The following is a 111,829-nucleotide window of genomic DNA, read 5'->3' on the forward strand; positions in this document are numbered from 1 at the left end:
GCGCAGGATTCGTCATGCCCGTCGTGGCAGAGGTTGGGCGTGATGTAGGCAAGGTTTGGAGTGGTGGCTGCGGATTTCAGGTCTTTTGCCAGCGCCGAAAAGTTCACCACGTTCTTCACGCAGTCCGGGGACGACGTGATGGCGTGGAAGTAGACGAAGGGGTTGTGGTGCGTGGAGTACATCTCGTCGGCGGTCGCCCGGATGTGGTTGTCGGGTTCGCCGGGGGCCGGGTGCTCACAGGGCTGCTGCATGTCCTCCATGTACCCCTTCCACGTCTTGCCAGACGCGCTCAACTGCCCGGCGATGGTCTGCGCCTGGTCCGGGTAGAGGCAGCCGTTGCCCTGCAGGGTTCCGTCCCCGTCGCTGCCCGTGGTGTTGAACTCCGTGTAGGTGCGGCAGTCCTGCTCCGTATTGTCGTTGGGCCGCTGGCCGGAAATCTGGGCCAGGTAGTTGGGCAGCGAGTTGTGGGCGATGCCGTAGTAGTTCTGCAGCAGCACGCCCTTCTTCCGGAGGGTTCCGGACAGGTAAGGCGCGGCGGAGTTGCCACCCCACACGGAGTCGTAGCTCTTGTTCTCCAGGTTGATCACGAATACGTGCCCGGGGGCTCCGGCGGCCGTGGGGGTGCCCTGCGGATCGACGGCGGTGCCTGGGGTCTCTGTGGGTGTTGGTTCCGCCTCGGGGCTTTCGGATGGCGTGGCGCTTTGGGAATCGGGAGGCGATGCCGGTGCTGGACCCTGGCAGGCCACGAGCCCGAACAGCAGCAGGGCCAGCAGTGGCAGCAGCGCGGGTGAGGGCCGCCGCCGAACAGCGGTTGAGCGGGCTGATATTCGGTACACACGCGGCCCCTGTCGTCGGTCTCTACAGCGCCCCAGCGTTGACGCCACTCTTGCATACAGATGCCGAGTTGTGCAGGGGCAATCGCTGTGAGTTGGCAGTGAATCAGGTTCCGGGTTGCCGCCGGTTGCCGGGTTCAGGTGAACTTTCGGCGGTATACGGCGGCGGCGACTGCGCTGGCTGCCACGAGAAGTCCCGCCAGCCAGGCCAGGGCCGTCCAAATGCCGCTGCCCACGGCTTCCTGCGCCAGCAAGGCACGGATGGCATCGACGATGGACGTCACCGGCTGGTTCTCGGCGAACCAGGCCACCGGGCCGGGCATGGAACCGGTGGGAACAAAAGCGGAGCTGATGAACGGCAGGAAAATCAGCGGGTAGCTGAAACCGCTGGCCCCGTCCACGGTTTTCGCCAGCAGCCCGGCGATCACGGCGATCCAGGTCAGTGCCAGCGTGAAGAGGGCGAGGATTCCGACGACGGCGAGCCAGGCGGCCACGGAGGCTCCGCTGCGGAATCCCATCAGCAGCGCAACGCCCACCACGGCGGCCAGTGCCCCGAAGTTGGCGGCCAGTGACGTGAGCACGTGGGCCCACAGGACGCTGCCCCTGGCCACCGGCATGGAGGTGAACCGTTCGAATATGCCGCCCTGCAGGTCCAGGAACAACCGGTAGGCGGTGTAGGCGACGCCGGACGAGATGGTGATGAGCATGATCCCGGGGAGCAGGTAGTTGACGTACGGGCCGCCGGAGCCGGTGTTGATCGCGCCGCCGAACACGTAGACGAACAACAGCATCATGGCCACCGGTGTGACGGCGGTGGTGATGATGGTGTCCGGGCTGCGCAGGATATGGCGGAGCGAGCGTCCGGCCAGGACCCGTGTGTCGCTGAGGATATGGGTGGTCATGGCATTTCCTTTCGTGCGCCGGTGGTGCTTTCGGAGCCGTCCTTGGCCGGGTCCCCGACGAGGGCGAGGAAGACGTCCTCCAGCGAGGGCTGCTTCTCGACGTATTCCACCGTGGCGGCCGGAAGCAGCCGCTTGAGTTCGGCCAGGGTTCCGTTCCTGATGATGGTGCCCTGGTGCAGGATGGCTATCCGGTCGGCCAGGTGTTCGGCCTCCTCGAGGTACTGCGTGGTGAGCAGCACCGTGGTTCCGCGGGCAGCAAGTTGGCGCACGGTCTGCCAGACGTCAAGGCGGGCCTGCGGGTCCAGGCCGGTGGTGGGCTCGTCCAGGATGATGACCGGCGGGCTGCCAACCAGGCTCATGGCGATGTCCAGTCTCCGGCGCATCCCGCCGGAGTAGGTGGACACCCTGCGGTTCCCGGCCTCGGTGAGGGAAAACCTGGCAAGGAGCTGGCCGGCAATCTCCCCAGGGCTCCGCAGGTGCCGCAGCCTGGCCATCAGCACCAGGTTCTCCCGCCCGGTCAGCACGTCGTCCACCGCGGCGAACTGGCCTGTGAGGCTGATGGAGCCGCGCACGCCCTCCGGCTCCGCGCCGGCGTCGTACCCGTTCACCAATGCGGTGCCCGCATCCGCCCGCAGCAGCGTGGACAGGATGCGCACCAGCGTAGTCTTCCCGGCGCCGTTGGAGCCCAGGAGCGCGAAAATGCTTCCCGGCGCCACGTCGAAGTGGACGCCCCGCAGAACGCGCAGGCCCTTGAACGACTTTTCGATGCCCTGTACCCGGATGGCGGGTGCCGGGGCCTGGTCATGGGTCATGGCCGGTCCTTTCCCGTGGCGGTGGTCAGGCGCCGTCGGCGGCGGCCCTGTTGATGGAGTCCGTCAGGCGCTGCCGCTCCTTGTTGATCCACTGGCCGTCGGAGTAGTTGCTGATGAAGGTTTCCGCGAACTCCACCGGATCGTCCCCCACGATGTCCCGAATGGCCGTACCGTCAGCGGCGGCCCCTTCCACCAGGTCCGCCAGGTCTTCGAGCATTTGCATGAGGACGTCGCCCTTGACGATGGCCCCGGCATAGGTGAAATAGCGCTCAAGGGCGTCAATGGTGGTGCGGTAGCTGCCGGGCAGCTGCTCTTTGCGCGCCTTGTACTGGCGCCAACGCTTTTTGTCGTCGAACGGGCCGGTGACTTTCTCGATCCATCCCTGCGTCATGGTTGTTCTCCTTGTTCCTGTGGCTGGTTCTTGTTGTGGTGGAGGTGCTCTATCCGTTCGGCGATGAAGCTCCAGGTGCTCCAGAACTCGTCCAGGTAGGCGCTGCCTGCCGTGTTCAGTGTGTAGACCTTGCGGGGTGGCCCCTTTTCGGATGGGACCTTTGCGACGTCCACGAGGCCGCGCTGTTCTATGCGGACCAGCAGCGCGTACACCGTGCCCTCGACAATGTCGGCGAAGCCCTCCTCCCGCAGCCGGGCCGTTATTTCGTACCCGTAGGCGGGCTGCGCGGCGAGGATGGCAAGGACGATGCCCTCCAGGGTGCCCTTGAGCATCTCGGTCATTTGCTTGCCCATTGGGGACTCCTCATTGCTACTTAGTGGTGCTGACTACCAGTAGATAGTAACACTGAGTACCAGGACCGCAAGGGCCTCGTAGGTCTTTCTGCCCTAGCACCCCGCTGTTGCCGGGCGTTGACTTAAACCGCGGGAAGCTGGGGCCTGCGGGGCGGTTGCGCACAAGGCGTTCCGCCCGCAACAGAAAGGAAAATTCAGTGAAAAAGTGGTATCGGTGGCAGGACTACGTGACGGTCGCCGCCGGTCTCTTCACCGCTATCGCGGTCCTGTGGACGCGGCAGCAAAGCATGTCCACCACCCTGATGCTCCTCTTCGGCGGGCTCCTGGTGGTCAGCGGCGTCATCAACCTGGCCATGCCGGGAATGCCGGCGATGGAATGGGCACAGGCCGTGCTGGCCGCTGCGCTGGTTGTCTCGCCGTTTGTGGGGACCTACACGGGCGCGACGGGGGCAGCCTGGACATCATGGATTGCCGGGGCAGTAGCGCTGGTGGTCACCGCGGTGGCCATTAAGCCCAGCACGGAAGCCCATCACAATCTCCGCATCTCGCATTAGCGGAGGCATCCGCCATGACTGAAGTGCTGCGTTACGAAGTGGGCTCCGGAACAGTGCTGGTTGAGACTGCGGACGACAGCTACGGCGTGGACCATCCTGCCCGCAATGAACAGGGGATCCTGGACACAGGCAGGCGGCTGGAAGACGCTCTTGCCAGCGTCCGCCCGGCTGCCCGCGCAGCACTGGAGGCCATGGCGGAACTCACCCCCGAACAAATAGAGATCGAGTTCGGGGTGAAGCTCGCGGGGGACGCAGGGGCGGTGATTGCAAAGAGCAGTTCCGACGCCCATTTTGTCCTTCGAATGTCCTGGAGCCCGGCGGCTGGAGCCCTGCCCGGGGAAGAAATCACGCATAACGGGTGATGGCTATGGTTGCGTTTCATGACAGGTCCGACGCCGGGCGGCGGCTGGGTAAACGGCTCGCCCCCCTGCGCGGAAAGGACGTTGTGGTGCTGGGACTGCCCCGGGGCGGCGTGCCGGTGGCGTTCGAGGTAGCCAAGGCCCTGGACGCGCCGCTGGATGTGATCGTGGTGCGGAAACTGGGGGTTCCGTTCCAGCCCGAGGTGGCCATGGGAGCCATCGGGGAGGGCAATGTCCGGGTCCTGGATCCGCGCACCATTTCCATGGCCCGGGTGACCCAGGAGGACCTGCAGCAGGTTGAACGGCATGAACGCGCCCTGCTGGAAAGCAGGGTGGCGAGGTTCCGCCAGGGGCGCCGGCGCATCGACCTCACCGGCCGCACGGCCATCATCGTGGATGACGGCATCGCCACCGGCTCCACCGCCAGGGCGGCCTGCCAGGTGGCCCGGCAACTCGGTGCGGCAAGAGTCATCCTTGCCGTTCCTGTTGCCCCCGCCCGCGCCGTCGTGGAGCTCAAGGAACCGGACGACGTCGTCTGCCTGCTTTCACCCCAAAACTTCCAGGCCGTGGGCTACTACTACCACGACTTCTCGCCCACGGAGGATGGCGAGGTGGTGCAACTGCTCGACGCCGCCGCTTCCCCGCCCCGCCACCGCGCCGAGGAAGGGGAAGACGGGAGCCTGGAAGAGAATGTTGAGATTCCGGCGGGAACGGTGACACTGCGGGGCAGCCTCTACCTGCCCGCCAGGTGTGACGGCACGGTCCTCTTTGCCCACGGCAGCGGCAGCAGCCGGCACAGCCCGCGCAACCGCTTCGTGGCCTCCGTCCTGCATGGGGCCGGCCTTGGCACCCTGCTCCTTGACCTGCTCACACCCCAGGAGGAGGTGAACCGGGCCAACGTGTTCGATATCGCCCTGCTGGCCCAGCGCCTCTCCTCCGCCACCCATTGGCTGGAAGCGCGCCACGACGGGTCCGCCGGCCGGATCGGCTACTTCGGCGCGAGCACCGGGGCAGGCGCCGCTCTGTGGGCTGCAGCCGAGCCCGGCGCCCAGGTTGAGGCCGTCGTCTCCAGGGGCGGCCGGCCGGACCTTGCCGGGCCGCGGCTTCCCGCCGTGAAGGCCCCCACCCTGCTGATCGTGGGCGGGGCGGACACCCAGGTGCTGGCCCTCAACCGCCAGGCCATGGCGCAAATGCATGCCCCCACGCGGCTGGAGATCGTTCCCGGGGCCACCCACCTGTTCGAGGAACCGGGCACCCTGGCCATGGCGGCCACCCTGGCCGCGGACTGGTTCCGGCAGTACCTCCTGCCGTCCCCGGTGGGGCGCGCCCGGCCGGAGGCCAGGGAATGACGGCGGCCCAGGGCCACCGGGATGAACACGGCGGGGAACGGGCGGCGGAAGAAGCCCAAATCCGCAGCCTCGCCCACCCGCTGGCCACCGCCGACGACCTCGAACCGCTGGTCCGCCTCGCCGCCCCGGCCCGTTTCGTGTGCCTGGGCGAGGCATCCCACGGCACCCAGGAGTATTACCACTGGCGGGCGCTGCTGAGCCGCCGGCTGATCGAAGAGTACGGCTTCACCTGGATCGGTGTGGAAGGCGACTGGCCGGACTGCTGGCGCATCAACCGCTGGGTCCGGGGGGAATCCGGACAGGAGATGGACGCGCGCCGGCTGCTGGCCGGATTCGAACGGTGGCCCACGTGGATGTGGGCCAACCACGAGGTGGCCGAATTCCTCACCTGGCTGCGCGAATGGAACCTCCGCCTGCCCGAACACCAGCGGACGGGCTTCTATGGCCTGGACGTCTATTCGCTGTGGGACTCGCTGCGGGAAATCTTCGCCTGGCTGGAGGCCAACGCCGCCGACGCCCTCCCGTCCGCCCTGCAGGCCTGGCACTGCTTTATCCCGTTCCGGGAGGACCCGCAGCGGTATGCCATGAGCAACCGGCTGGTGCCGCAGTCCTGTGAAGCGGACGTGGTGGCATTGCTGGCGGAAGTCCGGCGGCGGACGCTGGGCCGGATGCAGGACGATCCGGCGGCCTTCGACGCCATCCAGAACGCCATCGTGGCCACCAACGCCGAGCGCTATTACCGGACCATGGTGCGCGGCGACCAGCAGTCCTGGAACATCCGCGACCACCACATGAGCGACACCATCGAACGCATCGCCGCCCACCACGGGCCGGCATCCAAAGGGCTGGTGTGGGCGCACAACACGCACGTCGGCGACGCGCGGGCCACGGACATGGCGCTTGACGGCATGGTCAACGTCGGCCAGCTGGTCCGCCAGCGCCACCCGGGACAGGTGGTGCTGGCCGGGTTCGCGTCCTACTCCGGGTCCGTTACGGCCGCCGAATCCTGGGGTTCGCCGGAGTGGACCATGGATGTTCCGGCCGCAGTGCACGGGAGCCACGAGGACCTCCTCCACGAGGCGCTGGGCGAACCGTCGGTGCTGGTGTTCGGGCCGGAGCGGGCCGGGCGGTGGCTGACGTCCTGGCGCGGGCACCGGGCCATCGGCGTGGTGTACAACCCACGCCGGGAGAGGGGCAACTATGTGCCCACCCGGATGGGCGACCGTTACGACGCGCTGTTCTGGCATCCGCGGACCGAGGCCCTGCGGCCGCTGCACCACGAGTACCAGCCCGGCGAACCGGAGCTCGAAACCGAGCCCTCGGGGTTCTAGCCCACAGCGGTTCCACCCATAACAAAGGAACATGATGGACCAGAGGAGCACCATGGCCACCGGAACCGAGGGGTCCACGCGCTGGCCTGCCATCACCAAGGACGTGGCAGCCTTCCCGGTCCAGCCCAATTTGGCCGATTATGATGCCGCCCGGCGGGACTTCAGCTGGGACCAGGCACGGCAGGCGCTGGCTGGGCTGCCCGGCGGCCGCGGCCTCAACATTGCCTACGAAGCCGTTGACCGCCACGTGGCGGAAGGCCGCGGCGGCAAGGAAGCCCTGCGCTTTGTGCAGGCCGACGGCGGCACCCGGTCCATGAGCTACGGCGACCTTGCGGACCAGACCAACAGGTTCGCCGCCGTACTTCGAAGCCTTGGGGTGGGGCGGGGCGAGCGGGTCTTCTCGCTCCTGGGCCGCAGCCCCGGGCTGTACGTGGCCGTGCTGGGCACCTTCAAGAACGGCAGCGTCTTCTGCCCGCTCTTTTCCGCCTTTGGCCCCGAGCCTGTCCGGCAGCGGCTGCACCTGGGGGCCGGCCGGGTACTGGTGACCACCAAAACGCTCTACCGCAAAAAGGTTGCGCCGCTCCGGGACACCCTTCCCGAACTCCGCCACGTCCTGCTGGTGGACGCGGACGGCAGCCCCGAACCGGGAACCCTGGACCTGGCCCGGCTCCTGGCTGGGGCTGACCCAATCGACGCGGTCGCGGACACCCAGCCGGAGGACATGGCCCTGCTGCACTTCACCAGCGGCACCACGGGCACGCCCAAGGGCGCCATCCATGTCCATGGCGCCGTCGCGGCCCACTATGCCACCGGCCTCTACGCGCTGGACCTGCACCCCGATGACATCTACTGGTGTACCGCCGATCCCGGCTGGGTGACCGGCACGTCCTACGGCATCATCGCGCCGCTGGTGCACGGGGTCACCGCCATCGTGGACGAGGAGGAGCTGGACGCCGACCGCTGGTACCGCATCCTCGCGGAGCAGCGCGTCACCGTCTGGTACACCGCCCCCACGGCCCTGCGGATGCTCATGAAGGCAGGCGCGGAACGAGCCGCCGGCCATGACCTCTCCGCGCTGCGCTTCATCGCCAGCGTGGGGGAGCCGCTGAACCCGGAGGCAGTGGTGTGGGGCCAGGACGTGCTGGGCCTGCCGGTGCACGACAACTGGTGGCAGACCGAAACGGGCGGGATCATGATCGCCAACTACCCCGCCATGGACATCCGTCCGGGCTCCATGGGCCGGCCACTGCCCGGCATCGAGGCCGCCCTGGTGGCCCGGGACGCCGACGGCAAGCCCGTGCTCCGGGACGGCAAGGCGGTCCTGGTTACCGAGCCGGACGCCATGGGTGAGCTGGCGCTGCGGCCCGGCTGGCCGTCCATGTTCCGCGGCTACCTCAACGAGGAGGAACGGTACCGGCGGTGCTTCGCCGGCGGCTGGTACCTCACCGGGGACCTGGCAAAGCGCGACGGCGATGGCTACTTCTGGTTCGTGGGCCGCGGCGACGACGTGATCAAGTCCTCCGGCCACCTGATCGGGCCCTTCGAAGTGGAAAGCTGCCTGATGGAGCACCCGGCCGTCGCCGAAGCGGGCGTGATCGGCGTGCCGGACCCCGTGGCCGGCGAAGTGGTCAAGGCCTTCGTGGAGCTCAAGCCTGGCAACGAGCCCACGGAGGAGCTGCAGCTGGACATCATCGGGTTCGCGCGGAAACGGCTGGGCGCCGCCGTGGCACCCCGGCTGCTCGACTTCACCGCCACCCTGCCCAAGACCCGCAGCGGCAAGATCCTGCGGCGGCTCCTCAAATCCCGCGAGCTGGGGCTGCCCGAAGGCGACACCTCAACACTGGAATCACCGGCAGGACCGGCCGTGACACTGAAGGACCAGCCGTGAGTACCCTCAAAAACCAGGCCGTCCCGGACGCGGAGCATGCCCTCCACCTGCTGCGGCAGATGCTGCGGGTGCGCCGGCTCGAGGAAAAATGCATCGAGCTGTACAGCGCCGCCAAGATCCGCGGCTTCCTGCACGTCTACATCGGCGAGGAAGCCGTGGCGGCCGGGGTGATGGAAACCCTGGCACCCGAGGATGCCGTGGTGGCCACCTACCGCGAACACGGGCACGCCCTCCTGCGCGGCGTCTCCGCCGGAGCCATCCTGGCCGAAATGTACGGCCATGCCGAGGGATGCTGCCGCGGGCGTGGCGGATCCATGCACCTGTTCGACGCCGCCACCCGCTTCTACGGCGGAAACGCGATCGTGGCAGGGGGCCTGCCGCTTGCCGTCGGCCTGGCGCTCGCGGACCGGATGTCCGGGCGCCAGCGGGTCACCGTCTGCTTCTTCGGCGAAGGCGCGGTGGCCGAAGGCGAGTTCCACGAAAGCATGAACCTGGCAGCGCTGTGGCAGCTGCCGGTGCTGTTCTGCTGCGAAAACAACCTTTACGCCATGGGAACCGCGCTGGGCCGTTCCGAGTCCCAGACGGACATCGCGCTCAAGGCCGCCGGGTATGAGATCCCCGCCTGGGCCGTGGACGGCATGGACGTGCTCGCGGTCGAGGAAGCAGCGAGGCGTGCCGTGGACGCCGTCCGGTCCGGCGGCGGCCCGCACTTCCTGGAACTGCGCACGTACCGCTTCCGCGCCCACTCCATGTTCGATCCGGAGCTGTACCGGGAGAAAGCCGAGGTGGCGCAGTGGATGGAACGGGACCCCATCAGCCTGCTGCAGGGTGCCATGCGGGCGGCGGGACGGCTGCCGGAGAAGGACTGGGCCGCACTTACGGCGGACGTGGACGCGGAGATCAGCACCGCCGTCGGGTTCGCCGAGAACGGGACGCCGGAACCGGTGTCCGAACTGGCGCGGTTCGTGTACAGCGACCGGGCGGAGAGTGACAGTGGCGATGTCAGTGCCGGCGACGGGGCCGGGAAAGGCAGGGCGGAAGGATGAAAACCACCTACCGGGAAGCCATGCGTGCCGCGCTGCGCGAGGCCATGCAGCGGGACGAACGGGTGTTCCTCATGGGCGAGGACGTGGGCCGGTACGGCGGCAGTTTCGCCGTGAGCCTGGGGCTGCTGGAGGAATTCGGGCCGGAGCGGATCCGCGATACCCCGCTGTCCGAGTCCGGCTTCGTGGGGGCAGGGATCGGGTCTGCGCTGGGCGGGATGCGGCCCGTCGTCGAGATCATGACCGTCAACTTCAGCCTGCTGGCGCTGGACCAGATCATCAACAACGCGGCCACCCTGCTGCACATGTCCGGCGGCCAGTTCAACGTGCCCATCGTCATCCGGATGACCACCGGCGCCGGCCGTCAGCTCGGGGCCCAGCACTCGCACAGCCTGGAGGGCTGGTACGCCCACATTCCGGGGCTGCGCATCCTTGCCCCGGCCACCCTGGCCGACGCCCGCGGTATGCTCTGGACCGCGCTGCAGGACCCGGACCCGGTGCTGATCTTCGAGCACGGTTCCCTGTACAACATGGCCGGCGAGCTCGACGACGATGCCGGCGCCGTGGACATCGACAAGGCGGCGGTCCTGCGGCAAGGGAACGGAGGCGGGCAGGGCCTGACGCTCATCACCTACGGCGGCACCTTGCCCATGGTGCTGGACGCGGCCGGTCAGCTGGCCGGGGAAGGGATCGACGCCGACGTCATCGACCTCCGCTCCCTCCGCCCGCTGGACATGCACACCGTCCTCGCCAGCGTGGAAAAGACGCACCGCGCCGTGGTGGTGGACGAAGGTTGGCGCAGCGGCAGCATCTCGGCCGAGATCGCGGCCAGGATCGCCGAGCAGGCCTTCTTCGACCTGGACGCGCCGGTGGAGCGGGTGTGCAGCCTGGAGGTCCCTGTCCCGTACGCCAAGCACCTGGAGCAGGCCGCGCTGCCGTCCGTGGAGCGGGTCATGGCCGCCGCGCGAAGGGCCGTGGGCGCCGGTGGCTGAGTTCCGGATGCCGTCCCTGGGCGCGGACATGGAACACGGCAAGGTGGTGGAATGGCTGGTCAAGCCCGGGGACTACATCCACAAGGGTGACCTGGTGGCGGCCGTGGACACCGACAAGACCGTGATGGACATCGAGTCGTTCCAGGAAGGCGTGCTGGCCGAGTTCCTGGTGGACATCGGCGACACCGTGGATGTGGGCACCCCCATCGCCCGGATCACCGCCACGCCCGCCGAACTCCCGCCAGCCCCGCCCGCGGACCGCGAGGCAAAGGCAGCACCCCCGGTCCGGCACCTTGCGCACACGCTGGGGGTCGACGTCGGACGCATCAGCGGCAGCGGCACGGACGGCGAGGTGACCAGGGCCGACGTCGAACGCGCCGCTGCGGCGCCCGGCACCAGGGCGCCGGAGCCGGCAACAGCACCCGAAGCGCACCGGGTCCGGTCGTCGCCGCTGGCCCGGCGGCTGGCCGCCGAACTCGGCGTCCAGCTGTCCGCGGTCACGGGGACGGGCCCGGGCGGTGCCGTCACCGAGGAGGACGTGCTCGCCGCCGTTCCGCCCCGGGGGCGGCCAGCTAAGGAAGCCGGCGCGGAAAAGCCCGCGGCAGCACCGCCGTCGGAAGCCCAACCGGTGGAAGCCCCAACCGTCGAAGCGCCGCGCGGAACCCCGGAGGAGGAGCAGCCCGGGCGGAACCGGACGACGGCGGCCGGCGGCAAGGCGGAAACCCTGCGGCAGGCCATCGGCGCGCTGATGTCCCGCTCCAAGAAGGAAATTCCGCACTACTACCTGTCCACCACCCTGGACCTGGCGGCGGCGATGGCGTGGATGCAGGCGGCGAACCAGCAGCGGCCCGTGTCATCGCGGCTGGTGCCGTCGGCCCTGCTGCTGAAGGCCACCGCGCTGGCGGCGAAGGAGGAACCGGACATGAACGGGTTCTTCACCAAGGGCGCGTTCCATCCCAGCAGTGCCGTCCACCTGGGCGTCGCCGTTGCCCTGCGGCACGGCGGGATCGTGGCCCCGGCGGTGCACCACGCGGACACCCTCAGCCTGGACCAGCTGATGGACCAGCTGCGGGACCTGGTCGGCCGGGCCAGGGCGGGGCGGCTGCAGCGCGCGGAGATGGCCGATCCCACCATCACAGTGACCAACCTCGGGGACCTCGGCGTGGAAAGCGTGTACGGGGTGATCTACCCGCCGCAGGTGGCCATGGTGGGCTTCGGCAAGGTGCTGGAGCAGCCGTGGGCGCACAACGGGATGCTCGGCATCCGGCACGCCGCCATCGCCACCCTGTCCGCGGACCACCGGGTCAGTGACGGGCTGCGCGGCGGGCGTTTCCTGGCCCGCATCGACGAACTGCTGCAGGCGCCGGAAAAGTTGTGAGCAGCGGGAGCCGGACGGAGGAGGAGCCATGAACGAACAGGATGCGCGCCAGGCGGTGGAGGCCGCCATCGGCAAAGTGGCGCCCGACGTGGGTCCCGAGGACCTGGAGGGCAGCGCCAGGCTGCGCCAGGACCTGGAACTGGACTCGCTGGATTTCCTCCGCCTGGTGGAGGTCATCGCGGAGGGCACGGGAGTGGACATCCCGGAGGCCGACTACCCTGCGGTGGCCACCGTGGACGGCCTGGTCACGTATCTGGCAGGGCACGGATGAAGCTGGGGTTTGTCATCCCGCGGCGTGGTCGCTGCCGCGCATCCGGACGGCAACCACGGCGCCGGAGGCTGCGGTAAGGATCGCGACGGCGGCGATCGCGGCGGGGATGCCGTAGAGGTCGGCGAGGACACCCGAGAGGAGGGCACCGACGGCGAATCCGCCGTCGCGCCACAGCCGGTAGACCCCCACGGAGCGGGCCCGCCAGGCCGGGTGGGCCACGTCTCCGATGGCGGCCAGCAGGGTGGGGTAGACCATGGCGGTACCGAGGCCCAGCACGACGGCGGCGGCGAGCCACGGCCCGAAGCTGTGCGCTGATGCGACCACTCCCAGTGCCACGGCCTGCACCAGCATGCCGGCCGCGATGAACCATTTCCGTCCCCACCGGTCCGACGCGGCGCCGGTGGCCAGCTGGGCGGCACCCCAGGCGGCGGGGTACGCGGCCGCCAGGATGCCGATCTGGCCGAGGTCCAGGCCTGCGCCGGCGAACAGGACGGGGAAGAGGCCCCAGGCCAGGCCGTCGTTGAGGTTGTTGACCAGGCCGGCCTGGCTGGCTGCCGAAAGGGATCGGTCCCTGAAGCTGGTGAGGGTAAACACCTGGCCCGTGGAGAGGCCGGCATGGGCGTTGCTGTGGACGCCGACGTGTTGTGAGGCCTCGGCCATGGCATGGTGGTGGGTCTCCCGGACGGCCAGGACAGTCAGGCCCAGTCCCAGGGCAATGTACGCGGCACCCAGCAGGAACGGGGCCGGGCGGAGGCCGTAGGCAGTTGCCAGGTAGCCGGTGGCCAGCGCGGTGGCGGCCACGCCCAGGTAGCCCGCCGCCTCGTTGAAGCCCATGGCCAGGCCACGCTGCCTGGGGCCGACGAGGTCCATCTTCATGATCACGGCCGTGGACCAGGTGAGGCCCTGGCTGATGCCCAGCAGCACGTTGGCCGCCACGATCCAGCCCCAGGACGGGGCGAAGATGAGCATCAGCGGTACGGGCACGGCCACCAGCCAGCCCGCCACGAGGACGGGTTTCCGGCCGTACCTGTCCGAGAGCGTGCCGGCGAAGTAGTTCGTCGCGGCCTTGGACAGGCCGAAGGCCAGGATGTAGGTCAGCGCGCCCGTGTACAGGTCCAGGTGGAACGTCCGGGATGCGAGCAGGGGCAGGACGGTGCGTTCCTGGCCCAGGGTGCCGCCCACCAGCGCGTTGACAGCCACCAGCAGCATGAACTGCGCCAGGTTCTGCCGCAGGCCCAGCACGGCACCGGCTGTTCCGGTGGCATGGCGGGGGAGGGTCCTGCCCGGCATGGGGTGCTCCGTTCGTGGGGACGTAAGGTGGCCCGGGCGTGCGGGGGCACGCCCGGGCCGGGTCCGGACGCGCGGGGGACGCGCCCGGACCTGAACCCGGGCAGGAGGGGGGTCCTGCCCGGGTGGTCTTGGGTGGAGTGGCTAGGCGGCGGGGACGCTGTTCTGCCAGGCGTTCCAGGCGGCGTAGCTGCCATCGAGTTCGACGACGTCGTACCCGGCCCGGCGCAGGGCGCTGGCGGCGACGGAGTTCCGGACGCCCGACTGGCAGTAGGACACGATGGTGCCGCCGGCCGGCAGTTCATCCAGGTGCCACATGAGGCGGCCGCCGCTGAGCTGGTACGCGCCCGGGACATGCCCGGCCTTGTACTCGGTCTTGTTGCGGACGTCCAGGAGCATCGCGGCGTCGAACTTCCCGAGTTCCTCCGGCTGGATCAGCTTGGGAGTGAAGGTGGGCAGGCCGTCCATGCCGGTGACGTAGCCGGCCACGTTGTCGATGCCCACCCGGACCAGATGGTCCCACATGTCCTGGGCCTGGTCCCGGTCCTTGGCAAGGAGCACCAGCGGGTTCTTGTCCGTTTCCGGGTTGACCACCCAGGCGGCGTAGCTGGCCACGGACTTCCCGGCGGGGACGTTCAGGGACCGGGCCACCGTGCCGCGGTGCACTTCGTCATTGGAACGGGTGTCGATGAACGTCAGCGTGTCCTCCGCCAGGCCCTTGGCCACGACGGCGGTGTCCAGTTCCTTCAGCGGAGCGCGTTCGCCCATGACGGCCGGCCCCACGCGGTTTTCGCGCTTCATGCGGCCGAAGTAGGCGTGGGCATCGGGCTGGCCGTCCAGGAGTTCATCGATGAAGCCCTGCTCGTCATTGGCGGCGAGGTACGGGCCCCACCAGGCGTAGAGGCGTTCGTAGCCCACGGTGGAGGACGGGATGGCGCCGAGGGCCTTGCCGCAGGCGCTGCCCGCGCCGTGCGCGGGGTGGACCTGGACGTAATCCGGCAGGGTCAGGAACTTGTCGCGCAGGCTGGCGAAGAGCTGCCTGGCGCCCACGAAGCGGGTGTCCACGCCGCCGGCTGCTTCGTCCAGCAGGTCAGGCCGGCCCAGGTCGCCGGAGAACACGAAGTCGCCTGAGAGGAGGTAGCCGGGCTGGTTGCTGAACGCGCCGTCGGTCACCAGGAAGGACAGGTGCTCCGGGGTGTGGCCCGGGGTGTGGACCGCCTTGATGGTGATGTTGCCCAGGGTGATGGTGTCGCCGTCGTACAGCCGCTCGCCGTCGAATTCGTACTGCCAGTCCGGGCCGCCCTCGCCGGAGACGTAGATCCTGGCGCCGGTGGCAGCGGCAAGTTCGCGGGTGCCGGAGAGGTAGTCGGCGTGGATGTGGGTCTCGGTGACGGCCACGATCTTCATGCCGTTTTTCGCGGCGAGGTCCTGGTAGACGGCGATGTCGCGGCGGGCGTCCACCACGATGGCTTCACCCTTGGCCTGGCAGCCGATCAGGTAGCTGGCTTGGGCCAGGTCTTCGTCGTAAATGCGTTCGATAAGCATCTGGTGCTCTCCTTCGGGTGAAAGGGGATGGAGGGGTTCTGAATCAAGTATAGATACCCCCCGGGGTATAACGCAACGAGGGGAACTGATGTGGCCGCCGGTGGCTCAGGCGTGCTGGTGGCCGGCTTCGGCGCGGAGTTTTTCCATGTCCAGGTTCTTGACGGCCTGGATGACTTCCTCAAGGCCGGTGGCGTTGAGTGCTCCAGGCTGGGAGAAGACGAGGGTCTTGTCCTTGAAGGCCATCAGGGTGGGGATGGAGGTGATGTTTGCTGCGGCGGCGAGGGCCTGTTCGGCTTCGGTGTCCACCTTGGCGAAGGTGATGTCCGGGTGGCGTTCGGCGGCGGCGCCGTAGGTGGGGGCGAACATGCGGCACGGGCCGCACCATGCTGCCCAGAAGTCTACGAAGACGATGTTGTTGTCCTCCAGGGTCTGGGCGAAGGATTGCTCGGTGATGTCGATGGTTGCCATGGTCTGTCGTGTCCTTTCGGGCGGGTGGGGTTGTTGCCTCGCGGCAGGGCCTAGGTGGTGGGGAGTCCGGCGCGGGTCCACGCGGTCATGCCGCCGGCCACGGTGTCCGCCTTGTAGCCGATGCCGTTGAGGGCTTCAGCGACGGCGGCACTGCGGTTGCCGCTGCGGCAGATGGCGATCACGGGCACGGCCGGGTCCAGTTCGGACAAGCGGGCCTGCAGCTCGCCCATGGGGATGTGCAATGCGCCGGGGATCATCCCTTCGGCGACTTCGAAGTCCTCGCGGACGTCAAGGATCCGGGCGGTGGAGCGGCGCTGGTCGGTTTCGATGATGGTGATTTCAGCCATGGTGGTTCTCCTTTGAAGTGGTTTCGGCTGGGTTGCCGGGTGGTGCTGCTTGCCTAGCGGACGGGCTCGCCGGCTTGGCGCCATGCGGCCATGCCGCCGCGTACCGAGTAGGCGTCGTACCCCTTGGCGGCCAGGAGGCGGGCTGCTGAGGCGGACCGTACTCCGGAGGCGCAGACGGCGATCACGGGGCGGGTCTTCTGGATCCCGGCGGTGCTGGCCTGCAGCCGGTCCAGGGGGACGTGCTTGGCCTGCGGCGCCCGGCCGGTCCGCCATTCCTGGGCTGACCTGACGTCGATCAGTGTGGCGCCCGAGCCCAGGAGTTCCTTGGCCTGCGCCACGGATACCGTCTTGTAGGGCTTGCTGAAGGCTTTTTTGAGGGAATCGATGAGTCCCATGGTGTTCTCCTCTTGGTGGGTCAGGCGGTGACCGTGCCGGCGGTGACCCATGCCGCGACGGCGAAGATGAGTACCGCGAATGAGATGCGGATGTGCTTGTCATGCAGGCGGCGGGCCAGCCGCGCGGCGACGACGGATCCCAGGATTGCCGGGACTGCGAACGCCAGGGTGGTGGCCCAGTCGACGGTGTAGCCGGCGGCGTGGGCGCTGAAGCCGGCAGCGGAGTTGACCACGATGATTGCCAGTGACGTTCCGACGGCCTGCTTCATGCGCAGGCCCAGGAAGATGGTCAGCGCCGGGGTGATGAGGAAGCCGCCGCCCACGCCGAGCAGCCCGGTGAGGAACCCGACGAGCAGGCCAACGCCTACGGCCTTCGGGGCGCAGGAGCGGAACGCCCGGTGCGGCCCCGTGCTGCAGGACCCTTCGGTTTCACGGGGTTTCATCAGCATCCGGATGCCTGCGGCCACCATGATTCCGGCGAACGCCAGCATCAGTAGGTTCGGGTCCAGCAGCTTGCCCACGGCCGCGCCGGCCCAGGCCGCCGGAATCCCGGCGCCGCCGACCAGGGCGATCACGGGCCAGTTCAGGCCCTCCCGGATCCTGGGGAGCAGGGCCGTGAGCGAGGATACGCCCACCACCAGCAGCGACGTCGGAATCGCCTGGGCGGGGCTCATGCCCACGCCGTACACCAGGGCCGGAACGGCGATGATGGAGCCGCCGCCGCCCACGACGCCCAGGACGATGCCGACGACAAGCCCCAGGCCCAGGGCCGGAATCATGCCGCGGCGTCCTCTTCTGCTGCCGGAACGGGAAGCTGGAGGATGGCGCTTTCGCGGGTGGGCTCCTTGGCGGCCTTGTTCCACGGCATGGCCGAAAGGGCCTTGCCCATGGCGCAGGTGTTGGTTGCGGCCGAGAACGTCAGGCCGGTTCCGATGGCGCCGGCAAGCATGCGGACCTTGGGGGAGACGAACTTGCCGCCCACCAGGCCCAGCATCACCAGGGATCCGGCGGCCAGGCGGACCTGGCGCTCCAGGTCCCAGCGGTCCTTGCCCTTGACCACGTCGCCGCCCGCGGCGGCGAAGCCCGGAACGCCGCCGGTGAGGACGTAGGCGGTGTCCAGGCCGACGGTGGCCATCCGCTGCCGGGCCTGCTCGGCGCGGACGCCGGACTGGCACACCAGGACCACGCGTGAACCCAGCCGGGCGGCGAGCTCATCGGTGTGCTCCGAGAGCAGCGGCAGCGGCACGTTGTAGGAGCCGCGGATGTGCATGGACCCGAATTCGGCGGCGGAGCGCACGTCGATGACCACGAGGTCCTGGTGCTCCGTGAACCAGGACCGGAGGGTTTCGGGGGCAAGCGCTGTAACGGCGGTTGCTTTTGAAGGGGAAGTCATTGATGCCTCTCGGAGGGGATGGGCTGGATACCCCACCGAGTATCACAGATACCCCCGGGGGTAGTCAAAACACCCGGAGGGGTATAGAGTTGACGGGAGCACCCCATCAATGGAGACCCTTCTTATGGAACTGAACCCAACCGAACTCACGCCCGTGATCAACCGCCTCAAGCGCGCCCAGGGACAGCTCGCCGCCGTCACCCGGATGCTTGAAGAAGGCCGGGACTGCAAGGACGTGGTCACCCAGCTGGCCGCCGTGTCCAAAGCCCTCGACCGCGCCGGCTTCGCTATCATTGCCACCGGGCTGGAGCAGTGCATCACGCAGAAGGACCAGACCATGGACCGGAAGGACCTGGAGAAGCTCTTCCTCTCCCTGGCCTGATCAGCCTGCATTATCAGCGGACCGTCGAATATCCCGAGGAGCACCATGACGTACACCCTGGCCACCACCGTGTCCCTGCCTTGGGCGGAAGCGCTGGAGCGCACCCGCGAGGCCCTTGCGGCACAGGGCTTCGGGATCCTGACGGAAATCAACGTCCGGTCCACCTTCGAAGCCAAGCTGGGCGCCGAGGCCGCGGACGCCGTCGGGGATTACGTCATCCTGGGCGCCTGCAATCCGGCCCTTGCCAGCCGTGCCCTCGCAGCCGAGCCGGAAATGGGTGCGCTGCTGCCCTGCAACGTGGTGGTGCGGCGTAAGGCCGATGCCACCGAGACCACCGTCGAGGCCATTGACCCGCAGGCCATGGTCCAGCTCAGTGACGCTGCCGCGGTCAAAGAGGTTGCGGACGACGCCGGCGCGCGCCTTCGGAAGGCCCTCGCCAGCCTGGGCTGAGGCAGGCGAAGTCCGCACCGGACTTCTTGTGGCGACGCGCTTGAACACCTGCGACGCGCATATTCCCTAGCGCTCGGGCTATTCGGGCAGCGCCGGGGAATGTGGGTGTCGAAAGTGGGCGTGGGCAGCGGGAAGCTCTCGGGAGCGGTGGCGGATCTCCAGCTGGACCACATCGCGCGTGAAGGAATACGTGAGCAGCGCCAGCGCCACCGCCGGGAAGGCGGCAGCCCACGGGATACCAGGGACAAGCGCCACCAGCAGCGCCAGCGGTTGGAAGGCCCCGATGGCCTTGCGGGAAACACTGGGCGGCAGCGGCTCACGCAGGTGCGGCCTGAAGAACGCGGCGGCCGTGAACACGTAGTACATGCCCCCGATCGCCAGTGTCCACGGGCCCGCCACCGCCGCGGCCGCGATGGACAGCACAAGCACCAGCGCGGCGTCGGTGGCGGCATCGAAGCGTGCCCCCGCCGGGGATGCTGTCCCGGTCCGCCGCGCCACGGCGCCGTCCAGCCCGTCCAGCAGGAAGGCGACGCCGCCAAGGGCCGGCACCAGGAAACTGCTGCGCCCGGTGAACAGTTCCGGGACGGCCACCACGGCGCAGAGTGCCACCAGGACGGCACGCAGCAGGGTGACGCGGTCTGCCGGAGTTGAAAAGCGGGGGATGCGCCGCAGGACAGAGCCGACGGCGGCCGCGGTCACCAGGGCGCCCGCACACAGGCCTGCCATTTGGAGGACCGGTCCGGAGGCGGACAGGGATGACAGCCACAAGGCCGGGAGCGCGTAAGCGGCCAGGGTTGCCACCGCGTCAGGCATCGCGTGCCCGGACATCGCCCATCCGGCTGCGCCCATCTGCCACCTCCCCCGCATGCTGGCAACTGCCCCGGCGATCGTCACGGCCGGCGACGCCCGGCACGGACCCCCGTGCCGTCGTCGGCCCTTCTCCCGCGGCCGCTACGGACCAGGCCAGCAAGGGCCAGCAGCGATCCCGCCCCTTCAGCGACGGCGCTGAGGGTTTTCGAGAAGAACCATACGGGATCGTACATTGCCGGAATCGGACCTATGGCCGGGATGTCCACGTATCTGTAGAGCATGACGGCGGCGAAGGCGCTCAGTGCCACCGCCAGGGCGAGTGCATAGGCGGCGCGGCTGCCGCGGACCAGGACATAGAGGCCGGCCACCAGGGCAACCGCGGCTTCCAGGAGGAACAGGGTGCCCTGGCTGATGGTGCCCGGCTGCGCGGCCTGGTAGCCCGGGGCCAGGAAGAGATGGACGCCGGCATCGATGAACAGCGCCAGGGCGGTCAATAAACGTAGAGCCACGTCTATGTATACGCCCGAAGTTCCCTCCCGGTTCACCCCGGACCCTTATATCTGCGGGTTTTATGGGGAATATTTAGGGGCATCCGCAGTCTTGCCCCTGTAGCGGGCAGCGAAGCCTGCGGCCCTACGAGTAAGGAGAATGACAATGACCCTTCCCCAGGAACTCACGCCGGGAACATGGCTCCTGGACATGTCCCACAGCGAGATCGGCTTCAGCGTCCGACATGCCGGAATCAGCAAGGTCCGTGGCCGCTTTACCCAGGCCAGCGCCGAAGCCAGGGTGGGGCGGTCCCTGGAGGAGTCCTCGGTGCATGCCACGGTGTCCACGGCAAGTTTTGACTCCGGTGACGCCAACCGTGACGCGCACGTGAAGGGCGCGGACTTCTTCGACGTCGAAAAGTATCCCGAAATGACGTTCCGCGGCACCCACATCGAAGGGGACGGGGAGGAATACACCCTGACGGGGGACCTGACCATCAAGGGCGTGACCCGGCCGGTGGAGCTTGAGGTTGAGTTCACCGGCGTCGCCGTGGATCCCTTTGGCGCCACGCGGGCAGGATTCTCCGCGGAAGCCGAAATCAGCCGCAAGGAGTTCGGGCTCACCTGGAACGCCGCGCTGGAAGCCGGCGGCGTGCTGGTCAGCGACAAGGTCAAGATCAACCTCGAGGCGGCTCTGGTCAAGCAGGGCTGACAGGCCGGACCGCGGCAAGGCAACGTCAGGCAACCGCCGTGGACCTCCGCCTGGTCCCCCGTGTGCTGTTCCTCCGGGCTGCGTGGCGGAAACGGGACCGCTGGGACGCCGCCCGGATCGCCGCACACCAGGACCATGCCCTGACGGAACTGCGCCGGGCGGCCTACGCCGGCTCGGAGTTCTACCGCCGCCACCATGCCGGCCTGCACGACGCTCCGCTGGACCGGCTGCCGCCCGTGACCAAAGCAGACCTGATGGAGCACTTCGATGAGGCCATCACCACCCCGGACCTGACGCTGGCGGAAGTGGAAGGCCATCTGCGGTCGCTCGTCGAGAGCGGTGGAGACCCCGGACTGCCTTGGAAGGGCCGCTGGTGGGCGGCGGCGACAGCCGGGACCACCGGCCGGCGCGGAACGTTCGTCTGGAACCGCGCGGAGTGGGCTACCGTCCTGGCCTCGTACGCCCGCGCGAACGACTGGGCAGGGTTTACCCTGGGGCTGACCCGGCCGCTGAAGGTGGCCCTGGTCAGCTCGCGGGTCCCCACCCACCAGTCAGCCGTCGTCGGCGCATCGGTGCGCTCCGGAGTGGTCCCCACCCTTCGCCTGGACGTCACCGCACCCATGGAGGAGAACGTCGCCGCCCTCAACCGGTTCCAGCCCCGGGTCCTCGTCGGTTACGCCTCAGCACTCAAACCCCTGGCCGCGGAACAGCTGGCAGGGCGGCTGCACATCGCGCCGCAGGGGGTGATGTCAGCCTCCGAGGTGCTCAGCGCCCAGGCCGCAGCGGAACTGGAATCCGCGTGGGGCACCGCCCCTTTCGACGTCTACGCCGCCACCGAAACGGCGGGGATCGCATCCCCCTGCACCTACCGGAACCGCCACGTTTACGAGGACCTCCTCATCATCGAACCCGTGGACCAGGCCGGCAACCCCGTCCCGGCGGGGACAACCGGGTCCAAGCTCCTGGTCACCGTCCTGTTCTCCCGGACCGTGCCGCTGATCAGGTACGAGATGTCGGACACCGTAAGGCTCGGCGGCAGGGGCTGCCCCTGCGGACGCAGTTTCACCGTCATGGAGGATATCGAGGGGCGCATCGAGGACGTCCTGCAACTGCCGGGCAGGACCGGCACCGTCAACGTGCACCCGAATGTCTTCCACCAGGTCCTGGACCAGGCGGCCGTCGCAGGCTGGCAGGTTATCCAGGAACCGTCCGGGCTGCGGGTGCTGCTGGCCGGACTCGCACCCGGGCAATCCGAGGAAGGCGTCCGGGCTGCGGTGACCGCCGCCCTTATGGCTGCCGGCGCGGCGCACATGCCCGTGGACATCCGGCTGGTGGAGCGGCTTGAACGGACCGCCCTGGGGAAAGCACCATTCGTGCGCGCCTGGAAAAACCGGCCCTAAGGTGCCCCCGGACGGAGGCAACCGGCCCGTTGACGTCCGGCCTACACCGGTTCCGGCCGCGCCTTCACGTTGCCCAGCGAGCGGATCAGAGCGACGGCGGTGATGGACCCGGCCGCCATGATCGAGGCCAGCACCACCACCTGGAACCGGCCGGCCTCCAGGGGCGAGGCGCCGCCGAAGATCGCGCCGACGAATGCCCCGGGAAGGGTGACCAGCCCGGTTGTCTTGGTTTGGTCCGTGGACGGGATCAGGGCCGAGTGCACTGCCTGCCGCGCCTGGAGCAGGGTGGCCTGCCGGGGCGTCGCCCCCAGCGCCAGCCAGCCCTCCACCTGGTCCCACTGCTCCAGGACGGCCTCGAAGAAACGGCGTCCGGCCAGGGTGGCGATGGTCATCGAGTTGCCGATCACGATCCCGCCCACGGCCAGCAGGTACCGCGGCGCGAATTCGATGGCGCCCGTTCCAAACACGACGGCCACCGTCACCAGGATGCCGGCAGCCATGGTCACCGCCACCAGGGCGAAGCGACGCCAGGACCAGGTGAGCCTTCGTGTTGCCGTCACGGACGCCACGGTGAACATGACCAGCAGGGCCACCCCCACCCACAGCGGGTTGCTGATGACGCCGCCCAGCACCAGGCTGATGGCCGCGAGCTGGGCTGTCCCGCGGAGGATGGCCAGGGCAGGGGAGAAGTACGACGGCGTCCGGGCGCCCCAGAGGGTCCCCACCGTGAGTGCCGCCAGGATGGCAAGGGCCACCAGGGTGGGCAGCAGGGCGGAAAGGGCGGGCATGCCGCCAGCTTACTGAGCTACCGCGGCTGCCCCTGCCACGCCCGCTCACACCCGGCAGGTTTTGCTCGAGCGCCCGCCCACGTCTGACCCGCGGAGGCAGCGGGTTGGTCAGTATGGCCGGAGGGGATAAGACTGTGGGTATGGCACGGGGAACGCTTCGGATCTTCCTGGGTGCGGCCGCGGGGGCCGGCACCACGTACTCCATGCTGCGTGAGGCGCACCAGATCCTGGCCGGCGGCAGGGACGTCGTGGTCGGCATCGCCGCCGCGCACGGGAGGCCTGACACCGGGCAGCTCCTTGACGGGCTCGACGTCGTGGCGCCGCGCCTTCTGCCCGACGGCAGCGGGGCGGAGGTACCCGAGCTTGACCTGGACGCTGTGCTGGCAAGGAAACCGGAGGTGGCCATCGTCGACGAGTATGCGCACGTCAATGCTCCGGGCAGCAGGAATACCCGCCGCTGGCAGGACATCGAGGAGCTTCTGGCGGCGGGGACGGACGTGCTGACCACGCTTGCCGTCCAGCATGTGGCATCGCTGAAAGACGTCGTCGCCGCAATCACCGACGAACCAGACGGGGAACCGGTCCCGGACGCCGTGGTGCGGCGGGCAGACCACATCGAGCTGGTGGACATATCGCCCGAACTCCTGCGCCAGAGGGTTGCTGACGGGAACGTTGTGCCCAGGGACAGGATCGACGCTGCCCTGGCCAACGAATTCCGGCTGGGCAATCTCATTGCCCTGCGTGAAATCGCCTTGATCTGGCTGGCGGACCGGGTGGACGAAGGGCTGGCGGGCTACCGGAAAAGCCAGGGGATCACCGCCACCTGGCCGGCCCGCGAGCGGGTTGTCGTCGGACTCAGTGGAGGCCCCGAAGGGGAGCTGCTCGTCAGGAGGGCGGCCCGGATCTTGTCCCGGGTCAACGGCGGGGACCTGCTGGCGGTTCACGTCCGGCGCGCCGAAAGCACGGCCGCGACGCGGGGGCAGCTGCTGGACGCGCAGCGGCGCCTCGTCGCCGACCTCGGCGGCACCTGCCATACGGTGTCCGGTGAGGACGCAGCGGGGTCCCTCCTCGAATTTGCCCGCAGCGTCAACGCCACCCAGATCGTCATCGGCGCCTCACCGGGGACGCTCCGGAGCAGGATCCTCGGTATCGGTGCAGGCGCCAAAGTGGTCCGGGGCTCGGGCGATATCGACGTGCACATCGTCTCCCTTCCCCAGGGCGGCCCTGGATTGCCGGGGCCATCTCCCGCGGCGCTCAGCGGCAGGCGCACGCTGATCGGCTTCGTCCTGGCTGTGGTCCTCCCGGTCCTGGTAACGGCGGCGCTGTCCCGCAATCCGGAGCTCAACCTCGCCACCCACGCACTGGTCCATCTGACCGGGGTGATGGCCGTGGCGTTCATCGGCGGCCTGTGGCCTGCGGTGCTCGCCGCCGTCCTGGACTCGCTGCTGCTGAACTACTTCCAGACGGACCCGGTGGGAACGCTCAATATCAGCGACCCGCAAAACGTCTTCGCGCTGCTGGTCTTCCTCAGTGCCGCGGTGGCCGTGTCACTGGTGGTGGGACTGTCCGCAAGGCGCGCCCGGGAAGCAGCACGGGCCCGCGCGGAAGCCGCCACCCTCGCGGACCTCGCCCACGATGCCCTCCTGGCCGATGACACCGTTGCAGCGTTCATGGGCAAGGTCCGGGAAACCTTCCAGGTCCGTTCGGCCGGGCTCTTCACCACATCCGGGGACAATGACGCAGCATGGGAGCTCCAGGCGTTCTCCGGGGAGGCGCCTCCTCCCTCCCCGGACACGGCAGGGTTGACGGACAGCGTGGAACTCGCCGACGAGCGGACCGCCCTGGTCCTCTCCGGACGCACCCTCACCGCCGGGGACCGGCTCCTCCTTTCCGCCCACGGCGCCCACCTCCTGTTGCTGCGCCAGCGCCACGCCCTTCAGCGGACACTGCAAAGCACCGCCAAAATGGCCGAGGGCAACAACGTCCGAACGGCCATCCTGCGGGCGGTCAGCCATGACCTGCGCACGCCGCTGGCGGGGATAAAACTGGCCGTAACGGCCCTGCGGCGCCAGAGCCGCAGGCTTCCCGATGAGGTGCAGGCCGAGATGCTCGAGACCGTCGAGTCCTACACCGAGCGCCTGGACGCCCTGATCGCCAACCTCCTGGACATGTCCCGGATCTCCAGCGGTTCGGCTGCGCCACTGACAGCGCCCGTCACGTGGCGTGATGCAATCGAGGACGCGCTGCGCGGCCTCCCGGCGGACCGGATCCGGGTGGAGCTTCCCCCGGACATGCCTGCGATCTATGCCGACCTGGGGATGTTGGAGCGGGTCATCGCCAACATCGTGGAAAACGCGCTTAAATACGCGCCGGCGTCCGACGTGGCCATCGTCGGCGTTTCGACGCGAACCAGGGGAGTGGGCGACGCCGGAACCCCCTTTGGCGAGTTGCACATCGTCGATCACGGGCAGGGCGTGCCCGCTGCCGCCGTCGAGGGGATCTTCCAGCCCTTCCAGCGCCTCGACGACGCCCCCGCGGGACTCGGGATGGGGCTTGGCCTCGCCGTCGCGAAAGGCTTCACCGAGGCCATGGGCGGTCACCTGCTGGCCGAGCCGACCCAGGGCGGGGGACTGACCATAGTCATCCGCCTGCCCCAGGTTGCCGCACCGGACGTTTCCACCCCTCGCCGGAAAGCAGGCACCAGCACCTCATGAGGACAGTATTGATCGTTGACGACGAGCCGCAGTTCCTGCGTGCCCTCCAGGTCAACCTGGAGGCTGAGGGCTACCGGGTGCTGACCGCCCTGGACGGGATGGCCGCCCTGAAGCACGCGGAAGGCGGCCATCCGGATGCCATGGTGCTGGACCTCGGACTGCCGGACATCAACGGCGTGGACGTGATCACCAGGATCCGCCGCACCAGCAGCATGCCCATCATCGTGCTTTCCGCCCGGCACGGGTCCGTGGACAAGGTCCGGGCCCTGGACGCCGGGGCGGACGACTACGTCACCAAGCCGTTTGGCCTGGACGAACTCCTGGCCCGGCTGCGCGTTGCCGGCCGCCGGAGCGGCACGCTGGACGTGGCGGACGGCGGGGCCGCCATCGATGTGGGTGACTTCCAGGTGGACCTGGCCAACCGGAAGGTGACCCGGGCGGGGGACCCGGTCCGGCTCACCCCCCGCGAGTGGGCCATCCTGGAAATGCTGGTGCGGAATCCCGGCCGGCTGATAACGCAACAGCAGATGCTCGCCAGGGTCTGGGGTCCCGGCTATGACAACGAGACCCACTACCTGCGCGTCTACATGGGCCAACTGCGGCGCAAACTGGAGGCGGATCCCGCCCGCCCCCGCCACCTGCTGACCGAGGCCGGCATGGGCTACCGCTTCGAGCCGTGACCTGCCGCCGGACCGCTCCGGCCGCCGTCGAACATCACGCGTAAAGGAAACATCAAGAATTCCCTTTCTGGCGCTTCCGCCAATTTCGCCGGTGCTAGCTTCGCAATGATCGCGGTGCAACGGGCAGCGCGGAAAGGCAGACATGACCACGTTGAGCAGGCCCCCGGCGGATCCTTCCGCCACCCACCCGCACGGAAGGGAGGCGCTGAAGGACTGGCTGCTGTTCGGGCTGCAGGACAGCAAGGGCACCCACCAGGGCCCCGGCGGTGTTCCCACCCAGCACGAAAAAAAGCACTCGTGGTGGCAGGTCATGTGCCTTACCGGCGTGGACTACTTCTCCACCCTGGGCTACCAGCCGGCCATCGCCGCGCTGGCAGCCGGTGTCATCTCCCCGCTGGCCACCCTGGTCCTTGTGGCCGTGACACTGTTGGGTGCCCTGCCGGTCTACCGCCGGGTTGCCGGTGAAAGCCCCCGCGGTGAGGGCTCCATTGCCATGCTGGAGCGGCTGCTGCCCCGCTGGGGAGGAAAGCTCCTGGTGCTGGTCCTGCTCGGGTTCGCCGCCACCGACTTCATGATCACCATGACGCTCTCGGCCGCCGATGCCACCGCACACCTGATCGGCAATCCTGTTGCCCCCGGTTGGCTCCAAAACCAGAACGTCCCCGTAACGCTTTTCCTGCTGGCCCTGCTGGCTGCCGTGTTCCTGCGCGGGTTCAAGGAAGCGATCGGCGTCGCCGTCTTCCTGGTTGTCCTGTACCTGGGCCTGAATGCGGTGGTGGTGGTTGCCACCCTGATGCAGGTGGTCTCCCACCCGGTGGCGATGGGCGACTGGTGGACGAATCTGTGGGTGTCCCACGGCAACCCCCTGATGACGGTGGCCATCGCACTGCTGGTGTTCCCCAAACTGGCGCTGGGCCTGTCCGGCTTCGAAACCGGCGTTGCCGTGATGCCGCAGGTCCGCGGAGCGGCGGATGACACGGAGGAGAACCCGGCGGGCCGAATCCGCGGAGCCCGGCGCATGCTCACCACCGCTGCGGCGATCATGAGCGTGTTCCTGCTGACCACCAGCTTCATTACCGTTGTCCTGATTCCGGAACAGGAATTCCAGCCCGGCGGCCAGGCGAACGGGCGCGCCCTGGCCTACCTGGCGCACGAATACCTGGGCGTGGGCTTCGGCAGCGTCTACGACATCAGCACCATCGGCATCCTCTGGTTTGCCGGTGCCTCGGCCATGGCCGGCCTGCTGAACCTGGTTCCCCGGTACCTGCCCCGCTACGGCATGGCCCCGGAGTGGGCCAAGGCTGTCAGGCCCCTGGTGCTTGTGTTCACCCTGGTCGGGTTCCTCATCACCTTCATCTTCAACGCCGACGTCGACGCCCAGGGCGGTGCCTACGCCACCGGCGTCCTGGTGCTGATGACCTCCGCAGCGGTGGCCGTCACGTTGTCGGCGCGCCGGCGCGGGCAACGGAACCTCACCTTCGGCTTCGGTGCCATCTCCGTGGTGTTCGCGTACACCACGGTGGCCAACATCTTCGAGCGGCCCGAAGGCATCCGGATCGCGGCGATCTTCATCCTGGGCATCATCGTCATCTCCCTGCTGTCCAGGGTCCGCCGGTCCTTTGAGCTGCATGCAACCCGGGTGCACCTGGACCAGCAGGCCCTGGAGTTCATGTCCAGCACCCTGGACGGCCCCATCGCGATCATCGCGCACGAGCCGCTGCGGATGTCTGCGGAGGCATACCGGGACAAGCTTGAGTCGGCCATCGAGGTCAGCCACCTCCCGCTGGCAGGCGATGCCCTGTTCCTGGAAGTGATCGTGGATGACTCCTCCGACTTTGAAACGGAACTGTATGTCCGTGGCGTGAACCGCCACGGTTACCACATCCTGGAAGTCCACGGGCCGGTTGTTCCCAATACCATCGCCTCGGTACTGCTGCATATCAGGGACGTCACGGGGCTCATGCCGCACATCTACTTCCGCTGGACTGAGGGGAATCCGATCACCAACCTGGTGCGGTTCCTGTTCCTGGGCGAGGGCGAAATCGCGCCGGTGACCAGGGAGGTGCTGCGCGAGGCCGTCCCGGACGTCACCCAGCGCCCGTGGGTCCACGTCGGCTGACCGGGGGATACGTCGTCGTCCCGTCCCTGTGCGCAGGGGCAGCCACGTGCGGCACTGTTGCCGCCACCCGCGCGGCGTCCGCCAGGCTGACCGGGACGTCCGCGCGGAAGGCCGCCTCGGCGTCGTCCTCCCGAACGCCCGCCGCCAGCACCATCACATGCACCATGTCGCCGTAGGAATCGTTGCAGGCCAGGATGTCGCCGGGCACTCTGTGCCCCTGCCCGCCCGTCGAGGGCCACGGCTGGAAAATGACCCACCACCCCTCGCCGTCCTGGTCGGGGAAAAGGTAGCCGCCGGCCGGGTGGAGGGCGCGGCCGTTCAGTGCGCGCCCGCCGTAGCCCTCCACGGCCTCGGCTGCCGCGGCAAACCTGACCCTGCCACGGTCATCGGGCGCCTCATCCCACCGCATCTCCGCTCCTTGCCGTCACGTGCATGTGCTGACCTGCCTCCATCAAAGGACGGTGCACGCGCGGCCGGGGCGGCAGGGCCGTTTTATTGACGGAATATTTACAGCCTGTCCCGCCGGGGAGATGCCTGGGCCACCAGCGCCGTGGTCGGCCACCATAATGGAACCCATGCACAGCCCCGTCACCATCCGCCCCATGTGCCCCGAGGACTGGGACGCCGTCCACGCGATTTACGCCGCCGGCATTGCCACGGGGGAGGCGACGTTCGAGAGCGAGCCGCCCACCTGGGAGGCGTTCGACGGCGGCCGGTTGCCCGGGCACCGGCTGATCGCCGAGGACGCGGGCCGGGTTCTGGGCTGGGCCGCCGTGACGTCCGTTTCGTCCCGGGAGGTCTACCGGGGCGTCGTGGAGCACTCCATCTACGTGGCGCCGGAAACGCACGGCCGGGGCGTGGGCAGGCTGCTCCTCGGTGCACTGATCGATTCCACGGAGGTGGCAGGAATCTGGACCATCCAGTCCAGCATCTTCCCGGAGAACACGGCCAGCCTGGCGCTGCACCGGAAACTCGGCTTCCGGGTGGTGGGAACCAGGGAACGGATCGCGCGGATCAGCCACGGCCCCAAGGCCGGGCACTGGCAGGACACCCTGCTCCTGGAACGCCGCAGCGCGGTGGCCGGGACGGAGTAAGGCCTACCTCGAAGGCAGCGTCAGGATCTCGGCGCCGTCCTCCGTGATGGCGATGGTGTGCTCGGTGTGGGCCGTCCTGCAGCCGGTGGCGCTCCTTAGCGTCCACCCGTCGTCGTCCGTCACCAGCTGGTCCGTGTCCGCCATGATCCAGGGCTCCAGCGCGAGCAGAAGCCCGGGCCGCAGCTTGAAGCCGCGGCCGGGCCGCCCGGTGTTGGGCACGTGCGGGTCCTGGTGCATGGTGGAACCGATGCCATGGCCGCCGAACTGCGTGTTGACCGGATACCCCGCATCAATGAGGACGCGGCCGATGGCGTACGAGATGTCCCCGATCTTGGCTGCCGGCCCTGCGGCGGCGATCCCGGCTGCCAGGGCGCGTTCCGTCGCCTCGATCATGGCCACGCTCTCCGCCGGCCGTGATTCGCCCACGATGAAGCTGATGGCGGCGTCCGCGGCCATTCCGTTCTTGACGACGGCGAGGTCCAGGGTCAGCAGGTCGCCGTCGGCCAGTGCGTAGTTGTGGGGCAGCCCGTGCAGCACGGCATCGTTGACGCCCGTGCAGATGTAGTGGCCGAAGGGACCCCGGCCGAAGGACGGCGCGTAGTCCACGTAGCAGGATTCCGCCCCCGCGTCGGTGATCATCTCCTTGGTCCACTGGTCGATGTCCAGGAGGTTGGTGCCGACGGTTGCGCGGCTTTTCATCGCCTGCAGGATGTCAGCCACCAGGGCGCCGGTCTCCCGGGCGCGGGCCACCTCAGCCGGGGTGAGGATCTCGATCATGGTGCGCCCTTCGTGTGCGGCGGTTAGCTCCAGGTGCCATCCTATTTGCCCGTGCGCAGAAGGGTGCAAGGGGCTCTTTCGTACAGCGGAATGTTGGGGTTGCCAAAGACATAGATGAGTGTAAATATTTACGTGTGTCTATGTCTTTGGAGTTGACCCCGGTCCAGGCGGTGGCGTGCTGCGCGCCGCTGGCCCGGGAGCCTTTGTCCCTGCCGGAAGCTGAAGGGATCGCCCCCTTGCTGAAGGCCCTGGCGGATCCGGTCCGGCTGCGGCTGATGTCCATGGTCGCCTCGCATGAGGGCGGCGAAGCCTGCGTCTGCGACCTCAACGATGCCTTCGAGCTGTCCCAGCCCACCATCAGCCACCACCTGAAGATCCTGCATGAGGTGGGTCTGCTGGAGCGGGAAAAGCGCGGCGTGTGGGTTTACTACCGGGCCCGCACCGAGGCCCTGCAGAACCTGGCCGCCCTGATCGGCGGGCAGGCCGCATGACCGGTCTGGCCCGGCGTGCCACGGCAGAGTTCATCGGCACCGCGTTCCTGGTCATGGCCGTGGTCGGCTCGGGCGTGATGGCATCCAGGCTGTCACCGGACGAAGTCGGCCTGCAGCTTTTGCAGAACAGCCTCGCCACGGGTGCCGCGCTGGTGGCGCTGATCATGGCACTGCAGCCGGTGTCGGCGTCGTTCAATCCGGTGGTGACCCTGGTGGAGCGGGCGCTGGGGATGATCGACACCACCACGGCGGCCGGCCTGGTTGCGGGGCAGATCCTGGGCGGCCTGGCCGGCACGGTGGCCGCCAACCTGATGTTCGGGCTGGACGCCGTCAGCTGGTCCACGCACCAGCGCACCGGCGTCCCGCTCTGGCTTGGGGAAGTCATTGCCACGGTGGGCCTGCTGCTGGTCATCTTCGGCACCGTCCGGTCGGGCCGTGCTGACCGCGTGGCGTTCGCCGTCGGCGGCTACATCACGGCCGCCTATTGGTTCACCAGCTCCACCAGCTTCGCCAACCCTGCGGTGACCATGGCGCGCACCGTCACGGACACCTTTGCCGGCATCGCGCCGCCGTCGGCCCCTGCCTTCATCCTGGCGCAGCTGCTGGGCGGCGCCGCCGGATTCCTCCTGGTCCGCTTCCTCTACCCCTCCTTTGCTGCTGTTTCCGCCGCCCCGGCGGCCGACCGAAAGGTGCTCTCATGAGCCACAAGGCAAGCTCACCATCCCTCCCCCTGGCCGTCATCGGCGCCGGGCCCGTCGGCCTGGCCGCGGCCGCGCACCTGCTGGAACGCGGACTGGAACCCGTCGTGCTCGAGGCCGGGCCCACGGTGGGTGCCGCCATCCGTGAGTGGGGCCATGTGCGCGTCTTCTCCACGTGGAAGTACAACCTGGATGCCGCCGCCGTGCGCCTGCTGGAACGGGCCGGCTGGGCAGCGCCCCGCCCCACCGCGCTGCCGTACGGCTCCCAGATCGTCTCCGACTACCTGGAACCGCTGGCCGCCACACCGGAACTCAAGGACCGGATCCGGACCGGGGCGAAGGTAGTTGCTGTCAGCCGGCAGGGCATGGACAAGGGCCGCAGCCAGGGCCGCGACGCCGCCCCGTTCCTCCTGCGCATCCAGGACGGCAGCGGGGAAACGTCGGAGCTCCTGGCCCGCGCCGTGATTGACACCTCCGGAACCTGGACCACGCCGGCGCCCCTGGGAGCTTCCGGCCTGGCCGCCCCGGGTGAGGCGGAAGCCCGGGCCGCCGGGCTGGTCACCGGGCCCCTGCCGGACGTGGCCGGCGGCGGATTCGCCGGCCGCCGCACCCTTGTCATCGGCTCCGGCCACTCCGCCGCCAACATGGTCCTGGACCTGGCCCGCGTGGCCCGCGCCAACCCGGGAACGGAAGTCCTCTGGGCCATCCGGGCCGCCACGCCTGCCCGTGCCTACGGCGGCGGGGACGCCGACCAGCTGCCCGCCCGCGGCCAGCTGGGCGCCCGGCTGCACACCGCCGTCGACACCGGTGCCGTCCAGCTCCTCACAAACTTCCACACCGGCCGCCTCGAAACCCGTGACGGCAAGGTCACCGTGCACGCAACGGATGGCCGCAGCCTCACCGTGGACAGGGTCATCCCGGCCACAGGGTTCCGGCCGGACCTGTCCATCCTGTCCGAGCTGCGGCTGGACCTGGATCCGGCCGTCGATGCCCCCAAGGCCCTGGGCCCGCTGATCGATCCTGACTTCCACAGCTGCGGCACGGTTCCGGCCCATGGCGCCAGGATCCTGGAACAGCCGGAAAAGGACTTCTACCTGGCCGGCATGAAGTCCTACGGCCGGGCGCCCACCTTCCTCATGGCCACGGGCTACGAACAGGTCCGCTCCATCGCCGCAGCCCTGGCAGGTGATACCGAAGCCGCGGACACCGTGGAACTCGAACTGCCGGAGACCGGGGTGTGCTCCACCAGCCTCCCTACCGAGGCCGGTGACGCCGCCGACACCGCCGGGGACTCCTGCTGCGGAACGTCCGCGGCGGTGCCCGTGACCATCGGCTTCGCCACGGGCCTGCAGCACGGACGCACCGCCGAACCTGCCAGCCTATGATGTGACCACCGGCTGATGTCCAAGGACGGGAGGCCCCGATGACGGAACCGGACAGTGACCCCGTGAAGGCGGACCTGCTGTGGATCGCGGCCGACTTCCGGAACATCGTCCTGGGCTCCAGCGATGACGAGCTGGACCTCCCGTCCATCGGAACGCGGTGGACCAACCGGCAACTGCTCTTCCACATGGTCCTCGGCCAGAACATCACGCTGGCGGGCATACCGCTCTTGGGGCTGTTCTCGCACCTGCCGCCCCTGGCCTCCCGGACCTGGAGCCGCCTCCTGGATTCGTGCGCCCGCCCGTACAACTGGGTGAACTGGGCCGGGAGCGCCGCCGGGGGCCGGGTCCTGAAGCCAGCCGGCATGCTCCGGATGATGGACCGGACTACGGCGGTGATCGTGAACTGGTACGGCCACGCCAACCAGGATGCGCTGGGCCGCGGCATGACGATGCCCACCGCGTGGGACCCCTATTTCATGCCGTGGATGAGCCGCCGGGACGTCCTGGAGTGGGCGCCCAAGCACTACCGTCACCACCGCGCGCAGCTCAGCCTGACCACGCTGCCGTCGCTGCCCCCAGGCAGGTAGCGCGAACTAACCCTCGCACCGGGCCTGCGCCGTTTTGCTGCGACGCGCCTCTTCATTTCCGACGCGCACATTCCCCTTCGCGGCCCTGATTTGGGCTGCGTGGGGGAATATGAGCCGCGAAGATGAAGTTGCGCGTCGCTGAAGCCAGCCCGGCCGGTGGCTGACCGGCTCAGTCCGTGATGTCGGTGCTCGTGCTCAGCTCCTGCCACTGCTCCAGCTCGGCGCGCTGGGCTTCGGCCACCTTACCGAACGCGCCGAAGGCGTCGGTGCCCAGGACCAGGAGGCCCGGCGGGTTGGCGGATTCGACGACGGCGATGATGGCCCGGGCGGCCTTGTCCGGGTCGCCGGGCTGGTTGCCGTGGGCGGTGTCGTGTTCCTTGCGGCGCTTGCCGGCCGTGTCCGCGTAGTCGTCGATCGCCGTCGAGGACTGGGTCAGCGAGCGGCCCGCAAAGTCCGTCCGGAAGCCGCCGGGTTCGATGGCGGTGACGTTGATGCCCAGCGGTTTCAGCTCGTTGCGCAGAGACCCTGACATGCCCTCCAGCGCCGCCTTGGTGGCCGCGTAGTAGCCGGAGCCGGCGGGGGTGATGCGGGCGCCGATGGATGAGATGTTCAGGATGGACCCGGCCTTGTTGGCACGCATGCCCGGGAGGACTGCCTTGATCATGTCCACGGCCCCGAAGAAGTTGGTGTCGAACAGGCGGCGGATGTCGCCGTCGTCCGCTTCCTCCACGGCGGCCCGGTAGCCGTAGCCGGCGTTGTTGACCAGCACGTCGATGCTGCCGAACTTTTCCTCCGCCGCCTTGACCGCCGCGCTGATCTGCGTCTTGTCCGTGACGTCCAGCGGGAGTGCCAGCGCGGTGTCCGGGAAGCCGGCGGTGACCTCCTGCAGCGTTTCCACCTTGCGGGCGGTGACGACGGCGTTGTGCCCGGACGCGAGCACGGCTTCCGCCAGTGCCCGGCCAAGTCCGGTGGAGCAGCCTGTGATGAGCCACGTTGCCATGGTTTTTCCTTTCATAGGGGGTTGGAGAGTGAGGCGGGCGCCGGCATTTAAGCCCGGTGCCGCCGTCGTGCCTGTGCCGTCAGTTCATGGGCGCCGTAGCTGTTGTCGTCCGGGTTGACGGTGACGCCGGGCGCCACCAGCTGGTCGATGCGGTCCAGCACCTCGGGCGCCAGCTTGGTGTCCGCCGCGGGGAGGTAGGACTCCAGCTGCTCCATGGTGCGCGGACCCACGATGGCGGAGGTAACGCCGGGGTGGTTGATCACGAACGCGATGGCCAGCTCGATCATGGTGACGCCGGCCCATTCGGCCACCTGGGCGAGCTCCTCCACGATGTCCAGCTTGCGCTGGTTGGCGGGCTGGGTCATGTCGAACCGGGCGCTGGGGCGGGCACTGGAAGTGGGCCTGGATGCCGAGTCCTTCCGCCACCGGCCGGAAAGCCAGCCGCCGGCCAGCGGGCTGTAGGTGAGGGTGCCCATCCCGTGCCGCTGCACGGTGGGCAGCACATCCTCCTCGATGCCGCGGGTCAGGATGGAGTACGGCGGCTGCTCGGTGACGAACCGCTCCAGGTTCCGTTCGCGGGACGCCCACTGCGCCTCCACGATCTGGGACCCGGAGTAGGACGAGGAGCCGATGTAGCGCACCTTGCCCTGGCGGACCAGGTCGGTGAGGGCGCCCAAGGTTTCCTCCACATCGGTGTCCGGGCTGGGCCGGTGCACCTGGTACAGGTCGATGTAGTCGGTGTTCAGCCGGCGCAGCGAGTCCTCTACCGCGCGCATGATCCAGCGGCGGGAGCCGCCCCGGCGGTTGGGGCGGTCCTCATCCATGGGCATAAAGAACTTGGTGGCCAGGAAGACGTCATCGCGCTTTCCCGCGAGCGCCTCCCCGACAATCTCCTCGGAGGCCCCCGCGGAATAGACGTCCGCGGTGTCGACGAAGTTGATGCCGGCATCCAGCGCGTGGTGGATGATGCGGGTGGCGTCGGCGCGGTCGTTGTTGCCCCACGGGCCGAACATCATGGCACCGAGGCAGAGGGGGCTGACCTGCACACCGGTGCGGCCAAGCGGGCGGTATTCCATGCTGGTTCCTTCTCTGTGGTTCTTTGGCTTCTAGGCTTCGGGGATGACCATGGCGAACCGCTCGGGGCGGGCCACGTCCGGGTCGGGGCCGCTGCGGACGCCGGTGTCCAGGGCGTCGATGGCGGCGAGCTCGGCCGCGGAAAGCTCGAAGCCGAACACGTCGAAGTTCTCCGCGATGCGGGCCGGGTTGGTGGACTTGGGGATGGCGGAGCGGCCCTGCTGCAGGTGCCAGCGGAGCATCACCTGGGCGGGGGTCTTGCCGTGGGCCTGCGCGACGGCGGCGATCGCCGGGTCCCGCATGACGTTCTTCCGGTTCTCGCCCCAGCCCGGGTAGAACGTGATGCCGCCGATCGGCGACCACGCCTGGGTGAGGATGCCGTGCTCGGCGTCCGCGGCCTGGACGTTCCGCTGGGCGAAGTAGGGGTGCAGTTCGATCTGGTTGACGGCAGGGACCACGTCGGTTTCCTCGAGCAGCTGCGCCAGGTGGTGAGGCATGAAGTTGCTGACGCCGATGGCCCGCACCCGCCCGTCCTTGAGCAGGGTCTCCAGCGCCTTGTACGCGGCGATGGTCTTCTCGAACCGGTCCGGGGCGGGCTGGTGCAGGATGAACAGGTCCAGCTGCTCCACGCCCAGCTTGCCGGCGGCCTTGTCCCAGGCGTGCAGGGCCCGGTCGTAGCCGTAGTCGCTCACCCAGATCTTGGTCTCGATGAACACGTCGGCCCGGTCCAGGCCGGAGCGGCGGATGCCCTCGCCAACCTCCCGCTCGTTGCCGTAGGCGGCGGCGGTGTCGATGTGCCGGTAGCCCACCTCGAGCGCTGTCTGGACCGCCGCCGTGGTCTCTTCCGGGGGACTCTGGAAGACGCCCAGGCCGAGCGCCGGCATTGTGATTTTGTTGTTGAGCGTGAGTTCCATAACCATGCCTTTCACGGTATTGGGGTGGACGGGTTTGTGGGAGGGGCTGGCAGTCCCTCCCTTGGGATATTTGCCCGGCGTAGCGTGGGAGCCATGACGAACAGCGATGACGTGCGGAAGTTCCTGACCTCCCGCCGCGCCAGGATCACACCGGACGACGCCGGGCTGCCCGCGTACGGCGGCAACCGGCGGGTTAAGGGCCTGCGCCGGGAGGAGGTGGCCATGCTCGCCGGAATGAGCATCGATTACTACATCCGGCTGGAGCGGGGAAATCTGTCCGGAGCGTCGGACAGTGTCCTGGAGTCCCTGGCCCGCGCCCTGCAGTTGGACGACGCCGAGACAGCCCACCTTTTCGACCTGGCCCGCGCGTCCACGGCTGCTCCGCGGGCACGGCGCAAGCGGAGCCCGCAGACGGTGCGGCCCAGCGTGCAGCGGGTGATCGATGCAATTACGGCGGCGCCGGCCTGGGTCCGCAACGACCGCGGCGATGTGCTGGCGTCCAATGAGCTGGGCCGGGCCCTGTACCTGGAGATGATGACCGACGGCGGCACCCCACCCAACAGCGCACGGTTCACCTTCCTGAGCCCGAAAGCGCGGGAGTTCTTCGCCGACTGGGAGCGCGCCGCTGACGACATCGTGGCCGTGCTGCGGTCCACGGCCGGGAAGAACCCGTACGACAAGGACCTGTCCGACCTGATCGGGGAGCTCTCAACGCGCAGCGAGGAATTCCGCGTCCGCTGGGCCCGGCACGACGTGAAGTACCACCGCACCGGCCGCAAACGACTCCACCACTCGATCGTGGGGGACCTGGACCTGGCCTACGAGGCGATGGAGCTCCCCGCGGATCCCGGGCTGCGGATCAACATCTACACCGCCGAGCCAGGCAGCCCGTCCGAGGACGCGCTGAAGGTCCTCGCCAGCTGGGCGGCTACGCAGGCGGCGGCCGGGGTTCCGGCCCAGGAGAAGGCCACCTGAGCCAGCCTGCGCTGCGCAAACCCGTTCTCGACGCGCATATTCGGTTGTGAACCCCATATCCGTCCTCGACGCGCATATTCGTAAGCGCACCCCATATTTGGGCCGCGCCAGGGAATGTGCGCGTCGTCAGCGGCTTTGCGCGTCAGGACTGCGCGTTGATGAACCCAATGATGATCGCCGTCCACCAGCAGAGCTGCGAGACCACCAGGCATGACATCAGGTGGACGCGCTGGCCAGTGGATAGATCCTTGAACGCAGTCCTGGCAGGGAGCCGCGCGAGCCGCCGCATCAGGGGGATCAGCATGATTCCGTTCAGGCTGAGCACCAGGACCGCCGCGAGCTTGACCTCTGTAATCGGGCTGTCCAGGTGCGGACTCAGGAACACCCCGGTGGCAAGCATGCCGGCCAGGCCACCCCAGATTAACGGTGTTGCTGCCCCATCGAGTCGAATGATTTCACCGAGTGTCCGCCGGCCGATCAGCCACAGGAATCCATGCCAGTCGACCAGGATGATGGCGCCGAATGCCACAACGAGGAAAAGGTCATGCACCACCAGATCGACGTCGTGGACGAAGCCGTCAACGCTGACCGCGGCTGACAGCAACACGGACAATAGCCACGCCGCGATGGCAACACCGGACAGGGCAGCAACAAGGCGCCGCGTGGACCGCTCGGATTCACGGTGCAGCCTGATGGTGCGTCTGCTGACGGGGACATAACTCATGACATACCTCTGCGAGACCTGTCAGCGATGGCCGTCCCAGCCGGGCCCGGGCGTAGCTCCAACATAGCCCCGTCGCGTGGCCGTCAACAAGGAAAAATCACCCGCTGATGCACCGCCCGCTCCTGGCCCCGCTTCGGTGCACGGCCGCCGTTTTCGACGCGCATATTTGTCGCCGCCACGCATACTCCCTTGCGACGCTCGTATACGGGGCGCGGGAAGGGATATGCGCGTCAGAGGCGGTTTTGCGTGTCGATAACGGCAGAGCGCGTACGACGGCGGCCCACACCTGCCGCCGCCAGCTTCCGTTCCAGCGTCCCGGGCACCTTGAGGTCGGCCCAGTCCCAGCGCACCACGTTGCAGCCCAGGGCGCGGATCCGGTTTTCGCGCTGCTTTTCAGCTACAACAGCCTGGGATGCGGTCAGGCCCTTGAGGAACTCGGACTTGAGGTACTTTTCCTCGCCGTCGAATTCGCCAACAACCCTGGACTCCTTCCAGTAGAAATCCGAATAACCAACCAGCCCGTCCGCGTCGGAAAACCGCTGTTGGAGGACCGGGGGTTCGAAGCGGGCCGCATGGATCAGCGCCCGGCTCCAGGACTCCCCGGCCGAGCCTGAAGCGGGATCGGCAAACTCGATGGCCGCCCGGATTCTCCGCGTGGCAGCGGCGGAGTAAATCGATCCCATCCCGCTCTCCAGCTCAGCCTTGGTGATGGCAGGCAGCTGCCGGCGCGGATCCGGCCGGAGCACATGGTCCAGCGGCGCAACGGCCTCGGCGAAGGGGCTGAAGGCCGCCAGGTCCAGGACAGTCCGGATGCGGTCGGTGACCAGGAGGCCCTCCAACCGGACCACCTTCAAATCCGCCCGCGCCGCAAAGTGCCGGCTGACCCCGGCACGTGACCGGCCGCCGTCGTTTTTCAATGTGAGTGCCTTGACCGGGTGATGAAAGCCGATGGTGGGGATTTCCCACACGCTTGCCGCGGAATGGCGGGCGAAAACTGTGGGCTTCTCGAATGCTTCCGCGGCCGCCTGGATGCGGACCCGGTACTGTTCCCACGGTTTCATGGCCCGCCACGCTGGGCCGTCGATGTAGATGCCGTGCCGCACCCGGACCAAAGCGCCGGACCGCACGCGTTTGGCGAGATCGTTGGCACTCAACCCGAGCAGGTTGCGGTCGCGCGACAACAGCAACGGTGGAAGATCGGTCATGCAACCACATTGCCCGGCACACCTTCGCTGCAGTAGTGGAGAGTGCCGCTATGTGGAAAAGCCCCGGCGACGCGGTCGCCCATTTTCGACTCGCATGCTCCCCGGCGCACGCAACATACGGTCTGCGCAGGGGAATCTGCGCGTCGAAAACCGGTCTGCGCCCAACCCGCTACACAGCGGCCGGCTCAACCGAGGCGCGGGAGAGGGACCGCCGCCGCTTGATCCACCGTTCCGCCGCACCCATGGCCCGGGCGGCCCCTGCCCAGTAGAGGACGCCGCAGGCCAGGGACGCCAGCACGGCCAAACCTTTGTCCGCCCGCTCGAAGAGGTCAACGGAATCAAACAGGGGATACACCAGCCAGTGGGTGACGTAGATGTAGAGCGAAGCGCTCGCCAGCAGCGCCATGATCCGGTGGAGTCCCCGGGGCACCCGCAGCGTGGGCAGCCAGAGCAGGATGAGGCATCCTGCCAGGATGGTGGCGCTGCGGTACGGGTTGTCGAAGGAGGCCGGAGCCGCCAGGACGGCGAGAACCGTAACGGCTGAACGTTGCCACAGGGTGCGGGACGCGGCGGCCGCCCAACCCAGCCCGAACAGCCACAGGACCGGCCCCTGCCCCGGATAGCGGCTCTCCACCAGGCCAAAAAGCAGGGGCAGATCCACCAGGACCAGGGCCACCCCAAACGCCCACGGCCAGCGCCGCACCGCCCGGTCAACGGCCGGTACCGCCAGCAACAGGGCCAGGCCCAGCAGGATGTGGACCAGGACCTCCACGAACCAGAACCGCGAGTAGTCGCTCCACCCCGCCGGCCCCACCAGTGAGTTCAACAGGAAAACGTTGTGCAGGGCGTACTTGTCCGTCACGGCGAAGGCCAGCGCGATCACGGCAACGCTCGGCACCACGATCCGCGCGACGCTGCGCAGGTGCCGCCGGAACCGTTCCGTACGCTCCCCCGACAGCTGGAAGCGGGCGAAGTTGTAGCCGGCCACCGCCATGAGCACGTGGGCCGTGCCTTGCCAGTGGAAGAACCCAATATGCGTGGAGACGATCGCGATGATGGCGACGGCGCGCAGCACTATCCCAGTCTCCATCGGCGCGAGCAGCCTCCGCCGGGCCCTGCGCACCCAATTGCCGGAAGCAGTGCCGGAAGGCCCAGCAGTGCCGGAAGGCCCAGCAGTGCCGGAAGGCCCGGCACTGCCGGGAGGCGCGACGGCGGCGGGCACCACGTGCGGCGATGGCGACAGTTCGCAGACCGGCATCAGGTGCCAGCCCCCGGGAAGGTAGCCCAGGGCCCGCTCCAGCCGGACGGACGCCGCCACATAGGACAGTGAATCGCCGCCCAGGGACACGAACGAATCGGTCCCGGCAACCTCGTCCACCTCCAGCACCTCGGCGAAGATGCGCCCCACGTCATCCGAGCCCGCGTCCACAACCCCGGCCGGGCCGCCGTCGTCCGCTTCTCCTCCACAGGCCAGGGCGGCGACGGCGGGATAGTCCGGCTTTCCGTTGCCCAGGCGCGGAATGGCTTCCACCGGGCAAAGGTCGACGGCGGCGCGCGGCAGGCCCAGGCCCTGCGCAAGGGTTTTGGCGAGCAGCGCTACGTCGTGGTCGCCTTCGACGGCGGCCACCACCGCGTCGTCGGAGCCTGCGGCCGCAGCCGTCACCCCGAGGTCGGCCAGCATCCGCTCCACCTGGCCCAGATCCACGCGGAGCCCAACGATCTTCACGAACCTGCTGCGCCGGCCCACAATCTCGTAGAGCCCGTCCGGGCCGCGGCGCGCCAGGTCGCCGGTGCGGAGGTCGGTGACCACCCGGCCCAGGCCGAGGTCCGCCGGCTGTTCGGCGTACCCCAGCATCACGTTGGGGCCGGAGTACACCAGCTCGGACGCGCCCAGGCCGGGCACCGGCTCAAGCCGGAAGGACCCGCCCGGGATGGGCACGCCGATGGCCTCCGGGCGCTCCAGGGCCTGGTCCGGCGGCAGGTAGGCCATGCGGGCGGTGGCCTCGGTCTGCCCGTACATCACGAACAGGTCCCACCCCTGCCGCCGGCCCAGCTCAGCGTAGGCGCGCACGCGGTCGGGGGCCAGCCGTCCGCCGGCCTGGGTGATGTAGCGCAGGCTTGGCACCTCCATGTCCTTGAAGCCCACGCGGTCCAGCAGGTCGAAGGTGTACGGCACTGCCGCGAAGGATGTCACGTGTTCCCTGCGGACCAGGTCCCAGAAGCAGGGGTCCACCACCGAGAGGTCGGTCAGCGCCAGGGATGCGCCCGCCAGGAGGTGGCTGTTCACCACGCTCATGCCGTAGCAGTAGGAGAGGGGCAGGGTGGTGGCCGCGGTATCGCTGGGGCGCAGCTGCAGGTACTCCGCGATCGCGGCGGCGTTGGCCTGGATGCCGTCGGCGGAAAGCCGGACGAGTTTGGGGGAGCCGGTGGACCCGGACGTGCTCAGCAGCAGCGCGAGTTCCGGGTGCAGGTCGTGCCGGGTCTGCTGCCGCCGGACATCCAGGACCGCTTCGCCGTTCGACGCGCTGACAACAACGTCGGGGTCGTAGGCCGCCACCAGTGCGGCCGCGGCAGAGTCCCCCGCGGGCAGGATCAGCAGGGGAGTGCCGGAGGACAGGGCCGCCAGGTAGGACACCAGGGCCGGCAGGGTGTTCCCGGCTTCCAGCGCAATGAGGCGCCGGGCCGGCCCGAACGCGCGGACCATGTCCTCCACCTGCCGGGCCAGTTCCCGGTAGCTCAGCGACCGGCCGTGGGCGCTGACGGCAGGGCGGTCGCCGAAGCGGGCCAGGTCCGCGGCGAACGGAACCCCGGCGAGCTTTGTCTCTGTAGTCACCGGAGAACCATAGAAGGGTAACCTAACCTAACTCAAATGGATTAGGAAAGATTTTTGTGCCGTAAAGCCGTCGGTTAGTGGTGTTCCACCCAGCAGGCCAGGATCGTCGTCGAAAGCTGGTAGGCCAGGGCGTTGCGGGTGATGCTGTCCGGCCCCAAGGCGGGGGGAAGACCTGACGCGTCTACGTGCAGCACGAAGCTGTCCTTCTGGAAGACGGCGGATCCGTCGGCCGTTTCGTATGCCGGAAAACCAAGATTTGCCAGGCCGTCGATTGGTGTTGCGCCTTTTGCGAGGGCCTGCATTGCGGTGAAGTACTTGAGTGCCGCCGCCTTGTCCGCCGTTTCCTGGACAGAAATGACCAGCGATCCCTCGGCCAGATGGTAGGTGCAGGTGAAGGTGCTGTCCGCCCAGATGTCCACGGTGTGCGGGTTCGAAGCCAGGTCCAGGATGGACCGCAGCCTCTCCTTCGGCTGGTCGCCGCAAACCATCAGGGCAGCAGCGCTCGGCCCGCCCGCCGGCGGACCAGGGGATGCCGATTCCTGGGCGTGGTGGCCGCCGCCGTCGTGGCCCACCGCCGGTGACGTTGCCGGCGGGGCCGCCGTCGAACTGTCTGGAGCTGCGGTGACGGATCCCGCCGCTGTTGCACAGCCGGAAAGCAGCAGGGTGCATAGGGCCACGGAGGCCAGCAGGGACTTGTGCTGTTTCATGGCGCATCCAATTCTGCCGGCCCCTGGGAGTGGGGTGCGCGGCTGTTGTCAGGCTTTGAGCTTGGCGTAGATCACGTAGTTGTCATCGAAGAGCCCCGTTGCGGGGTCGTAGCCGTCGCAGGTGATGAGCCGAAGCTCTGCACCGGCAGTGTTGCCGTAAACCTCGAGGGTGGGGAATTCGTTTTTGGAGTAAAGGGCCCCGTGGTCGACGGTGAAGACGGCAGTGCTGCCATCGGCCCGTGAAACGTTGACCTCGGCACCGGGCCCGAGCTTCCGGAGGTCAGCAAACACACCCTTGTGCCCTCCGAGGGCGTTGACGTGGCCCAGGATCACCGAGGGGCCCCGTTCGCCGGGCGTGGGGGAACCGTTGTACCAGCTGGCCGGTGCGCCGTTGCCCACATCCTCCGGCACTTTCAGCGAACCGTTCTCCTCCAGTCCCAGGTGGAGAAGGTCCGTCCGCACCCCGATGGAAGGAATGCTCAGGACAGCAGGAGGCGAGGCATCCAGCACGGCCGGCGGCTGCGGCGCAGCCGGGGCCTCTGGTGGAGAAGGGGCTGCTGGTGGAACAGGGGGCGCCGGTGCTGTTGATGTAACCGCGGGGGAAGCCACTTGTGGTGCGGAGGCGGAAGGGGAAGGCTTGGGGTCTGAAGTAGTGGCGCTCCCGGCGGCACAGCCCGCCAGGGAAAGCGCGAGCAGAACCCCGGCCACCGCAGAGGCCCCGGGACCTCCACGGCGGCCGAAATTCCTTGATGTCACAGAATTGATCCGTTCAGCCTTGGCTATGCTGCCGCGTTCCGGCGGCGGACGGCGTAAGCTCCGCCTGCGAGGGCAACCAGGGCCAGGCCGCCGCCGATGGCGAGGGCGCCTGTGTCGGTGCCAGAGCCGGGTTCAGAGGGGATGCCGGTGTTGGCGCCGCCTGCAGGCATCTTCATTTGGCCGGCCGTCAGCGTTCCGCACAGGGCGGGGGACGTAGCCGCCAGCGGCAGTGATGGAACCAGATCACTCTTGGCGGCCTGGCCTGCGGCGCTGAGGGTGGCGGGGTCAAGGCCGTGGACCACAACCACTGCCGTTCCGGATTCCAGGGCCGCCTTGGTTTCGGCGTTCAGTTCGAACGTGCGGTCCACCGTATAGGAAGCGCCCTGTCCGGCGACCTTCAGGTCAAGGCCTGCTGCCTTACTGGTATCGCCGCTGGTGGAAAGGGTGGTGACGATGCCACCGTATGAGGGTGCGCCCTCGGTGGTGGAGATGACTTTGTCGCCGTCCTTGTCCGCAGAAGGGTCGGGGCAGACGCCCTTGGCCCCGCCGTGGATGTGCTGGACGTGGGGGTACGGCGCATCCATGAAGGTGGCGGGCAGGCCCGACACCTTGAGGACGACGTGGGCCTGGTTGCCCATGACATCAACTGTGACGGTGCCCGATCCGGCGCTGCCGTTGATCTGCTTCAGCGTTGACTGGTATGAGCCGTCGGCGGCCATTGCAGGGGAACCGGACAGGGCGAGTGCGGCGAGGGCAAGGGTGGGGACTGCCATAAAGCGAAGTGACTTATTCATTCGGAAAATCTCCTCATTCACGTCCGTGTGATGTTGGCGTCCCCAGAGAGGAGACACCGGTACTTCGCGGCGGCACCATCAGCGGATGGGTGTGGACGTGGCCTGATTCACTTTTTCCGTGTGGTCATTGCTCTTTTGATGGAGGCTGTGGCGGTCACTTCACCATCAGCGTTCCCGTCATTCGGGAATGGAAGCTGCAAACGAACCCGTACTCCCCGGGTGAGTCGGGCGCTTTGAAAATTGCGGTTTCACCGGGATCGACCGCAACGTCGAACCCGCCATGGTCCTTTGCCGTCACCGTGTGCGGGGCGCTGTCGGCGTTCGTCACCGTCACCATCGATCCCGGTCTGACCGTGGTGGGGACCTCGAACTTGAAATTCCGTATCGTGATCACCGAAGTGGCGGCTTGCGCCGATCCCTCCGCCGACGATCTGGGGGAACCAGCTGAAGGCGTGGCAGGAGTATTCCCACTCCCGGCAGCGCACCCGGTGATCCCGCCCAAGGCGATGGCCACGGTGACGGCCCGGATCCAAGAAGAAGCTTTCATGGCAATCCCTTTCAGGAGGGATGCGTCCGTTGCCCGCCGGATGGCGGGCCTTCAGGAAACTACCCTGTGCGCCCTATTCGTTGCCCCCGGCCTCCAGGATGGGGGGTCAGTTCGCCACCGTAAAGGGCACAACCATCACCCCGGAGTTGGTGGAGCCCAGCTTGTCGTCCCGGCAGGACGTCCGCAGGTGCAGCTTGTGCACGCCGTTGGCCAGGCCACGGGTGTCGATCGCGAGGGGAGCGGCCCCGAAGGGCTCGGGTCCGAAGGCGCCCGCCGAGTCCCAGAGGACCAGCCCCGGGTTGGCCGGAACCGCGTGGAAGTCCGGGTCTACCGAGATGAAGGAGTGGGTAGCCGGCCGCGAGCCGTCCGTGTGGCTGGTCAGGCCCACGAGGGGAGCCCAGATTCCCGACACCGGCCCGTCGGGAAGGGGCAGGCTGCGGACCGAGGACTCGCAGTATCCGGCGTGGGTGTACCAGCCCTTGCCCCGCAGGAAGGGGTCCCTGGTCACATCGGAGGCGGACTTGCCGTTCTGGATGTTGACCTGCCAATTGAAGTTGGCCCTCATCTCGTTGCCGTCCGGCTCGGAAACGAACCCGCGGAAGCGGACCTCCTGCGTGCCTGAGTGGTTGAAGCCGGAGATGGGTGCGGAGAAGGTGAGCCAGCGCTCGCAGGTGCCGGTGCACGTGAAGTCGCCCCCGCCGGCGCCGGCCGGGGCCGGGCAGCTGAAGTCCGGTGCCGTGGCCCGCAGGTAGCACTTCTGGACGGTGGTTTCCCGGTCCGAGGTTTTGAACACCATGGCCACGTAGTCGGCGGTGCCCGGGTTGTCGTGAAGGATCACCCGGACGTTCACGGTGAGGTTGCCCGAGCTGATGGTTTCCCGTTCCGGGATGCAGGCCCCCAGGTGGAGGTGTCCGGTGTTCGTGACGGCGTTGTTGGCCTGGCCAACGTCAGGCATCCACCACGACTGCGTATCCACGAACTGCCGGGTCTCCGCGTACACGGTGCCGTCGGCAGGCGGCGCACCCATGCACAGCCCGGCCGCAGCCCTGGCGGTACCGGGACTCAACCCGGTCATGGCAATGAAGGCCAGCGCAACAGCAGATACCAGGGCAAGGAACCGTCTCAAGAGCATCCATCCTTCACGGAGAAACTGCGCGCATTGCTGTCGCCGGCATCGGAACGCCGAACCATGGGATGTTTCGTTATTTGGGCCCGGTAGGGCGTGGAAAGTATAAGACCGGACTCAACGCCAAAACCAGAGTTGACAGGCCATTAAGACGGCGGCATGGACCTTTTGCGGGACCTGATGGGGCGTCTGGGGAAAGGGTGCAGGAAGTGATGGGGGATCGCGGGAAAGGGGGCAGGAAGTGATGGGGCGTCGCGAGGGGGAGGGGGACGCTTGACGAGGTCCGGCGCTCCCGCATATCCTGAACGAACGGTCGGTAAATAATTCGGCACGTCCCAGACGGTCTTTGCATAGGAGCAACCATGGCAGCGCAGAACCTGCAGTCAGTGCCCGCTGAGCTAACCCCGGAAGAAGAAGCCGCAGGCCAGGCCCACTTCGACCGGATCATCGCCGAGGACTCGCGCATCGAGCCCCGCGACTGGATGCCCGCGGCCTACCGCAAGACCCTGCTGCGCCAGGTGTCCCAGCACGCGCACTCCGAGATCATCGGCATGCAGCCGGAAGCCAACTGGATCTCCCGCGCCCCCAGCCTGAAGCGCAAGGCCATCCTCATGGCCAAGGTCCAGGACGAGGCCGGCCACGGGCTCTACCTCTACTCCGCCGCCGAAACCCTGGGCCAGTCCCGGGACAAGATGATGGACGACCTCATCGCCGGCAAGGCCCGCTACTCCAGCATCTTCAACTACCCGGCCCTGACCTGGGCGGACATGGGCGCCATCGGCTGGCTGGTGGACGGCGCAGCCATCTGCAACCAGGTCCCGCTGTGCCGCGCCTCCTACGGACCCTACGGCCGCGCCATGGTGCGCATCTGCAAGGAGGAGTCCTTCCACCAGCGTCAGGGCTTCGAGATCCTCCTCGAACTCTCCAACGGCACCCCCGAGCAGAAGCAGATGGCCCAGGACGCCGTGAACCGCTGGTACGCCCCGGCCCTGATGATGTTCGGCCCGCCGGACGACGATTCCCCCAACTCCAAGCAGTCCATGGCCTGGAACATCAAGCGGTTCAGCAATGACGAGCTCCGCAGCCGCTTCGTGGGCATGATGGTGGAGCAGGTCAGGGTCCTGGGCCTCACCCTCCCCGATGACCAGGTCCGCTTCAACGAGGACACCAAAAAGTGGGAGCACGGCCCGCTGGACTGGCACGAGTTCCAGGAAGTCCTGGCCGGCCGCGGTCCCTGCAACGCCCAGCGCCTTGAGCGGCGGAGGGCAGCGCACGACGACGGCGCCTGGGTCCGTGAGGCAGCGGCGGCTTACGCAGCAAAACAGTCAGCAAAGCAGCAGAAGGAATACGCAGCATGATCCCCACCGACGCCCCAACCTCGCAAGCTCGGCCGGGGACCCCGGTCGGCGTGGCCCCAGCTGGCAACCCGGAAACCCCGGCCAGCTCCGCCACCGAGATCAACCGCGAAGCACCCAAAGCGTCGCCAGCCCCGCAGGAGCACCATGACAAGAGCGCCTGGGGCCTCTGGGAGGTCTTCGTCCGGTCCAGCCGCGGCCTGAGCCACGTCCACGCCGGATCCCTGCACGCCCCGGATGCCGCCATGGCCCTCCGCAATGCACGGGACCTTTACACCCGCCGCAACGAGGGCGTCTCCATCTGGGTGGTCCCGGCCGATGCCATCGCCGCCAGCGATCCCGACTCCAAGGGATCGTTCTTCGAGTCCCCGCAGGGCAAGGACTACCGGCACGCCACGTACTACACCAAGAGCGAAGGGGTGAAGCACCTGTGAGCACCCATACTGAAGGCCACGGCGACATCTCCACCGGCGTGGCCGGCGGCGACTCCAACGCCTCCGCCACCCGCATCACCCCCGGCAACGCCCTGCGCCCGGAGGACATCGCCCTCGAGGTCCGCACCGGCCTGGTCAAGCCCTCGGAGGACATCGCCGAGTACGCCCTCCGCCTGGGCGACGACGCCCTTATCCTGGCACAGCGCCTGGGCCACTGGATCTCCCGCGCCCCCGAGCTGGAGGAGGACATCGCCCTGGGCAACATCGCCCTGGACCAGCTGGGCCATGCCCGCAGCTTCCTCACCTACGCCGGCGCCGCGTTCACCAACGAGGACGGCTCGGCCAAGTCCGAGGATGACCTGGCCTACTTCCGCCGCGAGCACGAGTTCCGCAGCGTCCAGCTGTTCGAGCAGCCCAACGGCGACTTCGCGGCCACCATCGCCCGCCAGTTCGTGGTGAGCTACTACCAGTACGAGCTCTACCGCCGCCTCACCGGATCCACCGACGCAACCCTGGCCGCCATCGCCGCCAAGGCCGTGAAGGAAGTGGACTACCACCGGGACCACAGCGCCCAGTGGATCCTGCGCCTGGCCGGCGGCACCGAGGAATCGCGCAAGCGGATGATCCACGGCCTGCGCCTCATGTGGCCGTACGTCAACGAACTGTTCCAGGACGATGACCTGACGCAGCGCCTCGTTGAGGCGGGTTCCGCCGTCGCGCCTTCCTCGCTCAAGGAGGACTTTGACCGCCTGGTGGCCGAGATCCTCACCGAGGCCGAGCTGGAGGTCCCGGACGTGCCCGCAGCCCCGGGCGGCGGCCGGTACGGCAAGCACTCGGAGTACCTGGGCTACATCCTCGCGGAGATGCAGGTCCTGGCCCGGGAGCATCCCGGAGCGAGCTGGTGACCGTGTACATCTCGGACTTCGAATCCCGCACCCGGACCCCGCAGCAGCGGGCCTGGGACATCGCAGCCACCGTGGTGGATCCGGAGATCCCGGTGCTCACCATCGCGGACCTGGGCATCCTGCGCAACGTGGAGGTGCAGGGCAGCACGGTCACCGTGACCATCACGCCCACGTACTCGGGCTGCCCGGCCATGGACGCCATCCGCGACGACGTTTACGCCGCCTTCAAGAAGGAGGGCTACGAGGACGTGCACGTGGACCTGGTCCTGGCCCCGGCGTGGACCACGGACTGGATGACGGAGGCCGGAAAGCAGAAGCTGCAGCAGTACGGCATCGCCCCGCCCACCGGGCACAGCAAGGCCGGCGGCCACTCCGGCCCGGTCCGGCTGAGCCTGGCCGTGAAGTGCCCGCAGTGCAACAGCCTCAACACCAAGGAACTCACCCGCTTCGGTTCCACGTCCTGCAAGGCGCTGTATGTGTGCCAGGACTGCAAGGAACCGTTCGACTACTTCAAAGTCCTGTAAGGAAGCCCCATGCCTGTTGTCCGCCAGACCGCCGCCGAAGAGGCTGAGGTGACCGGCCGCCGTCGTCCGTCCTTCCACACCCTCACGGTGAAGGAGGTGCGCCGGCTCACCGACGATGCCATCGAGGTCAGCTTCGATGTGCCGGCGGAGCTCGCCGGCAAGTTCGACTACCTGCCCGGCCAGTACGTGGCCCTGCGCACCACACTGCCGGATGAGAACGGCGAGCCCAAGGAGATCCGCCGCAGCTACTCCATCTGCGCCGAGCCCCGCAGCTTCGCGGACGGCACCAGCGAGATCCGGGTGGCCATCAAGAAGGACCTGGGCGGGCTGTTCTCCACGTGGGCCAACGCCGAGCTGAAGGCCGGGGATACCCTGGACGTGATGAGCCCCATGGGCGCGTTCGTGTCCAAGCACGGCCGGGACGGTGTGGCCGTGGAGCAGAACGTCATGAACTCCATGAACCACCCGGAGGATCTGGCGGGGGAGCCGGGAAACTTCGTGGCCATCGCGGCTGGGTCCGGCATCACCCCGGTGATCGCCATCGCCCGCACGCTGCTGGCCGCCAACCCGGACACCCGGTTCGACCTGATCTACGCCAACAAGGCCGCCATGGATGTGATGTTCCTGGAGGAACTGGCGGACCTGAAGGACAAGTACCCGCAGCGGCTGGCCATCCACCACGTGCTCTCCCGCGAGCAGCGGATCGCGCCGCTGCTGTCCGGCCGGATCGACGCCGAGAAGCTGCAGCAGCTGCTGGGCACCGCCCTGCACGCGGACGATGTGGACGAGTGGTTCCTGTGCGGGCCGTTCGAGCTGGTGCAGCTGTGCCGGGACACCCTGGCCGAGCGCGGGGTGAAGCCGGAGAACATCCGGTTCGAGCTGTTCACGTCCGGCAAGCCGGACCGTCCGGAGGGGCAGGCCGGCCGTCCCGTGGTGGTGGACGAGTCCAAGGAGACGTACAAGATCACGTTCAAGCTGGACGGCCTGCAGGGCGAGGTGGCCAGCCCCACGCACGCCCGCGAGTCCATCCTCAACGCGGCGCTGCGGGTCCGCCCGGATGTGCCGTTCGCGTGCGCCGGCGGAGTGTGCGGCACCTGCCGCGCCAAGGTGGTCACCGGCAGCGTGACCATGGACGAGAACTACGCGCTGGAGCAGGATGAGCTGGACAGGGGCTACGTGCTGACCTGCCAGAGCCACCCCACCAGCAAGGAAGTCACGGTCGACTTCGACGTCTAAGTTGTTACTCACCAAAGGAGCCCCATGATTTCCCTTTCCATCAGCAACGGTGTTGCAGAAGTCGTCCTGGACGCGCCCCACAAGCTGAACTCACTGGATGAGCAGGCGCTGCGGGATTTAACCCAGGCGTACGACGACGCTGCTGCCGCCGCCTTCCGGGGTGAGGTGCGGGCGCTGCTGCTGAGGGGAGAGGGCCGCGCCTTCTGCGCGGGCAGGGACATTGCGGGGGTTACCCCGGAGAGCGACGACGCCGCAGCGTACCTGGGCGGGCTGGTGGAGCCGCTGCTGAAGAAGATGGCTTCTTTTCCCGCTCCCACCTTTGCCGCGGCGCAGGGGGCGTGCCTGGGCGTGGGGCTGGGGCTGCTGCTGGCCACGGACGTGGTGTACGTGGCGGAGAACGCCAAGTTCGGCTCGCCGTTCGCCAAACTGGGGGCCACACTGGATTCGGGCGGGCACTGGTACTTCACCGAGCGGCTGGGCATGCACCGCACGCTGGACCTGATCTACACCGCTGACCTGATCTCGGGTGCCGAGGCCGTGGCGCAGGGCATGTTCAGCCGCGCCATGCCGGCCGCCGAGCTGCTGGACTCCACCCGGGCGATCGTTTCGCGCGTGGCCGCCGGCGCCACCGAGGCATTCGTTGCCTCGAAGGAGCTGGTGGCGCACATCCGTGACCAGCGCCTGGGCCTGTGGCAGGCCATGCAGGAGGAAAACGAGGAGCAGGCACGGCTCTGCAAAACCGACGACTACGCGGAGGGTTTCAAGGCCTTCCAGGAGAAGCGCGAACCGAAATTCACCGGCGGCCACTGATTACACCTCCTCGATTGGTCCGCAACTGTCCTTTCCGGGGCCGAAAACGGCAGTTACGGAGCAATCGATGAGGCTGGAGGTCCGCCGCCGCATTGGCGCCGGGCCTCCAGCCGTCTAACGGTTGAAACCGCCCAGGCAGGTACCCCTACCGGGCCGCCATCTCCGATTCCAGTAGCTCGTAGGCCGGTGTGGTGAGGAAATCGGTGTAGTCCTCGGACAGGCAGATCCGGGAAATGATGCCGGATGCCGGTCCGTAGTACCGGTTGAACAGATCGTCGCCCACCTCGTTCCGGAGCTTTTCCGTTTCCTCGACCAGCAGGCGCTCAACCAGTTCGCGGGTTGCCGTGTTCCCCGTGTCGGCGAAGACTACCCCGTTGCGGATTTGCTGCCAGACCTGCGACCGGGAGATTTCCGCCGTCGCGGCATCCTCCATCAGGTTGTGGATGGCAACTGCCCCGTTCCCGGACAGCCACACTGCGGTGTAGGCGACGGAAACGTATAGGTTCCCGCGAAGACCGGCTTCGGTGGCGTCGCCGGGTGCCGACTCGATGTCGAGCAGTTGTTCGACGGTGACGTGGACCTCTGGGCGGGTCCGCTGCACCTGGTTGGGGGCATCTCCCAGGACCTGGTCGAATACCTCCATGCAGATGGGAACGAGGTCTGGGTGTGCAACCCAGGAGCCGTCGAATCCGTCGTTGGCCTCGCGGGTCTTGTCCGCCCGCACCTTCGCGAAGGCCTCCTCGGTGACTTCCGGCTGGCGGCGGTTGGGGATGACGGCTGCCATGCCGCCCATGGCGAAGGCGCCGCGCTGGTGGCAGGTTTTGACCAGGAGTTCGGTGTACGCCCGCATGAAGGGAACGGTCATCGATACCGCTGCACGGTCAGGCAGGGTGAATTTCGAACCGGAATCGCGGAAATACTTGATGATGCTGAACAAGTAATCCCAGCGCCCCGCGTTGAGGCCGGAGGCGTGGTCCCGCAGTTCATACAGGATCTCGTCCATCTCGAAGGCCGCGGGAATGGTTTCCACCAGGACGGTGGCCCGGATGGTTCCCTGCGGGATGCCGAGGGCGTCCTGTGCGAAAACGAAGATGTCGTTCCACAGCCGGGCTTCAAGGTGGCTTTCCATCTTCGGAAGGTAGTAGTAGGGGCCGTGGCCGTTCTCAAGGAGCTGCTTGGCGTTGTGGAAGAAGTGCAGTCCAAAATCCACCAGGGCGCCGATGGCGGGCTTGCCGTCGAATTCCAGGTTCCGCTCCTCCATGTGCCAGCCGCGGGGGCGCATGATGACGACGGCGGTGGGCGCATCGGTTCGAAGGGCGTACGTCTTGCCCTCGGGGGATGTGTAGGCCAAGGTTCCGCGTGCGGCGTCGTACAGCGAGAGTTGGCCGTCGATGACGTTGAACCAGGTGGGGCAGCTGGCGTCCTCCAGGTCTGCCAGCCATACTTTTGCCCCCGAATTCAGGGCGTTGATCGCCATCTTGGCGGGGGAGCAGGGGCCGGTGATTTCCACCCGGCGGTCCTGGAGGGCGGGCGGCGCCGAGGCAACGGTCCAGTCGCCGTCGCGGACGGCTGCTGTCTCCGGCAGGAAGTCCAGGGTTCCGGTCTTTGCGGCTTCTGAACGGCGCTCCTGCCGTGCAGCAAGGCGGGCATCGCGTTCGGCGGCGAAGCGTCCATGGAGTGCGGCGAGGAACTCCAGGGCTTCCGGTGTCAGGATTTCGGCGGCGCGGTCAAAGGGCAGGGCAGCGGTTCGGGTCAGGGGCATTGCTTGGTCCTTTCGAGGAGTTTTCACGATACGGACATTATGTTCTGCCAGATGAAAAAACAAGAGCTTCAGAATAATCGGTCAGACCATTGACTAGCGGTCAGACCAATACATACAGTTTGTCCACGAGGCAATATCTCGATCTCACATTGTGGAATTCCCGCTCGGCGTTTCTTATCCCATTCATCGCGCCCTACCCTCCCCGCTCCAAATACAAAGGAGTTTTTTGTGAGCACTTACCAGCAAGTCGTGGACCCCCTCTGGGGTTCACTCGGCCTGTCCGCGCTCTGCGCGGCGTTGCCGTTGATTCTCCTGTTTGTCCTGCTGGGCGTCTTCCGGGTGAAAGCGGCTATAGCCGCGATCGCCAGCCTGGCGCTGTCCATCCTCCTGGCCCTGATGGTCTGGCGTATGCCTGTGGACCAGGTCTTCAGCGCCACGGCAGAAGGAGCCTTCTACGGCCTGTTCCCCATCCTGTGGATCCTCATTAACGCGCTCTGGCTCTACAAACTCACGGTGGCCACGCCTTGGTTTGATGCCCTGGGCCGGACCATCCGCTCCATCTCCAACGATCTGCGGATCCTGTCGATCCTGATTGCGTTCTGCTTCGGCGCGCTCCTCGAATCACTCGCCGGTTTCGGCGCCCCGGTTGCCATCACGTCGGCGATGCTGATGGCCGCCGGCATGAAGCCGCTGAAATCTGCCATCGTCTCGCTGTTGGCCAACACCGCGCCGGTGGCCTTCGGTGCCATGGCCGCGCCCATCATCGCCCTGAACGGCGTGACCGGCCTGTCGCTGCACGACCTGTCCTCGATGGCCGGCCGCCAGACCCCCTTCATCGCCCTCATCGTGCCGCTGCTCCTGGTCTTCATCGTGGACGGCAGGCGCGGCCTCAAGCAGACCTGGCCCGTTGCACTGGTGGCCGGCGCAGTCTTTGGCATCTTCCAGTTCATCACGTCCAACTTCATCGCTGTGGAACTGACCGACGTCGTGGCTGCTGTGGCTACCGTGGCCGCCGTGCTGCTAATGCTCCGTGTCTGGCAGCCGCGGGAAATCATTGATATGTCCGGGCAGTCCGGCGGGTCGGGCGATCTTGAGGAAGGACGTCCGTCCGGCCCGTCATCCTCCAGCCGCGGTTCGGCAAGGATACCGGCATCCGCATCGGTTACGGAGGCTGTCTCCGCGGCTGCGACCACCCGGGTCGCGGTGCGGCCCAGCGCCACGGAGCGGCCCGTCCGCCGGGAAATCTGGATGGCTGTGGCGCCCTACCTGATCATCATGGCCGTCTTCTCCATCGCCCAGATCCCCGCAGTCAAGGACTGGCTGAGCGCCAACGGAAGCGTCAGCTTCGCCTGGCCGGGCCTGGACGTCGTGGACGCCGGCGGGAAGCATGTTGCCGCGCAGAAGTTCAAGTTCGACCACCTCAAAGCCACCGGAACCCTGCTTCTGGTCTCCGGCCTCATCACCATGATCCTGTACCGCCTGTCGGCAGCCCAAGGCCTGCGCATTTACTGGGAAACCCTGAAGCAGCTGCGCTGGACCATCCTCACGGTCACCACCGTCCTGGCCCTGTCCTTCGTCATGAACCTGTCCGGACAGACCACCTCCCTGGGCCTCGCCCTCGCGTCCGCCGGCGGCTTCTTCGCCTTCCTCTCGCCGCTGATTGGCTGGATCGGTGTTGCCCTTACCGGATCGGATACCTCGTCCAACTCACTCTTCGGGCAGATGCAGGCCACCGCCGCCGCGCAGACCGGCCTCCCGCCGGTGCTGATGGCTGCCTCCAACTCCTCGGCCGGCGTGATGGGCAAGATGCTTTCGCTGCAAAACCTGGCCGTCGCCTCAGCGGCGGTGGGCCTGGAGGGCGCCGAGGGCACGCTGTTCCGCAAGCTGATCGGCTGGAGCCTGGGCCTGCTGGCCCTGATCACGGTGCTGATCGTCCTGCAGTCCACCCCGGTACTCGGCTGGATGATCCCCTAGCCGGCGCCACCCTTGCACACCGGGAATACGGCCGGGCGGAGCGGTTCCGCCCGGCCGGGTGCCCAAAGAACCCACCTAGAAAACAAAGAGGTTTCCTTCCCATGAGTACAACTACAGCTGTCACAGCATCAGCAGCGCTTTTGGCTGCAAGCGCTCACACCTCCACAGACCTGGATGAGCGGGTCAGGGTAAGCACGGACCGTTCCGGCTACGTTCCGCCGAGCCTGCCCGATGGCGTCGTTTATGCCACCAGTGCCGAAGAAGTTGTGGCAACCATGAAGCTTGCCGCGGCCCACAATGTCCCGGTGGTTCCCCGGGGAGCCGGAACGGGCCTTGCCGCCGGAGCTTCCGCGCAGGCCGGGGAAGTAGTCCTTGACCTGGCCCGGATGAACCGGATCCTGCACATCGATCCCGTGGAGCAGTTGGCCGTGGTTGAACCCGGCGTCCTCAACGCGGAGGTGAATGCGGCCGCGGCGGAGCATGGACTCTTCTATGCGCCGGACCCGGCCAGCACGGCAATCTGCTCCATCGGCGGCAACATTGCCACCAATGCCGGCGGAATGTGGTGCGCAAAATATGGTGTTACACGGGAATCCGTGCTCGCCCTCCGCGTGGTCCTGCCCGACGGCCGGGTGCTGCGGACCGGGCGGAACACCATCAAGGGCGTCACGGGGTACGACCTGAACGCGCTGATGATCGGCTCCGAGGGAACGCTGGGCGTGGTGGTCGAAGCTACGCTCCGTCTGCGGCCCAAACCCATCCAGACCGCCACCGTCGCCGCCTATTTCCCGGACGTGGACGCCGCCGCGCTGGCAGCATCCGCCATCATCGCCGCCCGGCTGCAGCCCTCGGTGCTGGAACTCATGGACGGCCCCACGCTGGAAGCCGTCGATACCGTGCATGGCACCAACCACCGGTCCAAGGGCGGCGCCTTCCTGCTGGCGCAGACTGACGGGTACGGCGCGTTCCTTGAGCAGGACGTCCTCCTCAAAGCCATTGAACCCTTCGCCAGTCACGTCGAGAAAGCAGTGGACACGTCGGCAGCGGACGCGCTCGTGGCCACCCGGCGGGAAGCGATTCCCTCGCTTGAGACGTTGGGCCGCGTGTCCATTTGCGACATCGGCGTGCCGCGGAACCGGCTGGCAGATGTCTTTGCGGGGCTGGAGGACATCTCCCGGAAGACGGGGGTCCGGATCTTTAATGTGGCCCACGCAGCGGACGGCAACCTGCACCCGATGATCGTCGTCAACCCCGACCAATCCATCACGGAAGGACCGGCCAAAAAGGCCCTTGGCGACATGTTCTACCTGGCACAGCGCCTGGGCGGCACGCTGACCGGGGAACACGGCGTCGGCCTGCTCAAGCGCGATTGGCTCGAGGACGAGCTCGGCAGCACCTCGCTGGAACTCCAGCGCGCCATCCGCAATGTCTTCGACCCCCAGGGAATCCTCAATCCCGGCAAGGCAATCTGAGCCGGACAACCCGTCCCACGGTTCCTTGATCCGCTTCTGTCCTGCTGCGCCGGTTCTCCGTGGCGCAGCAGGACAGGGCAGGACAGGACAGAATGCAGGTGCTGGTTGTTAGGGCAGGATGGATCCATGACCAAACCTTCGGTGGCACCGGGATCCAGGCGGACTTACGACGTCCTGGTAGAGGATATTGAGGCGGGGCTGCGCTCAGGCCGGTTCAAAATCGGGGATCAGCTGCCAGGTGAACGGATACTGGCGGAAACCTACGGCATTTCGCGCGCTTCAGTGCGCGAAGCCATGCGCCTGCTTGACGCCATGGGGGTCCTTCGAAGTTCCAACAGGTCCGGCCCCAAGTCTGGCTCGGTCATCGTTTCCGAGCCGTCAGCCGGCTTGTCCGCCACCCTACGCCTGCACATTGCCAGCAGCCGTCTTCCGGTTGCGGAGATCGTCGAAGCCCGGATTCTTCTGGAAACCTGGGCAGCCAGGACGGCGGCCCTGCACGACGACCCGGCCGGGATCCAGCGGGCCAGGGAACTGCTCGAGGCCATGGATGCCCCGGACATAGACCCCGAAACATTCCACGCCCTCGACGCGGAGTTCCACCTGGCCCTCAGTGCCATGGGCGGTAACACGGTTATCGAAACGATCATGGAGTCGCTCAGCGGCTCAATCCGCGGCTACCTCAAGGACGCCCTTGATGCCCTTGGGCAGTGGCCCATGGTGCTGGAGCAGCTGAGGGCCCACCACCACGGGATCTTCGATGCTGTGGAAGCGAAGGACCCTGAGCGCGCCGCGGAGCTGCTGCGGAGCCATATCGCATGGCTGTACGAACAGACAGCTGACAGGGCGCGCTGAGTTACTGCCGCACCGGCATGGACGGCAGGTCCGCCTCGGGGCCCGCCTCGCCGCCCATCGCGGCCACCAAGCGCTCGCGCGCGCGGCCCAGGTGCTGGTCCAGGAGCTGGGCGGCCTCTTCGCCTTGTCCGGCCTCGATCAGCTTCAGGAGCTTTTCGTGTTCAGCCTGGATCAAAGTGGTGTCCAGGAGGTGCAGCGACTGTACCCGGGACATGCACAGGCGTACTTCGGCCACCAGGGACGAGTACATCCTGCTGATCCGCTCGTTCCCCACGGCGTCGATCAGGCTGGTGTGGAACCGCATGTCCGGTTCCACCACGTCCAGCGGCGCTCCGGTGGCCAGCGCAGCGATATCCCGGTTGGCCTGTACCGCCCCAGCGGGCACTGTGCGTGCGGCGGCGAGCCGGCGAAGCACTTCGCTCTCCAGGTACGCCCGGGCCAGGTAGATATCCCGCACCGATTCCGGTCCCAGGTCCGCCACCCGGGCGGTCTTGTGCGTGCCGCGAACCAGCAGGCCCTCGGCCACCAGCTTCTCGATGGCTGCCTTCGCGGTGGGGCGAGCGACGTCGTAGGACGTAGCCACGTCGGTCTCCGTCAGCGCGTGGGCGGAGGGTAGCTCACCGGAGAAAATGCGGAGCCGCAGATCCGAAGCCACCGCTTCCACAATCGAGACAGCTGCAATACGGCCGGCCACAGATCTCCGTTCCAACAAATAAGTTTCGAGCAAACAAGGGGCGTCTCCATCCCATTTTGCCAGACAAGTATTCATCGCTCTTGACGGACATGTGTACTTGTTAGACAATCGATGAGTCGTCACGCCGATGTGGCGCCGCTCACCATCTGGAGTCCAATGTTTCAGCAGATCCTTGACCCCATCGCCGGGTCCCTCCTGCTTTCCGCCCTGTGCGCGGCCCTTCCCCTGGTCCTGCTGTTCGTCCTGCTGGGCGTCTTCCGGGTCAAGGCCGCCAAAGCTGCCATCGCCAGCTTGGTCCTGTCCTTCGTCCTGGCCGTCGCAGGTTGGCAGATGCCCCTGGACCAGGCCCTCAGCGCCACCGCCGCGGGCATCTTTTACGGGCTGTTTCCCATCCTGTGGATCCTCGTCAATGCGCTCTGGATCTACAAGCTCACCGTGGCTACGCACTGGTTCGACGCCCTGGGCCGGACCATCCGCTCCATCTCCAACGACCTGCGGATCCTCTCGATCCTGATTGCGTTCTGCTTCGGTGCGCTCCTCGAATCGCTGGCAGGCTTCGGCGCGCCCGTCGCGATCTCCGCAGCCATGCTGATGGCCGCCGGCATGAAACCGCTCAAGTCCGCCGTCGTCTCGCTGCTGGCCAACACCGCGCCGGTGGCCTTTGGCGCCATGGCCGCGCCCATCATCGCCCTGAACGGCGTCACCGGCCTGCCGCTGCACGATCTCTCTTCGATGGCCGGCCGCCAAACCCCCTTCATTGCCCTCATCGTGCCGATGCTCCTGGTCTTCATCGTGGACGGCAGGCGCGGCCTCAAGCAGACCTGGCCCGTTGCGCTGGTGGCCGGCGCCGCGTTCGCCGCCGCGCAGTTCATCACCTCCAACTTCCTTGCCGTGGAGCTGACCGACGTGGTGGCCGCGGTGGTCACGGTGGCTGCGGTGCTGCTGATGCTGAAGGCCTGGCAGCCGAAGGAGTCGGTGCGCGTGGAAGGATCGGTACAGGATGTGTCGGTTCCAGCCATGGCCGGTCGAAAGAGTGCGGTCGGCAACGGCACGCAGGTAAGCACGACGGCGGGTGCCCGGCAGGGGAGCGTTCCGGACCGTTCCGGAGTCCCCACGGACAATTCCCGCCCGGCGCCCCGTGAGGTGTGGCTCGCCGTCGCGCCCTACCTGATCATCATCGCCGTGTTTTCCATCGCCCAGATCCCGTTCATCAAAACCTGGCTGGGGCAGGTGGGCACCGTGACGTTCGCCTGGCCCGGCCTGCACATTGAGGACTCGGAGGGCAAAGCGGTAGCGGCCACCAAGTTCAAGCTGGACCACCTCAAATCCACCGGGACGCTGTTGTTGCTCTCCGGCCTGCTCACCATGGCGCTGTACAAAATCCCGGTTGGCAAAAGCCTGCGCGTCTATTGGGAAACCCTGAAGCAGTTGCGCTGGACCATCGTCACGGTCACCACCGTCCTGGCCCTGTCCTTCGTCATGAACCTCTCCGGGCAGACCACCACGCTGGGATTCGCCCTTGCCTCGGCCGGCGGCTTCTTCGCACTCCTTTCGCCGCTGATCGGCTGGATCGGCGTGGCCCTCACCGGCTCGGACACATCATCGAACTCCCTCTTTGGCCAGATGCAGGCCACCGCCGCCGGGCAGACCGGCCTCTCGCCGGTACTGATGGCCGCCGCCAACTCCTCGGCCGGCGTCATGGGCAAGATGCTCTCCTTGCAGAACCTGGCCGTCGCCGCCGCCGCGGTGGGGCTGGAAGGCGCAGAGGGAACCCTGTTCCGCAAGCTGATCGGCTGGAGCCTGGGCCTGCTGGCCCTCATCACGGTACTGATCTTCCTGCAATCCACCCCCCTACTCGGCTGGATGGTTCCCTGATGCAGAAACTCGAATTTTTCCGGCAGGCCGTGGCCGATCCCGCACAGGTGAAGACCCGCGCCATCGACCTGCACGCCAACGCCCATGACGCCTCGCACTTCCTGCTAATCCCCCAGGCGGTGGCCGTGGCCAAGGACGCCGCGGAGGTGGGCGCGCTGCTCCGGGCCAGCGCGGCGCAGGGCGTTCCGCTCACCCTTCGTTCCGGCGGCACCAGCCTCAGCGGACAGGCCGTCACGGACGGCGTGCTGGTGGACGTGCGCCGCAACTTCCGGGATGTTGAAGTGCTCGACGGCGGTGCGCGGGTCCGCGTGCAGCCGGGAGTCACGGTGCGGGCCCTGAATGCGCGGCTGGCGCCCTACGGGCGCAAGTTCGGGCCGGACCCGGCCAGCGAGGCCGCGTGCACCATCGGCGGCGTGGTGGCGAACAACTCCTCGGGCATGAACTGCGGAACGGTGGACAATGCGTACCGCACACTCGAGTCGCTCACCGTGGTGCTGCCGTCCGGGACGGTAATTGACACCGGGGCAATGGACGCGGACACCCGGCTGCGGACGCTGGAACCGGAACTGTATGACGGCCTGGTGCAGCTCGCGGCAAGGGTGCGGGGGAACAGCGATTCCGTGAACCGCATCAGGCAGCAGTTCAGCATGAAGAACACCATGGGCTACGGCCTGAACTCCCTGCTGGACTATGAGCGCCCGGTGGAAATGCTGGCGCACCTGATCGTCGGCAGCGAAGGCACCCTGGGATTCGTGGCAGAGGCGGTGTTCCGGACCATCCCGCGGCTTTCGCACTCCGCCACCGGCTTGCTTGTCTTCCCGGACCTGCAGGCCGCCAACGCGGCATTGCCGGCGCTGGTGGACACCGGCGCCGCCACGGTGGAACTCCTGGACGCGCTCTCGCTCAAGGTGGGCCAGACGCTGAAGGGAACTCCCGCCGTCGTACGCGACCTTGCGGTGCGCGAACACGCTGCGCTGCTGGTGGAATACTCCGCCGGGCAGCCGGACCAGGTTGCGGCACTGCGTGAGGTGGGCGAACGCGCCCTCGCCGGCCTCAAGCTGGTGGCCCCGGCGCAGTTCACTGCTGATGCGTCCGCCCGCGCCCAGCTGTGGCACCTGCGCAAGGGCCTGTACGCCTCCGTGGCGGGTGCCCGGCCGCAGGGGACCACGGCACTGCTGGAGGACATTGTGGTGCCGGTCCCGGTCCTGGGCCGCACGTGCCGTGAATTGATAAGGCTGTTCGACAAGTACCGGTACGAAAACAGTGTGATCTTTGGGCATGCGAAGGACGGCAACGTCCACTTCATGCTTACGGACGGCTTCGCCACGGCGGAGGAGCTGGACAGGTACAGCGCGTTCACCGAGGACATGGTGGACCTGGTCCTGGGGGAGGGCGGCTCGCTCAAAGCGGAGCACGGCACCGGCCGGGTGATGGCACCGTATGTGCGGCGGCAGTACGGGGACGAGCTGTACGGCGTAATGCGCCGGATCAAGGAGCTGTTCGATCCCGCCGGCATGCTCAATCCCGGCGTGCTCATGGACGATGATCCCAAGGCGCATCTGCGGCATATCAAGACGGCGCCGCCGGTGGCTGAGGAAGTGGACCGCTGCGTCTCCTGCGGGTACTGCGAGCCGGTGTGCCCCAGCAAGGACCTGACCCTGACGCCCCGCCAGCGCATCGTCACCCTGCGCGCTATCGAGGCCGCACGGCTCGCCGGCGACACGGCGTTGGTTAAAGAGCTGGAGCGGGACTACGACTACGAGTCCGTGCAGACCTGCGCCGTGGACGGCATGTGTCAGACGGCCTGCCCCGTGGACATCAACACCGGCTTGCTGGTCAAGCGATTGCGCCGCGAGGACGCCGGTCCGGTGGCCAACGCGGCCTGGAACGCTGCGGCCAAGCACTGGGGCGGGGTCACGCGCGGGGCTTCGCTGGCGCTGACCGTGGTGGACAGGCTGCCAGCCCCGGCCGTCGTGGCGCCCAACAAGGCGGCGCGTGCGGTGCTGGGCACGGACACGGTGCCCCTGTACTCGCCCGAACTGCCCGGCGGCGGTTCCGCACGCAAGCGCCCGACGCCGGACCGGGCACCGGACGCCGTCTACTTCCCCGCCTGCGTGGGGACGATGTTCGGGCCGGCCGGTGCGGGTTCCCAACCCGGTGGTCCCGCTGGCGGCCGGGGCGTCCAGTACAGCCTGGAGCAGCTGTGTGAACGGGCCGGGATCACGCTGCTGGTCCCGGAGGGCATCGATTCCCTCTGCTGCGGGACCCCGTGGTCTTCGAAGGGAATGGGGGCCGGCCAGGCGAGCATGAAGGAGAAGACCCTGGCAGCGCTGCGGGAGGCAACCCGGGACGGCGAGCTGGCCATCATTTGTGATGCGTCGTCCTGCACCGAGGGCCTCCGGCAGGTGGTGGAAGCCGACGACCCGCTGGTAGGTCAGCGGCCGTTGCGGATCGTGGATGCCGTGGACTTCGTCGCCGAGCGCATACTGCCCAGGCTGCCGGAGCACGCAAAGCTCGAGTCCCTGGCCTTGCACCCCACCTGCTCTTCCACACGGATGGGGATCAACGGTGCCTTGGAATCGGTGGCCCAGGCCGTGGCGGAGAAGGTGGATGTGCCGGTGAACTGGGGCTGCTGCGCCTTCGCGGGGGACCGCGGAATGCTCCACCCCGAGCTCACGGCATCCGCCACCCGGAAGCAGGCTTTGGAAGTGGAGCAACTGGACGCGACGGCGCACGCCTCGTGCAACCGCACCTGCGAGCTGGGCATGACCCGCGCCACGGGCCAGGACTACCGGCACGTGCTGGAACTGCTGGAAGAAGTCACGCGATAGGGAAACGGTACCTTCCCGCCACGTGCGCTCCCGGGCAGCAGCGGATCGCCCCGCTGCTGTCCTACCCGGATCGATGCGGTGCCCAGCGGCTGCTGGGTGCTGCGGTTGGGGGAGTCCGTGGGGATGATCAAGAGGCTTGCAGAATTCTTGATTGAACCTTGCAAGGCAATTGCAGAAATATTAATTCGTGTTCGCAAGAGTAGGCGCAGCCGGACAAAATCCGGTTGATGCGCGCTGCCGGTCTCAAGTAGGCAGCCCCATCTGGAAACTCATTCTGGGGGCACAATTGTCTGAGGTTTTGAACGCTGATCTCGATGGTAAGGAAGAGAACGGTTTCAGCCGTCGCAGGGTAGTCGCGGGCGTTGCCTGGTCGCTGCCGGTTATCGCCACGGCCATCGCGGCTCCGGCTGCTGCGGCGTCCGGCATTTCGGCTACCGCCAACCTGGTCAACCCTGTTTCGAGTATTTCGTTTGTTAGCTCAACAGGTACGGGTTCGGGCACCAACCACACGGGCACCGGGCCCACCGCTTTCCAGATCACCAACAGCGGTGCCGCTTTTACAGGGATTATCAGCGGCACCGTGAATATCAAGCCGTCAGGAACAGTGACCGCCGGTGCTGGTGTCCAGGCAATTACAGGGGCGACACTGACCCCGGCAACCCCGGCCTATTCAAACACTTTCGAATACAACGCCAGTTTCACTCACTCAGGTGGCCTCACTGCCGGTCAGACCCTTAGCTTCCCTATGTCCTTCCAGTACCAGCGTCTGAGCGGGGCCTCCCCCAGCAAGACAACCTACAACTACACGTTGACCATCACGCTCCGGCTTCCGGATGGCACCAGCCGCATCCTGACCGGCGCCTTGGCCGTCAACTACTGATCATGGTCTGGAAACGCGGCGGCCTGGTCGCAGAGGTTTGTACAGAACCCCGGGCCCGCGTCGCCCTGCTGCATCTCGACGCAACCCAGCCGGTGGTGTTGGAGGGTCCGGCCGCGGTCATCTGGGACCTCATCGATGGCCAGCGCAGCGAGCAGGACATCTTCGCTGAGCTGGAGGCCACCTTCGAGGACCAGTCAGGACAGATGCAGGCGCAGGTGGAGGGCTTCCTGGCAAGCCTTGAAGCCCAGCGCCTGATCGAGGCTGCCCGCGGCGTTTCCCACTAACGGCATGACGTCCGCGGGGCTCTCGGGGAGCGCACAGTCGGCGTGGCAGCAGCGCCTGTTCGAGGAGTTGGCAAGAGGCGGGGACCTGCTGTGCCTGAAGGTCTTGGGGCAGCGGTTTGTGGTCCGCTGGGGCCCTGCGGTCACGTGGCAGCAGCGGGCAACAATGAGCTTGGCCTGGGCGCGGTGCATCAGCAGCAGCCCTGAGCCCCTGCTGCCGCCGGAGCCAATGGAACCCACCGGAGTTAGTCAGTTCACGGCCTCAGTCACCTGCGCCTCCATGAAGTTCGGGGACGGCACCTTCCATATTGGAACCGCGTCCTTTGAGGAGCTTGCTGAGAACCTCACGTCACGGCTCACGGTGTCTGCGATTTTGGCCAATGCCGGTGAACTGACCATGCTCCACGCCTGCGGGGTTGCCGATCCGGGCACGGGGGCCGTGGTGGCGCTGGTGGCCAAATCCGGGACAGGGAAGACCACTGCAGCTTCCGTTCTGGGCCGGATCTATGGCTACGTCACGGATGAGACAGTGGCCGTCGCCTGGGACGGCTCCGTGGTTCCCTACGCCAAGCCGCTATCGGTCAAGCAGGAGGCCTCTGCACCCAAGCGCCAGGTAGGGCCGGACGAGTTTGGTTTGCAGCCGGCCCCGGTCATGCCCTTCATCCAGTCCATCGTGCTCTTGAACCGCGTCCAGGGGGCGATTCCGGTGGCTCCAGCGCTGGAACGGGTGCCACTGGCAAGCGCCCTTCTCGCGCTGATCCCTGAATCGTCATCGCAGGCAGAATTCGTGGATCCGCTGCAGTCGCTGTGCCGCATCATCGAGAGTGTGGGGGGAGTGTGGCAGGTGACCTATGCGGAGGCAGCGGACCTGCCCGCCGTTTTGGAGCCTCTGTTCCGGCTGCAGGCAACGTCGGCGTCGGAATGGGAACCCGCCGCAGAAGAAGTTGCCCACCAGACACCCATCCCGGCCGGCAGGATCAGACGCAGGACCCCAAAAGACGCTGTGAAAATCGGCGCCGAGCTGCTGCTCATGCTGGACAACGAAATAGTGAGCCTGACCGGTATCGGACCCGCGGTCTGGGATGCCTGTGCTGGGCCGGTAGAGCTGGACGACGTGATGGACCACGTAGGAAAGGTGCACGGCGAACCCGAAGGTTACCGGGCCGCCGTCGCAACAGCCGTAGAACACCTCATCGCCAAGTCGGTATTGGAACGCGGCGAAAAATAGACCGCCTGCAAGGCGCGTACAAGACCTGAATCTGAGGAATCATCATGAGCACAACAACCACGCCCCCGGAGGCCTCTCCGGGCCTGGACCTGGCGGACTACCTGAACGTCCTGAGGGTGTACTGGAAGGCCATTGTCGCCTTCACCCTGCTGGCCACCGTGGCAGCTGCCGGATGGACCATCCTGCAGCCAAAGATCTACTCCTCTGATTCCAGCGGCATAGTGGTCACCCCCGGCTCGGACAACGTGAGCCTGGCACTGGCCGGCGACAGCTTGGCCAAGGCCAAGGTCAAGAATTACGAATCCGTGGCAAAATCGCGGCTCGTCGCGGACCGGGTCATCCAGGCCCTGGACCTGAAGACAACTGCCGACGCCCTCCTTGGCAGCATCAGCGTCAAGGTACCGCTGGATACGGCCGAGATCAGGGTCACCGCACAGTCCACGGATCCCGCAACTGCGCAGCGGGTGGCCGATGCCTGGGTCAACGGCCTCGCCGCCCAGGTGCAGGCCATCGAGACGGCACCCTCCGCCGACGCAGCCGGGTCGTCCCCGAGTGCCGAGACAGCTGTCCGTGTTCTCCCGCTGGGCAAAGCCGTGCTCCCCACCAGCCCCACGTCACCCAACACCAAGCTCGACCTGGCCCTCGGCACCCTCGTCGGGCTGGCCCTCGGCGTGGCGTATGCGCTGATACGCCGGCACCTGGACCGGCGCATCCAGAAGGCTGCGGACATTGAACGGTTGTTCGGCGTTCCTGTGATTGGCACGCTCCCTGTGGACCACCGCTTGGATGGGAAGAGCACCATCGTGGACGCCGGCACCGCCGCGCAGCTCCATGACGCCGGCGGCGCCATGGCCGAGGCTCTCCGCGAGCTGCGCACCAACCTCAGTTTCCTGGACGTGGACCAGCCCCCACGGATCATCGTGGTCACCAGCTCTCTTCAGGCGGAGGGCAAGTCCACGGTGACGGCCAACCTGGCGGTCACCATGGCGGCAGCAGGTGAAAACGTAGTAGTGGTCGACGGCGACCTCCGCCGGCCCACGCTGGTGGACGTCTTCAATCTTGTTCCCGGAGTGGGGGTAACCGATGTGCTCACGGGCACCGCCCAGCTCGCCGATGTCCTCCAGCCCTGGGGTGCGTTGCCCAACCTCTCAGTCCTGGGATCAGGCCGCATCCCGCCGAATCCCAGCGAGCTGCTGGGCTCGCGGGCCATGAAGAACATGCTCAATACCCTGGCCAAGGATGCTGTTGTCATGATCGATGCACCGCCGCTTCTTCCGGTGACGGATGCAGCCGTCCTCTCACGCGCCGCGGACGGCGCCATTGTGGTGATTCGGACCGGCAGGACCACCCAAGAGCAGTTGGACCAGTCCCTGGGGAACCTTGAGAAGGTCAAGGGGCGGGTCCTGGGAGCCGTTCTCAACTACGTTCCCATCAAAGGAAGGGACGCCTACTCCTACTACGGAACATATTCATCGGCACCAGCTCCGTCCTTTGCGGAATCTGAGCCCATCGACGACTGTCAGAACGCAGATACCTTCGATGTACTGGAAGTTGTCCCCGGCGGCCGCAGGGCCAGGATCTAGGCGTCCCGTGTCGTTCGCTGGCCAGGAAACCCAACTCAGGATCCCGGAGGGCGTACTCCTCGGCCATGCCCTGGTGTCGCGCGTGGCGGACAGTTTGGATATACGGGTCTTCTTTATCAAGGGGCCCGCCAGCGTCCTCCAGGGGCTGCGTCAAGCGAAAATATCGGCAGACGTGGACGTCTTCGTTGTACCCTCGGACCTCGACCCTCTAATACAGGCTCTGCGGAGCCGAGGCTGGCGCGAGCGTCCGTCGGATCGGGACAACATTACCTTTCCCAAACACTCGGTGACCCTGGATCACCCAGAGTGGCCGTGTTGCATTGACGTCCATTTCCGCTTTCCAGGGATGGAAGAACCAGCCAGCAGCTGCTTCGAGATTCTGTGGGGGCACACTGTGCACATGGAACTGGCAGGACAGCGACTGAAAGCCCCGACGAAAATTCTTGGGGCCTTGTTTCTGGCGCTGCACGCCTTGCGGTCGCCCGAGCTGCCCGCCTGTCGGCAGGAGCTTCAGTATGTGGCAGGCGTCATTCAGCGGGAATCCCAGGCGGAGGCGCTCTTGGAGCTCGCCCGGGCCACGGGCGCCCTGGCCGCAGTCCGGCCCTTCCTTGAAACTCTTCTTCCCGAATCAATATCACCTGCTTGGCCGGAACCCTCCCAAGAGTGGCGCAACCGCGTCGCGGCGCAGGCGCCCGGGAGCGCTCGGATCATTGCCATTGTCCAGGCCTCGTGGAGGGACAAGCCAAAAATGCTGTGGCGCGCGGTCTTTCCGCGTACCGAAGTTTTCCTGACGGGAAACATCTATGCTGACCTGTCGGTACTGGGTCGGTTGAATCAGCATCGGGGCAGGTGGGTCCGGTTCTTTCGCGATATCCCAAGCCTCCTCCGTGACCTTCGTCATCTCCCATGACGTCACCGCGGGTGGGTGAAGGGTGGAGCAAATAGCCCTGCTTGGCTGCTGTCTGGGCCTTCCTATTTCCGCATCCGATTGCCGATTAACACACCAAATTTGTTAAGGTTCAGCTATGACTAAGGGGAAAGCAATAACCAAAGCCGTCATTCCTGCTGCCGGATTGGGGACACGCTTCCTGCCCGCCACCAAGGCAATGCCGAAGGAAATGCTGCCGGTGGTTGACCGCCCGGCCATCCAGTATGTGGTGGAGGAAGCCATTGACGCAGGCCTCACGGACCTGCTGATGATCACGGGCCGCAACAAGCGCGCCCTGGAGGACCACTTCGACCGCGAGCCCGGTTTGGAGGCTGCCCTTGAGGCCAAGGGGGACAAGGACAAGCTGGGTCTGGTGGAGTACGCCTCCAACCTGGGTCCCATCCACTACGTCCGCCAGGGTGAGGCCAAGGGCCTGGGCCACGCGGTCCTGTGCGCCCAGCAGCACGTGGGTGACGAGCCGTTCGCCGTCCTGCTGGGTGACGACCTCATCGACGAGGCAGAGACCCTGCTGAGCACCATGATGGAGGTGCAGCAGAAGACTGGCGGTTCGGTGATCGCGCTCATCGAGGTTGATCCGTCGCAGATCAGTGCCTACGGTTGCGCAGACATCACCGCCGTGGACGGCGAAGACTACGTCCGCGTTAACAGCCTGGTGGAGAAGCCCGCCGTCGGCGAGGCTCCATCCAACCTGGCAGTGATCGGCCGGTACGTGCTGCACCACTCGGTATTCGGCGTCCTGGAGAACACGGAGCCGGGCCGCGGCAACGAGATCCAGCTGACGGACGCCCTGCAGACCCTGGCTGCCGGCGAAGGCGACGGCTCCGGCGTTTACGGCGTGGTCTTCAAGGGCCGCCGTTATGACACTGGCGACAAGCTGAGCTACCTCAAGGCCGTTATCACTCTCGCGTCTGAGCGCGTGGAGTTCGGCGAGGACCTGAAGACTTGGATGAAGAACTTCGTCGGCTAGTCGTGCCGCCCTACTGCTTCTTGGAGGCCCGTTGCCGGAAGGTATCGGGCCTCCATTGCGTTTGGGTTCCCAAGGCTGCCAGGAGGCCTCCTATGACGGCACCTGACGTGTTTGTCACGATGTCTGACGGACTTGCAAAGCGGTCGTGAAGAAACAGGAGCTGTCCCAGCTCGATGCAGCTGGAAACCAGCAATCCAAATGCTCCAATCTGCCACCAGTGCTTTTCTGGAAATGCCAACCGACTCACAAAACCGACTGGCGCAAATAGGACAACGTTGGCGGCGGCTTCGACAAATGTGTAATTGAACCAGCTAGGAACGCCATGAATGTGAAGGAAATGCAGGACCGCGCTGAGCTCTCCGGAAACAGGCTTATCTACGGGTGACGGCCAGAAGGCAACCAGCGCCAGCGGAATGAGCATACCTGCCAGAACTCTGCGCCAGAGGCGATAGTTGCGAAGGAACTTCAAGCGGACCTCAGGAGGACCGTAAAAGGGCGAACACGGCCGTCCCAACGGCTGCTGCAGTCAGGAGCGTAAGAAGCATGTAGTGCAGCACCTCGGGCCGGGGGAGCGGGATGGAAAAGTCGTACTCTCGTGGTGCTCTGCGCCAGTGTCTCCCCATAGTTCAAATAAATACCATACAAAGCAAAAGGTGGGTGCTTCTCCGAAATCGGAGAAGCACCCACCTTTCGCTGGTGCTGGAAAGCGTTGCGGGTTAGGCGGCAGCCTCGGCCTTGGCGCGGCGGCGAACCACCACTACCGAGGTTGCGCCGGCGGCAAGTGCGCCTGCGCCAACCAGGGTCCAGAGAACAAGGCCGGAGTCGGCACCGGTGTTTGCAAGGCCGCCCGTGTTGGCCAGCGGAGCACCGGCAGCGTTGCCACCGGTGTTGGCCAGCGAAGCTGCCACGGTCACCGTGACCGGGCCGACGGTGACACCGGACTGGGTGCCGGTAGCGGTGATGGAGTAGGTCCCGGCCTCGCTGATGGCGATCGGGAGTGCGACAGCGCCCTGGGCGTCTGCAGTAGCGGACAGGTTCTGAGCCTCGGTGGCAACGGCGATGCGGGCAGCAACCGCACGGTTACCAACGCCGGCGCCATTGGAAGCGGGAGCCTGGCCCGGCGTCACGCGGATGATCAGCGGTTCTCCGGCACGGAAGCCCTGTCCGCGGAAGACGAAGGATTCGCCCGGGCCAACAACACCGTCAGAAACGGCTGCCTGCGGCGGAAGAGCAGGGTAGGTGGCGGCCATGGCAGGAGCCGAGCCAATGAGTGCGATGGATCCTGCAAGTGCGAGTGCAGCGAAAGTCTTCTTCATGAGTGTCCCCCCGGAGACGTTTAAGTTTTTGATACCCGATTTAGGGGAAAGGTCCCCTCTGCACGAGACCGTGTGCAGAACTACGGATAGATATCCCAAGAAAGACGGTACCATCCTCAACCGCCTGTCACCAAGCTCAATCAAGTCGGTTTACATAGTGTTAACGCAACCGTCACTGAGCTTGATCGCAAGACACATTTTTCGTTGGGAGGATGACGTCCTTTACAGGCTGGATGGTGGGCGTGACAACCAAGTTAGGTTCGGTATGCTGGACAATTTTCCCAAACGTGAACTCGACTGTCTTGCTTTCCCCTGGCGCAAGTTGCTGAGCGACGACCCCTACGGGCCTGCTCCCGTGTAAGTAAGGGGCGAATGGCGTCTTTTGTCCGCCGACTGTTGCTGATTCGACGTTCGACTGAGCGGGACCATAAGCGGCGATATTGGTTTGAACGGATCCGGGTGCTACCCCGAAAACTCCGCCACCTGTGACATACGCCGGCAGGGAAGTGGCAGCATCCGCTGGCGCCGTATTAGTACTGGTGACGCGAACAGTCGTTTGCTCGTAGCCGTTTGCCGGGCACTCCTTGACGAGCTGGACCGTGCGCTTGACGTAGTAATCCATCTTGGCGCCCGTGCCGTCGTTGAAATACACACCGAATTGGGCCGGGGACACACTTGGGCCGGATATGGACCCGCTCAGCGCGTACTTTGAGATCAAGTTCTGCTCAGGAAGGGAGGCAGACCATATTAGGAGCCGTCCCTCCTCCACGCCCCGGCTAATGCCTGCGATAAGCCCCTTTGCGTCGGCGGCACCACTGGATAGGGTGGAAAATACCTCTCGCGCCACACTAGCGAAATACCCGTCTTGTAATTTGGGTTGTTGGATTCTCGCGTAGACATCGGAGAGGAGCGTGTGTACGACGTTATCACCGGACAGTTCGGTGGGCAGTCCGGCAGCCTTGACTGCCGCCAGTTCCGGGCCACTGATGGCAACGGGACCCGTGGATTGAAGTATGTAGCTTAGAACAACGGGGTCTATCGCGACGACACCATCAACGGACTGCCCAGTCTTGTTTTCCCACAAGGTTCGGGCAGTAGACGCAGCTGTGGGGAAGTCGGGCGTCAAGTTCACGTCCTGCATGTACTTGCCAAGTCTCGATGTATAGATCTGCTGCTGCTGTTGGTCGAGGGGAACGGGCGGTGCTGCCGGTCCTATTTCCACTGCGCTGGTTTGAGAACCAAGGGATAATGACCCATTTTCGAGAGTGAGCACGGCAATTGCCCCGGGAATTCCACCAGTAGCGCGAATCTCCGCATTGTTTTGAACTAGTAGCAGGTAGTGGCGGGGCTGCTCAACCCCCAACATCCCTGGGGCAAGTCCGGCTGCGTCCGCAGCAGTGTCCAATAGAGAAGTCGCCGAGGCCAATTGCTGACGCATTTGGTTGAGAGGTTCTTGGATTTGCGGCACTAAGTTGTCTGAGCGGAGGGCAGCTAACCGTTCCGCAGAGCCCCTTACTGCTTGTGCCGCCCCGTTGACGGCAGGCGAAACTTGTTGGAGTGGCTTTAGATCTATACCGCTTTTCCCAGGTAGGAGCTTTTTCCAATTTAAGGACTCGTAGCTCTCGACCAATGGATCCACACCTAGATCGGCAACATCGTCGGCTGTGCGGGCCACTTCGGAAACGGCTGCAAAGTTCTCCCCTAGCCATGGACTCGCCGATGCAAGTGTCCAAAGAGGATCTCCGGCGGCCTCGCGCGCTGCCTCAGTGTGCGATTTGAGTTCGGCAACAGCTGATTTTGCCTCATCCGCCCGCTCGTTGAGGAGACTTTCTTGGACTTGTGGAATGAGTTCGGCTGCGGTGGATAGTTCATTTTTGATTGTTGAAGCTTTCACCGCCAACCAAGCGGCGGCCGCGACACTGAGAATTAGCAACATCGCGAAAGGAAGAATGAACTTGAGAAGAATGCTGTGTCTGGGCGCAGTGGTGCTTTCAGACATATTCCGGCTGCGACTAACCACTAATACGCTCCTGTGCTTCCGAAGACAGCGCGCACCGTGCGGAGCAAGATCACGAGATCGCCTGCCAATGACCAGTTTTCAACGTAGTAAAGATCTAGGCGGACTGAATCCTGCCAGGAGAGGTTCGAACGGCCGCTCACTTGCCACAGGCCGGTTAGTCCCGGTTTGACCAGCAGCCGCCTGCGCACATCCTGTTCATACGCCTCCACCTCGCGAGGGAGCGGGGGCCGGGGGCCAACAAGGCTCATCGTTCCTGCTAGAACGTTGAAGAGCTGTGGTAGTTCGTCGAGGCTATATCGACGCAGAAATTTCCCTGCCCGCGTGACGCGGGGATCGCTTTTGACTTTGAAAAGAACTCCGTGTCCCTCGTTCTTATGCATGAGTTCGGAGAGCCTAGCTTCCGCGTCCGGAACCATGGATCGGTACTTCAACATATTAAATCTTTGACCCCCGATACCAACGCGCTCCTGACGAAACAGGACGGGACCTCTACTGTCCAGCTTGACTAGGAGTGCGATAAGCAAGAGGAGAGGAGATGCCACAGTAATGCCCGCGGCTGCGACAGCTATGTCGAAGAGTCTCTTTGCAACGCGCTGACCTGCCTCAAGGCTAGGCGTGGTTACGTGGATAAGTGGGAGTCCCGCCACCTGCTGCGTATGTATGCGAGGCCCGGCGATGTCTGTAAGTGCGGGGGCCATGATCAAGCCGACGTTGCGGCTTGCAAGCTCCCACCCTAAATGGCGTAATACCTGGGGATGAAGCTGGACGCCGGCGGAAATGGCAACGGCATCTGCTTGGCACTTTTCGATAGCGGAAAGAATGCCATGGGCCATGGGTTCATGGCCTGCTATTGGCAGTCCAGTAGCGGCCAACTCTGGAGAAGTGCCCACGTGTCCTGGAGTGTATGCAGCGACAGGTTCGTAGCCGGCATGCTTTGCCTTTACTAGCGACGAATGAAGATGAGCCACAGCGCCTGGACCCCCTACTAGCATGAGCCGAGACATATGCTGACCTTTTTCGCGATGCACGTTCAGGTGCTGCCTCAAGAGCCAGCGTGCTAGAAGCAGACCACAGAGGCCAGCTGGCAGGGCAATGCCCACGTATCCACGTGCTGTGTCTATGCGAAATACGTACGAGATGATGGCGATAAGACCAAACATCCAAAGGGAAGCTGCAACTACGCGCTTATATTCATCAGGCCCTGATCCCAGGATCCGGCTTTGTCTTGAGTTCCAAGCACCGAGCATCAGCCACCAAGAGATGACGAGGACTATCGACAGCCACGCGTATGAGAGATCGTGTTCGGACTTGATCAGTTCGGCGTCTGGGCCAAAACGAATGGCATAGGCCCCAGCTACTGCCCACAAAACTACAAAAGCATCAACTATCCGCAGAGTACGCGAAGTACGCACTTTCCAGTCGTCTGCTTGACCCAATGTGGCCCCCCAATCCCGCTGTGGGAGTAGCCGAACCTACCCCGGCTACTGATGTTAGCCGAGTTGGACACGTACAAGTCTCAGTCCGCCATCTCTGCGAAATTTGCTAAGAGGACGCGGCCATCCAGCAGCACATTCGAGTTAGTGAAGCAAACCTGAGACTAGATCGTGACCAATGTGTAGTCCTTGAACAGAAGGATGACTCAACGAGTCACTTTGGCGCATCAGCCACTCCATGAAGTAGAGCCGGGACGAGCATCTCTTCCCGGGGAGGTACACTGAGTCAACCATTTGCATGCCGCGTTGCAGTAGCGTTTCAGGCATCACCGCATTTAAAATAGGGGACCCGGTTTGGATCTACGCGACTACCTGCTCATTCTTCGTCGTAACTGGATTCTAGTAGCTGCGGGCATTCTCGTTGGGTTGCTGATCGGCGGAGGTGCTTCTCTGCTTATCCGGCCAACGTATACAGCCCAGACACAGCTTTTCGTTGCAATCCAAGGTTCAGGGACTATTCAGGAACTGCAACAAGGGAACACATTTAGCCAGGCTCGGATTCAGTCCTATGTCACCACTGTTTCATCGCCCGCCGTTCTGCAGCCTGCAATAGACAAGCTCGGACTCGGGGTCACCCCTATGTCAATTCAAGACAGGGTGAAGGCTACTGCAGACCCGAACACGGTTCTCATAAACATTTCGGTAAGCGATGAGTCTCCCGTACAAGCGGCGGCGCTCGCTCAGGCCGTGGCGACTAGCTTGATCTCTACAGTGGACCAACTAGAGAGACCGACTCCCACCGCAAATTCGGTGGTTAGGCTTTCCGTTATAAAGCCGGCCACGGCTCCTCCTGCTCCGTCGAGTCCGAATACTCGCTTAAACCTTGCCATTGGTGCCTTCATGGGGTTGATGTTGGGAGTGGGCGCAGCCGTGATCCGGAATACCATGGATAGGAAAGTCCGAGGAGAAGCAGACCTTCGTAGGATTACAGACAGCGCGATACTTGGCGGGATCGCCTTTGACGTCGATGCTCAAAAAAAGCCTTTGTTGACCCAGGTACACGGGCAGAGTCCTAGGGCAGAATCTTTCCGTCAGCTGAGAACGAACCTTCAATTCGCCAACGTTTCCAACCGTGCCAACTCGTTTGTTGTGACGTCCTCCTTACCGGGTGAAGGTAAAAGTACAACGGCTACCAACCTAGCCATTGCTTTAGCGGAAGCAGGGCAGCGAGTGTGTCTTGTCGACGCTGATCTCCGTCGCCCCATGGTTAGCGAATACCTAGGTTTGGACAGAAACGCGGGCCTGACAACAGCACTCGTGGGCGAGTTCGACGTCGAAGATCTCATCCAACCTTGGGGCCAAAACGATCTCTACGTTCTGACTTCAGGCCAAATTCCACCGAATCCGAGTGAGATGCTGGGTTCTCCAGAGATGAAAAGCCTGGTCGGGCGACTGGAGGCAATGTTCGACTGCCTTGTCATTGATGCGCCTCCACTTCTTCCCGTCACTGATGCCGCTGTTCTGTCTCAACATGTGGGGGGAGTAGTGCTTGTTGTATCAGCGATGCGCACGAAGGGGCAGGACGTTGAGAGGGCGCTTACAGCGTTGGAGCTAGTTGGAGCGAGCCTGCTCGGAGTGGTCCTAAACAGACTTCCGACTAAGGGCCCCGATGCCTACGAATATACCTACTACAGTAGTGGAGAACAGCAGATGCGGCCGAAGGGAACTTTCCCTGTGAGAAGCCGCAGCCTGTAACTGCCAAAGCAACGTCACAATTCAACAAAGTGACGAGCATTCTCCACTCAGTTGAATGCGCATGGAGATTGGGGATTATCAGATCCTAAAACGATAAAAGGGCAAAAATCGTTTTTCCAAAATGTACTGCAATGATATCCCTCCGGTCTTATTACGAAATATATTGATCTCGTGCCCAATAGTCTGACAGGACGCATTCCTAAGGTTCGACTCCAATGCCTGGATTGCATTGAGATATAAAATACTTGCGGAATAGCGCTTGGACCGTAATCTGGAGAAGTTCACGGGTTCCCCTCGCCTGCCGCCTCGTGAATAATAAACCGCCGCAGACACCTACAAGATTCATGATTTGAGGTGGGCGGGATGGAAGGAACAAAATTGGCGTCAAATCCCACAGTCCTCTTCGTGACTACTTACGATCCCGAAGACTCAAGCTTAGGCGGTGCAAGCTGGGTCGATCGAAAGTTGTTGGCCAGCTTGGGCGATCAGTTGATGCCGGGCCTACAAGTGCTAACCGTTGCCGCGCGAGTGGGTCCAAACGAGGTCCCGTTGGAGGTATCCGGCGACCGTTCCGCGCAAGTAAAAACCTTAACTCGAATGCTTTTCAAGGGTGAGCCTTACCAGGAGGCTAAGTTTAAATTCCACGGCAACTGGCCGCGAAAAGTGAGTGAGCTAGGGCAGATTGCCTCGAATTTCGATGTCATTGTCACAAGCCAGTGGCCGGCACTACTACTGTGTGAAGCCGCAAAGATCCGTCCTGACGTCCATGTCGCCCACAATGTGGATTGGGTTTTGGCGGAGAACTATGATCCGATGATTTTCCGCATCATGAAAAACTCTTCAAAGATGAAGAAAAGGGAGCGACAGCTTCTTGGTCACGCCACTGATGTCCTAACGCTTTCTGCGAGCGATGCAGTAAGACTTCGTAATACCGGAGTTTTTGCCCAGCCCATCCGTTTGATCAGCGGATCCAGCGCTGCCGGTGAGAGGCAGAGACGAAGCGTTGGGTTCATCGGTAAAATGTCGTGGCCTCCAAATCGTGTGGCTGTAGAGAACCTCGTACATGAAGTTCTGCCACGAGTGAATGCTCGCTCACAAGAGCCGATCAACGTTGTCCTGGCAGGCCGAGGTTCGGAACAGTATGCATCGCTGGCGCACGTGCAGACTCTTGGCATTACTGACTCCGTCGACAGCTTCTATTCTCAAATAGACGTTGCGGCCATCCCCCGCACAGGTGAGGTTACGGGAGTAAGCGTGAAGATGCTCGAAGCTCTCGATTACGGCAAGAAAGTGATAGCTCCGGCAAGCCTTATCTCGGATGCCAGCCTCCAAGGCCGCCAAGCAATAGTTGCTAACGACACTGAAGCGGTTGTAGCGGAAATAATCAGCTACTTTAATGGGACTGACGTGGCAAATGAGACTGGTGACGCCGAGGAAGTTGTAAAACCGGATTCTCTCCTTAAAGAGCGAATTGACCAAGTAGCGTCCCGAGACACCCGCGACGCGCTCGTTCCCCACGACATCTGGGCAGCTATTGAACGACGAGTTGTGTCAACTGAACATGAGCTCCTAGACCTGGCCTTTAGTGCAGAGAGTCCGAAAAGGGTTCAAACTGTAAACCTCCATCACTCGTACCTTGCCTCGACCTTGCCGGATTTTGCACAATCAATCATGCACGCGGACATTATCACCGCAGATGGTTGGCCTATCGTCAGTCAAATCCGAGCCCTCAGCGGAAAGTCCGTAAGCCGCGTTACCGGTTCGGGATTCCTGCAAGCCCTCGTAGCAGATCCAAGACTTAGTGGCTGCAAAGTTGCCCTTATTGGCGGAACGGAGAGCGCGGGAAAGACCTTTGAAACCGTGTTGAACTCCGCCGGCGCCCAGCTGTCGTTCCGCGAACACGGAAGAAAAGAAGAATGGTCACCTTCTGAAATCGCAAACCAAGTTAATACGCTCGGTTGCAATTTTATACTGTTGGCTGTCACTCCGCCCTTTGGAGATCTTTTTGCCAAGGCACTGATAGATGAAGGCGCCTTGGCATTTATTGTCGGTGTGGGCGGTGGACTGGATATGTTGGTCGGGCATCGGAAACGCGCGCCTCAAGTTGTGCAGCGGCTGAATTTAGAGTGGATATTCCGATTAATTCAAGATCCCAAACATCTCTGGAAGCGATACGTTGTGCAATGCATTCCTGCCTACGCCGCTATGCTTCGCGAGCGGCAGAAGCGATGAGCAGCGCAAGTACCTGATCGCCGATAGGCCGCGCCAAGGAACCAATGAAGCGGGTGGCCAAGTGTCAAGCGAATGCTGTCATACGTAATCAATCCAAGACCATCTACAAACCCGAGGACCTAGGAACGCGAGTGAAGAGTCTAATCAAGAAAATGCTGCCCGTAAGCACCTTCAGGTTTCTAGCGCGCAGTAGGGCAAAAGTGATACTTGGGAAAGAAGCTGGTATCGATGCGTGGAGGTTTGCCAGGTTTGCTGGACCACCGGACAACGGACTGAGCACTCGGCTGTCGGCGGTCAACATTGAAGCGCAACTTACAAAGGATGCGCATCGTATAGAAAAGGGTCTCGCCCTAGGCGCTCCGAGACGACCTTTTGGTCTAGCGGTCGGAGCTCGGCTAACAGAACTTCTGGAGATCTCGTCTAAGTCTTCCTCTCCTAGCCCTCGCATCAGAGATGAAGCGCAGACCGCGCTCGAAGCGCTCGATCACTGGAATGCAGAGGGGGTTGTCGAGAAGGAAATCGCTCCGCAAGGTGAGGAGCTTCGCGCACAAGATATTGCGGATCTTAGGAGCTTCTTCGCGTCACGCCGGAGCCTGAGGAACTATGACCCGCTTAGGTTAGTTGATAAATCCGACATTGATTTAGCGATCGAGCTGGCGTCAAACACGCCATCCGTATGTAATAGGCAATCGGCTCGACTTCATATATACCAAGGTCAGCAGCAGGTGAGTGAGTTGTTGAGGCACCAAAATGGAAATTCCGGTTTTGGTGCGGATGTTAGCAATCTTGCCGTTGTATCCGTTGAATGCGGATTGTTTGCTGGCCCTGGTGAACGAAACCAGCGATGGATAGACGGCGGTTTGTTCGCCATGTCCTTCGTTTGGGCGTTGCACGGAATGGGCGTGCATAGTTGCATGTTGAATTGGTCAATGACCAATAAGGCTTCAAGTAACCTTCGCAAAGATGGAAATATCCCTGCGAGCGAGGACATAATCTGCTTAGTCGCATTTGGGTATCCTACTGACGGTGGTTACAGAATAGCCCGCTCCGTCAGACGGCCGGTGACGGAAATTGCGCGGCATCATTGATGGAGAATACCGATGGGCGAATGACCGCGCGTGCGTAGAAAGATTCTAGCGGTCGGGCTTCCGGCACTTGCGCAGGTTGTTGCAAGTGCATCCAGCCTCATTGTATCTGTGGCGGCGGCGCGTGGCTTGGACGTAGTCTCATTTGGGCAGTTCGCAATACTCTTTGCCATATATACGATAGTTTCTGGCCTTGTAAGAGCTTATAGTTCTGAACTCCTTGTTTATAAATACTCAGCAATCCTAAAAGCCGAACTCCAAGGAGCGGTTCACGCATCAACCTCAGCCGTCATCCTGATGGGCCTCTGCCTGACCGTTATTTGCGCAGGTCCGATGATTTTTCAGATGCCGGGCTGGGAATCCTACATGATACTTGCTAGTGCCATAGTCCCGCTACTCGTAAGGGAGCACGTACGCGTAGTTTTGACGATTGAACGTCGGGGCGGGATGGCCTTCTTTCTCGAACTGCTATTCGTTTTTCTTATGATTCCAACTCTCCACCCAGCACTTTCGTCCAGCCTCCCCATGATCATGACCGTTTGGAGTGTTGGCTCCTGGATTACAGCTCTCTTGGCGTTTGTTAGAGCAAAAATTCGCTTTACGCTTGCTGGTGGACGTTTCTGGATCCGTACTGAAAGACGCGATGGAAGATTTTATGCGGGAGACTTTCTGGTCACTAACGGCATGAATCAAGGTACAGTGTTCGCGGTTGCCGCCCTAGGAACGATCGCGGCGTCAGCGGCGATTCGTTCCGTACAGGTCTTGTTGACGCCAATTCTGTTGGTCACGCGGGGACTCTTGGTCGCCGTTGGGCCCGAGGCAAGACGCGCGGCTGCTGCAGGGAACACATCCTTGCTTGCGAAGCTGTCAGTAGGTTATGCAGCAAGCGTGGCCATCATGTGTGCCTTCGCGGTATTCGTCGTGAATACCGTTCCGGAGTCGTGGGTTCGAATTATACTAGGGGACTCAACCCCCTTGGCGCTGGATCTCTTTTTACCAGCAGCCTTGGCGGTTACATCGCTAGGTGTCGCGAGTGGGGCCGCCCTCGGGCTTCGGGCACTTGGCGAGATCAGGCTGACATTTCTGTGGAAGATTATTTCAGCGCCAGCATCTCTTCTTGCTGTTATCGCAGGAACATACTTTGCAGGTGCTTCAGGGTCTCAGCTTGGTTTGATGACAGGTGAGGTTATTCGGGGTAGCGCTAACTGGTTTTTGCTGCGAAGGACTCTCAAAAGTCCCGGTGGATTTCGATAAAAGCGAGGTTTTATGTTGAAAACATTCTTAAGGTTTGCTGCCAAGAAGGTGCGAGCCTCTTATATCTATCTATACTCTCAATTTGCCGTAGACCGGATTTCGCTGGTTAGTTTTAAGGCGCCGAAGAAAAGAGCGGCCACAAGTTACCACCTACACCTCCCTGCTACGGGAGGCGGAAACATAGGTGATCAAGCAATGTTGGATGCTTATTTGCAATCCGTTGCGGGACGAGTTGTCTTGGTCTTGGAAAAGCCTGGTGCCTTAGTTGTGAGCGAATCCGACAAGTCTAGGGTTTCGATTGTTGTGCTCCCCGGTATTGTCTCTTCCGCAGCGTGGTTCCGGATTAGGCAGATGCGAAGATTTGTCACGCTATTGGCGGAAGCCAAGTCGTTTTCAATTGCCGGGGCTGATGTTATGGATGGGCTCTACAACGCATCGCAATCTATTGCTCGAATAAGCATGCTTAGGTTGGCTAATGCCCGGTCGGTTCCTTCCTCAGTTTTAGGTTTTAGCTGGTCAGATGCTGCTGTGCCCTCTGTTGTCACCGCTCTCCGGTCATTGCAGGGCGAAACCAAATTGTATGCGCGAGACCCGAAATCCGTCGAGCGACTTGCGCGGCACCGCATCAACGGGGTCATCCCAGTCGCGGATGGCGTTTTCAGCCTTATGCAATTGCAGGACGCTCCAGAGGTCGCGGAATGGATTGAGGCGCAGTTGCAGTCAGAAAATTCAATCGCAGTAGTAAATGCTAGTGGCCTTATTGGTGCGAGAGTGGACCAGCTTGCCGAGTACTCCATTTTCCTTGAAAAATTGCATGAGCTTGGATTCTCTGTGCTATATCTTCCCCATGTTATTAGACCTGGGGATGACGATTTGGCTGAGTGCCGCAGAGTTTTTCAGGAACACGCTAGACCTGTCGATTTCATTGTCGAACGTGAGCTGGCACCAAGTCAGATACGACAAATTGTTGGCTCAGCTACCATTGTCATTACTGGCCGCATGCACTTGGCGATCATGTCTCTCTCTCGACAAACTCCGGTGATCACGCTGGGTACCCAAGGTAAGGTTGAGGGCCTCTATGAAATGTTCGACTTGCTACCATTGCTTATCTTTCCCGAAAAGGGTTTTGGTTCTAACATTCGTCGAGTCGTTGTCGAGGTTCTGCGTGATGAAGTTCACTTCCGCAGTAAGATCGAATTAGCACTACCTACGGTTCGTGAGTTAGCAAGTTTGAATTATCGGCATTTCTCTGCATCCCCGTCTCTTTGTGACGGCTCCAACGTTGCTGTCTGATACTTATGAGGACCATAAATGGGGTATAGACCTAACCGTGGCTTGGCGGTCGTTGAGCGCGATTCATTCGCTAATGTAGTTGCTTTCCTCTTGATTCTTGTTCCTGCATTATCGGGGGTCAAGAGAGGGCTTCTTATTCCAGGCCTGAAGCTCTCAGACTTGTTAGTCATAGTTTGCCTGGTTCTCGTATTGCTGGGTTGGGGCTTGCGTAGGCGAGCCTTTGACCTTCTCGGTCTATTTTTGCTCGCTTATGCTTGCCTTCATGCCCTGTTCACTCTGATCAATTTTTCGCAACGCGTTGAGCTTGAATTAGACTTGCTACCGAAAGAAGTCGTTGGGGCGGCTCAGTATTTTTTGATGTACTTTATTGCCTTTGCGTGTGGCCAGCGTTCGGGCACTATCAACATCTTTATTCGATGGCAGCTACTAATTGGCGCATGCGTTGCCACAATCGGGGTGATGCAGCTCTTCAATATTGGGCCAGTTCGGGAATTCCTCACCTTGATCACTGGAAATCCCGAGATTGCTCACCCCCTTCCTTGGAAGACATACCGAGCCTCAGGCACGTTCGTGAGTTGGCACGCGCTGGGGATGTATCTGGCAATTTCGGCGGTTATTGGTTTCGCCGTGCTCTTCCGCGGGCAGCTGAGCGATCGTCAGCGCCACCGCGTGATGTTTCAACTTCTCTTGATTGTTGTCGGACTTCTGTGTTCATTGACCGCCACCCCAATTTTTCTCTTCGTTCTGGGAGTACTCTTTTTCCTCAGGCGATCTCGGATTAACAAGTACGCTCCACTTTTGCTTGTCGGGTCCGTGGCCATTGTTCTCGCCACTCCTTTGGCTGGAATGCTTGAGATGCGTCTTGAGGACCAGGTCGAGCCTGTTAGTTCCGAGTACTCTTGGCTTCCGCAGACCGTCGCCTATCGGCTAACTGTTTGGGCGAGGGATTATGGCCCCATAATAACGGGCAATATTTGGGATGGGTACGGACCTCTCGGCGAATTTGATACGTCTGCGTTCAAATATACAGAGTCCATGTATGTGTCTCTCCTGCTCGCTGGCGGTATTTTGCTCCTGTTTTCATTCCTTGTGCTGCTTCTTGCGGCCACTGTGAGAATGAATTGGATACGTAAACGTCTACCTATCGAAGGAAATATTCTTCCTCAGGCGTTAGCCTCAGCTATGTTTTTGACAACAGTATTCTTGGTCCCTGCTATGTTTCTACATCCTTACCTTTCGGATGCCGGCGGCGCTCCCCTCTATTTCGTTTTTCTTGGTCTGGTAAGCGGGGCGGCTGATAGTGTGAAGGTGGTTTTGGTGGAGGAAGGTGCTAGTCGCGCGGAACGCGATATGGGACTGCCCCCGGTTTTGTTGACTCCTTGACCTAGCGAGCTTGTGCTCGTGGAAGGATGTTGAGCATGCCCACGGCTTATGGGGCGGAGTTCCGCCAGGATGTTATTGATGTGGCCCGGAAGGGCGAGGCGCCGCTGACGCAGATTGCGAAGGACTTCGGACTGTCTGTCACGACACTCAAGCGCTGGATCGCCATCGCCGAACGAAAAGAAACCGGTGCCGGCCCGGCGGCGGCGGAGTCGGCCGAGATGCGGGAGCTGAAGAAGCGCAACCGCCTGCTGGAACAGGAGAATGAGATCCTGCGCCGGGCGGCTGCCTATCTGGCCAGGGACATCAACCCAAAATGATGTACCCGCTGGTCACGGATCTTGCCGCCGACGGTGTTCCCGTGGCGGTGACCTGCAGGGTATTGGGATTCAGCAAGCAAGGCTATTACCGGTGGAGGGCCAGTCCGGTGACGGAACGCGATTGGGTCGATGCGCACCTGGTCAACGCCGCCTTGGACATACACGCCGATGACCCGGCATTCGGGTACCGGTTCATCGCCGACGAGCTCCCGGAGAAGGGCATCGTGGCGGGTGAGAACAGGGTCCAGCGGCTGTGCAGGGACCACCGTATCTGGTCGGTGTTCTCGAAGAAGCGGGGCCTGAACCGCAGACCCGGGCCGCCCGTGCATGACGACCTGGTCGATCGGGATTTCACCGCCGCAGCTCCGAACGAGCTGTGGCTGACGGACATCACCGAGCACCCCACTGCCGAGGGCAAGCTCTACCTCTGCGCGGTGAAGGACGTTTATTCCGGCAGGATCGTCGGCTACTCGATGGACTCGCGGATGAAGTCCTCGCTGGCCGTCGCCGCACTGGAGAACGCGGTGCGCTCACGCCGCCCGGCAGGGACAGTGGTCCACTCGGACCGCGGGTCCCAGTTCCGGTCACGCCGGTTCGTCGAATCACTCCGGCACCACGGGCTCACCGGATCGATGGGCAGGGTCGGTGCGTGCGCGGACAACGCTGCGATGGAATCGTTCTTCTCGCTGCTGCAGAAGAACGTCCTGGACCGTCAGCGGTGGCTCACCAGGCAGGAACTCCGGCTCGCCGTCACGACCTGGATCGAACGGACCTACCACCGCCGGCGACGGCAAAGACGGCTGGGCAAACTCACGCCAATCGAATATGAAACCATCAACCGGACCGCGCTCACAGCGGCCTAAGACCCCAGGTCAACAAAAGCCGGGGCAGTCCCTATCCAAAGGTTTTCGGCATACCCTTTCAGCTAGGTCCAGGCTTTGCGAGTCATCAGAATTTTTCTGCTCGACGTACCCTGAGGCATGCCGCAGCGTAAATAGGATGTGTGCCTGCCAACAGGCGGCATGCCTTTGTTCAAGCTTATTTGGTTATGGAAGGGCTTGGACGGCCCGTGGTTACACTGATGGGAGTTGGACGTCCTAGAGCTTCACAGGAGGTACGGGACGTCCTAGAGCTTCACAGGAGGTACGGAGAGAAAATGTCGGAATGGCTCGAAGTCGGCACGGATAACTATGTACTAGCAACTGAAGGATCCCTGCTAAATACCGGCCTGATCATCGGTTCAGTGCGCGCGATGGTCATCGACACCGGGTGCGGACCTCGTCAGGGGCGTCAAATCTTAAACGCCGTCCGTGAGAAGACGGACCTGCCGCTCGTCGTCGTAAACACGCACGCCCACTACGACCACTTTTTTGGTAATGCAGTGTTCGCTGAGGCCGGCGTTACCGAGTTCTGGGCGCACCAGAACTGTGCCACCGAGATCGACCAGCGGGGTGATGTGCAGCGGAAGCACGTTGGAACTCTGGAGCCTGAGATGGCCGCCGGTGAAGGTGAGGACGTCGAACTCGTGGTTCCCAACGCAATCGTCAAAGACCAGCCTGTCCTCGTCGACCTTGGTGGTTTGACAGCAACGTTGTTTTGTCTGGGCCGCGGACACACTGACGGTGACCTTTTGGTTGGCACTTCAACCACTCTCTACGTCGGCGACCTCGTGGAACAGGGTGCCCACCCTTCCTTTGAAGACTCTTACCCCGAGGAATGGGCGGACGTGCTCCGGCACATCTCCGCACTGCGCCACCGCTACGAATTCCTTATTCCGGGGCATGGAAAGCCTTGCAGTGATCAGTTCGTCAAGACCATGGCCAACACTATGACGACGGCCGTCCGGCAGGCCTGGCAGTCCATTCGGGATACGCCCAATGACGCGACCAAGGCGATTCCCGTCCTGCCATACGGCCCCGAGCAGTCCCGGTGGTTCATTAAGCGGCTGCAGGAAACCCGGCTCAAACCCCAGGAAGCCTCGTAACGGTACGTCTTTCTTGAGGAAATCTTGAGGTGGACCTCCACGCAGTTGACCCCATGGTGGTAGGTGCTGCCGGGAATGATGAAAGAACAAGACAAGGCGGCTTTCCTTTGTTTTGCTGACAGTCCTCGCGTTTATTGCAGGCTGGACGCGCAATGTTGTCCAAGATCACTGGTCTAGAGGCTTAAGTCCCGCTTTAGACGTAACTTGTGAATCGATATGCCACGTGATTAGGTTCGAGACGATGGGGATCACTTTGACCAATGGAGGCTGTTGTGGCTTTTTCGGACTACGCCTTGGCGCTGAGCGCTCTGCTCGGCACCCTGCTGATTCCTTTCACTGTCCTGTACCAGCTGCTGCGGCTCAAGCGCCGCGCACTCCGGAGCCCCGTCCGGCCCGCGCCCCGAGGTAATCAGCGCTGACCATGCCGTACGTCGACATCAATCCCCACAAAGGCCGTCCCAGGTGGGTGGGCTACATCATTCTTGCCATTCTCCTGGTGCTCACCGCAGCGGTGGTTTCTGTCGCACTCATCCACCACTGACCAGCGGATACTGTGCAGGAGCTCCTAACCGGACCCCCTAGACTTATTGATTGAACCAGTGCCGCAGAACCGTTTGCCGAAACGTCCGGGGGACAGACATGCCAAATCCGGCGGATCAAAATGCAGGCGCCCAAGCAGAGGATGCAGGGCAGCCGCAGCTGCGCCGACGCCGCGATCTTCGTCGTGCCGACGGCTCACCTCAGGATGCCTGGACAGGAACCATGCCAGCAGTAACCCCTTCCCCTTCCAGTTCAAACGAAGCAGGGACGCCGGCTACCCGCCGGACGTCGTGGGCGGAAGCGGCGGCCGCAGCCGACGCCACCAAGCCGTCGCGCGCACCGTCGCCTGCGCCCGCGGCTCCTGCGCCGCCGGCCAAACAGCCCGCCGCGGATCCCATCGCGTCTGTTGCTTCCGCTGCGCCAGCCGCTGCTCCGGGTGACGTGGCTTCCGAAGCTGCCGCACCGCCATCGGACGCTCCATCTTTCCGCCGCAGCCGGCCTACTGTTGCGGACGCGATCGCCGACAGCCCCATGCCGGACTTCATCAGCTCGCCGGGACTATTCGTCAAGGAGCAGAAGCCCCGACCCAGGGGCGGCATCCGTGGGGTGCTTTACACCCTGACCGGTGGTGCCTGGAACTTAGGTCCCGGACCCAAGCAACGGCAGGAGGACGAGTTGGGCCGCCGGATTTCCAGGCAACTCCAGGGCAGCTATAACACCGCGATCCTGAGCCTTAAGGGCGGGATCGGCAAGACCTCCACCACCGTTGGTGTGGGCCTGACCCTCGCAGAGTACCGCGGCGATGCACCCTGTGCTATCGATGCCAACCCCGACTCGGGCGACTTGGTGGAGCGCGCGCTGGGCGAGGGCATTTACCAGCAGGCCAGCCCGCGCACGATCACTGACCTGCTGGAGAACATCGAGTCCATCGACTCCCTGACCGCGCTCGCCCGGTACATGCACCATGCTGGCCGGCTGCACCTGATCGCGGGGGAGCAGGACCCGGAGGTCTCTGACTCGCTGACGGCTGAGGAGTACTTGCGGATCCGCAAGCTCATCGCCAGCTACTACTCCGTTGCACTAACCGACTGCGGAACCGGTGTGACCCACAACGCGATGAGCGGGATCCTGCAGTCGGCTGACAACCTGGTCATTGCTGCGGGGTACGCGGTGTCCGGCGCCAAGCGGGCCCGCAGCACGCTGCAATGGTTGGCCAGTCACGGGTATGAGGACTTGGCCCGGAACGCCATCGTGGTGATCACGGACAAGGACGAGGTGTCCTCCCGGGTGGATAAAGACGCGATCGAGGAGCACTTGTCTGGCATCTGCCGCGAACTCATTGCTGTGCCGCATGACCGTGGTGTGGCCGACGGTGACTTGGTGACCCTGGACGTTCTGAAGCCGGAGACTCGACGGGCTTACAAGGAAATTGCCGCTGCCATTGTGGACGGGTATCTATAGGAGTATGTGATTCCGTACACCTCGAACAGCTGCTGCAGGGAGCTTATCCGGCCTATCCGACCCCTATCATTGGGGGCATGAGGCTACATTCTTGGACTATCAATAGCATCGCCGCGTCACCTCTAATTCCGATGAAGGCGCGGTGGGCGATCCTCAGAGCAGCAGGGGTAAAGCTCGGGCGCTCACGCATTGCCCATGGAGCGATCATCTCGGGGGACGCTACTCGCCTGAACATCGGAGACGGGGTCTTCATCAACGCTGGCGCGGCGCTGTTTCCGACAGGTGGGATCAGCATCGGCGACAGGGTTTCCCTCGGGCCCCGCGTGACGGTTATGACCGGAACACATGACATTGGGCCCTCCACTAAACGGGCTTCCGAGCCGACCAAGTTCTCCGGCGTTACCATCGGGGCGGGGTCCTGGCTCGGTGCCGGCGTCATCGTCCAGCCCGGCGTGACCATCGGTGAGGGTTGCGTGGTGGCTCCTGGTGCCGTCGTTACAAGGGACCTCCCGGCTGACGGCCTTTATGCTGGCGTCCCCGCACGACTGGTCCGCAGTCTTTCCGAGGTACCTGCCGGGTAGACTTGCGCCAGGTCTCAATAGGGGGAAATCTTCATGTCTCAAAAGACGGCACTTCGGCACGCTCAAGGGCGGCCATCATCGGCCGCGAAGAAGGGTAAGTTCCGTCCCGACATTCAGGGCCTGCGTGCGTTTGCCGTCCTCGCTGTGATAGCAAGCCACCTTATCGGGTGGCCTGCAGGCGGTTTCGTCGGGGTGGATGTCTTTTTTGTCATATCCGGGTTCCTCATCACGTCGTTGCTGCTCCGGGAAAAAGAGCGGACAGGAACAATCTCCTTCACCAATTTCTACAAGCGCCGCGTCAAGCGGATTCTTCCGGCATCCTTACTTGTGCTGGTGGCAACGGTAGCCGTTGCGTACTGGGTACTTCCGAAAGCGCGTGCGGCCGAAACCTTTGGGGATGGTATATGGGCGCTCCTTTTCGCCGGTAACTGGCGTTTTGCGGTAGACGGGACGGACTACTTCCAAGAGGGAACGCCGCCTTCTCCCCTGCAGCACTTCTGGTCCTTGGGTGTTGAAGAACAGTTCTACTTTGTGTGGCCATGGTTGATGCTGCTGATCTTCTGGCTCACAGCGAAGCGTGCGATTGAGAACGGGCGGACGTACGTCGGCTGGGCAATGATGGCCATCGTGGTTGCATCCTTCGCGTGGGCGATGTTGGAGACCGCGACGAACCCTACGTGGGCTTACTTCTCCACATTCTCGCGTGCATGGGAGCTGGGTGTCGGAGCGCTGGTTGCCGTAATCTCTCCGGTCCTCACCCGCATACCGAATGCACTACGCCCGGTGCTTGGTTGGGTTGGGCTCATCGGAATGGTCGCATCCGCTTTAGTCGTAAACGCCGTAGTCGGCTTCCCCGCACCGTCCGCAGCCTTGCCGGTGATCACAACCGCGCTTGTGATCGTCGCCGGCACCGGTGGTCCAGTGCGATTTCTCTTTCCCTTGACTAATCGTGTCAGCGGGTACATCGGAGATATCTCCTATTCTCTGTACCTCTGGCACTGGCCCGTCATCATCCTGCTCGTGGCCTTTATGCCCAACGACAACGTCGCGTACTACCTAATTGCCCTTGGGTTGAGCCTGGCACTGTCGGTCACGTCCTACCATTTTGTTGAAAATCCGATTAGGAACTTTGACTTGGCGGACTTCAGGAAGAGGACCAAGGCCCAGGGCGGGATAGTCCTTAGCAACCGTGCCGCCGTGACTTTACTGTCAGTACTCGCTGTCGTAGCGGTAGCGGTATCTGCCGCCGCCATCATGAAGACGGCACCCGATCCCGCAATCGCCGCGGCACCCATGCCTACTACCGTGGCGTCAGGAGCGGCGGACACCGCCGCCGGCAACCGAACGCTATGCCTCGGCGCCGGAGCGGTTTCTCATTCGGATGTGTGCAAGGGGAAGCTGGGCGAATCGATTACGCCCAGCATTGACACCTTCGCCGCCGATACGGGCGGAGCCTACAAGTGCTGGAGGCAGAATGGGGAGACCTTCAAAGACTGCACGCTAGGTTCCACCGCCCCCTCCGCAACAAGGATCGCAGTCATCGGCGACAGCCACGCGGCGTCGCTGCTCCCGGCGCTTATTCCGATAGCCATCGAAAAGAACTGGAAGCTTGACGTCTATACCGGTGTCGGCTGCCAGTGGATGGACCTCTGGGACGGGTCAGACTGCCAAGCTTCAATCCGTACGGTGCAGGAAAGGCTTCTCAATGGTGACAAGTACACGGCAGTCATCACGACCGCGGCCAGGACCAAGACAGGCAATAGTCCGGCGGATGCCAGCCGGCGGTTCGCTTCGTTCTGGTCTCCCGTCGCGGCACGCGGCACCAAGATCATTGCCGTGGGTGACGTTCCAAGCGTAAGCGAGGGGGCGCTGTCCTGCCTTACCCGCGTGGGTTTCAAAGTGAACGGTAACGACTGCGGCACGAAGCGTGATGAGGCTCTCGGTACGAATGACGCCTTGATTGACGCGGTGGACTCGGTAAGCAACGCAGCGCTGGTAGACGTCACAGACTACTTCTGCTTTGACCAAACATGCCCCGCTGTCATTGGAAACGCCATTGTCTATCGCGATGCCGCTGGCCACGTAACCGGCACCTACATGCAGTCGCTTGCGCCTGTCCTGAAAGAACGTATAGCCAAGGCGCTGACCTGACCGAAGGCATGGAATGAATGCTATAAACCCACCTGGATCGGCTGGGGGGGGTGATTGCCGCGTCCATCGTGTCCGCCGCAAGGCCCTCAGCCGCCTTCCCTAAATCAGGTTGTTGTCGATGGAGTCGAGGTTGACAACTCTGTATCGACCCTTTTCCGTGACCCACAAAGCGGCTTAGGTGGCGGAATAGATGCAGCTGAGACGGTGTGGCCGATGGAGACCTGGTGACCCTTGACGTGCTGAAGCCGGAGACCCGGCGGGCGTACAAGGAAATTGCCGCGGCAATCGTGGACGGGTAACGGTAAGACAAAAGAACTGCCCGCCTCCGAGGGAGGCGGGCAGTTACCTGGCAACGCTTTCAGTTCTTCTACACGAGCAGGCCCTCGGGTACGGCTGACGTGCTGCGCCCTGCAAAGATGCTGCTGTCGAGGTCCGCAACGGATGACTTGCCCACGAACCCCATGGCCCCCTTGAGCTCGTCCTGGAGGATTCCGAACACCCGGTCCACCGCCGGCTCCCCGCCGGTGGCAAGGGCGTAGGCGAATGGGCGCCCGGCCAGTGCTGCCTTGGCGCCCAGCGCCACTGCCTTGACGATGTCGTGGCCGCGCCGGATGCCGCCGTCGAGATAGATCTCCGCCCGGCCGCCGACGGCGTCCGTGATGGAGGGGAGGACATCGATGGTGGCGGGCTGGGAATCGAACTGCCGGCCGCCGTGGTTGGAGACGAAGATGCCGTCCGCGCCCTCGTCCACGGCCCGGGCCGCGTCCTCGGCGTCCATGATGCCCTTGATCACCAGGTTCCCCTTCCACTCGGACCGGAGCCTGGCGAAGTCATCCCAGGTGGCGCCCGGGTTCTTGTTGGTTGCCATCCAGTTGTTCATCTCGTCCATGCGCAGCGGGCGGCCGTTGATCTGGTAGTTCCCGTAGGTCATCTTCCGGCCGGTGAGCCAGCGCCACAGCCAGGCCGGGCGGGTGGCGGCATTGAAGTAGTCCGCCACCGGCGGGCGCGGCGGCATGGACAGTCCATGGTGAAGGTCCCGTTCGCGCTTACTGGAGGACCCGACGTCGCCCGCCACCACCAGGGTCTCCACCCCCACGGCCCTGGCCCGGTTGATGTAGCTGGCGGTTTCCTCCGGATCCTTCCAGAAAGCGATCTGCGCCCACAGGTTGTTGGGGGCCACGTTGGCCACCTCTTCCAGCGAGCAGCCGGCCCACGCGCTGTGGATGAAAATCGAGCCAGCCCTTACCACGGCCCGGGCAACGGCAGGATCCGAACCCGGGTGGAAGATGGTGAGCATGCCCATCGGTGCCACCATCAGCGGCAGCGCCAGGGAATGGCCCAGCACGGTGGTGGATGTGTTCAGGCCCCGAAGGTCCACCATTGACCGTTGGCGAAGCATCAGGGCATCGAACCGGTCCTCGTTGGCGCGCATGGTGGTCTCGTCCAGCGCGCCGCCCTCCAGGTAGTCCGAGATCATTTTCGGAAGCTGTTTCCGGGAAGCCTTGCGGTAGTCATCGATGCTGACAATCCATTTGTTTCTCAAGGGTCCTGCTCCAATGTGAAGGTCTAGATTACTTTCGCCAAGAATTGTTTGGTGCGTTCGTGCCGTGGGTCGCGCAGGACGGTCCGGGGGTCGCCCTGCTCCACGATGCCGCCGCCGTCCATGAAGATCAGGTGGTCGCCCACTTCACGGGCGAAGCCGATCTCGTGCGTGACCACGATCATGGTCATCCCGCCGTCAGCGAGCTTCCGCATCACGTCCAGCACCTCGCCCACCAGCTCCGGATCCAGGGCCGATGTGGGCTCGTCGAACAGCATCAGCCGTGGCTCCATGGCCAGTGCCCTGGCGATGGCCACGCGCTGCTGCTGGCCGCCGGACAGGGACGCCGGGTAGGCATGCACCTTCTCGGAAAGCCCCACCCGCTCCAGGAGGATCCGGGCCCGGTCCTGGACGGCCTTCCGGTTCTCCCTCTTCACCCTGACCGGCGCTTCGCAGATGTTCTCCAGCACCGTCATGTGGGGGAAAAGGTTGAAGCTCTGGAAGACCATGCCGATGTTCTCGCGCATCCTCGCCGCCTCGGCGTTGTTCTGCGCGTGCAGCCGGCCTTTCCTGATCTTCACGCCAACCGGCTGTCCGTCCACAAGGATGTATCCGCCGTCGAGCGTTTCCAATTGGTTGATGCAGCGAAGGAACGTGGACTTGCCCGAGCCGGACGGGCCGATGATGCAGGTCACACTGCCCTTGGGGATGGTGAGGTCGATGCCTTTGAGGACTTCGAGGTCGCCGAAACTCTTGGTGACCCCCTGTGCTTCGATCATCACGTCACTCATGGCCGGGCCTCCTCTGGTGTGGTGCGGGGGTTCGCCGCCTTGGGCTTGCGGGGCCGCCGGGGGCTGCGTCCGGAGGTGATACCGCCCCGGTTGAAGTGCCGTTCAATGAAGAACTGCCCAAGGCTCAGAACGCTGGTCACCAGCAGGTACCACATGCTGGCGGCGATAAGCAGGGGAATGGTCTTGAAGTTGGCGCTGTACACCAGCTGCGCGGAATAGAGCAGCTCGGGGAAGGCCAGGACGCTCACCAGGGAGGTGGTCTTCAGCATGGAGATGGTCTGGTTGCCCGTTGGCGGGATGATGATCTTCATCGCCTGCGGCAGGACGATCCGGGAAAGTATCGCGAACCGGCGCATGCCCAGTGCCGTGGCCGCCTCCGTTTGTCCACGGTTGACGCTCAGGAGCCCTGCCCGGACGATCTCGGACATGTAGGCACCTTCATTCAGGCCCAGGCCGAGGATTGCCGCCATGAAGGGGGTGATGAGCACGTTGGCATCCACCGAGAAGAACTCGGGCCCGAACGGCACGCCCACCGCAATCCGTGGGTAGATGGCGGCGATGAAACCCCAGAACAGGAGCTGGACGAAGACCGGCACCCCGCGGAAGAGCCAGACCAGGAACGCCGCGGTCCCGGCCACAATGGCGTTCGGGGCGAGCCTGGCCAGCGCCAGCAGGACGCCGACGACGATTCCCACAGCCATGGAGATGGCCGTCAGTCCCAGCGTCCGCAGGAGGCCTGTGAACAGCCGCTCCGAGGTGAACCAGCCGAAGACCACGTTCCACTCGAACCGCGGATTGGTGACGAGGGAGTAGCCCACCAGGAAGATCGCGAACAAGACGATTGCCGCCGTCAGCCACAACCCTCCGTGGCGCTGGTGCGGACGGCCCAGGAGAAGCTGGCGGTCCAGCGCGTCACCGGCGGGTGCCTTGGCGTCGGGTTCCGTGGCTGTGTTGGCCATGTGGCTACTGCGCTTTGTTGAAGGCGAAGTCAGAGATTGCACCGGTGCCCACGCCCCACTTGTCCAGGATCTCCTTGTACTTGCCGCTCTTTGCCAGAGACTCCATGCCGAGCTGCACCGCCTTTTCCATGCCCGCGCCCTTCTTGAAGCCGATGCTGACGGGGGAGACGTCCTTTTCGCCGAGCAGTTCGATCTGGCCGCCCTGCTTGATGGCGTAGCCCAGGGTGGGTCCGTCGATGTAGACCGCATCAATGCGTCCAGCCGTCAGTGCGAGATTGGGGGCCTGCATATCGGGGTAGGTCATGGCCTCGATGGCTGGGCTGCCGGCGGCGGTGCACGCCTGGGAAAGGGCAGGCAGGCGCTTGAGGTCCTGGAATGAACCCTTCAGCACGCCAACACGCTTCCCGCAGAGTGTGTCCAGCGCGAGGTGCTGCGGGTTGCCCGGAGCCACACCAATGCCGCTGCCTGACTGGTAGTAGTCCACGAAGTCAAGCACTTTCATGCGTTCCGTCGAGGGGGACATCTGGGAAATGGCCATGTCGAACTTGCCGGCAGCAATACCGGGGATGATGCCGTCGAAGGGGCCGCTCTTGACCTCCGTCTTCAGGCCCAGCGTCTGGCCGAGGGCCATGGCAATTTCCGGGTCAATACCTTGAATGGTTGTCCCGTCGGCGGCCATGAAGTGCAGAGGAGGTGAGCTCTGGCTCATGGTGACGGTCAGCGTTCCCCTGTCCCGCGCATCCTTGGGGAGGGCTGCGGCGGCGGCTTCGTCGACTTTGACGGCCTCCGCGGAGCTTGGGCTTTTAGGGGCATCGGACTGGGCTGAGCTGGTCATTTCGGGGTTGGAGCACCCGGAGAGAAGCACACTCGCCATGGAAACTGCGGCGACGGTCACCAACATCGATCGAAACTGAATCATCTACACGCCTTCGGAAGTGGGGGAGGAGGGGTGGTAGGAGAGCTTCCAACCTTGATGGGCAGCTTGGCTGTGTTACAGATCACTTCGCTGTCCGGTATCATGTACCGTACATCATGCACGATTTTCTGCAAACACCCTTTTCGCCGTGTTTGGTTTGTGACGACGCGCTCGTGGGAGTGGTGTTACGGCTGCATGCGACTGACCGAAAAATTCACATAGGATTCCGAAATGAACGCCGCTTCGCCTGAAGAAGAAGTCCTGATCCCCGGCAGGCCCATGCTGGTCGACCAGGTGTTCGAGGCCATCCTGTCCCTGTTGCTCGACGACAAGATCTCCACCGGATCCCCGTTGAGCATTGATGGATTGGCCAAGCGCTTCAAAGTTTCTTCGACTCCAGTACGGGAAGCCCTGGCACGCCTGGAAACCACCGGCATGGTCAGGCGGGAAGCCCTGCGCGGCTACAAGGTTGCGCCGGAGCCCACCGCCAGCGACATCGCGGCGCTTCTGACGTCGCGTCAGATCCTCGAGCCTGCATGCACCAGCATTGCCTGCACCAACTCAACACAGGATCTCGTGGCTGACCTGGAAGGATTCCACCGCGACCTTGAGGCGTCACGCCATGGCGGCGACACCTTCGCGGGGTACCGGGCCTACTGGAAGGCCGATGAAAACTTCCACCGGCGGATCGTGGAGGCAACGGACAACGAGTTCCTGCTCCGGGCCTACGGGTCCATCGAGGGAAGCATCCAGCGCTTCAGGCTGATGGTGCACAACGACATGAGCGGTGACCACACGGTGCAGGAGCACCAGGCCATCATTGATGCCTTCAAGGCCGGGGACTGCGCAGCGGCGACGGCCGCGATGAACAACCACATCGAGGGGATCAGGTCCCGCTCGCTAAGCCTGACGAAGTTCGGCCAGCAGTAGGTCTCTGCCGGCCCTTTGGTACGGTGCGGCTGGCTCCCTGGTGCGTGCCGCCGTCGTACTTCTGCCGCGCCCAAACCCGCCGCCCCTGCTGCCGTTTGCTCCGGGTGCATGAATAATACGGAGTGCTGGGAACAGCGGAAGTGCGGCCGCAGGCGTCTGCCTGCGGACGACGGCGGGCGAAGGAACTGGACATGACGAGGTCACACCGGAGCGAACGGCACGAGCCCGAAACGAGCGTGGAGCTGAACCCTTTGTTCAGCCGGCCGGGGGAGTCCACCCTCTTTCCGCGCTTCACCATCCCGGACGGGGAATCGCTGCCGGGCACCGCCTACCAGGTGGTCCACGACGAGGTGATGCTGGACGGCAACTCGCGCCTGAACCTAGCCACGTTCGTGGGGACCTGGATGGAACGGGAAGCGTCCCAGCCGTACGCGGAAGCGTTCGACAAGAACATGATCGACAAGGACGAGTACCCGCAGACCGCGCTGATCGAAACCCGGTGCTGGCGGATGCTCGCGGACCTGTGGAACGCCCCGGACCCTGCGGCGGCCATCGGCACCTCCACCATCGGCTCCTCCGAAGCCTGCATGCTGGCCGGCCTGGCCCTCAAACGCCGCTGGCAGCACCGCCGCCGGGCCGAGGGCAAGCCCACGGACGCGCCGAACATCGTCCTCAGCTCCGCCGTGCAGGTGTGCTGGGAGAAGTTCTGCAACTACTGGGAGGTGGAAGCCCGCTATGTTCCCGTGTCCAGGGAACACCCCACCCTGGACGGCCATGACCTGGACCGCTACGTGGATGAGAACACCATCGGCGTGGCGGCCATCATGGGCGTCACCTACACCGGCGCCTACGAACCCGTGGAGCAGATCTCCGCCGCGCTGGACCGCATCCAGACTGCCACGGGCCTGGACATCCCCATCCACGTGGACGGCGCCTCCGGGGCCATGGTGGCACCGTTCCTGCAACCGGAACTGGTGTGGGACTTCCGGCTCCCCAGGGTGGCCTCCATCAACACCTCCGGCCACAAGTACGGCCTGGTGTACCCCGGCCTGGGCTGGATCGTCTGGCGGGACCAACAGTCCCTCCCCGACGACCTGGTGTTCCACGTCAGCTACCTGGGCGGGGACATGCCCACCTTCGCCCTGAACTTCTCCCGGCCCGGCGCCCAGGTGCTGCTGCAGTACTACCTGTTCCTCCGCCTGGGCTTCGCCGGCTACAAATCCGTGCAGGCCAGCTCCCGTGACGTTGCCCTGTACCTCTCCCACGAGATCGGGAACATGGACGCCTTCACCCTCTGGAGCGACGGCTCCGACATCCCGGTCTTCGCCTGGCAGCTCACCGACGGCCACACCAGGAACTGGGACCTGCATCACCTGTCCGAACGCCTGCGCATGAACGGCTGGCTGGTCCCGGCCTACGCCCTGCCCGAAGGGCTCAGTGGCATCACGGTGCAGCGGATCGTGGTCCGCAACGGCTTCACCCGGGACCTCGCCTCCAGCTTCCTTGACGACCTCAAGAAGGAAGTGGCCTACCTGGACGCCCTGACGTCGCCCATGCCCACCGACAAGCACAAGGAAGCGTTCCACCACTAGGTATCGCTGCCCGCAGATTGAAGTATCTGGTTACTGGTCCAATTTTCCGGCCAGGCGCATAACCTTCATCCATGCTGAACACCATGCTTCGGAGCCTTCGACCCAAGCCAAAATGCAAGGTTTGCGGCTTGGACCTGCCTCCAACTCCCTCTGCGCTGTTTTGCTCCCGCGACTGCTACGACCGCTATCAGGCCATGGATCACACATCCCGCCACTAGCCCGTTGCCGGGAGGAGCGCTCCATGTGCCGGTTGTTCGGGCTCCATGCCGGATACCGGCCCGTCCGCGCCACCTTTTGGCTCCTTGACGCCCCGGACAGCCTGTCCGAGCAAAGCAGGAAGGAGCCCGACGGCGCCGGGATCGGCACGTTCGATCCCGACGGCGGCCCGCGGGTCACCAAACGGCCGCTCGCCGCATGGGAGGACCACGCCTTCGCCCGGGAGGCGAGGGAGCTGCGGAGCACCACCTTCCTGGCCCACGTCCGGTACGCCAGCACAGGTGCGCACACCCTGGTGAACACGCACCCGTTCGAGCAGGACGGCCGGCTGTTCGCCCACAACGGCGCCTTCCACGGACTCGACCGGCTTGACGCGCGGCTGCGTGAGTTCGGCGTGGCGGAACTGGTGCAGGGCCAGACCGACAGTGAGCGGCTCTTCGCCCTCATCACGGCAGAGAGCCGCAGGGCCGGGGGGGACGTGGCCGAGGGCATCTCCCGGGCGGTGGGCTGGGTGGCCGCCGAGCTGCCCGTCCTGGCCCTGAACATCATCGTCACGACGGCCACCGACCTCTGGGTGCTCCGCTACCCGGCAACCCACCCGCTGTACGTGCTGGAACGCGACCCCTTAACTGAACCCGCTCCGGTGGCACCGCTGGACGCCAGAAGCCCCCGGATCCACTCCCGAAGCACCGAACTGGCCGAGTCCCGCTCCGTGCTCTTCGCCACCAAACGGATGAACCAGAACCCCGGCTGGCGTCCCATGGCGCCGGGGGAGCTGGTGCATGTTGGCCCGGACCTGGCGGTGACGTCCACCTTCCCCTTCCCGGACCAACCGGCCCACCCGCTCACGCTCGCCGACCTGGAACCGTCCGCGGCGGCGTCGCAAATGCCCTGACGGTGTATCTCCGGAAGGCGCGGCTTACGTGGACGGTGCCGCGGCAGCCTTCTTCGCCAGCGCCTGGGCCATCTTCTGCACCTTGGCACCGTAGCCGCCGTTGATGGCGGTGTCCTTGATCTTGTTCGCCTGGGCATCCAGGTCCGCCGGGGCGGCGTTCTTGAGTGCGGTCAGGTCCGCCTGGAGGTTGGCCGGGAGCTTGGCGAACAGCTTGGGGTGGTTGATGAGCTGGTCGGCCACCTTCTGAAGCCCGGCGCCGGGATTGTCCGAGTTGAACGCGGTGCGCAGCTCCTGGCGCAGGCCGGCCAGGCCGGTGGCCGCCTTCTCCAGCGCTTCGGCTCGCTTCTGGATCTCGGCACCGTACCCGCCGGACAGGGCGGTGGTCTTGATCTTGTAGGCATCCTTCACGCGGTCCGCAGGTGCGGCGTCCTTGAGGGCTGTCACGTCCGCCTGGAGGGCAGCGGGGAGCTTGGCGAACAGCTTGGGGTGGTTGACCAGCGCCGCGGCCGCTTCCGCCGCACGGTCCCCGGCGGCCTGCGGGCTGTCAGCGTTCAGGGTCAGGAAGGCCTTCAGGCCGCCGGCGCCCTTTGCTGCCTTGACGTCGCTGGATGCAGCGGTTGAGGTTGCAGACACGGATGTTGGGCTGGGGGATGCGGACGCGGCACCCACGCCCGCGGCGGCCATGGCACCGGCGGCCAGGACTGCTGCCGCTCCGACGCCGATGCGGGCCCTCATTGACGGAATTGATGGCTTCACCACGATGTGTTCCTCCAAATGTGCGCGTGGGTCCACCCGACGGGTTGGACCGGCAGGGTTCACTGTAGGACCGCAGGCTGGGGAAATGCTGAATGCCGCTCCTGCACCTTTATCTCCACCTTTATCCGGGCGCGGATTATGCTCGGCCTATGAAGATGCGTGATCCCCGGGCGAAGCCTGTTCCTGCCGGCAAACCGGGTTTTTGGCAGCAGCGGACGTGGCTGTGGATTGTCGCCGCGGGATTCGACGTGTACATCCTTGGTTTCGTCATCGGGTTGCAGCCGTCCGGCCCGCTCTGCGGCAGCCCGTTGCTTCCCAACAGCCGCGCCGCAGAACTGGCTGACCTGGAAGAGGCCGGCAGAGGGGCCGCGGCCACGTGCTACCGGACCATCGACTCCGATTCCGTGCCCGTGTGGAGCCTCATGGCCCTGGGAATCGGCCTGGTTCTGCTGGGAGTGGTGGTCCGGATAGTCCGTATCCGGCTTTTCGCCGGCGCTGCCGACGCCGTGAAGGCCGGCTAGGTGCGGTAGGCACCCAAAGACAGGAAAGCTCCCGGCCTGCGCCGGGAGCTTTCGTGTGTTTGCCGAAGGGACGGATGGTGCCCGCTACTCCGCGAGCTTGGCGACGGACTGCGCCCAGATGAAGAACTTGTTGGTGCCCAGGTCCTTGACGGTCTTGATGTTCAGCGCCTCTTTGAGCTTCTGCGCGTCGCTTTCGGACAATCCCTTCAGCGCCTCCACGGGCGCCTTCGCCAATTCGTCGATGCCCTTGTCGAGGTACTCCTTGTCGAACTTTGCGTTGATTCAAGCCATAGTGTCCTCCTGGTGCTCGGATGGGTCCTGACTGTGCTCTGGGGCACAGTGGTCATTCAACCACGAACGGACGCACGCGCCGCCGTAGGCGGCTTCTTGACCGTGGCGAGCAGGAAAACGCCGGCGACGGCGGTGGCCCCGGACAGGAGGAACAGGACGATTGCCAGCGGGGGTGCTGCGTCCGCCTCGCCCAGGATGGTGATGCCGATGGCGACGGCGACGAGGGGATCGATGACGGTCAGGCCGGCCACCACGAGTTCGGGGGTTCCCCTTGTGTGGGCGTTCTGGACCAGGAAGCTGCCGGCCAGGGCGGCGATGAGCAGGCCTGCCAGGCATGTCAGCGACAACCACTCGAAGTCGCCCTGGAACAGCCGGGCGATGACGGTCTTGGCCAGGGCCGCGACGAACCCGAAGAGGATCCCGGCTCCGGCGGTGAACACCACGGCACCCGACCTGTGGCGCCACAAGGCGAAGGCCACGGCAACACCGGCCAGGACCACGGCGAGCACGATCAGGATGGTGATCAAGTGCCGGTCGCTGACCTCCACGTCCTCCGCGGACAGCGCCGCCACGGCAACGAACACACCCACGCCGCCAACGCATAACGCCACTGCGGTGAGGGCCCGCCGCCCGGGGGACCGGCGGGTCATCCGGGCCGTTGCCAGGGTGGTGACCACCAGGGCGATGGCGCCGATGGGCTGCACGACGATCAGGGGCGAGAACCGCAGGCTGGTGAGCTGGAGGAGGATGGCGGCACCGAGCATCCCCGTCCCGGCCAGCCCCACCGGCCTCCGGACCAGGGCCTGCAGGCGTCCGCCGCCCATGCTGCCCGCCGCGCGCCCGGCTGCAGCCGGCTGGTCTTCCACGGCACGGTGCTGGAACAGTGTTCCCAAGGCAAGCAGGACGGCGCCGGCCGCGGCAATCGGGATGCCCAGCCAGTGGTAGGACGACAGCGCGGACACGGCCGCAGCCTGCTGGATCATGATCAGACCTTACCCAACCCGGACCCGGCTACCCACCCGGGCGGCCACCCGCCGTCGTGCCTCTTGCCCTGTTACAGCCTGCCCGGCTACAGCAGGCTGGGCCGGCTGGCGAGGATGTAGTCCACGGCCGCAGGGCCGGTCATGCACAAATCCGGCCACTCGTTCCGGCCGCCGCGGTGCTGCTGCAGGTACCCTTCCTGCCGTACGGCTGCCCACAGCGACGCGGTGGGGCCGGGCTTCCGGGCATTGAGCAGGCACCAGCTCAGGTACAGCCCGTACAACTCGTCGTCGCTGAGGCCCGGCTGCTTTGCGGGGACGGGGACAAGGCATTCGGACAGGAACTGTCGATGATTCGGGGCGCTCATGTTTGGCCCTTCAGCCGGGTGCGGCCGTATGCTCACACATGCTGCATTCGTAGCCGCGGGTGCCCTGGATGGGTCCGCTCCCGGCATTCCTTTTGGCCCGGAAATCGGCCCATACTTTGCCGTGTGCCACGCCGCCCCCAGCTTGCTTATTACTGGGTCTACACCTAAAGTCTACAGTGTAGAGAAATTGTCGACATGGTTTTAGTCAAGGGATCAGAGTTTGCATGGCCGCTACGGCTGCTCACACATATCCCAGGAGAACTACATGTCCCCCCTTCTCCTCCCACCCCACGTTTGATTTTCCCTGCCGGGCACTCACAGCTCCCCGCAAACCCGCCCGGTGCACTGTGCAAGGCTCCGGGTTTGAACCGCTGTAGCCGAACGGCGAACAACTGCACCTTGTTTGAAAAGAGCCACCATGGCGCAATCACAGTTCGACCAGTTCCTCACCGAAGCCACCTGCCCGGACCACGACTCCGGGAGCGGCCTTGACGACGACACCCTGTACGGCCTCTACACCAGCTGGTGCAACCTGTCCCAGCAGGAGCCGCAGGACGAGCACGTCTTCTTTGAGGCGATGAGCCGACGCGTCCGCCCCGACGCCTGCCTGCGCATGACCGGACCGGCGGCCGCCGACTACATCCTGTGCAGCTACCGGGCCGTGGTGTGACAGTCCTCGTCACCCAGGCCTCCAACAGCTACGTGCCCAGGCACACCCTCCAGCCCCACGGAAAACGCCCGTGGTGCTCCCACTGCGACACGGACCTCCACCTGTTCGTTGACTCGCCGCCCGTCCTGAACCCCCGCGCCTCAACAGTTGCTGTGGCCATCCACTGTTCCCAGTGCCGCCATTCCCGGGTCCTGGAGACCACGGCAGAGCACGTGGCGGCGCTTCCCGCGCACACCCCCATTCCGCATGAAACGCAAGGAATTTCACACCCATGATGAACAACACCCATACCCCGCACGGCCCCGCTGCCGCCCGCGAAGCCCGTGCCGCCGTCGAGCATTTTGACCTCACGCCCGCCGGCCTGGCCGACGCGCCTGCCCAGCAGCTGGACCTGGACAGCCTTGTCCACACCGGCAACAGCTAGGAACCGGCGCATGGGCACGCCGCGGACCTTCGACGCCGACACGCAGGTCACCGTCCATAGCGCACCTGCCGCGCTGGCCACTTTAGGGTAGGAACCGCTCGATGGATTTGAACTTGAAAAGGACTGCCGGTGCACGCCGCAACCGACCAACCACCCGCCGCTGAACCCGCGCGCCGCCCGATGCACCTGCCCGGCATGCGGCCCTGCCTTACGCCCCGGATTGTCGCCGCCGGCGGACTGACCTCACACGTGTACTTCCTTGCCGGCCCTGCGGGTTCCCCGCGACCGGTCTTCGTGCTGCTGCACGGCATCGGAATGTCGCACCGCTATTACCGGCGGCTGCAGGCGCTGCTGGCCCGGCACGGGGACACCTACGCCGTGGACCTCCCCGGCTTCGGCGGCACCCCCACCCCGGACCGGCAGCTGTCCGTGGCCCACTACGCCGCACACACGGCTGCGGTGCTGGAAAAGATGGGTGTTTCCCGCGCCGTGGTGGTGGGGCACTCCATGGGCACCCAGTTCGCCACCGAGCTGGCGGTCCAGCGGCCGGACCTGGTGTCCCATGTGGCGCTGCTGGGCCCGGTAGTGGATCCGACCCGCCGGACCGTCCTGGAGCAGTCCCTGGCCCTTGGCCTGGACGGGCTGAAGGAGAGCCCGCTGGGCAATGCCATCGTGTTCACCGACTACATCCGGTCCGGGCTCCGCTGGTACCTGACCGAGCTGCCCGTCATGATGGGCTACGACCTGGACGCGCGGCTGGCCCTGGTGAGCCAGCCGGTCCTTGTGGTCCGCGGCTCCCGCGACCCCATCGCCCCGAGGGACTGGTGCGAGAAGCTGGCCGCGACGGTCCCCAACGGCACCTTCCTGGAAATCCCCGGCAAGCCGCACATCGTCCAGCACGGTGGCGCTGCCGGGACCGCGGCGGGGATCCTGGGGCTCGCCCGGGCTTAGTTCCCGGCACCGGGCCACTCCCTCCCCGACGCGCAAGCGCATTTTCGACGCGCGGGTTCATTTTCGACTCGCATCTTCCCGGGCGCAGGCCATATATGGGCCGCGAAATGGAACCTGCGCGTCGGAAACGTCGAGGTTGTCCCTTCGCAAAACTAATAATCATGCTTACTATTGTGTGGCGCGGGCTGTCCGCTGGGGGCAGAGCACCCGCGCCGCACCGGAGGTCTCTCAAGCATGGACAATGAAATGCGTCCCCTCACTGATGAAGAACTGATGTCGGAACAGGCCACCGCGCTTCCGGACAAGGAAGTTGCATCAGTCCTGGACCTGAACGCTGACCTGGACCTTGGCATTAACGCCGCAGCACCCATCGACCTGGCCGTAGCCGCCAACGCCAACGTGGCGGCACCGATCGACGCAGCAGCCTCGGCCAACATCCTCTCCTTCGGCTCCGACGCGCAGGCACTGTCCAGCCAGGACGCCGTCATCGACCAGGGCATCACTGCCGACGCGAATGCGGACTCCACGCAGGACAGCGTCATCGGCCAGGCTGATGGCACGGCGGACGGGGGTACCACCGACACCGGAACCACGGACGGGACCACGGACGGAACGTCCGGTTCGGTAACGGTCCCCTCCGGCACCGGCGGGCTGACGGATGCAGCGGGCGCCCTGAACGGCAACCTTCTGAACGTCGACGTAAACCTGGACGCCGACGCCGCCATCGCGGCACCCATCAACGGTGCCGTGGCCGCCAACGCCAACGTTGCCGCTCCCATCGACGCGGCGGTGGCCGCGAACATCGGCTCCATCGACAGCCAGGCCTACGCCATCTCGGACCAGAGCGCCACCATCTCGCAGCACATCGACGGCGAGGCCAACGCCACGGCCGATCAGCAGTCCGACCTGCAGCAGTAAGGCAGATGACCCAAACCCACGGCGGGCCGCCTCCCGAGGCGGGCCCGCCGTCGTCACGCGCCACCCTTGCCCAGGACCCGCCGGACCAAGGCAGCTCGACGCCGGCCGGCCACCTTCCAGCCCTGGCCGACGGTGTCCAGCTGCTTGGCCCCGCCGAAGGATCCGGCTACCGCGAACCGCCCGCCCTGGTGCGGCGCGCCGACGGCCAGACCCTGCAGCTGACCAGGCTCCTGTACCTGGTGCTGGAGGCCGCCGACGGGACGCGGGACCTTGAGGGCATCGCCCGGCACGTCAGCGAAGGCTCCGGACGGCTGGTCAGCGCGGACAACGTGCGCACCCTGATGGACACCCAACTGCTGCCGATGGGCCTGCTCCGGCTCGCCGACGGCACCCAGCCCGAAGTCAGGAAGGCCAACCCGCTGCTGGGCCTGCGGTTCCGCTACATCGTGTCCGACCCCCAACGCACCCGCAGGATCACGGCCCCGTTCGCTGTCCTCTTCAACCCGCTGATCGTGGTGGCCGTGACCGCGGCGTTCCTGGCCGCCTGCTGGTGGGTGCTCATGGTCAAGGGCCTGGGCTCCGCCACCCACGAGGCGTTTGCCCAGCCCGCCCTCCTGCTGCTGATCCTCGCCGTCACCATCCTCTCCGCCGGCTTCCACGAATTCGGCCATGCCGCCGCCACCCGCAAGGGCGGGGCAACACCCGGGGCCATGGGCGCCGGGCTGTACCTGCTGTGGCCCGCGTTCTTCACGGACGTGACCGACTCATACCGGCTGGGCCGCGGCGGCCGGATCCGCACGGACCTGGGCGGCCTGTACTTCAACGCCATCGTGGCAGTGGCCATCATGGGACTGTGGTGGGCCACCGGCTTTGATGCGCTGCTGCTGGTGGTGGTCACGCAGATCCTGCAGATGGTCCGCCAGCTGATCCCGCTGGTGAAGTACGACGGCTACCACATCCTGGCCGACGCCACCGGCGTGCCCGACCTTTTCCAGCGGATCAAGCCCACCCTCCTGGGGATCCTTCCGTGGCGGTGGGGCAACCCTGAAAGCAAGGTGCTCAAGCCCTGGGCCCGGGCCGTGGTCACCGCCTGGGTCCTGGTGACCGTTCCGGTGCTGCTGTTCAGCATGGTGATGATGGTGCTTTCCCTGCCGCGGCTGCTGGCCACGGGCTGGGCGAGTGCGGTCAAGCAGCAGGAAATGCTGGCGGCGAGTCTGTCGTCCGGCGACATTTTGGGCGCGGCGGTGCGGGCACTGGCGGTTGTTGTGGTGGCCGTGCCGGTGCTGGGCGTGCTGTACATCGTGGTGCGGCTGCTGCGGCAGCTGGTGACCGGGCTGTGGCAGAAAACGCGCGGCAAGGCGGTGCAGCGCACCGTTGCCATGGCCGCCGTCGCGGCTCTTCTGGCAGGGCTCGCCTGGGCATGGTGGCCCGACGGCGGGACGTACCGTCCGGTCCAGGCTTACGAACGCGGGACACTGGGGGACGCCACCCGCGCAATCCTTCCCCAGCGTGAGCGCGGGGCGCTCCGGCAGGGAGCAACCGGGCAGACCGTTGCGCTGTGGCCGGCGGGCGCCACCAAGCCCACGCGGGACAACCCGCAGCTGAGCATGGTGCTGGTACCCGCAGATGCCTCTGGTACCGGGGCGTCCTCCAGCGGCGGCGCTTCTTCCGCTGCGGCGCCGTCCTGGGTGTTCCCGTTCGACCGGCCCGCCGCCCCGGAGGGCGACGGAAACCAGGCGCTCGCGGTCAACACCACCGACGGCTCGGTGACGTACAGCGTGGCGTTCGCGCTGGTGTGGGCTGAGGACGGCAATCCCGTCACCACCACCAACGAGGCTTACGCGTTCGCCAACTGCACGGGCTGCGCCGCGGTGGCTGTCGGATTCCAGGTGGTCCTGGTGGTGGGGCAGGCGGACGTCATCGTCCCGCAGAACCTCTCCGCGGCGGCGAACTACAACTGCCTGGACTGCCTTGCCTACGCCCTGGCCAGCCAGCTGGTCCTGACCCTGGACGGGCCGCTGGATCAGGCCAGCAAGCAGCAGCTCGAGGCGTTGTGGGCGCAGATCGCCGAGTACGGCTGGAATCTTCAGGACGTGCCGCTCTCCGATATCCAGGCCACGTTGAACGGCTACAAGGAGCAGATCACGGCCATTGTTAAGGGCACTTCCGGGACGTCGTCCTCCGGGCCGACATCTCCGGCGTCGGCAGGACCCTCGCCGGGCCCCACGACGTCCAGTTCCCAAACCGAACCCAGTGTCCCGGCCCAGCCGACGGCCCCGGCCGGCGCCCCCAACCCGGCTCCGACTGAGGTGGCCACAGCGCCGGCGGGCCAGGACGGGGAAGGCGGGCAGCCGACGTCGTCCGTTGACTACGGAACCCCGGCACCCACCGTGGATTCCGGCGCAGGGGGGACCCCCGCACCAATCCCCACTTCCAGCGCAGGCTGAGCCGTTCACTTCAGGCCAGCATGCCTTTCCTTCAGCGGCATATTGCTATGGTGCGGGCCGTGCTGCAGCTGGAGGGCGCAGTGGATGAGCGGGAAATGGCTGAATGCCTGGGGCGTGTTGCCCAGCTGGCGGTTGTTGCGGGGGTCCCATTCCTCACTGAGCAGGCCCACGTCGTTGCGCAGCGAAAGCAGGCGTTCAAACAGGTCCACGGCCTCGTCCCGGCGGCCGATGCCCAGCAGCGCGTCGGCGAGCCAGAAGGAGCATGCCAGGAAGACGCCTTCGGTGCCAGGCAGCCCGTCATTGCTGGCCTCGGGGTGGTACCGCAGGACGAACCCGTCCTCGGTCAGGTTCTTCTGGACCGCGTCCACCGTGCCCACGACGCGGGGATGGTCATGGGGAAGGAACCCGACGCGGGGGATCAGCAGCAGGCTGGCATCGAGTTCGCTGCTGCCGTAGGACTGGACGAAGGTGTTGCGTTTTTGGTCGAAGCCGTGCGTCATGACGTCGTCGTGGATCTGCTTGCGCAGTGCGGCCCAGCGCCCCCCGGGTCCGGGAAGGCCGGATTCCTGGACGGCCTTGACCATCCGGTCCGCGGCCACCCAGGCCATGACCTTGGAATGGGTGAAATGGCGCCGGGGCCCCCGCATCTCCCAGAGCCCGTTGTCCGGCTGGTCCCACGCGCCCTCCAGGAACTCCATCAACGCCACCTGGATATCCCAGGAATCATCCGTGGTGCCGGGGTCCGCGGCCCGGGTGAGGGCCAGGCCGTCCAGGACCTCTCCCCACACGTCCAGCTGCAGCTGCGGGGCCGCGGCGTTGCCGGTCCGGACAGGCTTGGAACCTTCGAACCCTCCAAGCCACGGCAGCTCGGCCTCGGGCAGCCGGCGTGTTCCGTCCAGCCCGTACATGATCTGCAAATCCGCGGGGTTGCCGGCCACCGCACGCAGCAGCCATTCCCGCCACGCCGCTGCTTCATCCTTGTAGCCGCAGGCCAGCAGGGACTGCAGCGTCAGGGTGGCGTCCCGCAGCCAGCAGAAGCGGTAGTCCCAGTTGCGGCTGCCCCCGGGGTTCTCAGGCAATGAGGTGGTTGCGGCGGCCACGATGCCTCCGGTCGGGGCGAAGGTAAGTGCCTTGAGGGTGATCAGGGACCGTTCCACCGCGTCTTTGTAGTCGCCAGCCATGGAGTTCCGGCCGGTCCATTGCTCCCAATACTCCTGCGTGGAGGCCAGCGCCTTCTCCGGCTCGGTTTGGTCCGGGACGGGCTTGTAACTGTGTGCCCAGCGCAGGACGAACGGGATGCGGTCACCGGCGTTGACGGTGAATTCACTGACGGTCCGCATGTCCTTGCCCTCCAGCGGCGCGGGGGTGCTGAGGTAGGCGGCGTCAGGGCCCGCGATGGCGCTGATGCCGTGGCTGGTCCGCCGGACCCACGGAACGATCCGGCCGTAATCGAAGCGCAGGGACAGTTCGCCCTGCATGGCAACGCTCCCCTTCAGGCCCTCCACCATGCGCACCACGTCAGCGGAACCATCGCGGACCGGCATCAAGTCCGTTACCCTGACGCTTCCATCCGCCGTGTCCCATTCCGTCTCCAGGATCAGCGTGCCGGGCCGGTAGCGCCGCCGGGTGCAGTCACCGGCTCCGGCCGGGGCCAGCCGCCACCGCCCCGCCTCCGGCGAGTCCAGCAGGGCCGCGAAGCATGCCGGTGAATCGAAGTTTGGCATGCACATCCAGTCGATGGACCCGCTGCGGCCCACCAATGCAGCCGTGTGCAGGTCACCGATGATCGCATAGTCTTCGATCCTTGCCATCTGTTCCTCCGGGGTTTCGTATCCGACATGGTGCGGCTTCCCGCCAGTTGGGAAGCCGGGAAGCTATCCGCCCACCTGGTCCACGGTGAATGCCGCCAGGAATCCCGCGGCGGCGATCAGGCCGGTAAGCAGGTGATGCTCCTCGAAGGCCTCGGGAATCATTGTGTCGGCGAGCATCGCCAGGATGGCGCCGGCCGCAACGGCGGTGATGAAGGCGACCAGTTCCCCGGGGGCGTTCTGCAGGACCAGGAACCCGACCAGCGCGGCAAGCCCGGAGAGGACGGCGATGCCGCCCCACACGCCGAACACGTAGCCAGGCCCGCGGCCGGCCCTTTTCATCCCGGCTGTGCTGGACAGTCCCTCGGGGACATTGGAGATGAAGACGGCGGCCAGCATGGCAGGGCTGACCGCGCCCGCTGTCACCAGCCCCACCCCCAGGACCACCGATTCCGGGATGCCGTCCAGCAGCGCGCCGATGGCGATGGCCGTCCCGCTGCCCGGCTTTTCCTTTTCGGAGGGCTGCTTGCCGCCCGACCGCTTCCGATGCTTCGCGCCCTTGCTGGCCAACACGGCATTGGCAGCCACATACACCAGGGCGCCGCTGGCGAACCCGGCGATGGTGGGCCACAGTCCGCCGCCGTTGACGGCCTCCTCCACGAGCTCAAACGACAGCGCAGAAATCAGCACACCGGCGCCGAACGACATCACAGAGGACACCACCTTTGGCGGGATCTTCCATTTCCACGCCAGCGCGCATCCCACCACCAGCGCCCCGCCGGCGATGGTGCCCCACATCCATGCCTGCAGCCATGCCGGCATTAGGCACCACCCGCCGTCGAACGTCCGCTTCTCCAGCGCCGTGCGTTCCTCGCCGCCCGGACCGCCGCAAAGGCCAGGCCCGCGGCCGCGCCTGACGCCGCCACGGCAAGCATCCGCCGCGCCGCACGGGTGCTTTCCAGCACGGCCCGGGCATCGGGGCCCGGCTCCGGCCTTCTGCCGGTGACGTCGTTCTCATCCAACTCCCAGGCCGACGCGGGAGGAAAGATCCCCGACGGCAGTTGTTCCCGCCGCAGCTCCCGGCGTACGGCCAGCCGCTCCCGTACCTCCTGGTTGGGGGCGGGCACCGCACCCTCCGCCGCCAGGGCTGCGGGGAGGTCGATGATGTACGGCTCTCCATAGAACGCCGCGGAAGCCACCGAGTCCAGCCATGCATTGGTAGGTGCCGCCACGCCGGCGCGCGCGAAACCTGACTGCAGCATGTCCCGGATATCCGCCAGCCCCCGGCCTTCGGTCTCCCGTGCGACCTCGAAGATCACCGCCTGCAGCAGCGCTTTCTGCCTCCCGCGGGGGTCCTCGGCGCTCGGATCCTGGCCTGTGGGGTCAGGGTCAAGTGGCTTTGCCCCCGAGGGGTTCGCGTTGCCTGGGCTGGTGCTCATGGGCTTCCTTTCGGTCCTGTCATGGTTGGCGGGTACCTGCTTTTACTGGACCCGGTAAGGGCGGGCGTCGGCAGCGCGGAAGGCCAGCCCGTTGCCGGGGACATCCGACGGCCATACCCATCCGCCGTCCGGGTCAAGCGTTCCGTCAAAGAGCATGTTTTCGATCCGGACGTGGTCGTGGAACCATTCCATGTGCCGGAAATTAGGGGTGGCTGCGGCGACGGCGGCACTGAGGTGGGGGGCGCAGTGGCCTGAGATTTCCAGTCCGTGGGCGGCAGCGACGGCGGCCACGCGCAGCCATTCGCTGATCCCGCCGCACCTGCTGACATCGGCCTGGAGGCAGTCGACGGCGTCCGCGCTGCACATGCGCCGGAAGTACACAAGTCCCGTTCCGTACTCCCCGGCGGCCACGTCGGCGTCGACGGCGGCGCGCACCGCCCGCAGTCCGGCGAGGTCGTCGCTGGAGACGGGTTCTTCGAACCAAGTGACGTGCTCATCTGCTGCGTCCCGCATCACCCGGATTGCCTGCTTGGCGCTGTAGCCACCGTTGGCGTCCACGAACAGTTCCGTGCCGGGCCCGATGGCGGCACGCGCCTGGCGGATGCGCTCCAGGTCCCGCGCGACGTGCGTCCCGCCGTCCTGGCCGATCTTGATCTTCACCCGGGGGATGTGCTGGCCCTGGGCCCAGCCCTGGAGCTGGTCCCGCAGCTGGTCGTCGGAGTAGGTGGTGAACCCGCCGCTGCCGTACACGGCCACGGAATCCCGGACAGCGCCCAGGAGTTTATGCAGCGGCACCTCCAGCAGCCGGGCCTTCAGATCCCACAGGGCACAGTCGACGGCGGACACGGCATAGGATGCCAGGCCGGTCCGGCCAGGGTTGCGCACCGTCCGCGCCATCGCAGCTGCCGCGGCCGGCACGTCCAAAACGTCAATGCCCTGGACGGCCGGGGCCAGCAGGCCTTCCACCAGGGCCGCCGCCGGCACCGGGGCGTAGGTCCAGCCCAACCCGGTCTTCCCGCCGCCGTCCGCTTCCACCAGGATCAGGGTGGTGGAGTCCCAGCTGTAGGTGCCGTCCGCTTCGGGTGCGTCGGTTGGAACCGTGAAGGCGCTTGCCCGGATGGCGGTGACCGAGGTGGCGGCGGCGGACACGGTTCAGCCCTCCTTGTGCGGCAGGAATTCCTGGATCTTGGTCTTGACCCCTTCCTTCACCACGCCCCAGGCGCTGTCGTCGCCCTTGACCATGGCCTCCGCAGTCTTCCGCGCCTGTTCAAAGGTGGCGTGCGGCGGGATCGGCGGAATATCGGGGTCGGTGCGGACGTCCAGGAGGGTGGGCCGGTCCGCGGCGAGGGCCTTCTCCCAGGCCGGCCCCACGTCGTCGGGGTCCTCAACGTGGATGCCCTGCAACCCCAGGCTCTCCGCAAAACCCGCGTAGTCGACGTCGGGCAGGGCCTGGGACTCGCGGAAGGCCGGCACCCCGCCCATGGCCCTCATTTCCCAGGTGACCTGGTTCAGGTCATTGTTGTGCAGGACGGCCACCACCAGCCGGGGATCATTCCATTCGCGCCAGTAGTGTTTCACCGTGATGAGCTCCGCCAGCCCGTTCATCTGCATGGCGCCGTCCCCGGCGAAGGCGATGGCGGGCCGGGCCGGAAAGGCGAACTTGGCGCCGATGGCGTAGGGCACACCGGGGCCCATGGTGGCCAGGTTACCGGACAGCGAGCCGCCGACGCCTTCCCGGAACTTCAGCTGCCGCGCATACCAGTTGGCTGAGGAGCCGGAATCGGCGCTGAGCATCGCGTCCGCCGGCAACCGGGTGGAGAGTTCGGCGAACAGCCGCATGGGGTTGACCGGGTTGGCGCTGACCATGGCTTCGTCGTGCATGGTTTCCCACCAGCGGCTGATGTTCGATTCCAGGTTTTCCCGCCAGGACCGCTCCTGCTTGCGGGCCAGGTGCGGAATCAGGGCGCGCAGGGCGGCAGCGGCGTCGGAGACGATGTTGAATTCGTTGGTGTAGCGCAGCCCGATCATCTTGGGGTCGACGTCGATCTGCACGCCACGCGCCTGGCCCGGTTCAGGCAGGAACTGCGTGTACGGGAAACTGGATCCCACCGTGAGCAGGGTGTCGCAGTCCCGCATCATCTCGTAACTGGGGCGGGTGCCCAGCAACCCGATGGAGCCGGTGACGTAGGGCAGGTCATCGGGCAGGGCGTCCTTGCCCAGCAGCGCCTTGGCCACCCCGGCTCCCAGCAGTTCAGCCACTTCCCGGACCTCCGCGGCCGCGCCCCGCGCCCCTTGTCCGATCAGGATGGCCACCTTGGAGCCTTCATTCAGGAGTTGCGCGGCACCGCGGATCGAGTCGGTGTCAGGCTGGATGTCGGGCCGGCGGACACCGACGCTGGAAGGGACCATCTTGAAGTCGTGGGTGGGGGCGGCATACTCGAGTTCCTGCACATCGGCCGGGATGATCACAGCGGTGGGTGCCTGTTGGGCCTCCGCGATACGGATGGCGCGGTCGATGACGTTGGGCAGCTGCTGGGGGACGGTCACCATCTGGACGTAGTCGGAAGCCACGTCCTTGAAGAGAGTCAGCAGGTCAACCTCCTGCTGGTAGGAGCCGCCCATGGCGCTGCGTGCCGTCTGTCCCACGATGGCCACCACCGGAACGTGGTCCAGCTTGGCGTCGTAGAGGCCGTTGAGCAGATGGATGGCTCCGGGCCCGGAGGTGGCCATGCACACGGCCACGCGGCCGCCGAACTTGGCGTAGCCCACGGCCTCGAACGCGGCCATCTCCTCGTGCCGTGCCTGGATGAATTTCGGCTGGTTGCCGGCCTTGCCAAAGGCGGCCAGGATGCCGTTGATACCGTCTCCGGGGAAACCGA

The 111,829-nt window shown here is 65.2% G+C and carries 108 protein-coding genes and 1 pseudogene (2 of these 109 running past the window's edge); 62 read left to right on the plus strand and 47 right to left on the minus strand.

Translation table 11 applies throughout. The features are described 5' to 3' along the window. The 5 genes from AC3ANU_RS06530 to AC3ANU_RS06550 all read right to left on the minus strand — a co-directional run. Window positions 1-836: the 5' portion of an alkaline phosphatase family protein gene (locus AC3ANU_RS06530; protein ID WP_488315679.1), read on the minus strand. The gene continues 367 nt to the left of window position 1, outside the view; only the first 836 of its 1,203 coding nucleotides appear in the window; its start codon is at window positions 834-836; its stop codon lies beyond the left edge, outside the window. A gap of 134 nt (window positions 837-970) precedes the next feature. After that, window positions 971-1,735, minus strand: a complete 765-nt coding sequence (locus AC3ANU_RS06535; protein ID WP_018768814.1) for an ABC transporter permease — start codon at window positions 1,733-1,735, stop codon at window positions 971-973. Then, window positions 1,732-2,547 carry an ABC transporter ATP-binding protein gene (locus AC3ANU_RS06540; RefSeq protein ID WP_488315680.1) on the minus strand — a complete coding sequence of 272 codons (816 nt, stop codon included), beginning with the start codon at window positions 2,545-2,547 and terminating at the stop codon, window positions 1,732-1,734. The genes AC3ANU_RS06535 and AC3ANU_RS06540 overlap by 4 nt, the downstream gene beginning before the upstream one ends. 25 nt (window positions 2,548-2,572) lie before the next feature. Further along, window positions 2,573-2,938: a DUF1048 domain-containing protein gene (locus tag AC3ANU_RS06545; RefSeq protein WP_018768812.1), complete on the minus strand. Its 366-nt coding sequence runs from the start codon at window positions 2,936-2,938 to the stop codon at window positions 2,573-2,575. Continuing rightward, entirely contained in the window at window positions 2,935-3,291 is a 357-nt protein-coding gene (locus tag AC3ANU_RS06550) for a PadR family transcriptional regulator (protein ID WP_056392760.1), read from the minus strand. Before AC3ANU_RS06550 ends, AC3ANU_RS06545 begins: the two co-directional genes overlap by 4 nt. A 197-nt stretch (window positions 3,292-3,488) precedes the next feature. Here AC3ANU_RS06550 and AC3ANU_RS06555 point away from each other — a divergent pair, with 197 nt between their 5' ends. The 9 genes from AC3ANU_RS06555 to AC3ANU_RS06595 are packed head-to-tail and all read left to right on the plus strand — an operon-like array spanning window position 3,489 to window position 12,456. After that, entirely contained in the window at window positions 3,489-3,845 is a 357-nt protein-coding gene (locus tag AC3ANU_RS06555; protein WP_056392762.1) for an SPW repeat domain-containing protein, read from the plus strand. 14 nt (window positions 3,846-3,859) lie between these two features. Continuing rightward, window positions 3,860-4,207, plus strand: a complete 348-nt coding sequence (locus AC3ANU_RS06560; protein WP_018768809.1) for a CU044_2847 family protein — start codon at window positions 3,860-3,862, stop codon at window positions 4,205-4,207. Between the two features lie 5 nt (window positions 4,208-4,212). Further along, window positions 4,213-5,553 carry a phosphoribosyltransferase gene (locus AC3ANU_RS06565; protein WP_018768808.1) on the plus strand — a complete coding sequence of 447 codons (1,341 nt, stop codon included), beginning with the start codon at window positions 4,213-4,215 and terminating at the stop codon, window positions 5,551-5,553. Next, window positions 5,550-6,884, plus strand: coding sequence for an erythromycin esterase family protein (locus AC3ANU_RS06570; protein WP_488315681.1), 1,335 nt, complete (start codon window positions 5,550-5,552; stop codon window positions 6,882-6,884). Before AC3ANU_RS06565 ends, AC3ANU_RS06570 begins: the two co-directional genes overlap by 4 nt. 52 nt (window positions 6,885-6,936) lie before the next feature. Beyond that, a complete protein-coding gene (gene acsA / locus AC3ANU_RS06575) occupies window positions 6,937-8,772 on the plus strand; it encodes an acetate--CoA ligase (RefSeq protein ID WP_488315682.1) in 1,836 nt (611 codons plus the stop codon). Next, the gene (pdhA, locus tag AC3ANU_RS06580) at window positions 8,769-9,818 is read left to right on the plus strand and encodes a pyruvate dehydrogenase (acetyl-transferring) E1 component subunit alpha (protein WP_056392764.1); all 1,050 of its coding nucleotides are present in this window, start codon (window positions 8,769-8,771) and stop codon (window positions 9,816-9,818) included. The genes acsA and pdhA overlap by 4 nt, the downstream gene beginning before the upstream one ends. Continuing rightward, window positions 9,815-10,807, plus strand: a complete 993-nt coding sequence (locus AC3ANU_RS06585) for an alpha-ketoacid dehydrogenase subunit beta (protein WP_018768804.1) — start codon at window positions 9,815-9,817, stop codon at window positions 10,805-10,807. The genes pdhA and AC3ANU_RS06585 overlap by 4 nt, the downstream gene beginning before the upstream one ends. Beyond that, window positions 10,800-12,185 carry a dihydrolipoamide acetyltransferase family protein gene (locus tag AC3ANU_RS06590; protein ID WP_488315683.1) on the plus strand — a complete coding sequence of 462 codons (1,386 nt, stop codon included), beginning with the start codon at window positions 10,800-10,802 and terminating at the stop codon, window positions 12,183-12,185. Before AC3ANU_RS06585 ends, AC3ANU_RS06590 begins: the two co-directional genes overlap by 8 nt. Before the next feature lie 28 nt (window positions 12,186-12,213). Further along, a complete protein-coding gene (locus AC3ANU_RS06595; protein WP_056392768.1) occupies window positions 12,214-12,456 on the plus strand; it encodes an acyl carrier protein in 243 nt (80 codons plus the stop codon). A gap of 12 nt (window positions 12,457-12,468) precedes the next feature. On the opposite strand, the gene AC3ANU_RS06600 is transcribed toward AC3ANU_RS06595, so the two are convergent. From AC3ANU_RS06600 to AC3ANU_RS06630, 7 genes are all read right to left on the minus strand, one after another. Then, entirely contained in the window at window positions 12,469-13,746 is a 1,278-nt protein-coding gene (locus AC3ANU_RS06600; protein WP_488315684.1) for an MFS transporter, read from the minus strand. 141 nt (window positions 13,747-13,887) lie between these two features. Then, window positions 13,888-15,288: an MBL fold metallo-hydrolase gene (locus AC3ANU_RS06605; RefSeq protein ID WP_488315685.1), complete on the minus strand. Its 1,401-nt coding sequence runs from the start codon at window positions 15,286-15,288 to the stop codon at window positions 13,888-13,890. A 105-nt stretch (window positions 15,289-15,393) separates the two neighbouring features. Further along, window positions 15,394-15,756: a thioredoxin gene (gene trxA, locus AC3ANU_RS06610; protein ID WP_144601352.1), complete on the minus strand. Its 363-nt coding sequence runs from the start codon at window positions 15,754-15,756 to the stop codon at window positions 15,394-15,396. Between the two features lie 50 nt (window positions 15,757-15,806). Then, a complete protein-coding gene (locus AC3ANU_RS06615) occupies window positions 15,807-16,103 on the minus strand; it encodes a rhodanese-like domain-containing protein (protein ID WP_488315686.1) in 297 nt (98 codons plus the stop codon). 53 nt (window positions 16,104-16,156) lie between these two features. Continuing rightward, on the minus strand, window positions 16,157-16,498 hold the full coding sequence (locus AC3ANU_RS06620; protein ID WP_056392779.1) for a rhodanese-like domain-containing protein: 342 nt from the start codon (window positions 16,496-16,498) through the stop codon (window positions 16,157-16,159). A 20-nt stretch (window positions 16,499-16,518) separates the two neighbouring features. Continuing rightward, the gene (locus tag AC3ANU_RS06625) at window positions 16,519-17,277 is read right to left on the minus strand and encodes a sulfite exporter TauE/SafE family protein (protein WP_018768795.1); all 759 of its coding nucleotides are present in this window, start codon (window positions 17,275-17,277) and stop codon (window positions 16,519-16,521) included. Then, complete coding sequence (locus tag AC3ANU_RS06630; RefSeq protein WP_134164064.1) at window positions 17,274-17,891, minus strand: rhodanese-like domain-containing protein; 618 nt, start codon at window positions 17,889-17,891, stop codon at window positions 17,274-17,276. Before AC3ANU_RS06630 ends, AC3ANU_RS06625 begins: the two co-directional genes overlap by 4 nt. A gap of 124 nt (window positions 17,892-18,015) precedes the next feature. Here AC3ANU_RS06630 and AC3ANU_RS06635 point away from each other — a divergent pair, with 124 nt between their 5' ends. Both AC3ANU_RS06635 and AC3ANU_RS06640 read left to right on the plus strand, forming a co-directional pair. Then, entirely contained in the window at window positions 18,016-18,273 is a 258-nt protein-coding gene (locus AC3ANU_RS06635; protein ID WP_018768793.1) for a metal-sensitive transcriptional regulator, read from the plus strand. A 45-nt stretch (window positions 18,274-18,318) separates the two neighbouring features. Then, entirely contained in the window at window positions 18,319-18,723 is a 405-nt protein-coding gene (locus AC3ANU_RS06640; RefSeq protein WP_134164063.1) for a DUF302 domain-containing protein, read from the plus strand. Window positions 18,724-18,801: 78 nt separating this feature from the next. Here AC3ANU_RS06640 and AC3ANU_RS06645 read toward each other — a convergent pair whose 3' ends face one another. Together AC3ANU_RS06645 and AC3ANU_RS06650 are read right to left on the minus strand one after the other, a co-directional pair. Then, on the minus strand, window positions 18,802-19,572 hold the full coding sequence (locus tag AC3ANU_RS06645; RefSeq protein WP_488315687.1) for a CDP-alcohol phosphatidyltransferase family protein: 771 nt from the start codon (window positions 19,570-19,572) through the stop codon (window positions 18,802-18,804). Between the two features lie 41 nt (window positions 19,573-19,613). After that, window positions 19,614-20,042, minus strand: coding sequence for a hypothetical protein (locus tag AC3ANU_RS06650; RefSeq protein WP_488315688.1), 429 nt, complete (start codon window positions 20,040-20,042; stop codon window positions 19,614-19,616). A 145-nt stretch (window positions 20,043-20,187) separates the two neighbouring features. On the opposite strand from AC3ANU_RS06650, the gene AC3ANU_RS06655 reads away from it, so the two are divergent. After that, window positions 20,188-20,733, plus strand: coding sequence for a YceI family protein (locus AC3ANU_RS06655; RefSeq protein WP_018768789.1), 546 nt, complete (start codon window positions 20,188-20,190; stop codon window positions 20,731-20,733). A 38-nt stretch (window positions 20,734-20,771) separates the two neighbouring features. Further along, window positions 20,772-22,133 (plus strand): phenylacetate--CoA ligase family protein, encoded by a 1,362-nt coding sequence (locus AC3ANU_RS06660; RefSeq protein WP_488315689.1) that lies wholly within the window; start codon window positions 20,772-20,774, stop codon window positions 22,131-22,133. Between the two features lie 41 nt (window positions 22,134-22,174). On the opposite strand, the gene AC3ANU_RS06665 is transcribed toward AC3ANU_RS06660, so the two are convergent. Next, a complete protein-coding gene (locus AC3ANU_RS06665; RefSeq protein WP_488315690.1) occupies window positions 22,175-22,921 on the minus strand; it encodes an ABC transporter permease in 747 nt (248 codons plus the stop codon). Between the two features lie 140 nt (window positions 22,922-23,061). Between AC3ANU_RS06665 and AC3ANU_RS06670 the strand changes: the two genes are divergently transcribed. From AC3ANU_RS06670 to AC3ANU_RS06680, 3 genes are all read left to right on the plus strand, one after another. Beyond that, window positions 23,062-25,635, plus strand: coding sequence for a DUF4118 domain-containing protein (locus AC3ANU_RS06670; protein ID WP_488315691.1), 2,574 nt, complete (start codon window positions 23,062-23,064; stop codon window positions 25,633-25,635). After that, window positions 25,632-26,315, plus strand: a complete 684-nt coding sequence (locus tag AC3ANU_RS06675) for a response regulator (protein ID WP_488315692.1) — start codon at window positions 25,632-25,634, stop codon at window positions 26,313-26,315. Before AC3ANU_RS06670 ends, AC3ANU_RS06675 begins: the two co-directional genes overlap by 4 nt. A 142-nt stretch (window positions 26,316-26,457) precedes the next feature. Beyond that, window positions 26,458-28,434: an APC family permease gene (locus AC3ANU_RS06680; RefSeq protein WP_018768784.1), complete on the plus strand. Its 1,977-nt coding sequence runs from the start codon at window positions 26,458-26,460 to the stop codon at window positions 28,432-28,434. On the opposite strand, the gene AC3ANU_RS06685 is transcribed toward AC3ANU_RS06680, so the two are convergent. Then, window positions 28,403-28,843: a hypothetical protein gene (locus AC3ANU_RS06685; protein ID WP_056392795.1), complete on the minus strand. Its 441-nt coding sequence runs from the start codon at window positions 28,841-28,843 to the stop codon at window positions 28,403-28,405. The two genes, AC3ANU_RS06680 and AC3ANU_RS06685, sit on opposite strands and share 32 nt — an antisense overlap. Window positions 28,844-29,009: 166 nt before the next feature. On the opposite strand from AC3ANU_RS06685, the gene AC3ANU_RS06690 reads away from it, so the two are divergent. Then, complete coding sequence (locus AC3ANU_RS06690) at window positions 29,010-29,528, plus strand: GNAT family N-acetyltransferase (RefSeq protein ID WP_488315693.1); 519 nt, start codon at window positions 29,010-29,012, stop codon at window positions 29,526-29,528. Between the two features lie 3 nt (window positions 29,529-29,531). Here the strand turns inward: AC3ANU_RS06690 and map are convergent, their stop codons facing one another. Further along, a complete protein-coding gene (map, locus tag AC3ANU_RS06695) occupies window positions 29,532-30,305 on the minus strand; it encodes a type I methionyl aminopeptidase (RefSeq protein WP_018768780.1) in 774 nt (257 codons plus the stop codon). Window positions 30,306-30,445: 140 nt separating this feature from the next. On the opposite strand from map, the gene AC3ANU_RS06700 reads away from it, so the two are divergent. The 4 genes from AC3ANU_RS06700 to AC3ANU_RS06715 are packed head-to-tail and all read left to right on the plus strand — an operon-like array spanning window position 30,446 to window position 33,466. Beyond that, a complete protein-coding gene (locus tag AC3ANU_RS06700) occupies window positions 30,446-30,796 on the plus strand; it encodes an ArsR/SmtB family transcription factor (protein ID WP_018768779.1) in 351 nt (116 codons plus the stop codon). Beyond that, a complete protein-coding gene (locus AC3ANU_RS06705; protein WP_488315694.1) occupies window positions 30,793-31,497 on the plus strand; it encodes an aquaporin in 705 nt (234 codons plus the stop codon). Before AC3ANU_RS06700 ends, AC3ANU_RS06705 begins: the two co-directional genes overlap by 4 nt. Next, window positions 31,494-32,879: an FAD-dependent oxidoreductase gene (locus AC3ANU_RS06710; protein WP_488315695.1), complete on the plus strand. Its 1,386-nt coding sequence runs from the start codon at window positions 31,494-31,496 to the stop codon at window positions 32,877-32,879. The genes AC3ANU_RS06705 and AC3ANU_RS06710 overlap by 4 nt, the downstream gene beginning before the upstream one ends. 38 nt (window positions 32,880-32,917) lie before the next feature. Continuing rightward, window positions 32,918-33,466 carry a DinB family protein gene (locus tag AC3ANU_RS06715; protein ID WP_488315696.1) on the plus strand — a complete coding sequence of 183 codons (549 nt, stop codon included), beginning with the start codon at window positions 32,918-32,920 and terminating at the stop codon, window positions 33,464-33,466. 169 nt (window positions 33,467-33,635) lie between these two features. Here the strand turns inward: AC3ANU_RS06715 and AC3ANU_RS06720 are convergent, their stop codons facing one another. From AC3ANU_RS06720 to AC3ANU_RS06730, 3 genes are read right to left on the minus strand one after another with little or no spacing between them, the layout of a single operon-like run. Then, the gene (locus AC3ANU_RS06720) at window positions 33,636-34,466 is read right to left on the minus strand and encodes an oxidoreductase (RefSeq protein WP_268001877.1); all 831 of its coding nucleotides are present in this window, start codon (window positions 34,464-34,466) and stop codon (window positions 33,636-33,638) included. A gap of 47 nt (window positions 34,467-34,513) precedes the next feature. After that, on the minus strand, window positions 34,514-35,542 hold the full coding sequence (locus AC3ANU_RS06725) for an aldo/keto reductase (protein WP_223992529.1): 1,029 nt from the start codon (window positions 35,540-35,542) through the stop codon (window positions 34,514-34,516). Window positions 35,543-35,572: 30 nt separating this feature from the next. Then, window positions 35,573-36,454: an aldo/keto reductase gene (locus tag AC3ANU_RS06730; RefSeq protein ID WP_268001876.1), complete on the minus strand. Its 882-nt coding sequence runs from the start codon at window positions 36,452-36,454 to the stop codon at window positions 35,573-35,575. A gap of 93 nt (window positions 36,455-36,547) precedes the next feature. Between AC3ANU_RS06730 and AC3ANU_RS06735 the strand changes: the two genes are divergently transcribed. After that, window positions 36,548-37,429 carry a helix-turn-helix transcriptional regulator gene (locus tag AC3ANU_RS06735; protein WP_056393152.1) on the plus strand — a complete coding sequence of 294 codons (882 nt, stop codon included), beginning with the start codon at window positions 36,548-36,550 and terminating at the stop codon, window positions 37,427-37,429. A gap of 142 nt (window positions 37,430-37,571) precedes the next feature. Here the strand turns inward: AC3ANU_RS06735 and AC3ANU_RS06740 are convergent, their stop codons facing one another. The 8 genes from AC3ANU_RS06740 to AC3ANU_RS06775 form a co-directional block, all read right to left on the minus strand. Beyond that, entirely contained in the window at window positions 37,572-38,153 is a 582-nt protein-coding gene (locus tag AC3ANU_RS06740; protein ID WP_488315697.1) for a hypothetical protein, read from the minus strand. Window positions 38,154-38,383: 230 nt separating this feature from the next. Beyond that, window positions 38,384-39,358: a hypothetical protein gene (locus AC3ANU_RS06745; RefSeq protein ID WP_488315698.1), complete on the minus strand. Its 975-nt coding sequence runs from the start codon at window positions 39,356-39,358 to the stop codon at window positions 38,384-38,386. Window positions 39,359-39,527: 169 nt separating this feature from the next. Continuing rightward, window positions 39,528-42,191 (minus strand): AMP-binding protein, encoded by a 2,664-nt coding sequence (locus tag AC3ANU_RS06750; protein ID WP_488315699.1) that lies wholly within the window; start codon window positions 42,189-42,191, stop codon window positions 39,528-39,530. A 74-nt stretch (window positions 42,192-42,265) separates the two neighbouring features. Continuing rightward, window positions 42,266-42,898 carry a hypothetical protein gene (locus AC3ANU_RS06755; RefSeq protein WP_488315700.1) on the minus strand — a complete coding sequence of 211 codons (633 nt, stop codon included), beginning with the start codon at window positions 42,896-42,898 and terminating at the stop codon, window positions 42,266-42,268. Window positions 42,899-42,946: 48 nt separating this feature from the next. Further along, window positions 42,947-43,408: a sortase domain-containing protein gene (locus AC3ANU_RS06760; RefSeq protein WP_223992519.1), complete on the minus strand. Its 462-nt coding sequence runs from the start codon at window positions 43,406-43,408 to the stop codon at window positions 42,947-42,949. 269 nt (window positions 43,409-43,677) lie between these two features. Next, on the minus strand, window positions 43,678-44,448 hold the full coding sequence (locus tag AC3ANU_RS06765; protein ID WP_026265692.1) for a CHRD domain-containing protein: 771 nt from the start codon (window positions 44,446-44,448) through the stop codon (window positions 43,678-43,680). Between the two features lie 154 nt (window positions 44,449-44,602). Further along, on the minus strand, window positions 44,603-44,995 hold the full coding sequence (locus AC3ANU_RS06770; protein ID WP_018768765.1) for a cupredoxin domain-containing protein: 393 nt from the start codon (window positions 44,993-44,995) through the stop codon (window positions 44,603-44,605). 106 nt (window positions 44,996-45,101) lie between these two features. Continuing rightward, window positions 45,102-46,127 carry a hypothetical protein gene (locus tag AC3ANU_RS06775; RefSeq protein WP_488315701.1) on the minus strand — a complete coding sequence of 342 codons (1,026 nt, stop codon included), beginning with the start codon at window positions 46,125-46,127 and terminating at the stop codon, window positions 45,102-45,104. A gap of 356 nt (window positions 46,128-46,483) precedes the next feature. On the opposite strand from AC3ANU_RS06775, the gene paaA reads away from it, so the two are divergent. The 6 genes from paaA to AC3ANU_RS06805 are packed head-to-tail and all read left to right on the plus strand — an operon-like array spanning window position 46,484 to window position 51,385. After that, window positions 46,484-47,479, plus strand: a complete 996-nt coding sequence (gene paaA, locus AC3ANU_RS06780) for a 1,2-phenylacetyl-CoA epoxidase subunit PaaA (RefSeq protein ID WP_134164041.1) — start codon at window positions 46,484-46,486, stop codon at window positions 47,477-47,479. Window positions 47,480-47,529: 50 nt separating this feature from the next. After that, entirely contained in the window at window positions 47,530-47,910 is a 381-nt protein-coding gene (paaB, locus tag AC3ANU_RS06785; RefSeq protein WP_488315952.1) for a 1,2-phenylacetyl-CoA epoxidase subunit PaaB, read from the plus strand. Beyond that, entirely contained in the window at window positions 47,907-48,815 is a 909-nt protein-coding gene (gene paaC, locus AC3ANU_RS06790) for a 1,2-phenylacetyl-CoA epoxidase subunit PaaC (protein ID WP_488315702.1), read from the plus strand. Before paaB ends, paaC begins: the two co-directional genes overlap by 4 nt. A 2-nt stretch (window positions 48,816-48,817) precedes the next feature. Further along, complete coding sequence (gene paaD, locus AC3ANU_RS06795) at window positions 48,818-49,339, plus strand: 1,2-phenylacetyl-CoA epoxidase subunit PaaD (RefSeq protein WP_488315953.1); 522 nt, start codon at window positions 48,818-48,820, stop codon at window positions 49,337-49,339. Window positions 49,340-49,348: 9 nt separating this feature from the next. Then, a complete protein-coding gene (gene paaE / locus AC3ANU_RS06800) occupies window positions 49,349-50,575 on the plus strand; it encodes a 1,2-phenylacetyl-CoA epoxidase subunit PaaE (protein WP_488315703.1) in 1,227 nt (408 codons plus the stop codon). A 24-nt stretch (window positions 50,576-50,599) separates the two neighbouring features. Next, on the plus strand, window positions 50,600-51,385 hold the full coding sequence (locus AC3ANU_RS06805; protein WP_488315704.1) for an enoyl-CoA hydratase/isomerase family protein: 786 nt from the start codon (window positions 50,600-50,602) through the stop codon (window positions 51,383-51,385). A 145-nt stretch (window positions 51,386-51,530) separates the two neighbouring features. Here the strand turns inward: AC3ANU_RS06805 and aceB are convergent, their stop codons facing one another. Beyond that, window positions 51,531-53,147 (minus strand): malate synthase A, encoded by a 1,617-nt coding sequence (gene aceB / locus AC3ANU_RS06810; protein WP_488315705.1) that lies wholly within the window; start codon window positions 53,145-53,147, stop codon window positions 51,531-51,533. Between the two features lie 228 nt (window positions 53,148-53,375). Between aceB and AC3ANU_RS06815 the strand changes: the two genes are divergently transcribed. The 3 genes from AC3ANU_RS06815 to AC3ANU_RS06825 all read left to right on the plus strand — a co-directional run bounded on the left by AC3ANU_RS06815 (window position 53,376) and on the right by AC3ANU_RS06825 (window position 57,445). Continuing rightward, window positions 53,376-55,121 (plus strand): L-lactate permease, encoded by a 1,746-nt coding sequence (locus tag AC3ANU_RS06815; protein WP_488315706.1) that lies wholly within the window; start codon window positions 53,376-53,378, stop codon window positions 55,119-55,121. Between the two features lie 101 nt (window positions 55,122-55,222). Further along, window positions 55,223-56,593, plus strand: a complete 1,371-nt coding sequence (locus AC3ANU_RS06820; RefSeq protein WP_488315707.1) for an FAD-binding oxidoreductase — start codon at window positions 55,223-55,225, stop codon at window positions 56,591-56,593. A gap of 126 nt (window positions 56,594-56,719) precedes the next feature. After that, entirely contained in the window at window positions 56,720-57,445 is a 726-nt protein-coding gene (locus tag AC3ANU_RS06825; RefSeq protein ID WP_488315708.1) for a FadR/GntR family transcriptional regulator, read from the plus strand. A gap of 1 nt (window position 57,446) precedes the next feature. Here the strand turns inward: AC3ANU_RS06825 and AC3ANU_RS06830 are convergent, their stop codons facing one another. Beyond that, window positions 57,447-58,139: a GntR family transcriptional regulator gene (locus AC3ANU_RS06830; RefSeq protein WP_018768753.1), complete on the minus strand. Its 693-nt coding sequence runs from the start codon at window positions 58,137-58,139 to the stop codon at window positions 57,447-57,449. 156 nt (window positions 58,140-58,295) lie between these two features. Here AC3ANU_RS06830 and AC3ANU_RS06835 point away from each other — a divergent pair, with 156 nt between their 5' ends. The 8 genes from AC3ANU_RS06835 to galU all read left to right on the plus strand — a co-directional run bounded on the left by AC3ANU_RS06835 (window position 58,296) and on the right by galU (window position 68,733). Next, complete coding sequence (locus AC3ANU_RS06835; protein ID WP_488315709.1) at window positions 58,296-60,014, plus strand: L-lactate permease; 1,719 nt, start codon at window positions 58,296-58,298, stop codon at window positions 60,012-60,014. Beyond that, window positions 60,014-62,845, plus strand: coding sequence for an FAD-binding and (Fe-S)-binding domain-containing protein (locus tag AC3ANU_RS06840; protein ID WP_488315710.1), 2,832 nt, complete (start codon window positions 60,014-60,016; stop codon window positions 62,843-62,845). Before AC3ANU_RS06835 ends, AC3ANU_RS06840 begins: the two co-directional genes overlap by 1 nt. 187 nt (window positions 62,846-63,032) lie before the next feature. Further along, window positions 63,033-63,725 carry a hypothetical protein gene (locus AC3ANU_RS06845; RefSeq protein WP_488315711.1) on the plus strand — a complete coding sequence of 231 codons (693 nt, stop codon included), beginning with the start codon at window positions 63,033-63,035 and terminating at the stop codon, window positions 63,723-63,725. Between the two features lie 2 nt (window positions 63,726-63,727). Further along, the gene (locus AC3ANU_RS06850) at window positions 63,728-64,009 is read left to right on the plus strand and encodes a PqqD family protein (protein WP_043424819.1); all 282 of its coding nucleotides are present in this window, start codon (window positions 63,728-63,730) and stop codon (window positions 64,007-64,009) included. 4 nt (window positions 64,010-64,013) lie between these two features. After that, entirely contained in the window at window positions 64,014-65,234 is a 1,221-nt protein-coding gene (locus tag AC3ANU_RS06855) for a hypothetical protein (protein ID WP_488315712.1), read from the plus strand. Window positions 65,235-65,278: 44 nt separating this feature from the next. Further along, complete coding sequence (locus AC3ANU_RS06860) at window positions 65,279-66,817, plus strand: tyrosine-protein kinase domain-containing protein (RefSeq protein WP_488315713.1); 1,539 nt, start codon at window positions 65,279-65,281, stop codon at window positions 66,815-66,817. Further along, complete coding sequence (locus AC3ANU_RS06865) at window positions 66,774-67,727, plus strand: nucleotidyltransferase family protein (protein ID WP_488315714.1); 954 nt, start codon at window positions 66,774-66,776, stop codon at window positions 67,725-67,727. Before AC3ANU_RS06860 ends, AC3ANU_RS06865 begins: the two co-directional genes overlap by 44 nt. A 115-nt stretch (window positions 67,728-67,842) precedes the next feature. Continuing rightward, window positions 67,843-68,733 (plus strand): UTP--glucose-1-phosphate uridylyltransferase GalU, encoded by an 891-nt coding sequence (gene galU / locus AC3ANU_RS06870; RefSeq protein WP_224084093.1) that lies wholly within the window; start codon window positions 67,843-67,845, stop codon window positions 68,731-68,733. Window positions 68,734-68,743: 10 nt separating this feature from the next. Here the strand turns inward: galU and AC3ANU_RS06875 are convergent, their stop codons facing one another. The 4 genes from AC3ANU_RS06875 to AC3ANU_RS06890 all read right to left on the minus strand — a co-directional run bounded on the left by AC3ANU_RS06875 (window position 68,744) and on the right by AC3ANU_RS06890 (window position 73,505). Next, a complete protein-coding gene (locus tag AC3ANU_RS06875) occupies window positions 68,744-69,154 on the minus strand; it encodes a VanZ family protein (protein WP_488315715.1) in 411 nt (136 codons plus the stop codon). A gap of 295 nt (window positions 69,155-69,449) precedes the next feature. Next, window positions 69,450-70,049 carry an LPXTG cell wall anchor domain-containing protein gene (locus AC3ANU_RS06880; protein ID WP_134164033.1) on the minus strand — a complete coding sequence of 200 codons (600 nt, stop codon included), beginning with the start codon at window positions 70,047-70,049 and terminating at the stop codon, window positions 69,450-69,452. 172 nt (window positions 70,050-70,221) lie between these two features. After that, on the minus strand, window positions 70,222-72,048 hold the full coding sequence (locus AC3ANU_RS06885) for a DUF4012 domain-containing protein (RefSeq protein WP_488315716.1): 1,827 nt from the start codon (window positions 72,046-72,048) through the stop codon (window positions 70,222-70,224). 20 nt (window positions 72,049-72,068) lie between these two features. Further along, the gene (locus AC3ANU_RS06890) at window positions 72,069-73,505 is read right to left on the minus strand and encodes a sugar transferase (RefSeq protein ID WP_488315717.1); all 1,437 of its coding nucleotides are present in this window, start codon (window positions 73,503-73,505) and stop codon (window positions 72,069-72,071) included. A gap of 351 nt (window positions 73,506-73,856) precedes the next feature. On the opposite strand from AC3ANU_RS06890, the gene AC3ANU_RS06895 reads away from it, so the two are divergent. From AC3ANU_RS06895 to AC3ANU_RS06955, 13 genes and pseudogenes are all read left to right on the plus strand, one after another. Beyond that, entirely contained in the window at window positions 73,857-75,257 is a 1,401-nt protein-coding gene (locus AC3ANU_RS06895) for a tyrosine-protein kinase domain-containing protein (RefSeq protein WP_488315718.1), read from the plus strand. A gap of 405 nt (window positions 75,258-75,662) precedes the next feature. Continuing rightward, a complete protein-coding gene (locus AC3ANU_RS06900) occupies window positions 75,663-77,489 on the plus strand; it encodes a WecB/TagA/CpsF family glycosyltransferase (RefSeq protein WP_488315719.1) in 1,827 nt (608 codons plus the stop codon). 131 nt (window positions 77,490-77,620) lie between these two features. Beyond that, window positions 77,621-78,577: a nitroreductase family protein gene (locus AC3ANU_RS06905; protein ID WP_488315720.1), complete on the plus strand. Its 957-nt coding sequence runs from the start codon at window positions 77,621-77,623 to the stop codon at window positions 78,575-78,577. 30 nt (window positions 78,578-78,607) lie between these two features. Then, complete coding sequence (locus tag AC3ANU_RS06910; RefSeq protein WP_488315721.1) at window positions 78,608-79,828, plus strand: MATE family efflux transporter; 1,221 nt, start codon at window positions 78,608-78,610, stop codon at window positions 79,826-79,828. A gap of 12 nt (window positions 79,829-79,840) precedes the next feature. Next, window positions 79,841-81,121, plus strand: coding sequence for a polysaccharide pyruvyl transferase family protein (locus AC3ANU_RS06915; RefSeq protein ID WP_488315722.1), 1,281 nt, complete (start codon window positions 79,841-79,843; stop codon window positions 81,119-81,121). Window positions 81,122-81,163: 42 nt separating this feature from the next. After that, the gene (locus tag AC3ANU_RS06920) at window positions 81,164-82,504 is read left to right on the plus strand and encodes a hypothetical protein (protein WP_488315723.1); all 1,341 of its coding nucleotides are present in this window, start codon (window positions 81,164-81,166) and stop codon (window positions 82,502-82,504) included. Between the two features lie 35 nt (window positions 82,505-82,539). Further along, a protein-coding gene (locus AC3ANU_RS06925) for an IS3 family transposase (protein ID WP_488315724.1) occupies window positions 82,540-83,684 on the plus strand; the annotation gives its coding sequence in 2 pieces (ribosomal slippage) (window positions 82,540-82,816 and window positions 82,816-83,684; 1,146 coding nt in all). A gap of 293 nt (window positions 83,685-83,977) precedes the next feature. Next, a complete protein-coding gene (locus AC3ANU_RS06930; RefSeq protein WP_488315725.1) occupies window positions 83,978-84,805 on the plus strand; it encodes an MBL fold metallo-hydrolase in 828 nt (275 codons plus the stop codon). A 272-nt stretch (window positions 84,806-85,077) separates the two neighbouring features. Next, the gene (locus AC3ANU_RS06935; protein ID WP_488315726.1) at window positions 85,078-85,224 is read left to right on the plus strand and encodes a hypothetical protein; all 147 of its coding nucleotides are present in this window, start codon (window positions 85,078-85,080) and stop codon (window positions 85,222-85,224) included. A gap of 343 nt (window positions 85,225-85,567) precedes the next feature. Beyond that, entirely contained in the window at window positions 85,568-86,806 is a 1,239-nt protein-coding gene (locus tag AC3ANU_RS06940) for a MinD/ParA family ATP-binding protein (RefSeq protein ID WP_488315727.1), read from the plus strand. A 332-nt stretch (window positions 86,807-87,138) separates the two neighbouring features. Further along, window positions 87,139-87,387, plus strand: a complete 249-nt coding sequence (locus AC3ANU_RS06945; protein ID WP_488315728.1) for an acyltransferase — start codon at window positions 87,139-87,141, stop codon at window positions 87,385-87,387. A gap of 33 nt (window positions 87,388-87,420) precedes the next feature. Then, on the plus strand, window positions 87,421-89,538 hold the full coding sequence (locus AC3ANU_RS06950; RefSeq protein WP_488315729.1) for an acyltransferase family protein: 2,118 nt from the start codon (window positions 87,421-87,423) through the stop codon (window positions 89,536-89,538). A gap of 203 nt (window positions 89,539-89,741) precedes the next feature. Next, window positions 89,742-89,837: pseudogene (locus tag AC3ANU_RS06955) on the plus strand (MinD/ParA family protein); the annotation flags it as partial. Window positions 89,838-89,905: 68 nt separating this feature from the next. Here AC3ANU_RS06955 and AC3ANU_RS06960 read toward each other — a convergent pair. The 4 genes from AC3ANU_RS06960 to AC3ANU_RS06975 are packed head-to-tail and all read right to left on the minus strand — an operon-like array spanning window position 89,906 to window position 93,747. Then, window positions 89,906-91,081 carry an alpha-hydroxy acid oxidase gene (locus AC3ANU_RS06960; RefSeq protein WP_488315730.1) on the minus strand — a complete coding sequence of 392 codons (1,176 nt, stop codon included), beginning with the start codon at window positions 91,079-91,081 and terminating at the stop codon, window positions 89,906-89,908. Window positions 91,082-91,104: 23 nt separating this feature from the next. Further along, window positions 91,105-91,869, minus strand: coding sequence for an amino acid ABC transporter ATP-binding protein (locus AC3ANU_RS06965; protein WP_018768728.1), 765 nt, complete (start codon window positions 91,867-91,869; stop codon window positions 91,105-91,107). After that, window positions 91,866-92,828 carry an amino acid ABC transporter permease gene (locus AC3ANU_RS06970; RefSeq protein WP_144600896.1) on the minus strand — a complete coding sequence of 321 codons (963 nt, stop codon included), beginning with the start codon at window positions 92,826-92,828 and terminating at the stop codon, window positions 91,866-91,868. The genes AC3ANU_RS06965 and AC3ANU_RS06970 overlap by 4 nt, the downstream gene beginning before the upstream one ends. Before the next feature lie 4 nt (window positions 92,829-92,832). Then, complete coding sequence (locus AC3ANU_RS06975) at window positions 92,833-93,747, minus strand: ABC transporter substrate-binding protein (RefSeq protein WP_488315731.1); 915 nt, start codon at window positions 93,745-93,747, stop codon at window positions 92,833-92,835. Window positions 93,748-93,975: 228 nt separating this feature from the next. Between AC3ANU_RS06975 and AC3ANU_RS06980 the strand changes: the two genes are divergently transcribed. The 3 genes from AC3ANU_RS06980 to AC3ANU_RS06990 all read left to right on the plus strand — a co-directional run bounded on the left by AC3ANU_RS06980 (window position 93,976) and on the right by AC3ANU_RS06990 (window position 97,377). Beyond that, entirely contained in the window at window positions 93,976-94,674 is a 699-nt protein-coding gene (locus AC3ANU_RS06980; protein ID WP_488315732.1) for a GntR family transcriptional regulator, read from the plus strand. A gap of 191 nt (window positions 94,675-94,865) precedes the next feature. Continuing rightward, on the plus strand, window positions 94,866-96,266 hold the full coding sequence (gene gad / locus AC3ANU_RS06985) for a glutamate decarboxylase (RefSeq protein WP_488315733.1): 1,401 nt from the start codon (window positions 94,866-94,868) through the stop codon (window positions 96,264-96,266). Window positions 96,267-96,507: 241 nt separating this feature from the next. After that, window positions 96,508-97,377: a class II glutamine amidotransferase gene (locus tag AC3ANU_RS06990; protein WP_488315734.1), complete on the plus strand. Its 870-nt coding sequence runs from the start codon at window positions 96,508-96,510 to the stop codon at window positions 97,375-97,377. A gap of 24 nt (window positions 97,378-97,401) precedes the next feature. On the opposite strand, the gene AC3ANU_RS06995 is transcribed toward AC3ANU_RS06990, so the two are convergent. Continuing rightward, on the minus strand, window positions 97,402-98,136 hold the full coding sequence (locus tag AC3ANU_RS06995) for a hypothetical protein (RefSeq protein WP_488315735.1): 735 nt from the start codon (window positions 98,134-98,136) through the stop codon (window positions 97,402-97,404). Window positions 98,137-98,282: 146 nt separating this feature from the next. Between AC3ANU_RS06995 and AC3ANU_RS07000 the strand changes: the two genes are divergently transcribed. Next, window positions 98,283-98,654 (plus strand): hypothetical protein, encoded by a 372-nt coding sequence (locus AC3ANU_RS07000; protein ID WP_488315736.1) that lies wholly within the window; start codon window positions 98,283-98,285, stop codon window positions 98,652-98,654. 84 nt (window positions 98,655-98,738) lie between these two features. On the opposite strand, the gene AC3ANU_RS07005 is transcribed toward AC3ANU_RS07000, so the two are convergent. The 3 genes from AC3ANU_RS07005 to AC3ANU_RS07015 form a co-directional block, all read right to left on the minus strand. Continuing rightward, the gene (locus AC3ANU_RS07005; RefSeq protein WP_488315737.1) at window positions 98,739-98,888 is read right to left on the minus strand and encodes a hypothetical protein; all 150 of its coding nucleotides are present in this window, start codon (window positions 98,886-98,888) and stop codon (window positions 98,739-98,741) included. A 113-nt stretch (window positions 98,889-99,001) separates the two neighbouring features. Continuing rightward, a complete protein-coding gene (locus AC3ANU_RS07010) occupies window positions 99,002-99,928 on the minus strand; it encodes a multidrug DMT transporter permease (RefSeq protein ID WP_488315738.1) in 927 nt (308 codons plus the stop codon). Between the two features lie 86 nt (window positions 99,929-100,014). After that, window positions 100,015-100,293, minus strand: a complete 279-nt coding sequence (locus AC3ANU_RS07015) for a hypothetical protein (RefSeq protein WP_134164006.1) — start codon at window positions 100,291-100,293, stop codon at window positions 100,015-100,017. 418 nt (window positions 100,294-100,711) lie between these two features. Here AC3ANU_RS07015 and AC3ANU_RS07020 point away from each other — a divergent pair, with 418 nt between their 5' ends. The 6 genes from AC3ANU_RS07020 to AC3ANU_RS07045 all read left to right on the plus strand — a co-directional run bounded on the left by AC3ANU_RS07020 (window position 100,712) and on the right by AC3ANU_RS07045 (window position 105,703). Further along, complete coding sequence (locus tag AC3ANU_RS07020; protein WP_223992441.1) at window positions 100,712-100,963, plus strand: hypothetical protein; 252 nt, start codon at window positions 100,712-100,714, stop codon at window positions 100,961-100,963. Continuing rightward, complete coding sequence (locus tag AC3ANU_RS07025) at window positions 100,960-101,238, plus strand: hypothetical protein (protein WP_223992439.1); 279 nt, start codon at window positions 100,960-100,962, stop codon at window positions 101,236-101,238. Before AC3ANU_RS07020 ends, AC3ANU_RS07025 begins: the two co-directional genes overlap by 4 nt. Continuing rightward, window positions 101,235-101,387, plus strand: a complete 153-nt coding sequence (locus tag AC3ANU_RS07030) for a hypothetical protein (protein ID WP_018768715.1) — start codon at window positions 101,235-101,237, stop codon at window positions 101,385-101,387. The genes AC3ANU_RS07025 and AC3ANU_RS07030 overlap by 4 nt, the downstream gene beginning before the upstream one ends. A 129-nt stretch (window positions 101,388-101,516) precedes the next feature. Next, the gene (locus AC3ANU_RS07035) at window positions 101,517-102,338 is read left to right on the plus strand and encodes an alpha/beta fold hydrolase (protein ID WP_488315739.1); all 822 of its coding nucleotides are present in this window, start codon (window positions 101,517-101,519) and stop codon (window positions 102,336-102,338) included. Window positions 102,339-102,584: 246 nt separating this feature from the next. Beyond that, window positions 102,585-103,256 carry a peptidoglycan-binding protein gene (locus AC3ANU_RS07040; RefSeq protein WP_235509847.1) on the plus strand — a complete coding sequence of 224 codons (672 nt, stop codon included), beginning with the start codon at window positions 102,585-102,587 and terminating at the stop codon, window positions 103,254-103,256. Window positions 103,257-103,261: 5 nt separating this feature from the next. After that, entirely contained in the window at window positions 103,262-105,703 is a 2,442-nt protein-coding gene (locus tag AC3ANU_RS07045) for a zinc metalloprotease (RefSeq protein WP_488315740.1), read from the plus strand. Window positions 105,704-105,708: 5 nt separating this feature from the next. On the opposite strand, the gene AC3ANU_RS07050 is transcribed toward AC3ANU_RS07045, so the two are convergent. The 5 genes from AC3ANU_RS07050 to AC3ANU_RS07070 all read right to left on the minus strand — a co-directional run. After that, window positions 105,709-107,514, minus strand: coding sequence for a glycoside hydrolase family 15 protein (locus AC3ANU_RS07050; RefSeq protein ID WP_134163999.1), 1,806 nt, complete (start codon window positions 107,512-107,514; stop codon window positions 105,709-105,711). A gap of 63 nt (window positions 107,515-107,577) precedes the next feature. Further along, entirely contained in the window at window positions 107,578-108,333 is a 756-nt protein-coding gene (locus AC3ANU_RS07055; protein WP_056392892.1) for a ZIP family metal transporter, read from the minus strand. Beyond that, window positions 108,333-108,950: a hypothetical protein gene (locus AC3ANU_RS07060; RefSeq protein ID WP_488315741.1), complete on the minus strand. Its 618-nt coding sequence runs from the start codon at window positions 108,948-108,950 to the stop codon at window positions 108,333-108,335. The genes AC3ANU_RS07055 and AC3ANU_RS07060 overlap by 1 nt, the downstream gene beginning before the upstream one ends. Before the next feature lie 42 nt (window positions 108,951-108,992). Beyond that, window positions 108,993-110,099 carry an enolase C-terminal domain-like protein gene (locus tag AC3ANU_RS07065; protein ID WP_488315742.1) on the minus strand — a complete coding sequence of 369 codons (1,107 nt, stop codon included), beginning with the start codon at window positions 110,097-110,099 and terminating at the stop codon, window positions 108,993-108,995. Window positions 110,100-110,102: 3 nt separating this feature from the next. Continuing rightward, window positions 110,103-111,829, minus strand: the 3' portion of a protein-coding gene (locus AC3ANU_RS07070) for a thiamine pyrophosphate-requiring protein (RefSeq protein WP_488315743.1). It continues 64 nt past the right edge of the window; only the last 1,727 of its 1,791 coding nucleotides appear in the window; its start codon lies off the right edge, out of view; the stop codon is at window positions 110,103-110,105.

The organism is Arthrobacter sp. SDR-2R (genome assembly GCF_057747955.1).

Excerpts from the sequence above, each read along its gene's own strand:
- AC3ANU_RS06945 (WP_488315728.1), top strand. The coding sequence starts at position 87,139 with ATGACCGGAACACATGACATTGGGCCCTCCACTAAACGGGCTTCCGAG.
- AC3ANU_RS06740 (WP_488315697.1), bottom strand. The coding sequence starts at position 38,153 with ATGAGTTATGTCCCCGTCAGCAGACGCACCATCAGGCTGCACCGTGAA.
- AC3ANU_RS06670 (WP_488315691.1), top strand. The coding sequence starts at position 23,062 with ATGGCACGGGGAACGCTTCGGATCTTCCTGGGTGCGGCCGCGGGGGCC.
- AC3ANU_RS06990 (WP_488315734.1), top strand. The coding sequence starts at position 96,508 with ATGTGCCGGTTGTTCGGGCTCCATGCCGGATACCGGCCCGTCCGCGCC.
- AC3ANU_RS07050 (WP_134163999.1), bottom strand. The coding sequence starts at position 107,514 with ATGGCAAGGATCGAAGACTATGCGATCATCGGTGACCTGCACACGGCT.
- AC3ANU_RS06570 (WP_488315681.1), top strand. The coding sequence starts at position 5,550 with ATGACGGCGGCCCAGGGCCACCGGGATGAACACGGCGGGGAACGGGCG.
- AC3ANU_RS06730 (WP_268001876.1), bottom strand. The coding sequence starts at position 36,454 with ATGGAACTCACGCTCAACAACAAAATCACAATGCCGGCGCTCGGCCTG.
- AC3ANU_RS06615 (WP_488315686.1), bottom strand. The coding sequence starts at position 16,103 with ATGGCTGAAATCACCATCATCGAAACCGACCAGCGCCGCTCCACCGCC.
- AC3ANU_RS06715 (WP_488315696.1), top strand. The coding sequence starts at position 32,918 with ATGACGGAACCGGACAGTGACCCCGTGAAGGCGGACCTGCTGTGGATC.
- AC3ANU_RS07040 (WP_235509847.1), top strand. The coding sequence starts at position 102,585 with ATGCGTCCCCTCACTGATGAAGAACTGATGTCGGAACAGGCCACCGCG.
- AC3ANU_RS06940 (WP_488315727.1), top strand. The coding sequence starts at position 85,568 with ATGCCAGCAGTAACCCCTTCCCCTTCCAGTTCAAACGAAGCAGGGACG.
- AC3ANU_RS06975 (WP_488315731.1), bottom strand. The coding sequence starts at position 93,747 with ATGATTCAGTTTCGATCGATGTTGGTGACCGTCGCCGCAGTTTCCATG.
- AC3ANU_RS06600 (WP_488315684.1), bottom strand. The coding sequence starts at position 13,746 with ATGCCGGGCAGGACCCTCCCCCGCCATGCCACCGGAACAGCCGGTGCC.
- AC3ANU_RS06685 (WP_056392795.1), bottom strand. The coding sequence starts at position 28,843 with ATGCGGTGGGATGAGGCGCCCGATGACCGTGGCAGGGTCAGGTTTGCC.
- AC3ANU_RS06865 (WP_488315714.1), top strand. The coding sequence starts at position 66,774 with ATGTACTGGAAGTTGTCCCCGGCGGCCGCAGGGCCAGGATCTAGGCGT.
- AC3ANU_RS06970 (WP_144600896.1), bottom strand. The coding sequence starts at position 92,828 with ATGGCCAACACAGCCACGGAACCCGACGCCAAGGCACCCGCCGGTGAC.
- AC3ANU_RS06860 (WP_488315713.1), top strand. The coding sequence starts at position 65,279 with ATGAGCACAACAACCACGCCCCCGGAGGCCTCTCCGGGCCTGGACCTG.
- AC3ANU_RS07045 (WP_488315740.1), top strand. The coding sequence starts at position 103,262 with ATGACCCAAACCCACGGCGGGCCGCCTCCCGAGGCGGGCCCGCCGTCG.
- AC3ANU_RS07030 (WP_018768715.1), top strand. The coding sequence starts at position 101,235 with ATGATGAACAACACCCATACCCCGCACGGCCCCGCTGCCGCCCGCGAA.
- AC3ANU_RS06560 (WP_018768809.1), top strand. The coding sequence starts at position 3,860 with ATGACTGAAGTGCTGCGTTACGAAGTGGGCTCCGGAACAGTGCTGGTT.
- AC3ANU_RS06550 (WP_056392760.1), bottom strand. The coding sequence starts at position 3,291 with ATGGGCAAGCAAATGACCGAGATGCTCAAGGGCACCCTGGAGGGCATC.
- AC3ANU_RS07020 (WP_223992441.1), top strand. The coding sequence starts at position 100,712 with ATGGCGCAATCACAGTTCGACCAGTTCCTCACCGAAGCCACCTGCCCG.
- AC3ANU_RS06735 (WP_056393152.1), top strand. The coding sequence starts at position 36,548 with ATGACGAACAGCGATGACGTGCGGAAGTTCCTGACCTCCCGCCGCGCC.
- aceB (WP_488315705.1), bottom strand. The coding sequence starts at position 53,147 with ATGCCCCTGACCCGAACCGCTGCCCTGCCCTTTGACCGCGCCGCCGAA.
- AC3ANU_RS06700 (WP_018768779.1), top strand. The coding sequence starts at position 30,446 with ATGTCTTTGGAGTTGACCCCGGTCCAGGCGGTGGCGTGCTGCGCGCCG.
- acsA (WP_488315682.1), top strand. The coding sequence starts at position 6,937 with ATGGCCACCGGAACCGAGGGGTCCACGCGCTGGCCTGCCATCACCAAG.
- AC3ANU_RS06565 (WP_018768808.1), top strand. The coding sequence starts at position 4,213 with ATGGTTGCGTTTCATGACAGGTCCGACGCCGGGCGGCGGCTGGGTAAA.
- AC3ANU_RS06630 (WP_134164064.1), bottom strand. The coding sequence starts at position 17,891 with ATGACTTCCCCTTCAAAAGCAACCGCCGTTACAGCGCTTGCCCCCGAA.
- paaE (WP_488315703.1), top strand. The coding sequence starts at position 49,349 with ATGCCTGTTGTCCGCCAGACCGCCGCCGAAGAGGCTGAGGTGACCGGC.
- AC3ANU_RS06540 (WP_488315680.1), bottom strand. The coding sequence starts at position 2,547 with ATGACCCATGACCAGGCCCCGGCACCCGCCATCCGGGTACAGGGCATC.
- AC3ANU_RS06755 (WP_488315700.1), bottom strand. The coding sequence starts at position 42,898 with ATGAAACAGCACAAGTCCCTGCTGGCCTCCGTGGCCCTATGCACCCTG.
- AC3ANU_RS06835 (WP_488315709.1), top strand. The coding sequence starts at position 58,296 with ATGTTTCAGCAGATCCTTGACCCCATCGCCGGGTCCCTCCTGCTTTCC.
- AC3ANU_RS06710 (WP_488315695.1), top strand. The coding sequence starts at position 31,494 with ATGAGCCACAAGGCAAGCTCACCATCCCTCCCCCTGGCCGTCATCGGC.
- trxA (WP_144601352.1), bottom strand. The coding sequence starts at position 15,756 with ATGGCAACCATCGACATCACCGAGCAATCCTTCGCCCAGACCCTGGAG.
- AC3ANU_RS06625 (WP_018768795.1), bottom strand. The coding sequence starts at position 17,277 with ATGATTCCGGCCCTGGGCCTGGGGCTTGTCGTCGGCATCGTCCTGGGC.
- AC3ANU_RS07060 (WP_488315741.1), bottom strand. The coding sequence starts at position 108,950 with ATGAGCACCAGCCCAGGCAACGCGAACCCCTCGGGGGCAAAGCCACTT.
- AC3ANU_RS06620 (WP_056392779.1), bottom strand. The coding sequence starts at position 16,498 with ATGGGACTCATCGATTCCCTCAAAAAAGCCTTCAGCAAGCCCTACAAG.
- AC3ANU_RS06635 (WP_018768793.1), top strand. The coding sequence starts at position 18,016 with ATGGAACTGAACCCAACCGAACTCACGCCCGTGATCAACCGCCTCAAG.
- AC3ANU_RS06675 (WP_488315692.1), top strand. The coding sequence starts at position 25,632 with ATGAGGACAGTATTGATCGTTGACGACGAGCCGCAGTTCCTGCGTGCC.
- AC3ANU_RS06770 (WP_018768765.1), bottom strand. The coding sequence starts at position 44,995 with ATGAAAGCTTCTTCTTGGATCCGGGCCGTCACCGTGGCCATCGCCTTG.
- AC3ANU_RS06885 (WP_488315716.1), bottom strand. The coding sequence starts at position 72,048 with ATGTCTGAAAGCACCACTGCGCCCAGACACAGCATTCTTCTCAAGTTC.
- AC3ANU_RS06820 (WP_488315707.1), top strand. The coding sequence starts at position 55,223 with ATGAGTACAACTACAGCTGTCACAGCATCAGCAGCGCTTTTGGCTGCA.
- AC3ANU_RS06595 (WP_056392768.1), top strand. The coding sequence starts at position 12,214 with ATGAACGAACAGGATGCGCGCCAGGCGGTGGAGGCCGCCATCGGCAAA.
- AC3ANU_RS06765 (WP_026265692.1), bottom strand. The coding sequence starts at position 44,448 with ATGAATAAGTCACTTCGCTTTATGGCAGTCCCCACCCTTGCCCTCGCC.
- AC3ANU_RS07010 (WP_488315738.1), bottom strand. The coding sequence starts at position 99,928 with ATGATCCAGCAGGCTGCGGCCGTGTCCGCGCTGTCGTCCTACCACTGG.
- AC3ANU_RS06545 (WP_018768812.1), bottom strand. The coding sequence starts at position 2,938 with ATGACGCAGGGATGGATCGAGAAAGTCACCGGCCCGTTCGACGACAAA.
- AC3ANU_RS06850 (WP_043424819.1), top strand. The coding sequence starts at position 63,728 with ATGGTCTGGAAACGCGGCGGCCTGGTCGCAGAGGTTTGTACAGAACCC.
- AC3ANU_RS06680 (WP_018768784.1), top strand. The coding sequence starts at position 26,458 with ATGACCACGTTGAGCAGGCCCCCGGCGGATCCTTCCGCCACCCACCCG.
- AC3ANU_RS06855 (WP_488315712.1), top strand. The coding sequence starts at position 64,014 with ATGACGTCCGCGGGGCTCTCGGGGAGCGCACAGTCGGCGTGGCAGCAG.
- AC3ANU_RS06725 (WP_223992529.1), bottom strand. The coding sequence starts at position 35,542 with ATGGAATACCGCCCGCTTGGCCGCACCGGTGTGCAGGTCAGCCCCCTC.
- gad (WP_488315733.1), top strand. The coding sequence starts at position 94,866 with ATGACGAGGTCACACCGGAGCGAACGGCACGAGCCCGAAACGAGCGTG.
- AC3ANU_RS06880 (WP_134164033.1), bottom strand. The coding sequence starts at position 70,049 with ATGAAGAAGACTTTCGCTGCACTCGCACTTGCAGGATCCATCGCACTC.
- AC3ANU_RS06705 (WP_488315694.1), top strand. The coding sequence starts at position 30,793 with ATGACCGGTCTGGCCCGGCGTGCCACGGCAGAGTTCATCGGCACCGCG.
- AC3ANU_RS06720 (WP_268001877.1), bottom strand. The coding sequence starts at position 34,466 with ATGGCAACGTGGCTCATCACAGGCTGCTCCACCGGACTTGGCCGGGCA.
- AC3ANU_RS06915 (WP_488315722.1), top strand. The coding sequence starts at position 79,841 with ATGTTGAAAACATTCTTAAGGTTTGCTGCCAAGAAGGTGCGAGCCTCT.
- AC3ANU_RS06640 (WP_134164063.1), top strand. The coding sequence starts at position 18,319 with ATGACGTACACCCTGGCCACCACCGTGTCCCTGCCTTGGGCGGAAGCG.
- AC3ANU_RS06535 (WP_018768814.1), bottom strand. The coding sequence starts at position 1,735 with ATGACCACCCATATCCTCAGCGACACACGGGTCCTGGCCGGACGCTCG.
- AC3ANU_RS06690 (WP_488315693.1), top strand. The coding sequence starts at position 29,010 with ATGCACAGCCCCGTCACCATCCGCCCCATGTGCCCCGAGGACTGGGAC.
- AC3ANU_RS06930 (WP_488315725.1), top strand. The coding sequence starts at position 83,978 with ATGTCGGAATGGCTCGAAGTCGGCACGGATAACTATGTACTAGCAACT.
- AC3ANU_RS06965 (WP_018768728.1), bottom strand. The coding sequence starts at position 91,869 with ATGAGTGACGTGATGATCGAAGCACAGGGGGTCACCAAGAGTTTCGGC.
- AC3ANU_RS06875 (WP_488315715.1), bottom strand. The coding sequence starts at position 69,154 with ATGCTCATTCCGCTGGCGCTGGTTGCCTTCTGGCCGTCACCCGTAGAT.
- AC3ANU_RS07015 (WP_134164006.1), bottom strand. The coding sequence starts at position 100,293 with ATGAGCGCCCCGAATCATCGACAGTTCCTGTCCGAATGCCTTGTCCCC.
- map (WP_018768780.1), bottom strand. The coding sequence starts at position 30,305 with ATGATCGAGATCCTCACCCCGGCTGAGGTGGCCCGCGCCCGGGAGACC.
- AC3ANU_RS06745 (WP_488315698.1), bottom strand. The coding sequence starts at position 39,358 with ATGACCGATCTTCCACCGTTGCTGTTGTCGCGCGACCGCAACCTGCTC.
- AC3ANU_RS06950 (WP_488315729.1), top strand. The coding sequence starts at position 87,421 with ATGTCTCAAAAGACGGCACTTCGGCACGCTCAAGGGCGGCCATCATCG.
- AC3ANU_RS06805 (WP_488315704.1), top strand. The coding sequence starts at position 50,600 with ATGATTTCCCTTTCCATCAGCAACGGTGTTGCAGAAGTCGTCCTGGAC.
- AC3ANU_RS06775 (WP_488315701.1), bottom strand. The coding sequence starts at position 46,127 with ATGCTCTTGAGACGGTTCCTTGCCCTGGTATCTGCTGTTGCGCTGGCC.
- AC3ANU_RS07000 (WP_488315736.1), top strand. The coding sequence starts at position 98,283 with ATGAAGATGCGTGATCCCCGGGCGAAGCCTGTTCCTGCCGGCAAACCG.
- AC3ANU_RS06585 (WP_018768804.1), top strand. The coding sequence starts at position 9,815 with ATGAAAACCACCTACCGGGAAGCCATGCGTGCCGCGCTGCGCGAGGCC.
- AC3ANU_RS06645 (WP_488315687.1), bottom strand. The coding sequence starts at position 19,572 with ATGGGCGCAGCCGGATGGGCGATGTCCGGGCACGCGATGCCTGACGCG.
- AC3ANU_RS06840 (WP_488315710.1), top strand. The coding sequence starts at position 60,014 with ATGCAGAAACTCGAATTTTTCCGGCAGGCCGTGGCCGATCCCGCACAG.
- paaA (WP_134164041.1), top strand. The coding sequence starts at position 46,484 with ATGGCAGCGCAGAACCTGCAGTCAGTGCCCGCTGAGCTAACCCCGGAA.
- AC3ANU_RS06655 (WP_018768789.1), top strand. The coding sequence starts at position 20,188 with ATGACCCTTCCCCAGGAACTCACGCCGGGAACATGGCTCCTGGACATG.
- AC3ANU_RS06980 (WP_488315732.1), top strand. The coding sequence starts at position 93,976 with ATGAACGCCGCTTCGCCTGAAGAAGAAGTCCTGATCCCCGGCAGGCCC.
- AC3ANU_RS07055 (WP_056392892.1), bottom strand. The coding sequence starts at position 108,333 with ATGCCGGCATGGCTGCAGGCATGGATGTGGGGCACCATCGCCGGCGGG.
- AC3ANU_RS06825 (WP_488315708.1), top strand. The coding sequence starts at position 56,720 with ATGACCAAACCTTCGGTGGCACCGGGATCCAGGCGGACTTACGACGTC.
- AC3ANU_RS06665 (WP_488315690.1), bottom strand. The coding sequence starts at position 22,921 with ATGCCCGCCCTTTCCGCCCTGCTGCCCACCCTGGTGGCCCTTGCCATC.
- galU (WP_224084093.1), top strand. The coding sequence starts at position 67,843 with ATGACTAAGGGGAAAGCAATAACCAAAGCCGTCATTCCTGCTGCCGGA.
- AC3ANU_RS06605 (WP_488315685.1), bottom strand. The coding sequence starts at position 15,288 with ATGCTTATCGAACGCATTTACGACGAAGACCTGGCCCAAGCCAGCTAC.